Origin of the sequence: Mesorhizobium sp. M0317 (assembly GCF_040321555.1) — a bacterium.
In the GTDB taxonomy this organism is placed as follows: domain Bacteria; phylum Pseudomonadota; class Alphaproteobacteria; order Rhizobiales; family Rhizobiaceae; genus Mesorhizobium.
In genome coordinates this window covers 1-101,283 of the sequence record NZ_JAMYRV010000018.1, presented here as the reverse complement: position 1 = coordinate 101,283, position 101,283 = coordinate 1, and the positions used below count along the sequence as shown (strand labels likewise).

Sequence of the window (101,283 nt, the reverse complement as noted above, 5' to 3'; positions counted from 1 at the left end):
CCCGCCCGGGGGGGGGGGGGGGCGGGGCGCCCCCCCCCCCCCGTCCCGGCTTGGGTTAGCGACCCCCCCCACAAGGGGGAGGGTAAAAAAGTCACTCCGCCACCACCAATTTATCCTGCGTCTTCGTCTCGAAATCGCTGGCGTCGTGGCGCTCGTGCAGTTGCATGGCCGGGTCGCCGAAGGCGCGGTTGACCATGCGGCCGCGTTGCACGGTCGGGCGGGCGTCGATCGCCCTGGCCCAGCGTTGTACGTGCTCGTAGTCCTGCACCGACAGGAACTCGGCGGAGTCATTGTACATGCGGCCGAGCGCAAGGCCGCCATACCAGGGCCATACCGCCATGTCGGCGATCGAATAGCCGGCGCCGCCGAGATATTCAGTCTCCGCCAGCCGCCGGTCGAGCACGTCGAGCTGGCGCTTGGTCTCCATGGCGAAGCGGTCGATGGCGTATTCGATTTTTTCGGGCGCATAGGCGTAGAAATGGCCGAAGCCGCCGCCGAGATAGGGCGCCGAACCCATCTGCCAGAACAGCCAGGACAAGGTTTCCGCGCGCGCCGGCTGTTCGGTCGGCAGGAACTCGCCGAACTTTTCCGCGAGATAAAGCAGGATCGAACCGGACTCGAAGACGCGGACAGGCGTCTTGCCGCTGCGGTCGAGCAGCGCCGGGATCTTGGAGTTGGGGTTGACCTCGACAAACCCCGAGCCGAACTGGTCGCCATCGTTGATGCGGATCAGCCAGGCGTCGTATTCGGCGCCCTTGTGGCCGAGCGCCAGAAGCTCCTCCAGCATGACAGTCACTTTGACCCCATTCGGCGTCGCCAGCGAATAGAGCTGCAGCGGATGCTTGCCGACCGGCAGCACCTTGTCATGCGTCGGACCGGCAATAGGCCGGTTGATGCTGGCGAACGTGCCGCCATTGGCTTTCTTCCAGCTCCAGACTTTCGGCGGGGTGTATTCGGTCATGCGGGGAATTCCTTGGGTTTGGCGGGGCGAAAACGACGGCGCGAGACTGATGGCGGAAAAGTCGGCGGAACCTAGATACTGGAACACATAGGTGCAATTCAGAAAGGTTCAACTTGTGTTGAACTATTATCGATGTCAGCGCCGCCCCTCATCGCCCTGCCGGGCACTTCTCCCCGTATAGTGACGGCGAGAAGGACGCTGTCGCCTACTGATTTCGCCAATTGCCAGCGTTGCCAAGAGCGCCGATGTTGCGGCCATCTCCCTTCTCCCCGTCGCTATACGGGGGAGAAGGTGCCGGCAGGCGGACGAGGAGCAGCGCCAGCCTCTGAAATGATTGCCTTGTTGCCTAAGCCCTTGCGCCCTGTGCAGCGCGGCATACCTATAGAGGATACTGCCCACGCATATCTGCCAGGATGAAAGCATGCCGATCGATCCCGTTTCCCCGCTCTTGCGCTCCGTCGTTGGCGTGCGCGCCATGGTTCCCGACGATGCCTTCACGGCCAATGCCCTGGGCACGCGCCGCGAAGGCAGCGGCGTCGTTATCCGCGGCGACGGGCTGGTGCTCACCATAGGCTATCTCATCACCGAGGCCGAGGAGGTCTGGCTGACCGACCAGGACGGCCGCGTCGTGCCGGCGCATGCGCTGGCCTATGACCAGGAGACAGGCTTCGGCCTGGTGCAGGCGCTGGCGCCGCTCGGCCTGCCAGCGGTGGCGCTGGGTGACGCCTCGAAGGCCAAGATCGGCGACCCCGTGGTCTTTGCCGACGGCACCGGCCGCTCGGTCAAGGCACACATCGTCACCAAGCAGGAATTCGCCGGCTATTGGGAATATCTGCTCGACGAGGCGATCTTCATTGCCCCGGCGCATCCGTCCTGGGGCGGCGCGGCGCTCATCGGCCAGGATGGCAGCCTGCTCGGCATCGGTTCGCTGCTTTTGCAGATGAGCCGCAACGGCGAGGTCGCCGACATCAACATGGTCGTGCCGATCAACCTTCTGACCCCGATCCTCGACGATCTCCTGACGCGCGGCCAGGTGGCGAAGCCGCCGCGCCCATGGCTCGGCGCCTTCTCGGCCGAGTCGAACGGTGCGGTCGTGGTGATGAGCGTCGCCGAAGGCGGCCCCGCCGCCAAGGCCGGCCTGCGCCAGGGCGACATCATCTCCGACGTGCGCGATGGCGAGGTCGACGGGCTCGCCGATTTCTACCGCAAGCTATGGCAGAATCCGGCGGGTTCGGAGATTCCTCTCAGGGTCGTGCGTGACGGTCGTGAGACTTGGCTGCGAGTGAAATCCGCCGACCGAAACAGCTTTTTGAAGAAACCGCATCTGCAGTGAAGCCAATCTCCCCCCAAGTGGGGGAGATGCCCGGCAGGGCAGAGGGGGCGCGAAGGATCGCGACCTCTCGATCTATTTTCTGACAAGAATCGCGGGATAAACGTGGCTGACACTGGCCGGTGCGTTGGCGGGACAGCGGCCCCCCTGCCGGCCATCTCCCCCACGAGGGGGGAGATTGGCTGCCCCCTCAATCCCCGCATACCCTAAAAGGCGTCCCCGTGTCCCACTCCGCGAAGGGCACGACCTGGCCTTCGACAGACACGATACTGTTCACCTTGCTGTCATCATCCTGCGTCTGCATACTTTTGCCCTTGCCGGTCAGCACGTCGTAGTCGCAGCTGCTGTCGACGACAACGGACTGGTATTTGTAATGGTCATAGGCAACGCCGGCGACGACGAAGGCCTCGTTGCGCCAGGCGATGGTCAGCGTCATGTCGGTCCGCTCGCCGGGGCCGATCAGCCCCGGCAGAGAGATCTTGATCGAGCCGTTGGGCAGTGCGGTCAACTCAGGTTCGATGCCGGAGCCCTCATAATGCGGCTGGTCGTAGTCGTTCCATTCGCCGTAGACCTGCTCATGCACGATGCCGGCGGGTTTCAGAAAATTGTACTTTTTGTCCCTGAGGAAGAAATGCATGTCCATGGTGCCATCTTCGGGCTCGGTCTCGACGATCATCGCCAGATCGGCGACGCCGTCGCCGTTGAAGTCGCCGGTCAGCGCGGTGATGATCTTCTGGGTTTCGATGGGTTCAGCGAGCGCCGAGGCCGGCAGCAGAAGGATGAGGCCGAGTAACATCGATCGCATGGCATTTCCCCCGAATTGCAGTCTGCCTTGCCCGGCTCGACCAGCCGGGAAACTGCCATGAGCGCCGGCTTGGGCGCAAGCCGGCTCGCAATAGGCTAGGGGGTATCGACGCCGCTGACGGAAACTGGCATCGACAGCCGATACAGCCGGCCCGGCAACAACGAGGTGATGATGGCGCCGTTCAAGGTCGATCCCGACAAGGTTCATGAATTCCCCGATCCCGACAGTTTTTACGCCTGGCTGCGCGAAAATCATGCCGGCGAGAGCGAGGTCTGGATCAAGGTCCACAAGGTCGGCTCGGGCCTTGCCTCGATCACGCCGAAGCAGGCCATCGACGTGGCGCTGTGCTTCGGCTGGATCGACGCCATACGCAAGCCGCTCGACGACAAGAGCTTTCTGCAGCGCTACACGCCGCGCGGCAAGAAGAGCATCTGGAGCAAGATCAACATCGACAATGTCGCCCGCCTGGTCGAGGAGGGCCGCATGACCGAACACGGGCTGAAACAGGTCGAGGCGGCCAAGGCCGACGGCCGCTGGGACCGCGCCTATGCCTCAGGCAAGGACATGAAGATCCCTGACGATCTGCAGGCCGCCATCGATGCCGAACCCGCGGCAAAAGAGATGCTGGCGAAGCTTTCCGCCCAAAACCGCTTCGCGCTCGCCTTCCGCACCCACAACATGAAGACGGAGGCGGGGCGCAAGAAGAAGATCGAGGCTTTTGTCCAGATGCTGAAGCGCGGCGAGACGATCTATCCGCAGAAGCGGTGAGGCGACGGCAAGCGGCTGCCATGGTGCGCGCAGCTAAAAACCCGCTTGTGAGGTTCTGCCCTCCCTTGCTCGACATAACCTATTGTTTCTTCGGTATTTTCCACTCGTCGTGCGGATGATAGCTGCGATAGTGGAAAAACATAACAACCTATTGTTAATTAAGAGTTTTCCACTATGTTAACTTGATCCTGGCTTAAGAGGGGAAGACGATGCTGAGAGAGTTGACCGGCGAGCAGCGGCGCCAACTCATAGATACGCAACAGGTCTACGAGGCCTGGCAGCATGCTGATGACCAGCGCCAAAGGCGCTTTGCAGGCAGCATGCGCTGGGTTGAGCGCAGCGGTGCTGAATACCTGCTGCGGAAGGTCCGGCAGGTCGAGAATTCACTCGGGCCGAAAAGCAGCCAGACGGAGAAGGCGTTCGCTGCGTTTTCCGAGGGCAGGGTGCAGAACAAGGATCTGCTGGCAGGTCTGGCCGATCGCCTGAACGGCCTGGCGAAAGTCAATGTGGCAATGGGGTTGGGCAGGGTACCGGCCATCGCCGCACGGATATTGCGGCGGTGCGCCGAAACAGACCTGCTGGGCAAGCAGTTGCTGGTCGTCGGCACGAATGCGCTGTTCGCTTACGAGGCTCTGGCGGGCGTCCAGATCACCAGCGGTCTCACGGCAACCGGCGACATCGACCTGCTCTTCGATTCCCGACGCCGCATCAGCTTCGTGACCGGCGAGAGGGTAAGCCAGTCCGGCCTGATAGGCGTGTTGCGTAAAGTGGACAGGTCCTTCAAGCCGCTCCAGCCCCGGGCCTTCAGGGCAGCGAACCGTGATGGCTATCTGGTCGACCTGATCCGTCCGCAGGCAAGACATGTCCTCAAGGACAACGCCACTACCTCGATTACACAGCTTGCCGACGATCTCGACAGCGCACCCATGGAGGGGCTGCAATGGCTCATCAACGCTCCAAAGGTGGAGGCTGTGGCGATCGATGAGCGTGGCTATCCCGTAAGCATGCCGACGGTCGACCCTCGAATGTTCGCTCTGCACAAGGCTTGGCTGGCCACGCGGCCTGATCGGTCTGCGGTCAAGGCAATGAGAGATCGTGAACAGGCGGAAGCGGCTGCACGCATTGCCACGGGCTATCTTGCGCTTCCGCTGGACAGCGAGCATCTCAAAGGGCTTCCGGGGGCACTGCTGGACGCTGCGGCCGCAACGCTCTCTCTGTCTGGCCCGAGCGGCTTTTCCGAAGACTCTCCAATTGAGCCCGACTGGTAGCGGCCGCGCTAGCACGCCATGCTACGAAAATAGCATTCTCGCCTCGCGAAATGTGATGCTACGGTTCCCGGCGCACCCAGGGCGGAGGGGTTGCCAAGAGGAGAAGTGGCGGGCGCTGGCCCGGATTTCAGCGAGAACCGGACGGAACTGTTGAACATTGCAAGGCCGCCGCCCGGCGTCGGCCACAAGGGAGGACCACCTGTGAAAGCATCCTATCTCGTCTCAGCCGCGCTGCTTGCGGCGACTGCGATGCCGGCGGCGGCCGGCGAAATTTCCGACGGCAAGGTCAAGATCGGCATCCTCAACGACCAGTCGGGCGTCTATGCCGATTTCGGCGGCAAATGGTCGGTCGAGGCCGCCAGGATGGCGGTCGAGGATTTTGGCGGCAAGGTGCAGGGCGCGCCGATCGAGATCGTCAACGCCGATCACCAGAACAAGCCCGACATTGCCTCCAACATTGCGCGCCAGTGGTACGACACCGAGCAGGTCGACGCGATCATGGAACTGACGACATCCTCGGTGGCGCTCGCCGTCCAGGGGTTGTCCAAGGAAAAGAAGAAGATCGACATCGTTACCGGAGCGGCATCGGCCGACCTGACCGGCAAGCAATGCTCGCCCTACGGTTTCCACTGGGCTTACGATACCCACTCGCAGGCGGTCGGCACCGGCGGCGCGCTGGTGCAGCAGGGCGGCGACAGCTGGTATTTCATCACCGTCGACTATGCCTTCGGCTATTCGCTGAAGGAGCAGACCTCAAAGGTTGTTGAGGCAAGCGGCGGCAAAGTGCTGGGCGAGGTGCGTTACCCCTTGGGATCGACGGATTATTCCTCCTTCCTGCTGCAGGCGCAGTCCTCCGGAGCCAAGGTTATCGGCCTTGCCAATGCCGGCCTCGACACCTCCAATACCATCAAGCAGGCGGCCGAGTTCGGCATTGTCGCCGGCGGCCAGCGGCTGGCAGCCCTTCTGTTCACGCTTGCCGAGGTGCACGGCCTCGGCCTGCAGGCGGCGCAGGGCGTGGTGCTCACCGAAGGGTTTTACTGGGACCGCGACGACAAGAGCCGCGACTTCGCCGGGCGCTTCTTCAAGCGCACCAACCGCATGCCCAACATGATCCAGGCCGGCACCTATTCGGCGGTGCTGCAATATCTCAAGGCCATCGACAAGGCCGGCACCGACGAAACCGAGGCGGTCGCCAAGCAACTCCATGAAATGCCCGTCGACGACATCATCAACGCCAACGGCAAGGTACAGGCCGACGGCTCGATGGTGCACGACATGTATCTCTACCAGGTCAAGAAGCCCGAGGAGTCGAAGAAGGACTGGGATTACTACACCTACCTTGCGACCATTCCGGGCGACAAGGCCTTCATCAAGGCTGAAGACAGCGGCTGCCCGCTCGTCACCAAGTGACGCTGGCGCAAGCCGTGGCCGTCCAGCCGGACGGTGCCGAAATCAAGCCGCGGGTGGTGCTCTCCGCCCGCGGCCTGCGGCGCGACTTTGCCGGTTTCGTCGCCGTCAACAATGTCGACCTCGACGTCCATCACGGCCAGATCCATGCACTGATCGGGCCGAACGGCGCCGGCAAGACGACGATCTTCAACCTCTTGACCAAGTTCCTGCAGCCGAGCAGCGGCAGGATCGAACTGTTGGGCAACGACATCACCCGCACCGCGCCGGCCAGGGTGGCGCGCATGGGTCTCGTCCGCTCGTTCCAGATATCGGCGATCTTTCCGCATCTGAGCGTGCTCGACAATGTCCGCGTCGCCTTGCAGCGGCCGAGCGGGCTCGGCTTCCAGTTCTGGCGCTCGCTGGCCGCGCTTGACCAACTGACGCCACGGGCGCGCGAACTGCTTGCCGTCGTCGGTCTCGACGATGTCGCGCATCGTCCGGCCGGCGATCTCTCCTATGGCCGAAAGCGCGTGCTCGAGATCGCCACCACGCTGGCGCTCGACCCGAAAGTGCTGCTGCTCGACGAGCCGATGGCCGGCATGGGGCACGAGGATGTCGGCGCCATTTCCGGCATCATCCGCTCGCTGGCAACGGACCGCGCCGTGCTGATGGTCGAGCACAATCTCACCGTCGTCGCCGACCTTTGCGACTGGATCACCGTCATGCAGCGCGGCCAGGTGCTCGCCGCCGGCGACTACGCAACGGTGAGCAACGATGAGCGCGTCAGGGTCGCCTACATGGGGACCGAGCAGGGGGACCGAGCATGAGTGAGCCGCTGCTTGCCGTGCGCGATCTCCATGCCTGGTATGGCGAGGGCCATGCGCTGCATGGCGTCAACCTCGACGTTTTTCGCGGTGAGACCGTGACGCTGCTCGGCCGCAACGGTGTCGGCAAGACCACAACGCTGCGCGCCATTATGGGGCTGGTCCGCAAGCGCAGCGGCAGCGTCGCCTTCGACGGCAGCGACCTGATGCGCCTGCCGCTGCATCGTGTTGCCCATCGCGGAATCGGCTTCGTGCCGGAGGAACGCGGCATCTTCGCCACGCTCACCGTCGACGAGAACCTGATCCTGCCGCCGGTGGTGGCCAAGGGCGGCATGAGCGTCGACGAGATCTTCGATCTCTTTCCCAACCTCAAGGAGCGGCGCAACAGCCCCGGCACCAAACTGTCCGGCGGCGAACAGCAGATGCTGGCCATCGCCCGCATCCTGCGGACGGGCGTGCAGATGCTGCTGCTCGACGAACCGACCGAAGGCCTGGCGCCGGTCATCGTCCAGCGCATCGGCGAACTGCTGGCAACCTTGAAGAAGCGCGGCATGACCATCCTGCTCGTCGAGCAGAATTTCCGCTTCGCCGCGCGCATCGCCGACCGCTTCTATCTGATGGAGCATGGCAAGGTGGTGGAGGGTTTTGCCGTAAGCGAGCTTGCCGCTCACACGCAACAGCTGCACGAGGTGTTGGGGGTATGATGACGACAGCCCACGGCAGTACCCCCACCCCGCTGCTGCGCAGCGACCCTCCCCACAAGGGGGAGGGTGGAGGGCCACCGCCCTACCTCCCCCTTGTAGGGAGGTCGGACCGAAGGTCCGGGTGGGGGTACGTGCCGCACAGACGCATCCCGCTTGCAACACCCTCGGTGACGCCATGACCATGATCTTCGGCATCCCCGTCCAGGCCTTGCTCGGCCAGATGCTGGTCGGGCTGATCAACGGCTCCTTCTACGCCATGCTGAGCCTCGGCCTGGCCGTCATCTTCGGCCTGCTGCGGATCATCAATTTCGCCCATGGCGCACTCTATATGCTCGGCGCCTTCATCGGTTACCTGCTGCTCGTCCATCTCGGCATCGGCTACTGGCCGGCGCTGCTCCTGGTTCCGCTCATCGTCGGCGTCTTTGGCATGGCGGTCGAGCGCGTGGCGCTGTCGCGGCTCTACCGCCTGGATCCGCTCTACGGGCTGCTGTTCACCTTCGGACTGGCGCTGGTCATCGAAGGCGTGTTCCGTTTCTACTACGGTGTGTCAGGCAACCCATATGCCGTTCCGGCGCAGCTTGCCGGCGGCACCAATCTCGGCTTCATGTTCCTGCCCAACTATCGCGGCTGGGTGGTGGTGGCCTCGCTCATTATCTGCATCGGCACCTGGCTCCTGATCGAAAAGACCAGGCTCGGCTCCTATCTGCGCGCCGCGACCGAAAGTCCCGAGCTGGTGCAGGCCTTCGGCGTCAACGTGCCGCTGCTGCTGACGCTCACCTATGGGCTCGGCGCGGCGCTCGCCGGCCTTGCCGGTATTCTCGCCGCGCCCGTCTACCAGGTCAGTCCGCTGATGGGCTCCGATATCATCATCGTCGTCTTTGCCGTCGTCGTGGTCGGCGGCATGGGTTCGATTCTCGGGGCCATCGTCACCGGCTACATGCTCGGCCTCGCCGAGGGCCTGACCAAGGTGTTCTATCCCGAGGCGTCGAACCTCGTCGTCTTCGTCATCATGGCGATCGTGCTGCTCCTGCGCCCCGCCGGCCTGTTCGGAAGGGACGCCTGAGATGAGCGAGGCAACCCTTCACCAACAGCGCACCGCCGCCTCCGTGCGGCTGGAGCGGGTATTGCTGGCATTGGCCATACTGGCGCTGATAGCCGCGCCCTTCTTCGTCTATCCGATCTTCCTGATGAAGATGCTGTGCTTCGCGCTGTTTGCCTGCGCCTTCAACCTGCTGCTCGGCTACACCGGGCTGTTGTCGTTCGGCCACGCCACCTTCTACGGCGCCGCCGCCTATTTCTGCGCCTACGCCGTCAAGGCATGGGGCTGGCCGCCCGAGGCCGGCATCCTGCTCGGCACCGGCGGAGCGGCCGTGCTCGGCCTGGTCATGGGCTTCCTCGCCATCCGCCGGCAAGGCATCTATTTCTCGATGATCACGCTGGCGCTGGCGCAGATGTTTTATTTCTTCTGCGTCCAGGCGCCGTTCACCGAAGGTGAGGACGGCATACAGGGCGTGCCGCGCGGGCATCTGTTCGGCATCGTCGATCTCAACGTCACGCTCAACATGTATTTCGTCGTGCTTGCCGTCTTCCTCATCGGCGTCTTCGCCGTCTGGCGCATCGTCAACTCGCCCTTCGGCATGATCCTGCGTTCGATCCGCGAGAACGAGAACCGCGCCATCTCGCTGGGCTATTCGGTCGGCCGCTACAAGCTCGCCGCCTTCGTCATGTCGGCAGCCCTTGCCGGGCTTGCCGGCGCCACCAAGGCGATCGTCTTCCAGTTCGCGACGCTGACCGACGTCACCTGGCAGATGTCGGGCGAGGTGATCCTGATGACGCTGCTCGGCGGCATCGGCACCATGGTCGGTCCTGTCGTCGGCGCCGGCCTCGTCGTCGGGCTGGAAAACACGCTCGCCACCTCCGGCTTCCCGGTGACCATCGCCACCGGCCTGATCTTCATGATCTGCGTGCTGGTCTTTCGCCGCGGCATCGTCGGCGAGATTTACGCGCGCTGGCTGGCGCCGGCCAACGGCGAGGCGGGCCGCGATCAATAGGTGATGGTCACCACCACCGTGTCGGTGTAGACGCCGGCCGAGGGCGTCGTCTGCGGCGGCACGCGGCCATAGACGGTGAGCGCCTGGGCCGTACCGGTTCCGGTGCCGGCCACCGTGCTTCCCGGCGTTCCGGCGTCACCCCAGGGCTGCGAGCGCGCCAGATCCTTGTAGAGGCCGTAGGTGACCCTCTCGGCGCCCTTCGACATTTTGCGGGTGGTCGGCGTGCCCCCTGTCGTGCCGCCATTTAGGGAAACCGTGTACGCGGTAGACGGGGTGCAGGTGACCGTAACCTGGCCGGCGGCATCGACATTGGCGTCGAGCACCCCCTTGGGGCCGAAATCGATGTTCTGGGTGGCGACCAGGCAGTTCGCCGCGACCGTGGCGTTGATGGTGAAGGTCGGACTGGTGCCCAAGTTGCCCGCGCCGGTGTCGCAGCTGCTGCTCAACAGGGTTGTCCGGGAGCGGAACTCGAGTTGCCCGCCCGAAAATGTCGACAGATAGGTGCCCGGCGGGACGGTCGCCTGGCCGCCGGGAACCCGCCCATAGAGCGTCAGGGTGTCGGTTGAGTTGCCGAAGAGATTGGGGCTCAGCAGCAGCGGTGGCGGGCGCGAGGCATAGGCCCAGTTATGGGTGCCCCAGACAACGGTCATTGCGGGGTCCGAATAGAGTTGATAGTTGAGGCTGTTGAAGCCGCTCGCCATCTGCCGGGCCGCCGCCGAGGTTGCACCGCCGGTGCCGGCGGCAATATGCGGACACACCAGGACGGGCAGCAGCAATGGCAAACTGCCGCTGCAAGTCGCGGTGAAGGTGGCTGTCGATGTCGCCGCGGTGCCTGACAGTGTGTCGATGAGGCCGAAATTCATACTGGTGACGGTGTAACTGCAGCTTTGCGCGCGGGCGAGCGACGGCAGCAGCATAAGGACAATGATGAACGTTGCGCGCAGCACCTGGCGTCGGATGTTCATTGGCACACCACGTCCCCGATCACCACCTGCCGGCCACGCACCGCCTCGAAGGGAAACTCTGCCCGGCATGAACCGCCGTCCGCGCGCTCGACCTGCACGGAATTCTGCTTGCCGAGGCCCTTGATATAGGCCTGCCCGTCATAGCCGACGACAAAGTCTTCAGTGTCGCCATCGACGCGTCCCGACAGTCCGGCTTCGAGCGGCGTTCCGCTCGGGTCGACCAGCGTCACCAGCGCGGCCTGTGCCGCCTCGGACACGCCGAACTTCAGCACGACGCCGTTGCGGTCGGCTGGGACGACGGTCTCCTTGGTGGCCGGGACATCCGCGTCTACCGGCAGGTTTTTCGGGTCGATCGACACCGTGTTCGGCTCATAGGAATTAAGCCCGGTGACCAGGATGCGGCCTTTGCTGTCGGTCCTGCCTACAGGCCGGTTCTGATGCAACACCTCGACATCAGGCGTGCCGACATCGACGACGGCAAAGGCATCGTCGATGCGGTTGGTGGCGAACACCCCGCCGCCTGCGACCGCAATGGCGCCGTCCATCTGGCCGGTCACGCGAAAGTCCTTGTCGAATTGCTGGGCGCCGGCCTCGAAACGCGCAAACGGCGCGCGGTAGCTGACCGCTGCCGAACGATTGGGGACCTCGCCCTCCGAGGTGCGCAGCCGCCAGCCGATGCTGCCGTCCTCGGCCCGCTCCGATTTGGCGAGGTCGGCCACGACATTGAGGCCGTCAGGCCCATGCTCGACACCCGTCGACGCCATGACGTCGTCATTGAACGGGATCGAAATCCCCGCAAAGATTCCATAACTGTCGCCGTCGTCGAGATCGGCGAAGGCCGTGGCATAGAGCGTGCTGCGCTTGAAGATCGCCTGACTATAGGAGAGGCCGACGATCTGGCTGGTCTCGCCTTCGGCATCCTTGAGGTGGGTATAGGAGAAGTTGAGGCTGGAGAAATCGATCGGCATCGGCACGCTGAGCGTCACCTGGTCGACCGCCCGCGGCACACCGGCGCTGAAACGGGTGAAATCATCGGGATCGAGTATGACCGGCTGTGCCGTCACCGAAGCGAGATCTTCAAAGCCGCCGAATGACCGCTGCATGCGGGCGTTGATCGCCCAGCCGTCATAACCGAACTCGGCCCTGGCATCGACCAGCGACCCGGTGCGTCCGTCATGACGGCTGCCGGCGACGGCCAGCGAAGCTGCGCCATATGCCCCGAGCGGGAAGGCAGCACCTATGCCGCCATTGATCAGATCGGCGCCGCCCTCGGCATGGGCTTCCAATGTCAGCCGGTCGGTCACGCCGTAACGCGCGCTGGCGACCCCCATGACGCGGCCGTCATAATCGTCGGAGGAGATGCCGAAATTGCGCCGCGCCATCCCTGCCTCGACGGAAAAGTCGAGCAGTCCCTGGCGCAGCAGCATGCTGGAGGCATAGAACGGCAAGGTGGCCGTGGTCTCGCGGCCCAGGCTGTCGCGCAGCACCACCTGCGCCTGTCCTGCGCCCGTGAACACCGGCAGATTGGTGACCTGGAACGGCCCGGGCTGGATGTCGCCGGAATAGGTGCGCACGTTCTGCGTATAGACCTCGAGCGTCGACGGCACCGCCGCCGTGCCGCCGAACGAGGGCAGGGGCAGCGTCACCAGGTCCGATCGCAGGTGGAAGTTGCGTTGCGCCTGAATGCCGCCGAGATAGACCGGACGCGTCCACGACAATCCGCCGGAGATGAAGTCGCCGGCCCGGTAGGTCATCAGCCGATCGGGGTCGGAATAGCTCCATGTCGTGTTGAGCCGCGTGAAGCCATCCAGCCTTCCGTCGGAATAGCCGGCGATGAAGGATTGGCTGAGCGTTCCATAGGGGCTGAACGCGCGCGCATCGAAGCCGCCGGAAACGCCTTGGAACAGCTCGACGTCCTTGTCGAACAATGTGTTGGAGCTGGCAAACAGCGAATAGTTGAGAACCGCGCCCAAGCCCGATTGCGGCGCCGGCCGGTCCTGCAAGCGCAAGCCGAGATCCACCATGCGCGCCTCGCGGCTGTCATTGGCGGCGGTGACGTAGAGGCGCTGGGCTACCTCATCGATCCGAAACGAAACGTCGGCCAACTGGTCGAGCCTGACCAGGCCGCCGGCGTCGGCTATGTCCTCCGGCGGTTTCAGGCCGACCTCCTTCAGCTCTTGGGGCGCCGCCGCCAGCCCACCATCCGGCATCTCGATAAAATTGCCGACCAGCTTGGTCGAAACGTCGTTGATGAACACCTCGAGATAGAGGCTGCGGCCCGCTGGTAAAACGGAAGCCGGCTGTTCGAGGTTCGTCACGGCCGGAAATTCCTGCGAACGCACCGCCAAGCAAGGTGTGAAAGTCGCAACCGCGACGATGACAGCGACGCTACTTGCCCTTGACGGCAACGTTGGCATCGAAGGGTCCAAGATCGCTCTGTGCCTTCAAAAGCACGGAGCCCGCGGACAGTGATTTGCCGCTGCCGATCGGCCACTGCATGGTCGCGCCGCCCAGGACATAACCGACGAGCCCGTTTCGGTTGCCGAGCTTTTTGCCGTTCTGGGTCAGGGATAGGTTGGACAAGCGGAGACGACTTTCACCGGTATTGCTGGCTGTCAGCACAAGACTGCCGCCCTTGCGCGAAACACTCCAGGCGACTGCCGGCGCGGCCGCATCGGCGTCGCGGAAAAACACCGGCACGGAGTAGCGCAGCGCGAGCGCGACCGTACCGGCCTTCTTGCGCGACGGGTCGGGTAACTCGTCGACGATGACGCGGTAGCTTTCCTCGGCCCGCACCGGCGCCTTGCTGACGCGCACGACGCGAACCACGTATTGGGCATTGGGTCCGAGTTTGGTCGATGGCGGGCTGGCGACGACGTCCGTAGTCGGCGTCAGCGTCTCGATCCCGCCAGACTGGCTCCAGGCGAAGACGCGTATCTGCACATTGATCGGCCGCTTGGGGTCATCGTTGCTGAGGTTGAGAACCGCCGAGGCGTCGGGCGAGATCAGCTCGAGACCTGTCGGCGCCACCCTGAGCGAAGCGGCTTGTGAGAGACCGGCGCACAGCAACAGAACAGCCGTGGCTCCGATGCATGAAAGCATGGATCGCATGATCGTCCTCGTGTTGGTATCGATTGTCAGTACGTTATGGTGATCGCAACGGTGTCGGTGTAGAGGCCCGCCGCCGGTGTCGTCTGCGGTGGAACACGCCCGTAGACCGTCAGCGGCTGAATGGCGCCGTTGCCGGTTCCGCCGACCGTGTCGGTGGGGATCGTGGTGCCCCAAAGCTGCGTCCGGGTGCTTTCCCTGTAGATGGTGTAGTCGATCGTCGCCGACGCCGGCCCGGTCATCTTGCGAACAGCAACCGTTGCGCCCGCGCCCGCGCCGGCGCTCAGACCAACATTGTAGGACTTGCCGGTCGTGCATTGCACGTTGATGGTGCTGGTCTGGTCGACATTCGCATCAATGACACCGTGCGAGCCGAAATCGAGATCGCTCGCCGTCTGCACCTTGCATTCGTCGGTAATCGTGATGCGGACATTCATGCTGCCCGTCGCGGTCGCGGCGATCGCGGGCAGGATGGGAAGCAGCGACGCTCCCGCCAGCAGCGCATATTTCAGCAATCTCATGCGTGTTTCCTCCGTCGGGCAGACCGTTCCTCGCAACACAGTCTTGACCCGGATTTCACTCCTACAGCTCCTCCGTTGCATGCTTCGCAAGACATCAACGATACAGTAATGTCAGAAGCGAACTGTGCAATGATTATTACAACTTAGATTCGGATTACGACAGCGAATAACTTCGGCATGTATCGGATAATTTTGGTTAATATTTGGTTAATAGAGAAGAAATGGACATTTTTCCGAAGTGAAAGTTCGTCTGTCGAAAATTTATTTTGCTTCTCGTGCCGAAAAGGCGAAGATATCTGGCAAATCATCTTGATTTTGTAGAGTCTCACCTGTCGTCCTTTATTATCGATATTTCGCGCGTGCACCGGCGCCAAGCAGCCATCGCCATAGCCGCGCCGGTAGCTGTTCGCGCCTGTCCAAGCCTTGCGGTCGTGCTGACAGGGCCGCATTCGCCAAAACCGTGTTCCGCCCGGCCCAAGCATGGCCATCCCGGCTGAGATAAATCCACCGCCGTCGGATCGCGGCGAAACACATGCGAATCGTTCTTGCCACGCTGGCCCGGATTTCCTTCGGCGGCGCATCGGCCGGACGGGAGATGCGCCTGTTGTCCCTTGGAGCCATGATCCACGGCCGGCAGCCGCGCGGACCGGCTGCCAGACGTCAGAAAAGGAAGAACGATGAAGAAGACCTATGAAAAGCCACAGCTCGAAAAGCGCCAGAAGCTGTCGCGTGTGACCGCTGTCGCCGGCCCATCAGTGACCAGTGAGAGCTGACGCCGTCGACCGGCATCGAACCACCAGCGGACAAGGAGAGCAGTCATGGATCAGCATGCGAACCCGTCACCCGGCTTCAGGCGCAATCCGGGCAAGGTGATCACCGTCGAGCCCTTCAACGGGCGTGTCGTCGTGTTTGCAAACGGCACCATCATCGCTTCCTCGGCAAAAGCCAAAATGGTGACCCAGCCGCCCCATCCCTTCTCCTTCTACATCCCGTTCGAGGACATCGACTTCCGCAAGCTCAGGAAGACGGAGCGGTCGACGCTGTGCCCACAAGGGCGACTCCAGCTACTGGAACGTGCTGCCGGCGGGCGAAACCGGTAACGATGCGATGTGGGCCTATGAGCAGCCCTTCGACGAGATGGCCGAGATTTGCGGCCACGGCGCCTTCTATCCCGGACCGGGTCACCATCGACGCCACGCCGCGCTGAGCTGAGCGCGTCATGCCTGTCGCCCAAAAGTGCGCAGCGTTTTTGGAGCCGACGACAGGCATGAACAGAGGAATTTTTTCAGATCAGCCAAAGCTGTCCTCACCCGGGGGCGCAGCGGTTTTGCGGCACGGCATGCCGAAACGAAGACAAAAGGTCATGGACGAAAAGCAGAGAGCCATTCTCGACGAAATCCCGCGCCTGCGCCGCTATGCGCGCTCGCTGCTGCGCGACCGCGATTCCGCCGACGATCTCGTCCAGGACTGCCTGGAGCGGGCGCTGCTGCGGCTGGACAACTGGCAGACGGGAGAGAGCCCGCGAAAATGGCTGTTCACGATCATGCATCATCTGTTCATTGACCAGATGCGCAAGGTGAACCGGCGTGGCGAGGCCTCGATGCTGCCGCTGGAGGCCGGCGAGGTGCAGGCCTCTCCCGCCGACCAGCTGGAGAACGTCGCCGCGCGCGAGATCATCGACGCGCTGCAGGCGATCAGCCCGGACCGCCGTGCCGCGCTGACCATGGTCGCCATCGAGGGCTTCTCCTATGCCGAGGCCGCCGAGATGCTCGGCGTTCCGGCCGGCACGCTGATGTCGCGCATCGCGCGCGGCCGTGAGGAACTGCGCGGCCTGCTCGAGGACAATGCGCGCCGCCGCGCGATAAGGATCGTCGAGCCAAGGCCGGGCAGGGCGGTTCCAATCAGGGCGCCAATGGCATGACGAGCCCCAATCGCATGATGACGCCTTACGGCATGGTCCGGCACGATTGCAGGCCTTGTCCGCACTGTGGGCGCGGCGCACCCGGTAACGGTTTCTTCTCTGCTTGCGTGCATAGTGGCGGCGACGGAGTGAGCGAAACCAGGGCATGGCTGAAGAGAAAATACGCAACGGCGAATTCTGGGCGCTTGCGCTCGAACGCGCTCATCTCGGCGTATGGGACTGGGATATTTTGAGCGGCGACTGTTTCTATTCGCCGACCTGGTCGCACATGCTGGGTTATGAGGATGGCGAGCTTGCCAACAGCGACGACCTCTGGCTGAAGCTGACGCATCCCGACGACCGCCAGCGGGCGCTGGCCAGCGGCGAGCGGCACATTTCCGGCCTGACCGCCTCGATCGAGACCGAGCTGCGCCTCAAGCACAAGGACGGCCACTGGATCTGGGTGCTGGACCGCGGCGGCATTGTCGAGCGTGACGAGACGGGCAAGCCGGTCAGGCTGATGGGCGTGCAGACCGACATCAGCCGGCAGAAAGAGGCGGAAGCCGAACTGGAGCGGGTCAATGTGCGCTTTCGCCTGGCGCTGGCGGCCAGCGGCACCGGCATCTGGCATCACGATATCGACGCCAACAAGAGCTATTGGGACGCCCGCACCAGGGAGATATTCGGTCTGGTCGCCGACACCGACGAGGTGGCCGCCGACCTCTGGCATTCCTATCTGCACCCCGACGACAAGGATGCCGCAGAGCGCGCCCATCTGGCGCCGCTTTCGACCGACGGCGTCGTCGCCGCGCAATACCGCATCGTCAGGCGCGACGGCGAAATCCGCCATGTCGAATCGCTGGTGCGCTTCATCGCGGCGCCTGAGACAGCGGGCCAGATTCTCGGCACCGTGCGCGATATCACCGAGGACAAGAAACGCGAGCGGGAACTCGCCTACGCCGCTCACCACGATGCGCTGACCGGCCTGTTGAACCGTGCCGCCTTCGACCGGCTGCTGGCCGTGCATATCGCCACCGAGCGGGCCTTGCCGCTGGCGGTGTTCTATGTCGATCTCGACTACTTCAAGGCGCTCAACGACTTTGCCGGCCACGCCGCCGGCGACCTGGCGCTGAGGGGTGTCGCCGCCGGTATTCTGGGCTGCCTGCCGGCATCGGCACGTGCCGCGCGCCTCGGAGGCGACGAGTTCGCGCTGCTGGTGCCCAATTGCCAATCGGCCAAGGCCGAGGCGCTGGCCGGCGCGATTCTTGCGGCGGTCCGTGACGCCGACCTCGGACTGCCGGTGACCTCGCGAAAACTCGCGGCCAGCATCGGCATCGCCTTCGTCGAGGATACCACCACCACGGTTGCCGATGCGTTGGCCTGCGCCGACGACGCCTGCTATGCGGCCAAGGCGGCCGGGCGCAATCGCTTCGCGGTGTTTTCGGCCGATGCGGCGTCGGGCTCCGGCGGCCTCAACGCGGCGCGTGTCGCCGCCGACACGGTCGACGCCATGGATGAAGGGCGGCTGAAACTGTTCGGCCAGGAAATCCATCTGCTCGGCCAGCCCTGGCAGGAGAGCCGCCATGTCGAGGTGCTGGCGCGGCTTGCCGGGCGCAATGGCAAGCTGATCCCGCCCAACGAATTCATTCCGGTCGCCGAGCGCTTCGGCATTGCCTCGCGGCTGGACCGCTGGATCATCAGGACAGCGCTTTCGCAGCATGGCGAGGCGATGCGCTCAGGCGCCATCATGCTCGGCTTCAACCTGTCGGCGCAGACGCTGAGCGATCCGCTGCTGTGGGATTTCGTCGACGCCGTCATCGCCGAGACCGGGGCGCCGCATTCCGGCATCGGCTTCGAGATCACCGAGACCGCGGCCGTCACCAATTTCGACGCCGCCGAGCAGTTCGTGCGCAAGGCGCGCGAGCGGCAATGCCGCGTCAGCCTCGACGATTTCGGCGCCGGCATGAGCTCGTTCGAATATTTGCGGCGCTTTCCGGTCGATCAGATCAAGATCGACGGCTCGTTCATCGAGAATATCGCGGAAAGCCGTTTCGACCGCGAGATCGTCTCGGCCATAGCGGGCATCGCCAAAAGTCTCGGCTGCGCGGTGGTGGCCGAAAAGATCGAACAGCAGGAAGCGCTCGACATTTTGCGCGGCATGGGCGTGGCCTATGGCCAGGGTTTTCTGCTTCACCGGCCGGAGCCGCTCGAGGCGATCGTCGCGCGGGCCGGCGAACAGTCACCGGCCAGCGGACAGTCGCCGGAAAAGCGCTTCGGCTGACGGCTCTCATCGCCTCGGGCTCGCGCGACTTGTCCGGCTAACCGGCGTCGGCCTTTTCCTGCTTTCGCTGCGCCGCCTCTTTCTTGCGGCGCAACACCTCATCTGTACCGACAAGGTCCTTCGAGCCGCCGGAAATGGCGGTCGAGACGACGGCGGGCGGATCGCTGGCCGGAAAACTGTCTTCGAGGCCTGATTGCAACTGCTCCTCGAGCGTCTGCGGGTTCTCGGAGCGGCCTTCGGCGCGGCGCTCGCCAACGGCTTCGACATCGCTCTTGGTGTCGGGGTGAGCGCGGGCTTCCGATATCGTCGACACCACCAGCTCGATTGCGAACTCTTTCATCGCCTCGGCTTGCGGCCCATCGACATCGGAGTCTTCGATCAGCCGGATGAGCGACTTTTCCAGGGCGCCCAGTTCCTTGACGCCCTGACACCGCGCCAGACGCTTGGTGAGCGAACCGATCAGCGCCGGGGCAAAGGTCGAATAGGCAAGCCTGCGTGTGTCGTCGACCTGCTCGGGATGAAGCTTTTGCAAGGACATAGATGCCTCCAGTCAATCAGCCGGGCAGCTTCTGCCGCTGGCCCCTCCTTAGGAAACAGAGGGGAGGGCAAGAGGTTCCATACAGTCCTCGACAGGGTCGACGAGTTCAACTCCACAGCGACGCCATGGTCAGCGACGCTTCGAATATCTGCTCCCTGTTCTCGTTCAGCATCTTGACGGTGATCCGCCGGTGGTCGCCCTCCGGAATCTCGTCGCGCGCCACATCGTGCAATATGCGCAGCGCTTCGGCTCCCGCACGCTCCCGGCTGGGAAAAAGCTGCCCCTCTTCATCAATCTGGGTCTCGGCGTTGTACAAGTCGAAGTAGAACCGTTCCATGTGTGCAAGGATCCCTGCGTGAAACGCTAAGGCGCATCGCGGTTGAAAGGACGCAGGCGACGCGCTTCAGGTCTGTGTTTTTATGCATGTCGTTGTCTCAAAATCGGGGCCATTTTTGAGCGACATGGATTAAATCCCAACCCGCACCCATGGTTCCATGCGACTGTGTCCTGAGCAGATTTCCTGCCAGGAGCCGTCGCCGTGCCGGCCGATTGCAACCGCACCCGATCTCCGGCGTTTGGCTAGGCCACGAATGTCCACGAAATCTCGAACTGGATCCTCGATGCTAGAACCGCTTTATCTCAACCTTGGCCAGCATGACGCTTTGTCCGAGCAGGAAAAGGGGCTGCTGGCCGCCGCCATGACCATCGAGATGGATTTTGCCACTGGCCAGGACATCGTTTCCGAGGGGTCGAGGCCAGGCTACAGCACGCTCATCATCGAGGGATTGGCGGCGCGCTACAAAGTGCTGGAGGATGGCGGCCGCCAGTTCACCTCGTTGCAGGTGCCCGGCGATTTTGTCGATCTGCACGCCTTCCTGCTCAAGACAATGGACCATGGCATTATAGCTTTGTCGCCATGCCGGGTGATCGCCGCCGACCACAGTCGGCTAAGGACGATCACCGAACAGGCGCCTCATCTGAGCCGCTTGCTGTGGCTGGACACGCTCGTCGATGGCGCCATTCACCGGGAATGGATCGTGGCCATGGGCCGGCGGTCCAAGACGTCGCACCTGGCGCATCTGGTGTGCGAGCTGTTCGTCCGGCTCCAGGTGGTCAAGCAGACCAACGGCATGAGTTTCCGGCTTCCTCTGTCGCAGGCGGAACTGGCCGATGTGCTTGGGCTTTCGGTGGTCCACATGAACCGGGTCATCGGTGCGCTGCGCAAGATCGGTGTGATCGGCTGGGCGAATTACATGGTGACCATTCTGGACTGGCAGCAGCTGGTGGAAATCGCCGAGTTCGACCCGACTTATCTCAGCATGAACCGCGAGCCGAGATAGGCCATCCGGCGTTCGCCATGACATCGCCGGCAATCCGTCAGCCGGTCTTTCAACGATGCCCATCCAGCGACGCCAATTCGTCGAGCATGGCAAGGGCGGCACTTGGCTTGGCCGGCTTCAGCAAGCCCTGTTGGGCGGCGGCATTCTGGAAAGCGGCAAAGGCGATGTCCGGGCGGCAAATGCCGTTCAACGCGTCGTCCACCAGCCTGTCGGCCGCCTTGTAGGCCGCCGTCTGCTTGTTCTTCCATGTTCCGCCTAGCGCCCTCCTGGCGTCGGCGATCGACGACACCGTCATCGCGCTGCCGTCCACGAATCTGATCGTCAGGGGCAGAAAACGGCTCATGCGCTCACCATCCAAACCATTCGCGCCTCGCCCGGATCGATCTCATCACTTGCCTCCTTGAAAACGGGATCGCCATAAACGAGGAAATCACAAACTGGTTGCAGCCCGGCGAGCTACATGTTGCTTGCCGGCCAGATCGGCCGATGCGGACGATAAGGCGGCCGCGGCGCCGGCTTCAACGGGATGTCGGCGAGCGAGTTGCGGATCGGCCTGAACAGTATCGGCGAAGACGCGGCGCGGCGGTGCAATACCGCGGCTGACAATTTGGCAATCAGATTTCGAACGTCCATGGGACACCTTGAGCGCGTTGAGAGTCCCCCCATCGCGATCACCTACCACCTCACGCCCAGCATCCGCATTTAACTTTGATATAGGCCGGACGAATACGCGCCGCGCGCAATGTCTGCCGCCGAGATTCTGCCGATCCTCGGCGGCGGCTATTGAGGGCGGCGCCAGGCTGGCGGTCACGCATCCCAGCAGCGACGTCGCAGACGCTGCTGCAACCGGATGAATTTTCGTGCATTCTTGTGCATGGCCACAATGCTTCGAACCGACACGCCGGCAAAATGCTGCTCCTATTGCGGTTCGCGAGAGCATGACTACGAGGATTGTCCGAAGCGCAAAGCAGAGGCGGAGCGGCAGTGGGAAGGCCAGGCAAAGCCCGGCGCCGAATCCGAGGCGACGGCCGAAGTCTAGCTTGGCTCGAACAGCTCGATCACGTTGCCGGACGGGTCTTCACAAAGAATCTGTCGCCCGCCCGGACCTTCGACGATCTGGTTGCGGAACCCCACGCCGGCCTCGCCCATCTTAGTCACGATTGACGGCAATTGCTCGACCTCGAGCACGAAGCGGTTCCATCCGCCCGGCTCGGGTGTCCGGCCGTCCGGCATCGGCCTGGCTGCCGACGCCAAGGGACCGGCGAGCCAGAGCGAGAGGTCGCCGCGCGTCAGGATGGCCATCGCCGGACCGAATTGCTGCTTCAGCGCGAAGCCCCGATGGCTCGTATAAAACGCGATGGAGAGATCGACATCGCGGACCAGATATCGGACGGACACCATTCGCAGGCTCCCTCACAAACGCCCCTCCCGAGAGATAGCTGGCGGGACAAGTCGGGGCAAGCCCGCGCGCACGCTTCGGGCGCCTACGGTGCGATTGCGTGGTCGGCCTGTCTGTCTCTCACGAAGGCCGTCAGCAGCTCCATTCCCGCCGGCCAGTCGCCCAGCCCGCTATTGCTGTTGATGTGACCAAGCGGCCCGGCGATGTGCAGTTCGCTGCCCCATTGTGTGGCTTTCTCACCGGCATAGCCGTTCGGATCATAGGGATCGTCGGTGCTGGCCACGATCAGCGAGGGGAAGCGAAGCGGCCCGCGCGGCGTATCGGCGAAGGGAATTCCGTAAGCGGGATAGACCGGCGAGGCCGGGTCGGGAACCGCAACCAGAAACGCCCCGCCGATCCGACGGCTCGACACCGCCTGCCAATGCGCGACCAGCAGGCAGCTGAGACTGTGGGCGACGAGCACCGGCGGGGTCTGTGCCTGTGACACCGCGACGTCCAGCGCCGCCACCCAGTCGTCGAAATCCGGCAGCTCCCAGCTTGCCGGGCTGAAGCGGCGCATCGCCGGGTCGGCCTGTTGCCAGCGTGTCTGCCAGTGGGCCTCGCCCGATCCGCCGCTGCCCGGCAGAATGATGAGGTCGGTCATGGAAAATCCTGTTTCTTCGCCGCAGATGATGTCCCAATCCTAGCGCTTCTCCTTGTTCGCGGAATGAGAGATCATCGGAAAGCGACGAAGAATTCCGATGGATTGAAGGTGTTCATGGCAAACGGCGATTACCGGCCACGGCTCGACCCCACCGACATGGCAATCATCGAGATCATGCAGGAGGATGGCCGCATCGGCATCTCCGAACTCGGCCGCCGCGTCGGCCTGTCCCAGCCCGCGACGTCGGAGCGGGTGAAGCGGCTGGAGGAGCGCGGCATCATCGCCGGCTACCGGGCCGCGATCGATCCCACCGCCCTCGGTCTCGGCACCATGGCCATGATCCGCCTGCGCACCACGCATGAGCACATCCAGACCTGCCTGAAGAAATTCGCGGCCATGCCGGAAGTGGTTGAGGTGCTGCGGGTGACCGGCGAGGATTGTTTTCTGGTCAAGGTCGTCGTCCCGTCGCCGCCCGACCTCGAAAGCATCGTCGACGCCATCGGCCGCTACGGCGCGGTGACGACCAATGTGGTGCTGCGCGCCGAGCCGCCGAAGCGGTTGGGGCGGGAGCTGATGGCGAAGCTCTGAGCGGGCGGCAATCAGGCTTGCCCGCAAGCGGCGGCCTTTTCAGAAGTTCTGCTTCGCCGGGAAAGAATTTTGCGGGACGATGTCGGATCGGCGGCGTCGCGCCCGTCCTTGGGATGAAACCCGTTGCAAACCTTTGGAGCACATCATGGAAGCCGTTCAATCGCCGTGGCAGACCGCGGCCATTCTCATCGCCCGCCTGACCCTGGCCGCCATGTTCGCGATGGGAGCAGCGTTCAAGTTCATGGATATGAACATGACCGCCGGCTACATCGCCGCCGCCGGCTTCCCGTTCCCGCTGTTTCTGGCCTGGTGCGCCGCGATCCTCGAAACGCTGCTGGTGATCGCCCTCCTGACCGGAGCATTCTTCACACCGGCCGCCCTGGTCGCCGCCGTCTACGTGGTCTTCCTCGGCTTTGCCTTCCACGGTCCGTCGCACTGGACCGGCAACCAGGCCGAGTTCGGCGCCTTCATGTCCCATTTCCCGTTCGCCGCCGGCCTGCTGTTCGCCGCCGTGCATGGACCGGGCAGCGTGCTGGCCTCGAAGCTCGGCCGAGGGTGAGGCCCCGCGTCGGCAGACCGCCTCACATCTGGTCGTTGTAGGGTTCCTTCATCTGGCCGACCATGCGGGCCAGTTTCGAGAAGGACGGCATGTCCGCCTCCGGCTGGCATTGATTGGCCAGTTCCAGCAGTCGGATCGGAAAGTTGACGGCGTCGCGGTTGGACTCCGACATGCCGTCGGACCGCTCCTCGCCGGTTTCGATGGCCTCGGCCTTGCGCAGCGCAATGTCGATATCCTCCACCGTGACCAGGCCCTTGCGCACCAGCACCTGATTGATCGAGGCGACGGCCATCAGCAGGCCTTCGAGTTGCAGATTGGCGACGTTCATGGCTGTTGCTCCCATTTGGCTCACGCTCAACGCATGAGCCGCTGTTACGATCCGGACGGGGATGAAAGCGATAGGCGTCGGCCGACCTGCGCTACTCTTCCATCCAGCGGCGGCCATATTCGGCCCACAGCGCCTTGACCTCCCGGCTGCCGAGGCGCGGGGCCGAGCCGTCGCCATAGGCGATCGAAACGCCGCTGATGTCGTAATGGGGATGGGCGTCGATGACGAAGCGGATCGCCTCGCCGAGCGGCCTTCTGCCGATGACCGGATCGGCCTGGCCTTGGCCGACGCTGCGAACGCCCGAAACAGTGGCTGGCGCTTGCCGCATCCTGAACACGGATGCCATGGCTGGTTTGTCCATCCCGCTCTCCCCCGAGTTGGGGTGGAATGATTCCATAAGAGCCAGCTAATGACCAGTCGCTAGACGGCCTGTCGAAGGCTGCGTCTTGTATCCTGCAGCCGGTTGAAGGACTGTTCAGGCCAGCGGATCCGCCGCCGGCGGCCTGGCGGGAAGGCTGAGCCTTGTCCGCTCGCCGTCGGCAAACTCCTCGGCCGCTTCCTGGGCCATGAACAGATGCTGGGTCACCGTGCCATTCTCGGCAACCAGCACCGCCCATTGGCGGCGGTCGACACGTTCCACCCGAACGTCATTGGGCTCTCCGGCCACCACGATCGTCCTCCAGCAGGCGTACGGCACGGAGGGGGCGTGCCTTTACGCCTTGGTCTTGCTCTTGGCCGGTGCCTTGGCGGCCGGGGTCTCGGGTGTCCTGATGCCGAGCCCGAACTCCTTTGCCAGCTCCGATCGTTTGGCGGCGTAGCTGGGCGCCGTCATCGGATAGTCGCCGGGCAGGTCCCATTTGGCGCGATAGGCTTCCGGCGTCATGCCATGGGCGGAGCCGAGATGACGCCGCAGCGACCTGAACTTCTTGCCATCCTCGAGGCAGTAAATGAAATTCGGCGTTACCGAGCGCTTGCGGTTGACCGCGGGCTCAGGCGCAGGTTGCGGCGGAGCAACGGGATTGTCCACGGCCGCGAGCGCTGCATTGACGCTCTCGATCAACGCCGGCAGGCTATCTGGAGGCACTGAATTGTTGCGCACGAATGCCGCGACGATATCGGCGGTCAGATTTATATTTCGGATTTTGTCCTCAGACATGGCTTCTTTTGCCCCCTTGATGCCAAAGGGCAAATTATCAGACAACATCCGCCGACGGCATGGCACTTTAGAACATATGCATATGACTTGACGCCGGATGTGGTAGCGCTAGCATCGCCGAGTCTCCGATCGATGTCGATGTAGGAATTCTTTCCTGACATATCTTGACCGGTGAGGGCAGCTATGCTATGATCTGTTCACGGTGCTGATTTGCGCCAGCAACCCGCCGCCGAGGCGGGTTATTGTTTTAGGCCGGCTTGGAAGCGATGACGGCCAGTGACGCGAGTTTTCCCTCGCTCAGGCTGGTTATGTAGTTTTTTCGCCGATGCACGAACTCGGCGCCGAGCACGATCTCATTGGCCTGCTGCTGGGCGGGCGAGGGCACGATGCCGGAATTTGCCCGTTTCAACGCCAGCTCGACATGATCGCCGGTTTCGTCGATGACATCGTCGACCCGGAATCCGGCTGAAGCAAACAGGGCCTTCAGGGTTTCGCGGTCGACGAGATGGCTGGCCACAGGCGACACCGCCCAAGGCAAGGGATAGTGAGGCTCGCCGTCCGCCAGCACCGCCTCGGTCCAGACAAGCCTGGCCTTCGGCTTCAGTACGCGCCACGCTTGCCCGATGACCGCCGCCTTGTCGGCGATATTCATGCCGACATAGAAACAGATCGCCGCGTCGAATGTGTCGTCCGCAAAAGGCAGCCTTGTCGCATCGGCCTCATGGAAACGCACTTTGTCGCCGAGGCCGCAGAGCTCGGTCAATCGGCGGGATGCCTCGACGAACGCCTGCGTCAGGTCGACGCCGTCGACGCTGCACCCATAGGTCTCGGCAAGGAACCGGGCCGGGCCGCCAATGCCGCTGCCGATGTCCAGAACCCGATCGCCAGCGGAGGGCGCAAGACGCGCGGCATGCTCCTGCGTGGCGATCAGCTCGCGGCCATGAAGCTGATCGAACGGATAGAGTTGTTTGGCTGCGAGGCTGCCGGCCCTGGCGTCCGGCACAGCCGACAGGATGCGCTCGACGATGCCGCCGCTGCCATAGTGACTGGTCACATTGCTCATTGCGCTCTCCGACGAGGCCCAGCATCCCATCGAAGCGGCCCTCGCGCAATGCGCGGCCGCGCCAAGACGCGGCTTTGACCGAAGTAGGAATTATTTCCTTTTTTGCATTGACGGGTGAGGGCAGCTTTGCTATGATTTGTCCATGGTGCTGATTTGCGCCACCGACCCGCCCACGAGGCGGGTTTTGTTTTCCTGATGCCCACAACGTGCGGATATCGGATGTCGGCGGGACAGCACCCCCCTCTGGCCTGCCGGCCATCTCCCCCTCAAAGGGGGAGATCGGACTGCCGCCTTGCTTTCGCCAATCGTCGGCGCTGCAAATTGGTCGCGACCCTGGAGCTGCCAATCTCCCCCCTTGAGGGGGAGATGTCCGGCAGGACAGAGGGGGGCGTGAAGGAACGCTATCCTCGGTTCATTCTGCCTTATCCGCGAGGCCTCCCTTGTCCAACCGCTATGCCACCATCATCACCGACGATGACGGCCGCGAGGTCGTCAGCGCCATTGGCGTGTTCGAGGGCGCTGCCCCGCAGGCGCGCATCGGCCGTATCGAGCCGGTCGTGCCGGGCGTGCTGATCGGCATGGTTCGCGGTGGTCCTGTCGATGCCATCGGCGGCTTCGGCTTTCCGCGCGGCGCGCACGACGCAAGGGCGATCGCCAGGGCAAGCCTGAAAGCCGCGTCTGCCGGAAAGCGCCACGCGCCGGCCGCTGATGCAGCCCGCAAGGCCGCCCCAACACGGTCAGGGCCAAAATCGGCACGGCGCAAGTCCGGCAAGATCAAGTCCGGCAAGATCAAGCGGGCAAGGCCGGCAAAGCAGGCGAAACAGGCAGCGACCGCCGAGCCCGCCGGGATCTCGGATCATGGCTGACCGGACGGCGCCGCGTGCGCGCCCTGACGGCAAGGCGCCTGCCGCCGCCGCTGCCAAGCCGAAGCGGACGAAGAAGACGCTTGGCGATGATTTCCTCGACGCGGTGCGCGCCGATTTCCGCGCCCATGGCGCCGGCGTCATTGCCGCGGTCCGGGCCGACAAGCCCGACCAGTATCTGAAGATCGTGCAATCGGTGCTGCCCAAGGATCTGGCCAAGGATTTGCATGTTTCATCTGACAATCTGGAAGCCCTGAGCGATGACGAGATCCGCCGCCGCATCCGTGGCCTCGAAGCCGTCCTCGGGCCGTTTGGCGACCAGCCTGAAGGCGCGCCGCCACTATCTGGCGCTGCTGCAGGAGCTGGACCGCAGGCGCAGGACTAACCAGCTTGCCGCCTACCGGCCTTATCCCAGGCAGGCGGAGTTTCACGCCGCCGGCGCGCAGAACCGGGAACGTCTGTTCATGGCCGGCAACCAGCTCGGCAAGACCAGGGCCGGCGGCGCCGAATGGGCCATGCATCTCACCGGCCGCTACCCCGCGTGGTGGCAGGGCAAGACCTTCGACACCCCCGTCAGGCTATGGGCTGCCGGCGTGACGGGCGAGGGCACGCGCGACAACCCGCAGCGCGTGCTGGTCGGCCCGCCGCAGCAGCAGGCGGCATGGGGCACCGGCATGATCCCGGCCAACGCCATCCTGCACACGACCATGGGCCGCGGCGCCCCGGGCGCGCTCGACAGCATCGTGGTGCGCTGGGGCGGCGGCGGCGACGTGCAGGCCGATGAATCGGTGCTTTCGTTCAAGAGCTATGAGAAGGGCCGCGAAAAGTGGCAGGGCGAAACCCTGCACGGCGTCTGGTTCGACGAGGAGCCGCCGCTCGATATCTATTCCGAAGGCCTGACCCGCACCAACGCCACCGGCGGCATCACCATCGTGACGTTCACGCCGCTGCTGGGCATGAGCGACGTGGTGTTGCGGTTCTTGACGGGTGAGGTGCGCGCTCTTCCCTCCCCCCTTGTGGGAGAAGGTGGATCGGCGCGATAGCGCCGAGACGGATGAGGGGTGTTCCAGCGGAGTGACGCGTCGGCGTTCCCTGGAACACCCCTCATCCGTCGCCTTCGGCGACACCTTCTCCCACAAGGGGAGAAGGGAAGACCCGCCGCGCTCCGGCCCAAAAATATCGTGTGCGAACAAAGCCATATCACGGCATCCCGAATCAATCCGGCAGGCCCCATGACCCGTCACGTCACCTTCATGACCATAGACGACGCCGAACACTATTCGCCTGACGAGCGCGCCGCGATCGTCGCCGCCTATCCCGAGCATGAGCGCGAGGCGCGGGCGCGCGGCGTTCCGGTGCTGGGCTCCGGCCGCATCTTTCCGATTGCCGAGGAGCTGATCGCCTGCGAGCCGTTCCGGCTGCCGCGCTACTGGCCGCGGATCGGCGCGCTCGATTTCGGATGGGACCATCCCTCGGCCGCCGTCGAACTCGCCTGGGATACGGAGGCTGATATCGTTTACGTCACCAAAGCAGCCCGGGCCTCGCAGCAGACGCCGGCGATGCAGGTGCTGGCCCTGAAGCCATGGGGCGAATGGCTGCCCTGGGCCTGGCCGCGCGACGGCCGCCGCGAGACGCTGGAAGGGGCGGGCACGGCGCTCGCCAGGCAATATGCCGCCCACGGCTTGAACATGCTCACCGGCCACGCCCGCTTTGCCGACGGCTCGGTCTCGGTCGAGGCCGGGCTGATGGAAATGCTCGACCGCATGCAGTCCGGCCGCTTCAAGGTGTTTTCGACGCTGCTGCCCTGGTTCGAAGAATTCAGGCTTTTTCACCGAAAGGACGGCAAGGTGGTGAAACTGCGCGACGATTTGATGGCTGCGACGCGATACGGCGTGATGATGCTGCGGGAAGCGGTGGTCGATCCGGCGGAGTTCAAGGCGGCGAGACGGTCGGCGAGGCAGAGCGATCCGCTGGGGGCGTTTCGGTGAGCGCTATGGACATTTCCGACTGTGCGACAAACGAAGAGGCAGTCTGCGCCCGCACCGGGCTATACCTGACAGCTTATGAATTCCATCGCTTTGTCCCCTCGCGCTTGTACCCACGCGGTGCCGTTGGACCCTGAGAAAAGAGGCAGAGATGAAATTCGATAAGTGTAGCCATTGACAGACAGTAGCCGACGGCGCGAATATTTGGCTTGAGGGGACCATAAAAATGAAAAATAGCAATGTCTACTGCGCAATTGGATGTTTTTTTGCTCTTTCAGCCTGTGCTGACCAACGTATCAACCATTCACAAGCAGACCTGGGTCAGAATCTTTACAACGCGCAGTACCAGCAGATAAATTATCAAATAAGTAAGTCGATAGACGATCCATATTCGGTGCCGAGTTTTACGTTCGTGTCATCGAGTGTTTTGGGTGCGACTGAAAGTGTCACCGCAGCCGGTACTTACACTTCAGCAGCAGCAGGGTTGACGCGGCAGTTTACGGGCACCGTCGGAGGAATGGGTAATTCCTTCCTTTACACCTCCAGCCCGATTAGTGATCCGGACGCCCTTAGGATGGTGCGAGACATCTATGCCTACACCGTTGGAGAAACACCTTGGCGGACGGAGTTCTCGAAACTCAAAATCCCTCCCCCCCGCGAGCGCTGGCTGGTCGTCTCGAACGAGAATGGCAGCGTAGATAGGGCGAACCTCGTTTTGATTGGCAAGTTTGGAAGCCACGTCTTATGGACTAATTCCCGGCGAGCCTACAGTGATTTTGTCTTGTCCGTATTGAGTGCTCTTGCCCCGAGCGAGGAACCTGCCGCGGCGGGGAAAGCAAAGGGGAAGAGCCCAAAATCGGCTGCCCCGAGGTCGTTCGTTCCGAAGACGCAACCATTGTTTGTCTTGCCGACGCAGTGAGACTCCCTGCTAGCCCCAGAGAGCAGATCGTTTTGATCGAGCACAAGCGATGGTTCTCGCCGCATTGTCCTCCGCCGGTTGCGCGATCTCAGCTGCATCGCTGCCAACGAACTGTGTCGCGAACAAAACGCCAAGGAGCCAACACCCAGCCCTTATTCCACGATCTTCCAGTACGAATCCTTGCGGATCACCTTGCCGTCGCGGAACGTGTAAAAGTCGCAACCTCGGACCTCCTTTTTCACGCCCTCGCGGGTTGTGCCGGTGAGGATCCATTTCGACATGCCGGTATCGGCAGCCGCATCGACGAAATGCTCGCCGTCGCCGTAGTGGACATCGGGCAGGCCTTCGAAGCGTGTCGCCAGCGCGTCGCGCACGTTCCGCTTGCCCTCGAAGCGCGAGCCCCAGGGGTTGCTTCCCCTCGGCATCTCCAGGACGCAGTCCTCGGCAAAGAACGCCATGATGCGATCGAGGTCGTGCGCGTTGAAGGCGTCGCATAGCTCCGTCAGTGTCGATCGAATGTCCACTCGCCCGTCTCCTCCAGTCGCATGACCATTATGCCGATATCGGCACAGCGATGGAACACGTCAGCCTTCGGCCGTCGCCAAATTGGTGATGACCTCGAAAGCGAGTCCCGATCCATCGGCGTAGGGGTGCAGCACGGGCGCACTTTCGCTCACGATGGCCTCTGCGACGCGGTTGCGTTCCTGATCGCCCATTTCCCTGCCGACAGCGCTCATGCCGACGAGCGCCATCGTGTTCAAGCGCAGGAGGGGTTCGCCGTTCTGGAAGCGTATCGTGCGCGATATCGTCGTTAACCGGACTTCGTGGAGGCCGGCGTCCCGGAGCAGCGCCTCAAGCGCGGCCGCGTCGCCAAAGCTGTACCGCTGATCCGCAATGGCGCCCAGGCGGCGCTCCGCCACGCGGCGCAGCTCCCGAAAGAACGGGATTTCATCGTCGGATCGCCATGTGGCTACCGCCAGCCTGCCGCCCTTCGCCAGCGCCCGCCGCATCTGCGCCACCGCCGCGGGCTTGTCAGGAAAGAACTGCAGTCCCTGCTGGCAGACGACAACGTCGAACTGCTCTCGGTCATGGAGAGGCAGGGCGCTGGCATTGCCTTCGCGCCAGTCGATGCCCGGTTCCACGGCGCGCGCAACGGCAAGCATATCCGAACTGACGTCGATGCCAACGACGTATGCGGTGTCACCGAGCCGCTCCCTTGCAACGCGGGCCACTATTCCTGTTCCGCAGGCGATGTCGAGGACACGATCGCCTGGAGACAACTCCACCTCTTCGAGAATCATTTCGGCCCACGGCTGGAAGAGAGGGCCTGCGAGCCACCGCTCGTACATCTCCGGGAAACTTGCCATCATTGCCTCCAATATCTTATTCCGACCTACCGCGCCGGAAGGTCAAACTGCGGGTTCCAGCGCTCCCGCGCGACACAATCCGGCAACGGCACTATGTTTCTGTTCGTGCGCGTTCGACGTCCGAATTAGCTCACCAGCGGTTGGGCCGGTCAAGGCCGCAGCCCTCCACTCCCAAGACGATGCGCACCCTTATGGCTCTGGCCCTTGCATGACCCTCCGCATCATCTCCGCCACGCTGCGCGATCTCTCCTACATCGCCGCAAATCTGCGTGCCGAGGACCGGGCCGAGATCGACTGCCAGCTTGACCATTGGTCGCCGGCCCTGCTGGCGGTCACCGCGCTGCAGGGCTTTGCCTATGTTGCCGAGCTAGACGGCAATCCGGAGGCCGGCTTTGGCGCTGCCGAACAGCGCGGCGGGCTGTGGATCGCCTGGAGCTGGGGCACGCGCCGCATGAAGCGCTGCGTGCCTGGCATCACCGGCCACTTCCATGCGGTGCTTGGGCCGAAGGTTGCGGCGCGGGGCGCCTGGCGGGTCGAGGCGCGGGCGCTCGCCGCCAACGAACTGGCTCTGCGCTGGCTCGGCCGGCTCGGCGCCACCCAACGCTGCCGGTTGCCTGGATATGGCCGCAACGGCGAAGACTTTTTCCTCTACGACTGGACAAGAGAAGGCTGGAACCATGTGTCTCTTTCAAAAGCCGCCGGCGCTGAAGCCGCTGCCACCGACCCCGACCATTGAAGACAAGGACGTGCAGGCGCGCGAGGCCGCCCTGCGGACTGAACTCGAACAGCGCCAGGGCACGGCGGCGACGGTGAAAACCGACCTCGCGCCCGGCGACCTCACCGGCCAGCGCCGCGTTTTGCTGGGGGTATGACCATGACCGCGATGAAACGCAGTTTCAGCAAGCGCGTGCTGGCGTGGTGGTACTGGCGACGGCATGCCGGGCTGGTGAGAAGGCGGTGATTGGCTGATCTCCCCCCGTGTGGGGGAGATGCCCGGCAGGGCAGAGGGGGGCGCTGTCCCGCCGACTTTATCCGCTTAACGACAGCCTTCCACGGCATTGTATCCGAAAGGCTGAGATGCCGGCGTCCCTTCGCGCCCCCCTCTGTCCTGCCGGACATCTCCCCCACAAGGGGGGAGATTGGCTAATCGCCGCCGCGCTTCTTCTGCATCTGGCAATGCTCAAGGCCATGGGAGACAACGATCTCCTAGACCGTAACCGTCGCGTGCAATTCGTCATCTCTCAGCGGCTTGACAATCGCTCCTCAGGCGCCATGCTGCAGTGCAACATGGCTAGCTACGAAACCAGCATCATCAAGTCGTCGCGCATCGAATGCCTGGACGGGCTTCGCGCGCTTGCGGCGATCTGGGTGCTGGTCGGGCACTGCATGCTTTTGACCGGCTGGCAAATTCCGATCGTCGGCGAACCGGATCTCGGCGTCGACCTGTTCATCATGCTGTCCGGCTTCCTGATGGTGTTCCACTATCAGCTGCGCCAGGAAAAGGAGCCTTGGCTAAGACCGGAAACCTGGCTGAAATTCTGGACGCGCCGCTATTTCAGGATCGCGCCGCTGTTCTATGTCATGCTTTTCCTGGCGCTGGCGCTTGGCCCCTATCTCTACGATTGCAGGATCATCATCGACGATTTCCTCTCCAGATCGCACCAGGCGCCGGAACGCTACCTCGACGGCAGCCTGAAAAACATCGTCGCTCATCTCACGTTCCTGTTTGGGCTGGTGCCGAACCTCGCCTATCGCACGCCGCTGCCTGACTGGAGCCTGGGGCTGGAGATGCAGTTCTATGCCGTGTTCCCGGCCGTCATGCTGCTGGTGCGCAGGCTGGACTGGATGAGGAGCGCCCTTGTGGTCGCGGCGGCCGGCTGCGTCATCGTGTTTGCGATGCGGCTGTTGTCGATCCATTTTCCGATGCCGTCCTTTCTGCCGCTCAAGATACAGATATTCCTGTGCGGGATGCTGCTGGCCGGAGTCGTGCATTAGCGCCAGCCGCGATCTATCCTGTACTTGGCACTGGCGCTGCTGCTGGCGGCGCTGCCCTTTGGCGGCGACCAGGGGCTGGGCAAGCTTCTGGTGCGTGAAGCGCTGGTGGCGGGCTTCTTTGCGCTGGTTCTCTACCGCATGCTGCCTGGAAGGGCGGGAACGCTGGCGCGAGCGATCGCCGTGACGCTCAGCAACCGGTTCTTCCACCTGATGGGCGAGCTTTCCTTCAGCATCTACCTGATCCATCTGCTGGTGCTGCAGCCCGTCGCGGCGTTCGTCATCAGTGAGTTCGGCCACCAATTGTCGGCGCCGCTGCGCTTCGCCATCGTCGTTGCCGTTGTGCTGCCGACGGTGACGTTGCTGTCCTGGATCACCTACACTTTGATCGAGGTCCCCGGCCAGAAGGCGGGCCGCTTCGTCGTCCAGCGCTTTGGCCGGAAAACTGCGCCGGTGCTCGAGGGCATCAAGCGCAGCGCGTAGTCGGCTGACTCTGCCGATCTCCCCCCTCGAGGGGGAGATGTCGCCGAAGGCGACAGAGGGGGTCGGTGCGACCGGACGCGACCTCCCAACACCGACAGATGACGCTAGCGCTCTACGCGCGGCGACCCCCTCTGGCCTGCCGGCCATCTCCCCCCTCAAGTGGGGAGATTAGCTGCTTCGCCGTCCATTCACATCCTACCCAGCGAGCCCCCTCATGACCGATTCCCGTGCCCGCGATATCCTGTCCCGCCAGTCCGAGCTCGAGACCGAGCGCTGCCAGTATGAGGCGGTGTGGGAGCAGGTGGCGGAATTTTGCGATCCCGATGCACCCGATGTCTGGAGCGGCCGCAGGTCAGGCGGGCCGGACTCGCAGGCCGAGCGGCAGGAGCGGCGCGGTGCTCGCGTCTACGCTAACACCATCAACTCGGCCGCCAATCGCCTCGCCGCCGGGCTCGAAAGCCTGATCATCCCGCAGTCGGAAAAATGGCACGGGCTGACCACCGCAGAAATGAACGACGAGGAGACCGACGAGGAGAAGGAATGGGCGGAAGGCTTGCGCGACTTCCTGTTTGCGCTGCGCTATTCCGCCAACTCCAATTTCGTGCCGGCCACGCAAGCCTGCCTGCGCAATGTCGTGCGTTATGGCCCGGCCTATCTCTATGCCGAAGAAGGCTTTGGCGGCACGCTGATCCGCTATGCCTCGATCCCCGTGGTCGAGGGCTATCTCGCCCGCAACCGCTGGGGCCAGGTCGACATTTTCCACCGCCGCTACGAGCGCACGGCAAGACAGGCGGCGCAGCTGCTCGGCTACGAAAAAATGCCGGCGCGGATCAAGATGCTGGTCGACGATCCCGCCAAATGCGAGACGAAAATCTCGCTGATCCAGTGCATCCAGCCGCGCGACGAGCGCAAGATGTACCGGCTTTCCGGCGACTACCAGTATCTCGACACGGCATTCGCCTCCTATCACGTCATCGAGGACGAGGAGGAGATCGTCAGGGAAAGCGGTTTCCGCTCCTTCCCGGTGTCGACATTCAACTGGCGCCGCTACGAGGGCGATCCCTATGGTATCTCGCCGACCATCGAGGCGCTGACGACGGTGCGCGAGGAAAACGCGGTGCGCCGCTCGGGCCTGCGCGCCCTGCAGCAGATCACCGATCCGGCAACCGCGTCCAAGGCCAGGCTCGATTATGTCCCGGTGCTCAACCCCGGCGAGAATTATCCCGGCCTCATCGACGACAATGGAAGGCCGCTGATCCAGCCGATCGCGACCGGACAGAACCCGACCTACGCCTTCAACTATGCGGCGAGCCGGGCGGAGGAAATCCGCGACATGATGTTCGTCAATTTGTTCCAGACGCTGGTGCAGAACCCGCAGATGACGGCGACGGAGGCGCTAATCCGCCAGGAGGAAAAGGGCGCGCTGCTCGGCCCCTCGGGCTCGATCATCCAGGCCGGGTTTGCCAGCAATCTCGACCGCGAGCTCGGCATTTTGGAAGACAAGGGCCTCTATGACGAGGACAGCCGCTTCGCGCCGCCGGAAAGCCTCGCCGGCAAGTCGGTGCGGCCGACCTTCACCGGCCCGCTCGATGTGCTCAGGCGCTCGGCCGAAGCGCGCGACACCATCCAGGTGGTGACGACGGCCATGCAGATGGCGCAGTTCGATCCCGGCATCATGGACAATATCGACGGCGACGAGGCGCTGAAGATCGTGCAGAGCGCCGGCCGCAGCCCGCAGCGCATCTTTCGGCGCAAGGAGGAGGTGGAGGGTCTGCGTGGAGCAAGAGCACAGGCCCAACAGGCACAGGCCGGCATGGCGGCGATCGCCTCCGCCGGCAAGGTCGCCAAGGACGCGGTGCCGGCAGCGGTGCAGGCGCGCGACAGCGGGTTACTCGATGCATTGATGCTGCAGGCGGGCGCCGGCGGGCAAGCGACGGCCGTGCCGGCCGCGCCGGGCGCTGGCGGGAAGGCGACGGCCGTTCCGGCCGCGCCGGGGCAGGGCGCATGAGCGCCAAACGCTTCGCCCGCGCCAGTCAGGCCGGCGGCCCCGCCAAGGCGCGCGACGCGCTGACCAAGGCCTATCTCAGGGTGTTCTCCGGCGAGGACGGCGAAATGGTGCTGGCCGACCTCGCGGCAACCGTCGGCTACTACCGCCGCCCGTCCTATGGCGAGTGGATGGCCAGGACGAGGACGCCCAACGGCTTCGAACTGCACAGCGCGCTCAGCAACGCGCGGGCAGAAGTCGTGCAGCACATAATGGGGTTTCTGACGCTGGACGAGACGCAGCTGGCTGCGCTGGAGAAGGCGGCACGGGCGGAAGGGTAGGCGGCATCCGCAAAGCTGCCAATCTCCCCCCGTGTGGGGGAGATGTCCGGCAGGACAGAGGGGGGGCGCTGTCCCGCTAGCGTTTGCCGTGATTGCAGCTGCTCCAGGCAATATTTCGGGATATGCCTCCGGACCTGGCCACAAATGCACATGTCGCAGACGGCATGCCGATCCCCTCGGCTGGCCGTTTCTGGCCTTTAGATCCGGCCGGGATCATTCTTTTTCATCCCTTCCTCGACCATTGCTCGTTTCGCACCGCTACCTCAACCAATCACGCCGCATGGCTGGAAGATCACCGTCGCCAGTCGAATGGCGGCAATGCCTTCGCATTGCTTGGTGGTGCGCTCAATCATTCTGTTAGCCGCGTATGGGCTGGGTACTGGCAAAGAGCGGAATAGTATTGCAGAAGAGGCGATTGTTGAGATTCTGCTGAATGTGCCCGCGTGAATAGCAAAATTGGCCGGCATCCCCGTCTACCTTGGCAGGCAGATGACCCACAGCTCATTCTTTCGCACTGTCGATGGAGCGAGTTGAAGGGAACCTATAAAAAATCGGCAAAGGAGGCGGCTAGAGGGACAGAGATATACGAGCGCGCCAAGAAGCAGTTTGACGAAAGCGCCGCCGCTGATTTGGTCGACCAATGCGTGCGTCAGACTGTGGTTGAGCAGATAATTGATCTTGTTCTCGCCAAGAAGAAACCCGCTCGGATAGTGATTCCTCACCCGGAATATGATCCTCACGATATGGACGAAGGAGGAAATGCCCTTCGCCCGACAAATGCGCTTCCATTTGCCTACGCCGCATATCTCGCCCAAGAAATGGACTGCCCCATCGATGACCAGATCATCGAAACGGCGCGTCCGGGTCGCACGAAATTGAAGCGGTTCCCACGGTTTTTGTGGCAACCAGCCTTCGCGGGAGAGGTGCGACAAGATTGCACCTATGTCTTGGCCGACGACAATTGTACCCTTGGCGGCACGTTGGCGACGCTGCGGAACTACATCCTTTCGAAGGGTGGAACCATCGCGGCAGTTACAGCTTTATCAACCAATGACGGCCTACACTGTCGTTTTCCCATTGCTGGGAATACGGTTGATGTGCTTAAGTCGACTTATTCTGTGGACATTCGTCCCTCTGGATAGAGGAAATTGGCCACGACATTCGGTGTCTTACAGAGAGTGAAGGAACATTTCTGGCCGACTGGCCAAAAAGAAACCCAAGCTCCGATGGGGCCAGCCCATTTCAACGACTCAGAGATCGCCTCGCTGCGGCAGCAGCTAAAGGCGAATAGCGATTCTGCGCTTAAAATCCGCGCCGCGCGTGGCCACAAGGTTAACCCCCGAATCTTAGCGGCACGCAAAGCGGGCGCTAACGTCTAAACTCGTCTCTCGACGCGCTCTGTCTCCTTGGCCTTCCGCCTTCGCCGCACCTTCGCGGTATTGACGCACTGCCTGATCCGCTCGACTAGCGACGGCTCCCAGCCCCTCAGTTGAACAATGCGCTGGGCCGTCTCCTTGCTGCCTTCCGCCTCGCACTTCAGGATTATCCGTAAAGCTCGCCTTTCCGGAAGCGGCAGGGCTGCCGCCGCAATGGCGCGACCTCCGCGCGATTCGCCACAAGCGTGTTTATCGCGTGTTCGTATCGGGTCGAGCGAACGATGGGGGCAGCTCTTGGCATTCCCGGATTTTATGTGAAGCCACCAGGTAGCGGCAGTCGGAATGTTGGTGCGTTTGCTACATAAGACCGCAATTTCGCGGATTGAGCTTCGGCAACGCCAGCTTTTCAGATGGTGGCGCCGCCCCTCATCCGCCCTTCGGGCACCTTCTCCCCGTGAACGGGGAGAAGGTGGAGCCATTCCTCAATAATCGTTATTGTAATACCGGTCGTCGCAGGGCGCGGTGTAGATGCGGCCGTAGCGATCCTGGTAGCGGCAGAGCTGTTCGCCGCGGCGCTGCGGCGTGGTCGACTGGCCGATAACGGCGCCGAGCAAGGCGCCGCCGGCAGCGCCGATCACGGTGCTCTTGGTGTTGCCGCCCAGCGCCTGGCCGGCAAGTGCGCCGACACCGCCGCCGATGAGCGCGCCGTTGGTTGCCCTCTGCTGCTGTTCGGTCTGGGTCGCGCAGCCTGCCAGGGCGGCAGTCATGAGCACGGCGGCAATGGCTTGTCTGATGATCATCGTGGAACTCCTTTGAAGCCCCAAACGCGGATTGGAGCGAATGGTTGCCAGTTGCTGGCGCATTGCGGCCAAACGGCGGCATGCTGGCTCACGAAATGCGACATGGTTTCTCAGGCCTTGAAGATGATGGTCGCCAAAGCGGAAACGCCTTGCGCGAACAGGGCGATAGCGCCTCGGATTGAATCGAATTCCGAGGCCGCTGTGCCGCCTGACTGCTGGATACCAGCGGCGGGTTGAAGCCGGCCCTTCGCTGTCGCTTCGGGCGTTCGTCGTTCGGAAAGCCAAGCAATTGGCTTTCCGTGCGCTGCGCGCACCACTCCTCACCCCCCAAGAATGGAGATACCAATGACCCGAGGTCTTCCCAGGACGCTGTCGCGCGCCGCCGCCCGCGAGGCCGGATCTGCCCCGCCCAAATTCGGCCTCAAGGCCGTCACCACGGGGCAGGGCGGCTCGTACCGCACCGTCTTCACGCTTGCCGGCATGCAGGTGCCGGTCGCCGACGCGCTGGCCTATGCCAGCCAGAAACTGCTCGATTTCGCCGACGGCAAGGTGCGCATCAAGGGCGGCACGGCCAGACTGCAATTTGCGGTACTGACCACCCGCGCGGCGACCATCAACGACAATGCGGCGCTGACCTGGTCGCTGGGCTCGGCGGCGGCATCGAGTGCGACGCTGGCAGGCGCCATGGTCAATGTGCTGGCTTCGACGGCGCGCACGCTCGACGGCGCGGGCGCCGTGCTGTCGACTGCCTCGATCGCGGATGTCGCTGCTGCAGTGACTCTGGACGGCACGGTGACGCCAGCCGACCTCTATCTCAACCTGGCGTTTGCGACCGGCACCGATATCGATGCCGATGGCACGCTGGCGGTGACGGGCACGATCACGCTGCTGTGGGAGAACTGGGGCGATAACGCGTAGGCGGTGATCTCCCCCCTTGAGGGGGAGATGTCGCCGAAGGCGACAGAGGGGGTCGGTGCGACCGGATGCGACTCCCATTCTGCGACAGATGAGGTCGGCGCTCCACGCGCAGCGACCCCCTCTGGCCTGCCGGCCATCTCCCCCTCGAGGGGGGAGATACCAAGCTTCGCCGCCGGCTCCTTCTAACAACAATCAAAGGAATCCACTCATGACAGATCTGGCAGATGCCGGGTCCGTGGCGGCGCGTGCGCAGCCGGCGGGCAACCCAGTACGGCCACCGGCAGGCGCGGATAACGGGTCCGCCGCGCCTGGCGCCAAAAGTTGGTTTGACGGTCTTTCCGAAGGCAACCGCAAGCTCGCTGAAGCCAAGGGCTGGACCAAGGCCGAAAACCTCGATCGGGTTTTCAATTCCTATGCGGAACTGGAGCGGCAGCAGGGTGAGAGCCTGCGCGTTCCAGCACCCGACGCATCCCCGGAAGACTGGCAGAAATTTCATGCCCGGCTGCCGGAGACCATGCGTCCGCTGACATCGCCCGACAAGGTCGAGTACAGGCGGCCCGACGGCCTGCCTGAAAACTTCGCTTATTCGGACGAGCTTGCCCAGGCGTCCAAGGCCTGGGCAGTCGAGGCCGGCGCCACGCCCAAAGTGGCGCAGGCCTATCATGACCGCTTCGTCGGCTACATGGCCGAACAGGCCGCGCGCCAGGACATCGCGCTTGCCCGCTCGGTCGAGGCCACGCATGACGATCTCGTGCGCGACTGGGGACCGACCGACAGCGATGGCTTTCGCCAGAAGCTGGAGGTCGCCAACCGGGCGATGAAGAAGCTCGGACTGGTCGACGCCTATAAGGCCAAGGGCATCCTTCTGCCGGACGGCGCATTGACCGATCCGCAGATCGCCAAGGCGTTCCATGCCGTCGGCGAGGCGATGTTCAGGGAAGACACGATCGACGGCGGCGCGGCTTTGAGCGGCGGCAATCCGTTCAAGCGCAACGCCGCCGGTGACCGCAACATTTCGGCGATTTCAGCCCTTGTCAAAAGCGACCCCGCCCGCGCCCGGCGGCTGGCACGCGAGGCCGGTGAAAACCCGGACCTCTGGATGCCCAACAATCCCCTTTAGTCCTCCAAAGCTTGCCGCCACATTAAACCTCAAAGGAAGTGAAAAATGGCAGACGCCTATACCCGTATCGCGGACGCGATCGTTCCGTCCGTTTATGCCCAGTACTCGTTCGAGGAGCATGTCCAGTCGCTGGAAATCTTCCAGGCTGGCATCCTGTTCAACGACCCGGCCACCACCGCCAAGCTGTCGATGGGCGGCCGTTCCGTCGACATGCCCGGCTGGAAGGATCTCGGCAACGATCCGTCGGAACCCGTCAATGACGATCCGGCCGATTCCATCGAGATGAAGAAGATCGGCGCCCGCCGCGAGGTCGCCGCCCGCAATGTTCGCGCCCAGGCCTGGGGCGTTCCGGACCTGACCTCGATCCTGGCCGGCGACGATCCGCAGAAGCTGATCGTCAAGCGCCAGACCGAGTACTGGCAGCGCGCCAACAAGCTGACCCTGCTCGGCATCCTGAAAGGGGTCGTGGCCGACAACATCGCCAACGACGGCAGCGACCTGGTGCGCCTCACCGGCGCCTCCATCGTCGACACCGACATCATCGAGGCCGCCTATCTGATGGGCGACCGCGCGGACAAGTTCAAGACGATCTGGATGCACTCCAAGCAGATGAAGGCACTGAAGCTCGCCGATCTCATCGACTATGTTCCGTCGTCAGAGCAGGGCGGGCCGCTCATCCCCTACTACATGGGGCTGCGTTGCGTGGTCGATGACGACATTCCGGTCGCGGCCGGCGTCTACACCGCCTTCATGTTCAAGGACAAGGCGATCCTGTGGAACGAGCTTCCGGTCAACACGGAAGGCGGCCCGCTGGAGTTCGACCGCAAGCCGCGCCAGGGCCATGGCGGCGGCGTCACCGAGATGGTCGGCCGCAGGCACTTCGTCCCGCACGTGCCCGGCACCCGCTTCCTCGACGCGTCTTCGGCCGGCGAGTTCGCCACCGACGCCGAGCTCGCGCTGGCGGCGAACTGGGACCGCACGGCGTCCAGCGTCAAGAACATGACCTTCATCGCGCTGAAGACGACCGAGGCGTAGTACCTTTCGTCCGGCCAGCGGGTCGCCGAAACTGCTGATCTCCCCCCTTGCGGGGGAGATGTCCGGCAGGACAGAGGGGGGTGTGAAGGATCGCCAACTTCCGGTCCCTTTCAACCCCCTTCAACCCACAACCGCTTCTCCAAATTACGTCAGGTCGGCGGGACAGCACCCCCCTCTGGCCTGCCGGCCATCTCCCCCGCAAGGGGGGAGATTGGCGCTCCGCCATATGCCCCTGCCCAATCAACCACCATCCACGAGGCGCTGATCCATGGCCATCACCCCGCTCGACATCGCCAATATGGCGCTCGCCGTCCTCGACGAGGCGCCGATCGACAGTCTCGACCAGGACGTCAAGGCGGCGCGCCTGCTCAACCTGCATTTCGACCTGACGCGGGAAGCCGAACTCGCCAGGCACGTCTGGGTGTTCGCCATCCTTGCCGCCAGCGTCGCCGGCGCCGACACCGGCAGCGGCAATTGCACCTTGAACTTCGCCTATGAACTGCCCGCCGATTGCCTGCGGCCGCTGCCGCTGACCGCAAATGGCGAGCCGGACGGCGTACCGATCTCCTGGCGCCAGGAAGCCGGGCTGATCTACTGCGACCGGTCCGGTCCATTGATCATCCGTTACATCGCCAACCTCACCGACCCGAACGACTGGGACGCGCTGTTCACCGAAGTGCTGGTGGCAGCCCTCGCCATCAAGATCGCGCATCCCTTGACGCACAAGGCGGGCATGATCGACATCGCCCGCTCCGCCTATGACCGGGCGCTGGACGCGGCCTTTGCCGCCAACGCCATCCAGCGCGGCGGTCGGCTCTACACCTCATCCTGGGCGCAGCAGCGCGGCGACTTCAGGGTGTCTGCCCGATGACCGCGCTCTACCCTATCCAGGACGTTTTCACCCGTGGCGAAATCAGCCCGCGCCTGCACGCGCGCGCCTCACTCGATCTCTATCGTGCGGCGCTGTCCAAATGTGAGAACTTCGTCACGTTGCCGCATGGCGGTATCCGCGCCCGCGGCGGCAGCTATTTCGTCAACGAGGTGAAGAATTCGGCCAGGAAGACGCGCGCCATCCCCTTCATCTTCTCCTCCGAGCAGGCCTACTGCCTGGAGTTCGGCGACCTCTATATCCGCGTCTATGCCTATGGCGCCCGCGTCGGCACGGTCGAGGTGGCCTCGCCCTATCTGGAGGCCGATTTGTTCGACCTCGCCTATGTCCAGTCAGCCGACCAGATGTGGATCACCCACAAGAACTATGCGCCCAAAGTGCTGACCCGCACCGCCCACACGACATGGACGCTGGCAGGTTACGAGTTCCTCGACGGCCCTTACGATCCAATCAACACGACCGGCACCACGATGACGCCGGCCAGTTACGGCTCGTACGTGCCGAAGATGACAGGCTTGACGGCTCCGGCCGGAACGGCTTTGGCCAGCAACGGTTCCGCGTCAGCGTGGGCGATTTTCGACAAGGACAGCAGAACAGGTGCGGAGATCGGTGCCGGCACCAATGGCTGGGTCCAATATCGGCAGGCGAGCGGAGCGCAGAAGGTTTGCAACGCCTACTGGGTGCAAGCCATGAACAGCGCGTCGGAAGCAGAAAACATGCCGACGCAATGGGAAATCCAGGGCTCGAACGACGGATCGACATGGACAACCATCGACTCGCGGATTGGCCAGATAGGCTGGGGTAACTCCGAGCGTCGGTTCTTCGAGTTCTTCAACAAGGCCGCCTTTGAATATCTGCGCATGGACATGGACGGTGGCGGCGGCTCTGACAGTACCAGAACCGACTTCGCCGAATGGGCGCCGAACGAGGACGGCGACCTGATGACGCCGTTCAATCTGACGGCGTCATCGGTCATCGGCATCAACGATGATACCGGGTTCCAAATATCGGACATTGGCCGCGCCATCCGGCTGCTCGGTTCGGATGGGCGGTGGCGCTGGGCCAAGATTGCAGCGCGCACGAGCGCGACAGTCGTTACCGTTCGTCTGTATGGCCATGCCTTGCCCGATCTCAGTCCGATCAGTCGCTGGCGGCTTGGTACCTTCGTGCCCGGAAAATATGTCGAGGCGGGCTCTCTCTACGAAGAGCGATTGGCCTTCAGTCGAAAATTCTCCGTCTATGCATCGGCGACCGGCGACTTCGACAATTTCGCGCTCGGCGAGGAAGATGACGACGCGCTGGAATTCGTCCAGGCCGGCGGCGGCCAGGCCAACGACATCGTCTGGATCGCCGATTCCGATGGTGCGCTGCTGATCGGCACGTCGGGCGGTATCAGGGCACTGTCCGGCTCCGGCATCGACGAGGCACTCACCCCGTCCTCGTTCAAGAACCGCCGTTCGCGCACCTTTGGCTGCGCCCGCATCCGCCCGGTCGATGCCGGGCAGTCCTTCCTCTATGTCACCCGCTCGCGCAAATCGATCGCCGAGCTGACGCAGAGTTCTACAGCCAAATTCACCTCCGATGACATCGGCCAGATCTCGGAACATATCCCCAAGCAAGGCGTGGTCGAACTCGCCTTCCAGACCGACCCCGACCCGATGCTGTGGTTCCCGCTCGAAAATGGCGAACTTGGCGGCTACACCCACCAGCCGAGCCAGGAGGTGCGCGGCATGCACCGCCATCGCTTCGGCGGCAGCTTCGCTGGATCCGCCCCCGGTCAACCCACTTGGGCGGTCGTTGAAAGCGCCGTGGTGACGCCTGGCCAGAACGGCGTCGACGACATCTGGCTGATCGTCAAGCGCACCATTGGCGGGGTGACCAGGCGCTACATCGAAATCATGACCACGCCATTCGAATACGGCATGCTGGAGGATGCCTTTCAGGTCGATTGCGGACTGACCTATTCGGGTGCACCCGTCAACGTCGTCTCCGGGCTCGGCCATCTCAACGGCCAGCTGGTCGACGTGCTGGCCGGCGGCAAGGTCTATCGCGGCCTGCCGGTTGCCTCCGGCCAGGTGGCGCTGCCCGCCGGCGCCACAGCTGGGAAGTGGCAGGTCGGGCTGCCCTTCCAGTCCGAGGCCAACACGCTGGAACTCGACGTCGGCGGCCAGGACGGTTCCGTCATCGGCCGCCGCAAGAAGGTGGCGAAAGTCATCCTGTCGCTGCTCGAGACCGACACCACCGGGCTGCAGGTGCAGTCCTTCCTCCGCGGCCGCTGGGAGAGCGTGCGCATGCCGAGCATCGTCGCACCCGACGGCAATGCGAAACTCTACACCGGCAATGTCGATGTACCGGTCGACGACAGCTGGGAAGGGCAGGGCAGGGTCCGCATCCGCCACCTCAACCCGACGCCCTGCACGATCCGGGCGTTTACGCCGGTATTCGACGCCGAGCCGTAGAAAAACTAGATGCGGCAATAGTCAACGCCGAGTTCCCGCCCACCCCCCTCTGGCCTGCCGGCCATCTCCCCCGCAAGGGGGGAGATCAACGGCATCTTTGCCTTCGCTAATCGCTGACGTAGCAAGACTGGCGAGCCTGCTCGAGCTGCCAATCTCCCCCCAGGCGGGGGAGATGTCCGGCAGGACAGAGGGGGTGCTGTCCCGCCGACGTCACCATTCTCGCACCATTCCCACCAAGGACCCCACCCCAATGACCCCCCATGCCGAGACCCTCGGCAAGGCGCGGACGGCTGCCGATTTCGCGGCCGTCATCGCCTTGCTCGACACCGACATTAACGACGCCGTCGTCCGCAGGCGCGCGCTGGAGCAGGCCGAGGACCGGGCCGTCTTTGGCGACGGCGACCTGGCCGCGGCGCGCGCCGCGCTCGATGCCTGCAACGACGTCATCACCTTGCTGGAAAAAACCATCTGCGTCGCCGACACGCGCCGCATCGACGCCGCCGAGAGCGAAGCCCGCGCCGACATTGCCGCTCTTGGCGACGAGATTGCGGCCAAAGCCGCCACCCTGACCGAGCGCTGGCGCAACGCTGCCCGGCTGGTCGAGCTGCTGCGCCAGGAGCTGTTCGAGGCCGATGCGCTCGTCCGTGCCATCGCCACCGCCAATGGCCTGTTCGACGCCGCCAGCGTCGCCGAGCTGAAGATAAACCTCACCGCTGCCCGCCGCGCCGCCATGGCCGGCGCACGGGCAGCCGCACCCGCTCGCCTCAGCCGCGCCGGGCTGCAGGTCGACCGGCTGCTTTTGTCCCTGCTCGCTGCCGGCGGTCCACTCGACCCGCGCCCGCAGCTTGGCGCGCCGGTCGCCGGCGTCAAAAGCAAGTTCATTCCCGCAATCAAACCCATTCCCGCGAGAAAACCCATTCCTGCAATCAAACCCCTGGGCGAACGAGGCTGACCATGTGCACACTTGCCCTTCTCGGCACCGTTCTTTCCGTCGGCGGCGCGCTGGCCGAGGGCCAGCAGTCGAAGCAGATGGCCGACTATCAGGCCAAGGCCTATGAGCAGCAGGCGCAGGCGGATGCTCAAGCCGCCGCCTTCGAGCAAGGCCAGGAGCGCCACAAGCAGGACCTGCTGCAGGCGCAGGCGCGCGCCCAGGCCGGCGCGTCCGGCGTCGGCATAGCCGGCTCGCCGACCGAGGTGCTGGCGGCGAATGCCAGGCAGGGCCAGGCGGATCTCGGCGCGCTGCTGTACGGCTCGAAGCTGCGCCAGAACAATCTCAACAGCCAAGCCGCCATCTCGCGCTTCCAGGGCAAGCAGGCGGTGACGGCGTCAATCTTCAACGCCGGCAGCGCGCTCGTTGGCGGCCTCTCCAAAATCAACGACCCGACGAAAGCGGCAGCGTCAAGCGCTGCGGCCGCCGCTGTGCCGGGCCGCTCCGTGATCTTCGACAGTGCGGCCCTCAGGGCTCCGTGGGCGGGGAACACCTAGATGGTACACATCATCCCCCTTTCCGTCGGCCAGCGCCGGCTCGATACCGGCAACGCCGTGCAATATCCCCAGGGGTCGCCGATCGGCGGCGCCATGCAAGGTTTCGGCGACCACCTTTCCGCTCTTGCCGAACGCTACCAGCAGATGAAGGACCAGCAGGACGCGTTCGACGCCGAGCTGGCGCGTCGCGGCTTCGACGCGCGGATCGCGCAGGCCGAAGATGAAGTGGCGGCGAACGCGCCGGCGGATGGCGCAGGCATGCATGAAGCCATGTATGGCGAGGTCGACCTGCGCGCCGGCCGGGTGGTGAAACCAGGCCTGTACGATACGCTGTTCGACGATGCGAAACGGACGATGCCCGAAAGCCAGCGCGCCGCTTTCGCAGGTCAGAAGGAAAACAAGCGCGTCGTTGGCGCATACCGCATGGCGCTGCGGCAAAAGACCAAACGCGACGACTACGAGAAGGCCACCGTCGACACGACACTGACGACCAATGCCATCGCCATCGCAAAAGGCGACCCGAACGACACCGCGACCTTCGAGGCGATCCGGCAGAGCGGGCTCGACCTGATCGCCAAGATCGGCAACCCGCTTGCCAGGCAAGCGGCGGAAGCCGCCTGGCGCACCAACTCGGCCAAGGCGCTGGTTCAGGCGATGATCGCCACGGACCCGAAGCGCGCGCTGGAAATGTTCGGCGGCGCAGCGGCCGCCGGCGGCGAGACCGCTGGCGATAGCGCGCAGGCTGCGGGCAACTCCTTTGTGGACGGCCCAAGGATGGCGCCCGGGAAAGAAGACCGCGTCGGCACGCAGACGCCGGATGACCGCATCGCGCAGGCGTTCAGGGACGATCTTCCGCAGGAGGAACAGGATGCGCTGGCCTTAAAGGCAAAGGTCGCAAAATTCAGGCAGGACATCCAGACGCGCGTCGAGATCGGTCGCGCCGAGAGGGAAGCGCCGGACGAGATAGCACGCACGGGCGCCTACTCCGGCGCAATGCCGGGCAAGGACGCCTACAGGACCATCTATGGCCTCGATGAGGGCGACAGGCGCCGGCAGGGTCTCGAATGGCGTACCAATGTCGGCAAGAAGATTTTCGACATGGCGACCATGTCGAACCAGGAGATCAATGCCGCCGTTGTCAGTGCCGAGCCGGGGCCGAACGCTTCACCGGCGGATCAGGCGGGCCACGATTCAACCGCTGCCGCGGCAAATCTGGTCCTGGAAAGGAGGCGAGTCTATCCAGGTGACTATGTCGATGGATTGTCTTCAGAAATCTCGGAGGGTTGGAAAGCCGTATTTGGCACTGGGCCCTCTGATTCAGAGGCTTTCGACCAAGATACTTACGACAAAACACTAGCCTTGTCTGTCGCCCAGCAAAATGCATTGGGCATCGCTGATGAAAATCTCCAACCCGTGCCGTTCTCTTTTCTCCTCAAGCTTGCCGAGCAGCGCGACAGCGGAAGCATGTACTTCATGGACAACTACGCGAAGGCGAGCGAGTTGTTCGCGCGCACGAAGGGTCCTGTCGCACGAGCAGCTTTGGTTCGGGAATTGGATGAGGCCGGCCTGGGCGGGATTCTTCCTGGCGGCAAGCCTGGCCTTTCGGCGATCGAGGTATTTCGATCGGAGGCCAGAGGCCTTGGCAAGGCAGGTGCGAATGCGGGGATATTCGCAGGCAAAATGATGAAGGGGATTGGCTACGGGGCTTCCCTTGGAACAAGCGATCCTCCCGATTTCAGCCAAGGCTACTTCGAGCCTTCGAACAATGCCGAGAAGGTGATGATGCGTCAGGGAAATGACGCATTGAGCTGGGCGATACCTGGGCCGGGCATTGGGCGAGCTGCTGTTGCCGCGAAAGGGATACCTCGCACACTTGAGCCGTTGAGTGCCATGGCGTCGGGGCGCGCCGAAGGTCTCATCGCCAAAGAGCTTCCCGGTGAGTTGTCTAAGGAAGGCGCGGGACTCGTCGAAGGTGGCAGCGGACACCCGGCCGTCGCTCTCGATCTCCCCTCGGGCAGTTTCTCAATGTCAGATTGGGCAGATTATCCGATAGCGGTTGTGCCCAAGCCAGATGGATTATTCATACGGCTAGAAGGTACACAGCAAAAGCTGCTAGAAAAGCGGCTGATAAGGCCAATCGCATTATCCGCCAAGAGCGAGGCCTTGTCGGCCAGCCCGTGGATGTGCATGAAATTAAGCCAGTGAAGTTTGGCGGGAGTCCGACCGATCCGTCCAACAAGGTCATTCTGCCCCGAGAAGTTCATCAGCAGCAGGTTACGCCCTGGTGGAACAAATTACTAAAAGACATTGGAGAATAGCAGTGGGATATGCACTAACTAAGGGACGTTTCGACCCACCGGCTCAAGCTGCAGTTGTCGATGGCCTGCCCGCAAGCCTGGGAGTGACGTTGCCGAAGGATTACGCCAATTTCCTTAGGGAGCACAATGGAGGTGAAGGCTTCATCGGCGACAGCTATATAATTTTTTTCAAGGCTGAAGAGTTGGTAGACTTCAATCGAGAATATGAGGTTGAGAAATACGCACCAGGCATCCTCTTGTTTGCGTCGAATGGAGGAGGGGAAGCCTATGGCTTCGACACCCACGATGTGGAAATGCCGATCGTGCGCATCCCATTCATATTTATGGAACGGCAATCCGCCGAGACGATAGCGCGTGACCTCGCCGGTCTATTCGCTGCGTTGGAGGACTTGAAATGAGCGTCCAAGGTACAGATTCGCGTTCCAAAGGCATGGAATTGTTCGAGATCAAACCGGTAGCGGTTGGCGGCGATCCAGTTAGCATGGAGAACAAGATCTGGTTGACCAGGCAAGAGCATTTTCAAGTGGTGCGCTTTTGGAATCGAACTATCGAAGTTCAGCGTAAGGCGGCACTGGAAAAGGCGGGACGAAACGGGGAATAGAGTGCAAGGAGCACGAGCCATGACCAGCGTCGGACGATCATTTGCAAATCCACCGAACCGCCGGCGCAAGCAACTCGTCCCTAGATCCCAACATAATAATGGTACCATCTTCCAGGAGGTTTTGCATCCGAATCGTGGCGGAGGGTTTCTCTTTTGGGGCAAGTAGGCAGGCTGATAGACATAGTTGCAAGGCTGTCGGAGTTTGACGAGTACGACACGATTTATGCGTCGGAGCCTTGGACCGAGGATTCCGATGCGATGGTTGCTACCGGGCTGGACACGGGAAGATCGCCACCGGAGGCCGTCGAAGCCGGTTTGGAATATTTTCTTGAGATACATATCCGTCGAGAAGTCATCGAGGGTTGGCTTGCCTCAATAAAAGAAAAACCTAGCCTAGCGGGGGTTTGTCAAAGGCTTATCGAATACGCCATCAATGACGCATAGGAGAGATAGAGTGGAACATAACCCGCGCTATGACGGAAAGCCGCTGCTTAAACTATTGGAATTTTATGTTTTGTGGGTAATTGGTGAGCTGCCCGAAGAGGTGGATAAATCCTTGAAGGCGATAGCTCCCAAACTGCACACTCTCTATGGCGGCGATGGACAGTGGCAGGGCGCAATTGCCGCATCTGTTCATCTTTCCGAGGAATACCGGCGGAAATCCGGGGTCTATGGGCGAGGAACCTCGAAATTGCTCGCGACAACGACGTAACGCTTTCGCCTCAGAAATTTGCCGAGATGTTCGTAGATGAAAATTTCGAGAATGATGGATTACGGTGACAGCGTATTTCTAGAGGTCCGCACCAGTGCGAGGTAGAGCGAAAGCTCTAAAGCTGACAAATTGAAAAGAGTGCACTGTCACCGTAATTCCGAAGCATTGAGACGCATGATTCAGCTGGACAGCCTGATCGTGGGCGTTGGAGGAACTGCCGGGTTATACTTGTCCAGCGGACAAAGTGGCTCCAGTATGGACGGACCCGTTGAGAAGAACAGCAATGTCTATTAGATTCGCTGCGCTGGCGCCCACTTACATCTGAAGGGCTGGCCAGCGGTCACCTTGAAAATCGCATGGGACGGCGGCCTTGGCTCGCCGCAATGAACATGGGCAGGAAGATACTTCTCGGTGGAACGTTTCCTATGACGACGACATCGAACTGAACAAGCGGCGGCAACACCCGACCATAGCCTGGTTGTGGCGGCTGGAGACATGTGATCCTTCGGAAAGGCCAGAGCTACTGGCCAAATACGAAGAATGGAATCAACTCCACGAAGAGAAAAAGCGGAATGCCAAGGGTTGGGAACACCGCAGCTTTTACCCCTTGCTGGACTTTGATGACATCGGTCGCACAGTCATGCAGAGGGCGACGCCGAGGCAATGGCGCTGAGGATCGAGCTTGGGCTGCCGGCTGAACCGGAGAAAGTGCCGACCGAAGAAGAGCGTATTCTGGCCGAGGCCGGGGATGGCTATGTGACGCCTGCGCAGCGCAAGCGGCTGCGCTACCTGCGCAAGCACCCTGAGGAGGGGTGATGCGCCGCGTCTAACTCTTCGGCCTTCATCACAGCGCTGATCGTCGCGCACCAAATTGGAACTTCTTTCAAGCCTCGCTTTCGCGGGGCTTTTTTCATGGAGCAAGCCTTATGGCCCGACCTGCAACTGCCGCCGTTCGCCTGTTGACCGGCGAGCGTGAACCCGTGCGCCTGGCGACGACGGGCAACATCACCCTTTACGGCCTGCAGACCATCGACGGCGTGCCGGCCGAGGTCGGCGACCGCGTGCTGGTCAAGAACCAGGCCGACGCCCGCGACAACGGCATTTATTCCGCCAGCGAAGGCGCATGGTTCCGCGCCGCCGATGCCCGCACGGCCCGCACCTTGCAGAAGGGCACGACGGTGCATGTGCAGCAGGGGGCGGTCTCGGCAGACTTCGTCTATGTTTTCGAAACGTTCGATCCGGTGATCGGCACCGACGCGGTCACGATCGCCTTTTACCTGTCGGAGGACACGCTGGGCGATGCGGTGGGCGCGGCCAGCGCTGCTGCCGCCAGCGCCGCTGCGGCGCTCACCTCGAAGAACGCTGCCGCCACCAGCGCCACCAATGCCGGCACCTCGGCCGGCGCCGCCGCAGGTTCGGCCACGGCCGCCGCCGGCTCCGCCACAACAGCCGCGACCAGCGCCACCAATGCAGGCAATTCGGCAACGGCGGCTTCCGGCTCGGCATCGGGCGCGGCGACCAGCGCCACCAACGCAGGCAACTCGGCTACGGCTGCAGCCGGTTCGGCGAGCGCTGCCTTGGGCTCGGCAACCGCGGCTTCCACCTCAGCCACCAATGCCGCGACCTCCGCTTCCAATGCGGCGGCCAGCGCTGCGGCGGCATCAACCTCGGTGGCGGCGCTCGGCTACACCTTTTCCACGACCACAGCCGACGCCGATCCGGGCAACGGCACCTTGCGGCTGAACAATGCGAGCGCCGCGTTGGTGACCGCGGCCTATATCGATAATCTCGATGCCGGCGGCGCCACCGTGAGTGGCATCCTCGATGGCTTTGATGACAGCACGAACCCCATCAAGGGCCAGTTGACCCTGCGCTCGAAAGCCTCCACCGCTATCTCCTATGTCTACAACGTTAGTGGCGCGGTGGTGGATGGTAGCGGCTATCGCAAACTGACGCTCGCCTATGTCAGCGGCGCCGGCACTTTGCCGACGGTGGCCAACAGCATCTGGCTGATGTTCGACCGTGCCGGCGACAGAGGCGCCGACGGGACGGGAGTAGGAGATTTTTTGGGGCCTGCGTCTTCGGCAACCGACAATATTGTCACTTTCGCGGGCACCACGGGCAAGGTGGGGAAGGATAGTGGGATCGCGGTGTCCAGCCTGGCGCCGAAGGCCAGCCCGACATTTACCGGGACGCCAACGGGGCCGACCGCAGCGCCTGGAACGAATACCACGCAATTGGCTACAACGGGGTTCGTCAAGGCTGGGTTTGATCTGAAACTTGATAGCCGACCCAACCTTGGTGTCGTCGCGCAGACGATCACCGATTGGAACAACGCCCTGGACAACGGCTGGTATATGGCCTCGGCGGCGGCTAATGCGCCAGACGGCGTAAATTGGTTCCTGGGGTTTGTGGAAGCGCACGGAAGCACTGGCTACCGGACGCAGACGGTGCATGATTTCGTCAACGACACTACGGCGGCAGACCAAAAGCTATGGCGGCGCAGGCAGGCTGGCGGTGCCTGGGGAGGATGGATCAAGCTGCAATGGTCGCAGGCCGAACAGGATGCACGCTATGTCCAGTCGTCCACGGCGTTGCTTCAGAAGTTTTATGAAAGCGCGCAGCAGACCATCACGAATGCCGGATCACTGACGCTAGCGCATGGACTCGGCGTCAAGCCAAAAAACTACTTTGCCGTGCTGCAATGCACTACGGCAGATGCCGGGTATTCCATTGGAGACGAAGTACTGGCTAATCCGGGCGGCGGTACAGGCAACAAAGGTCTATCGCTGGTCCCGGACGCCACCAACATCAATGTGCGGTTTTCGTCCACCGCTGTTGATATCACCGCCAAAGGCACCGGCGCAGGCACCACAATTACCAACAGTAGCTGGAGGCTCGTCGTGCGAGCGTGGGCCTAATTATTAGCGGCTTCTCTCCTGGCCTGCAGCAGATCCTGCTGAGCGCAGTATTTCTCGTAGGGCGACCCCGTATACCGGGAAATGTATATGTCTACGCTTACCGATACAGGCAAAACAGCCAAAAAGAAGCCGCCTGTCGATAGCAGCCATCCGGCACCGCAACATAGGCGCCAAGAGCGACAAGTGCCACCAGTCCAATTTGCAGGGATTGATACCGGTACAGAAGCCACATCTAAAAAGCCCTTTCCAATTTTGAGGCGACACCATGACAAATACTCGTTGACGGCAATGGCGCCTATCTCGGCGGCTTTGATGGTGAAGACCTCGAGCTTCCTGAAAATGGCATCGAAGTGCCTGAAGCCCCGGAAGATGCGCGTCAAATATGGGATGGCTAGGCTTGGAGTGCTGCCCCGGCAGTCCGCCACATTGTGCTGAAATCCATAGTGCAAGCCCGCATCATCGGCGGCGGCAAGATGCCGCAGGCCTATGGCATGCTCACCGGCAACCCGATCTATTTTTCGCCCGCTGGTTCGCTCCGGACGATCCCTCTCTCTACAGCGACGATCCTGATGCTGCGAACTTGGTCCGAGCGCTCGGGCTCGATCCGGCGGTAATCCTCGCCCCTAGCTCACAACCCCAAAAGAGGCACAAAATGAACCGCAACTTCGCGCGGGCGCTTGCGCTCGTCCTCAAATCCGAAGGTGGCTGGTCCGACAATCCGGCCGATCCCGGCGGCGCAACCATGAAGGGCGTGACGCTGGCCAATTTCCGCCGCTACGTGAAGGCGGATGCGACGAAGGACGACCTTCGCCATATCACGGATGCTCAGGTGGCGACGGTCTATCGCCGCTTCTATTGGGATGCCGCTGCGGGCGCCGAGCTTCCCGGTGGTGTCGACTATGCCGTCTTCGACTTCGCCGTGAACAGTGGGCCGGGCAGGGCGGCTAAATATCTGCAGGCGGCAGTTGGCACCGCACAGGACGGCAGGATCGGCCCGGCCACGCTCAAAGCTGTGGGCGCCAGGCCACCGGGCGCAGTCATCGACGATCTTTGCGATGCCCGCCTGGCATTCCTGCGGCGGCTGCCGACCTGGCCGGTTTTCGGCAAGGGTTGGAGCGATCGCATCAGGTCGGTCCGTTCCCAGGCGCTGTTGATGTCGGCACTACAGCCCGCTCCGGCACCTTTGCCGGGCCCCCGACCCAGCCATCAGCGCTCTCGCCGAAGCCCGGCAGTGCGATGCCGCCGGTGTCTACCGGCGGGCGCGTCAGCCCCGTCGAACGCCTGCCGTTCTGGCGTGCGCTGCTTCAAATCCTGAAATCGATTTTCGCAAGGAGTTCGACATGATCGCCGTCTTCATCCGCATCGGCTTGCGTTACGGCGCCGGTGTTCTGGTCGCGCGTGGCCTGCTCGGCGCCGACGACGCGGCGGCATTTTCTTCCGACCCCGACACTCAAGCTGGTCTGGAGATCGCCGCCGGTCTCGCCATCGCCTCGGTCACCGAGACCTGGCACTGGCTGGCCCGCAAATCCGGCTGGGAGCACTGACATGGAAGGGTTTCAACAACTGATCATCGCCTATCTCGAAGCCGCGCAACCCTATGCTATCGGCTTTGCCGCCGGGCTTGTCGCCGGGTGGCTGCTGTGAGCGCGCTCCTCGCCGTCCTGCTTGGCAACAAAGTGCTGCTGGGCTTCCTGGCATCGGCCATCGCCGCCCTTTGCTGGGGCGCTCACCAGCGGCTGGCCGGCGCCTGGGCCGAGCGCGGCAAACTGGCGGCCGCTGAGGCCGCGGCGCGCGCGGTCGCTGAGCAGGTGCAGAACGACGTCGGCGCACTGCCGGCGGACGCTGTTCGAAAGGAGCTGAAATCATGGGCAAGGGACTGATGCTTGCGCTGCTTGTGGCGCTTGCCGGGTGCACGACTGCTTCGGGCGGCTTCTGCGCGATTTCGAGCCCGCTGCGCCTGTCGGCCGAAGCCGTCGACGTCCTGTCGGACGCCGAGGCGAGAGCGCTCTTGGCGCACAACCGCAAGGGACAAAAGCTCTGCGGATGGAGGCCTTAGCCGATGCACGACCTCTTCGACATGCTCGGCATCAAGGGGCCGGTCGTCGCCGCCGGGCTAGCTGGCGGCGTGCTGCGAGCACTGTCGCGCCATCGCTACAAGCTGCGCGAGATGATTGCCTCGCCGATCTGCGGGGCGCTGGCGGCTGCGTATCTGACGCTGCCTGCCGTCGCCTGGTTCAGGGCAACCGGCATGCCTATCCCCGATCCGGCCGACGACACCACGACGCTCGCCGCCGCCTTTTTGATCGGCGTCTCGGCCATGTGGATTTCCGACATCGTCTTCGAGGTCATCGTGCGGCGGTTCGGCTCGGCCGGCAACGAGTGATGCACTTGAGATGCTGGAAGAAGCCAGCGACAATGCCTACCTAAGGAGCAATCCAATGGAGGTATGATATGGCGACGTCCACCGAACGTGCAGTCCTTGCCGGCGGCTGTTTCTGGGGCATGCAGGATTTGATCCGGCGCTATCCCGGCGTGATCTCTACCCGCGTCGGCTATAGCGGTGGCGATGTGCCCAACGCCACGTATCGCAACCACGGCAGCCATGCCGAAGCCATCGAGATCGTTTTCGATCCGGCCAGGATTAGCTTTCGCACATTGCTCGAATCCTTTTTCCAGATCCACGATCCGACCACCAGGAACCGCCAGGGCAACGATGTCGGAATGAGCTATCGCTCTGCGATCTTCTACACCAGCGACGAGCAGAAGCGCGTCGCCGAAGACACCATCGCCGATGTCGATGCCTCTGGACTGTGGCCGGGCAAGGTCGTCACCGAGCTTGCGCCGGTGGGCGATTTCTGGGAGGCGGAGCCAGAGCATCAGGACTATCTCGAGAAATACCCCAACGGCTATACCTGCCACTTTGTCAGGCCGGGCTGGAAGCTTCCGGTCCGCGAAAAGGCTGTTTCGTAACGCAGCCGCTATCGTCTGCTTATCTGGCGGTCGAACTATTCTTCCGCGCGATCGGTATGCCGGCCGCCTTGTTGAGGTGGCCGTGCTCGGGCTGCCCATAGATGAACGCGCCGTGGACGGGTTTGCCGTCGACCTCAGAGCCTGAGAACGCGACGGCCTCGATCTTCTTTGTTCCGGTCAGGCTCTGGTTTCGAAGATAGGCGAAGGTTCGCACCGCTTCTCCGACAATTCGATCGAGAAACGGTTTTGGCCGCCTCCCGGGCCGTCGCACGAGGCTTGGAAAGCGCTCTCGTCCCGAAACAAAATGGTGCTGTGCGCAAAGCGCCGGCATGATCTGATAGATTCGGTTGAGCGAGCAGGTCATGAATCCTGGGTGAAAAAGAACGAAGTCGACCTCTCCTCTCAGATGCATGGTCCTGCGCAGCAATCTTTGCGCTGCCGATCTGGAGATGACATAGCCTGCGGCGCCCGCGTGCAGGCCATAAAGTCTGGCAAGCGAAAACCCATCATCGAGAGCGACTTCCTTGCGTCCGACCCTCACTTTGGCAAAATGCGTTTCCAGCTTGATCACATCGGCATCGCGCGGCACCCATCGATCGGAAGCAAGCAGCGAGCCGGCGCCCGCGCCGAAAACGACGTCGTCCTCGAAAACCGCGCCATATTGATCCGCGCCGTTCGCAACGATCTCCCAACACGAGCGGTGGCTCAGGAAACAGCAAACCTCAGCAGCGCTTAGCGGGCTTTTGGCGACAGAGCAGCAATCGGGGCAATCGATGGCGGAGACACGCTCAAATGGTACTCCGATCCGGCCGAACTCGGACGCGACATGCGCCAGCCGATCGCGAGAACGATCAAGATTGATCACCAGACACCTCATCAGCGCCCCCTTGTCCGGTGATCAGTGAATATCACGTTCCCGTGATTGCACAAAATTTGCTTACGTGCGGGGCAGTGGGTAGCGGCGTACGGTGCCGCCGGTTGGTTTTGGAGGTTGGGTGGACATTGACGGCGTCCCCCGCGTGGCGCGAGCCTTTACCGTGCGCGCCTAGACGAGTCGCCCTAGAAGCCGAAGAATTGCCGACCGATCATGTATCCGAGCGCGACGACCACAAGGGGAAACAGGGCGGGCGTCAGCCCACCAAGAGCGGAGGTCTTTGGCTGTTGCCTGGAGATGGTCCTGGGTGCATTGCCGAGATTCTTGGTCACCCGGTATAGTAGCAAGCGCTGATTAACGATTCCGTAACCCGATCGAGGCCGCCGCGGCTTTTTGCGTTTCTGGCGCGACCTTGACAATGCCCAGCCCGTGACGCAACTGGGCCGTCTTTGAGAGCATTGTGAGGCAAGGTCAATGCGGGTGACGCTCGTTTTGAAGGGCGTAATACCCTGCCGAGGTTACGGTGGGATTCAGCGTCAGGTCGAATGGCTGGCCACGGAGATGGTTCGTCTCGGACACGAAGTCGTGGTGATCGCTGGCCCTGGCTCCAGCCACCCGCTCTTCGAAGTCCGGCACGCTTCGACCGATGCCGAATGCCGGGCAGCCATTCCGCGGGACACGCAAATCGTCCACACCCATAGTTGGCCCGTCGAGGTGCCATTTCCAACGCTGAATACGCAGCGCGGCTTTATGCCGGACCAGCCCATGCCAGTTGCAAACTGGAGCTTTATCAGCGCCAATCATGCCCGCCAGCATGGGCGCGAGACATTCGTCTACAATGGCTTTCCGGTGGACGCCTATCGTTTGTCGGCTGCAAAGGGCGACCGCCTGCTATTTCTCGCCGGCATTGCACGATCAAGCAAAGGCCTCAACCGCGCCGTCGATCTCGCCAAAAAATTCGATTTCGGTCTCGATATCGCCGGTGGCTCGCGTTGGAAACTGCTGGGCCGAAGTCAGACCCGCCGCGAAGGGTTGTTTTTCAAGAGCCTTGGCAGGCGATACCGTTTCCACGGAATCGTTGACGGCGAGCCGAAGCTTCGCCTTCTCGGCGAAGCGCGAGCCTTCCTCAACCCCATCGCCTGGGAGGAGCCGTTCGGCAACGCACCGGTCGAAGCCATGTTGTGCGGCACTCCGGTGCTGACGACGACGCGAGGCGCATTGCCCGAGACGGTCGATGCCGACAGCGGGCGCTTCTTTGAGACCGATGAAGAATTTGCGGCCGCTTTCGAGGCCGTCGCCGACCTTACGCCTCAGCAATGCCGCGAATCGGCCGCGACGAGATTTCCCATCCAAAAAGCGGCGCGCGGCTATCTGGATCTCTATGCCCGCATCCTTGACGGCGAAGCGCTTCCTTGACGACCGGCGATCCAATCCTCTTCGTCGGCTTCCCCGCGGTCGGCGACTTCGTCCGTTGCCATTCCGCCATCCAGATCATTGCCGCGCGATTTCCTGATCGCCCCATAGATGTCGTCACCTCGCCCGTTGCAGCGCCGCTGGCGCGCCTGATGCCGCATGTCAGGAAGGGCTGGGCGCTTGCCAAGCGTCATCAGCGCCCCGGTTTTGGCGAGCGCAGCCGCCTGGTTGGCGAGTTGCGCAAGGAAAATTACCGTACGGCCTATCTGATGACCAGCAGCACCAAGGCGGCGCTGATGGCGTTCATGGCCGGAATAGAGGAGCGCATCGGCTATCCGCAGGAGTTGCAATTCGGCCTCCTCAATCGCTTCCCCGCCGGCTGGTTGGCCCATCTATGGGCCTTCGGACCCCGCAAGACGCGGCTGTTCGAGGAAGTCTGCTCGATTGCCTCGCTTGGCGAAAAGCCGGCTGCGGGCGCAGAGTGGCCGGCGCCCCGGCTTGTGGTCGATCCGGCCGAACTGGACGAATGGCGCCAGCACAAGAAGATCGATGCCGACCGACCGGCACTGGCGCTCTATACTGCCGACATTGAGAATTTCCGCTCATGGCCCGTCGAGCGCTTCATTTCGATCGCCAGAGACCATCATGATCGCGGCTGGGCAATCTGGATTGTAGGCGGACCGCGCGAGCACGCCGGTGCCGCAAAAATCCGCGCCGCCATTCCTGAGGCAATCGACTTCACCTCGACCCCGTCGATTGCTGACGCGATGTGCCAAATCGCTGCGTCGACCATGTTCCTCGGGGTTGATGGCGGGATTTCCCACGCCGCCGCTGCCCTGAACGTCCCATGCGCGCTCATCTACGGGCTGAATCGCCCCTATGTGCATGGGCCCGTAAACAACCATGTTCGCTTTATCGAACCGCCGCTTTCGACGCCCAGCTGGGTCAAGGACACGCGCGGCGTCAGCGAAACTCGGGTGAGGGAGGTTCTGGCTGACCTCTCAGCCGGTATTGCCAACTGACCGGTGGCCTCGCCGGCCCCAAGCGTCTGATCAAACGCTCCGTGGGGGCAACCATCGCCCCGTTTCGGGTTTACCCCTTGGCACTACCCCTTGGCCCTGCGGTTTTCGGGCTCGTGATTGCCGACCCAGTGGGCACGGATGCGGTCGCTGGCTTCAAGGTAGGCCATGTCGATGAGGTAGGTCAGAAGCTTCTCGCCGTCGCCTTCGGCTTTCTGCCGAAGCTCCCGCAGTATCCCTTGCGCGAACTGCAGGTTCTCCATTTTGCTCGGCTGGTCCATCGGTGCCCCCCAATGTCTGCGCATGAACTTTGTGCTGACTATGCTTGCATGAAGATTGCCGTGAAGTGGATATTGCACGTGCGGACCGCGATCCTGCGAAGGCGCTGGCTGCATGAAAGCCGCCCCATCCGGATTCAAGATTCGCTACACTATGTGACGGAAAGAAAATAAACAAAGCGTTCTTTTGTACAAGACAGGAAGATTCCTTCAGTTCACACCACGAGATACTTGGACAGCATAGTTGACGTAACGATATTGCGTGGTCTTAAGCTCTCGTTTCCAAACAAAACGTAGCATCGTTGCAACCACAAGACGAATTCCAGCTGACCGGGGACGCTCCGTAGTCAATCGCCGGTTACAAACGGCATGGGTCTCAGCCCAGGGCTTTGGCCAATCCATCGTTCCACGGCAGCGCAGGCCGGATGATCTACCGCCCGCCTTGGCTTGACGCCAAGGCGGGCTTTTTTGCGTTTGGCTTCTACCGGGTGAAATGTTGTCGGACCCGGTCCTGTCGGCATCGGGCGGTTTCGAGAATGAATTTCCTGCCTGCCGGCTGTCTGCGCCGCTCGCGCTAGGCCGACTTGCGTTGCGGCAAGCTAGACGGCGTCTCGACACCGTCAGAAATCGGTTCGGCTGTCCGGTTTGTCGGCTCGTCATCGACTCGGTCGTGCTCGAATTGCCGGGCGGCAGGCAAGCGTTGCAACCAGTGCTCACGGCGATTGACCCAGAGTTCATAGCTGGGCTCCAGCCCTTCGGTGGGCACCTCATCGAGGCTGCCAATCGTCACTTCCACCTCATTCTCACGAACCAAAGGGACCCGGCCGCCGCAGGTGGGACAAAAACTTCTGTCGCCGTAGCTGCTGACGATACCCGTCGTTTCGAACGCCTCGAGCGGCCACACTGCAAACGCCGAAAAAGCCGACCCGCTAGCCTTGCGGCAGTCCTTGCAATGGCAAAGGCCAATCCGAAAGGGATCTCCCGTCACCGAAAACTGGATGCCGCCGCACAGGCAGCTGCCGCTCCGCCTTGTATCATTGGGCATGACCGCTCCTCCATCTGGTTGGGCATCACACCGCTACATCTTGCAGCGCCATGCGCACAATCAATTCACCCGCAGCGCAAGGGTTCCATGTCGCCTCGCGCAATGCATCGTCTGAACCCGGGAGCGCCACGGCAACGACCGCCGCAAGGCTGCTGGATATGTCAGTTCGGGAAATCGAACACCGGTTCCCGGCACCAATAGACACGGCACTGGCCATCACGTGTCGGAACGGAGGCAGCGACCGGCACCTCCGGCCAGTCGCACTCGTTGCCGTATTGGCCGACATAGCGATCGTAAGTATTCCGGCCGGTCGTCAACACCGCCGAGTGATGGCTCTGGATCAGGCGCTGCGTCTCCTCGCAGGTCATCGAACGCGTGTCGGGTCGGGCGTAGGCCGTGCTTGTTGCTGCAAACAACGCCGTTCCAATGATCCATGCCATTGTTTGGGATATCATGGCGATCCTTATCCTAAAATACGGCCAGGTATTTCAACAGCGAAATGATGCCGATAATGATGACAACGATCTGCGCGATCTGCCTCGTGCGGCCATCGAGTGGCAGACGCTGGATGAGATAGAGCACCAGGATGATCACCAGGAAAGTGATCAGAATGCCGATAAGTACCGATGAAGCCATGTGCCTCACTCCGTCTGGCTACGTCTGAGAAGAGTACGCAGCGGCAAACGCTCTGGCCATAGATTGGTTCCTGTCGATGCGAAGCCGCCGGCGCAACGTAAAGGCTGCGAAACAGCGTTCCGCGGCCTTTGAAGCTGGATGCCGATCAGGTCTGTTTGCCGTAATGGTTGTCGTTTGCCATCGGCGACACGGTTTCCAGGCGACTTGTTGCTGGGTCAGGCTGGGCTAACGGGAGAACCGCCCCGGGCTGACGAGGTTCCGACAAAAACGGCCGCATCACGTTCTACAACGAGGCCGCTGCCGACATTTGGGGGCATCGTCCGGTCTTGGCCGAGACCTGTGGTGCGGCTCGTGGAAACTCCGTCACCTCGATGGTCGGCCGATGGCGCATGCTGAGTGCCCGATGGCCGTTTCCATGGTTGAAGGACACGATATCACGTGGGACCAGGCCATTGCAGGCAGAGCGGCCGGACGGCGAACTTATTCCGTTTATAGCCCACCCACGCCTGCTCCGCGACGGATCGGGCGAAATTGTCGGCGCCATCAACAGCTGCTTGATCTGCGCACGCAAACGCAAGCCGACGAAGCCCGCATCCGGTCATCATTTCGATGATCTATGAGACGAGCAAATCGGCGGGCAGTCCGGCGACATTCCTCGAACAGGTGCGATAGCGCATCTCGGCGCTTTCGCAATCACACGATCTCCTGGTCGACGCCGAATGGCGCGGCGCCAGCATCGGCGACCTGCTCAAGGCGCAACTCAAAGCTTTCGCGGCGCAGGACCGTTTGTCGGTGGCCGGGCCTGTGATCACGCTTCGCCCGAATGCCGTGCAGTATCTCGGCATCGCTTTCCACGAAATGGCCACCAATTCCGCAAAGCATAGAGCACTTTCACGTCACGGCGGACGAGTCGAAATCGAATGGGATACGGCGCCGGCAACCGACGGCACCGATACCTTTAGCTTGATCTGGCGTGAATTGGGTGGGCCGAACCTGAGTGGGACGACGCGCCGCGGTTTTGGCTCCGTCGTGCTCAAGCGGGTTGCGCCACAAGCGCTTAGCGGCACCGGACAACTAAAATTTGGGGAACAAGGCGTTGTCTGGACGCTCAAGGCGCCGCTGCGCTCGGTCCAAATCTCTCTCGCGGATTTTTGTCGATTGAAAGAGCGGGTCGCGCCTTAGGACAATCCCAGCAGGGGACCGGTTTGGCCGCCTGTGGTGTCGGAATTGCCGATGCCAGGCAGTTCGTGCTTATCGTCGGCAAGCGAAGTCAATCTCCCCGCCTCGACGGAGGTCAGTCCGTCCAACTCCATCACCGCGCCGTAGAGTTGGGCCGTCTGCATCACAAGCCGCTCGACATCTTCAAGGGCGACGTTCTCGTCCAGGTTACGCAATCGTATGTCCTCGGCAACCACCGCAATATTGACCATTCCGCGCGAGCGCAGCGCGCCCAGGACCCGTGAATTGAGATCCTCCCGTAGCCGAGCCGAATATCCGTAGCGCATGGAAACCTTCCTTTCAGGAGCCGGTTGTCCCGTCGTGGTCAAGATGCGCCAACGACCTTCAGATGGCAAGAAGAATATAAAGTATTCTCAAGTAAATCAAGTAGTTAGCAGACTGCGCGGGTTGTGCTATCGGCGTGTCTTCCTCATCGTTGGTCTTGTATGTGAGTCGCCCATCAGCCTCTCTTGACGCGCTGCACGGGGACCCCTAGCTATACTGCAATTGAGACACATACTAACTCACCATATTTTTTGGTCTTGACGGTTGGAGGCGCGAATGGCCGAGCTGGAACGACCCGAGCGACTGCAGATCATGCTGACAGCCGAGGAATTGGCTGCCTTGGAAAACTGGCGCTTCGAAAAGCGCATGCCAAGCCGGTCCGCGGCGGTGCGGGAACTGCTGCGGCGCGGCCTGGATGCGGATGGATTCCTGACTGCGGGACAAGGAACTAAGTCTCAGGACTTTGGAATTCTGGGCAGCAGTGTGACTGGCGACGGCCAGTCGGGCGAGTAATTCGACGGCGGTTAGCCAACAATCGCTTTTCTGGAGTGCCGCTACCAATTTATTGCGGTGGCGGAAACGCAAAGCGGGTCGGCTCTCGGCAGGGTACTGGTCTCAGCAGGGTACTCTTGGCGTATGGTTGCAAAGCCCGCTCCGGTTCGCCGGAGCGGGCTTTTTGCGTTTTCCCGACAGGCAATAGTCGCGATCGCTTCAGACACGCTCAAGGTTCTCTTCGCACTCCATGCACGCGACGCTGTGACCGGGGCAACTGAGCCGGTGTGTTCCTCCGGGGCAGCAATGGCCGTTCGAGCTGGCCCACCGGGCGCAGACAAACACCTTGCGGGTTCCGTGGCATTGTGGACATTCCATCGGACGCGCCAGCAGAGCCTCGTTCTCCGAGACACGGCATTCCCTCTCAAGAACCTGGACCATCTGAAACCCCAAGGCCGAAACATGGCTAAGCTATCCATACCCGGAAATCCTAAATTAGAATTTAATTACATACGCCACGAGAGCCTTCCGAGGGGAAGTTCGCGGATGGCAATCTCAGGCCACCGGCAGTCCGCCGCGCGTGTCTCATTCCCAATCTCCGCCGTCTCAAGATCAAGCTCCGGTTGCTCCCGGCATCGGTCAACCCGCGATTTTGCCCACCGATTTTCGCATTCGGATCGTTATAGGCTTTCGCTTTGCTGGAGCGGCGTTAAAGCTGCCCGGCAAATGCCCGAGCGGGAACAGTCCGTTTCTGCGTCGGTTCGTTTGGACAAGGATGTCAGCCAATGACATTGATGGGCGCAGCGGCACTTTTGATCCTTGTCCTGACTTATGCCGGCGTCGCAATCGGGCGTATTCCAGGCCTCCGTCTCGACCGGGCAGGGATCGCCTTGCTGGGGGGTGCGGCGATGATCGCCATCGGCGCACTCAGTATGGAAGATGCCTATCGCGCCATCAATTTCGACACCATTACGCTGCTGCTCGGCATGATGATCGTGGTGGCGCATCTGAAGGTGTCCGGCGCCTTCCGGGCGCTTGGCGCCTACGCTATCGAGCATGCGCACGCGCCTTTCGTGCTGCTGGTGATGGTGACGCTGTTGACCGGCGTGTTGTCGGCGTTCCTGGTCAACGACGCCATCTGCCTGGTCATGGCGCCGATCGTCGTCCACGTCACCCGTGTCATCAATCGCAATCCCATTCCCTATCTGATCGCCACCGCCACCGCGTCCAACTGCGGCAGCGTCGCCACCATCACCGGCAACCCGCAGAACATGGTCATCGGCGCGCTGTCGGGAATTTCCTATCCAGCCTTTTCGGCCGCCCTGGCGCCGGTTGCCCTCTTCGGCCTCGTCGCGGTCATCGTCATCGTGCGCATCGTCTACCACGCCGAATTCGCCCGCACCGCCGATCTCAACCCGGAAGTCTATCGCGGCCGCATGCTGCCGGGACAGGTGCTGAAGGCGGTGGTTGTCTGCGTCGGCCTGGCCATCGCCTTCTTCGCCGGCGTTCCGGTTGCCAAGGCAGCGCTCATCGGCGGCGCCATCCTGCTGCTGACCCGCGCCATCAAGCCGGCACGCATCTACCGCGAGATCGACGGCCCGCTGCTGTTCATGTTCGCCGGCCTGTTCATCGTTGTCGCCGGCGCCGAAAAGACGCTGCTGACGCCCGACATCATCGCCTCGGCCAAGAACCTCGGGCTGGACGACGTCTGGCGTCTATCGGGCTTCACCGCGGTGCTTTCCAACATCATGAGCAATGTTCCGGCCGTGCTGGCGCTGCGACCATTCATACCCGGCCTTGAAAACCCCGGGCGTGCCTGGCTGGTGGTGGCGATGAGCTCGACGCTGGCCGGCAACTTCACCTTGCTTGGCTCAGTCGCCAACCTGATCGTCGCCGAACAGGCGCGGGCGGCCGGCACGCAGCTGTCCTTCTCAGCCTTCTTCAAGGTCGGCCTGCCATTGACGCTGCTGACCCTTGCCGTCGGGACGGCATGGCTGGCGGCTGGATTCTAGAGCAATTCCAGGAAAAAGTGTGAAGCGGTTTTTCGGTCCGGAATTGCGTCGAAACAAAGAGATAGCGTGTTTCGCCGTCTCCACTAAACGGTGAACGCTCTAGCGGATAGTCGCCGATCCTGACCTTGCCCGAACCAGCGTTGCAGCTGCATGTCCGGCGGCCTTGACATAGTCGGGGTTGCGGTGGATCAGCATGATCGAGAACGCGCCGTCCATCAAAAGCACGATTTCGCGCGCCAGGGTCTGCGGCTCGTCGACTCCGTGGCCTGTGAGTTCGCCGGCCAGCCAGGTCTCGAAATTCTGCTTATGCCGCGCCCCCGCTTTAACGGCCGGGTGTCCGGGCATGGAAGCGAGTTCGGCTGCCGTGCGCAGAAAGCCGCAGCCTCTCCATTTCGGGTGCTTCGCCACGCGCGCCAGATTGGTGAAAATCGCCTCGACCTTGCGCTCGACATCGCCTTCGGCCGTCTCGAACCAGCCGGCCATCTGCTTGAGGTTCGGCTGGTCGCGACCGTCGAGATAGGCCGCGATCAAATCGTCCTTGCTCTTGAAATGATAGTAGAGCGTGCGCTTGGTCAGCCCGGCTTTTTCCGCCACTGCATCGACGCTGACGCGGCCGATCCCCTCGGCATAGAACAGCTTCGTTGCGGCATCGACAATGCGTTTGCGGGTAGGGCTTGGTGCTTCGCTCATACGCAAGTATACCGACTAGTGAATATACATACAACCGAAAGCCTGATCCTCTCCGTCGACAAACACAGGGAAGGAAAAGACATGACCGAGCTTGTGCTCACCGAGGCCCGCAACGGGATCGCCATCCTCACACTTAATCGGCCGGAAAAGCTCAACGCCTTGAACTATGCGCTGATTGATCGCCTGCTTGCGCTCCTCGATGCCGCCGAGACTGACGATGCCATCCGCGCCGTCATCCTCACTGGAGCAGGAGAGCGCGCCTTCTCCGCCGGCGGCGACATCCATGAATTCTCAGGCAGCGTGGCCATCGGCGTCGACGTTGCCCTGCGCGACTTCGTCATGCGCGGACAGCGCCTGACCGCAAGGCTGGAGGCGTTCCGCAAGCCCGTCATCGCCGCCGTCAACGGCATCGCCTTCGGCGGCGGCTGCGAGATCACCGAAGCCGTGCAGCTCGCTATCGCCAGCGACCGCGCCTTGTTCGCCAAGCCTGAGATCAACCTTGCAATGCCGCCTACTTTTGGCGGCACGCAGCGGCTTCCGAGACTGGCAGGGCGCAAGAGGGCGCTCGAGCTGCTGTTGACCGGCGATTGGTTCCCGCCGCCGCGCGCCGTCGAACTCGGCCTCGTCAACCAGGTGGTGCCGCATGAGGAGCTGATGTCCACCGCAATTGATCTTGCCCGGCGCATGACCAGACATTCTCCTGCAGCAATTGCCTCAATCCTCACAGCAGTGGCGCGGGGCCTGAACCAGAGCATCGCGGAAGGCTTGGCTGTCGAGGCCGAGCAGTTCGCCCGCATGGCTCCGACCGCTGATCTGCGCGAAGGGCTGGATGCCTGGATCGCACGGCGCCAGCCGGGCTGTGACGGCTCGTGGACACACATCACCGGTCCGGATGAAGCCAGGCGAGCCTCAACGCAGCAGGACGGGCTTGCGGACCGGGATCAAGGCGCCGTCACGGCCACATGACCTTTCATGTTGGGGTGGAAGCGGCAGAAATATTCGACCGCTTCCGCCTTCCGCAGGGTCAGGCTCGCTGTTGTCTTAGGCGGGATCATCACTTCCCAGCCACCCTTGACGGTAGCCGTGTGGGCGAACACGTCCTTGTTCACCCACTTGATCGTGTCGCCGACCTTCGCCTCGACGGTAGCTGGCGAAAGGACAAGCTTGTCGATGGTAACCTGAATGGTTTCGGCCTGCACGGGTGAGGTCCCGAAGACCAGCGCCAGTGCAATCCACAGCTGCTGTTTCGACATGGCCTGTTCCTTACTTCAGCATACCTGCAACATGCTCGGCGTGCTGTTCATGGCCCTGGAAAATCTTCAGGCCGGTCTCCAGCAGGCTCTTCAACTCGGCATTGCTGGCCGATGGGATCAAAAGGGTTTCAAGCGCGCCGTCGACCTGTTTGTGGTAGGCGACCTCGTTGTCGACATAGGCTTTGTCAAAGGCTGCGCCGTCGAGCTTGGCGAGCTTTGCCCGTTCCTCGGCCGCAGCCTTGGTCAGCGCCTGGCTGGTGGCGTTGTCTTCCGGCGTCACCTTCAGCTTCTTGACCAGTTCCAGTGCCTGCGCGTTGACCGCTTCGTGGTCGCGCACCATGTCGTTGGCGAAATCCACGACCTCCTTGGTCTTCGATTTCTCGATCGCCTGCTTGGCGGCTTCCACATCGATGACGCCTGCCGTGTAGGCGATGTGGGCGATCTGCGGGTCCGTCGGCTTGTCGGCGGCTTGTGCAAGCGGGGCAGCGCCAAGCAGCAGCAAGGCAGCGAGGGCGGCGGTGTGTCGGGTAAGCATGGCATCTCCTTCGCCCGGATGCGCGATCGCGCCGGGCCATGTTTTTCAGTTGACGGTCATTGGATGCGCAGCGGCGGCAAACGTTCCCGGGAAAATCGGCCAAATCAGCCGATGATCAGCTTTCCAGGCCGAGCCGCTGCATGACAGCGCTGATCAGCCTGTCGCAGCGCCGGCCGGCGAATGGGAAGGCGTCGAGCAGCACCGGCCCGATCTGGTCGTCGAGTGCCTTGCGCATCAGGGCGCGGGCGCGGTGTAGCCTTGTCTTGACGGTTTCCGGTCGCACGCCAAGTAGCTCGGCGGTCTCCTCGATGCTGAGCCCCTCGATCACCCGCGCCACGAACACCGCTCGGTAGACATCGGGCAGGCTGTCGGTCGCCCGTTCGACCAACTCGAGGATCTGCCGCTGCGCCATCGTCCGCTCCGGATCGTCGCTGGGATTGAGGGGGAACCGGATGATTTCGGCTTGCGGGTTTTTCGCCACCGTCCGCCGCCTTTTGCGCAGACGGCCGAGCGCCTCGTTGATGACGATGCGCGACAGCCAGGTGGCCAGTGAGGACTCCCCGCGAAAGGCATCGAGATGGGTAAAGGCTCTGACATAGGCCTCCTGGACGATGTCCTCGGCTTCAGCATCGTTGCGCACCACGGCGCGGGCGATGCGGTAGAGCCGCTGATTGTGGGTCTTCATGATGATGCGGAAGGCGTTGCCGTCGCGCGCCAGCGCGCGGCGCACGAGAAGCATCTCGCTTGAAGCAGCAGTGGGCATTGCCACCGATATAGCAGGCATGGCCAGTTCCTCGATCCAATCCCCGACCGAAACCTCGATCAAGACATTGGATGACATCGCCGGCAAAAGGTTCCCGGCTATTTTCGCCGGGCTCCGACGGCGCCTATAATACTGCTTCCGCCAGCGGCTTGTCAGCAGCCTGCGCTCGCGCCGTTGCCGCAAGCAGATCGGTCTGCGTGATCAGGCCAAGGATGCGGCTGTTCCCGTCCACGATGATGACTGCATGGGTGCGGCCGTCGGTGAGCACCGGTAGCAGGGCCATGGCGGGCGAATCGGCGGCGGCGGTCGACGCTGTCGACGTAACGCTTCCGACGGCTTCGTCGGCTCGCGTCAATTCCCTCAATCCAACCGTGCCGACCAGCCTGGCGTCCTTGTCGACAACCGGCAGCGTACGGATATTGTGGTCGAGCAGCAGATGACGCGCCCGATCGGCGGAAGCGTGTTCATCGACCGAAATCACATCGCGCGACATGATGTCCTCGCACAACATGGTTCGGTGCGCGCGCATCGTCGCTTGCAGTTCGACCTGTCGCAGCAGCTGTTCAAGATCGTTGCGGTCGATGTCGAAGGTCTCGTCGAGCGCAGCCAGCGCGGCATCGATGTCCTCGGCCCGGAAGCCGATGCGCTCCTGAGCCGGCGGATCGATGGTTCCGTGCGTGCTTTTCGGGGCAGGGGCCTGCACATGCGGGTAGCTGCGTCGCGACAACCTGTGGAAAGCGTAGCCGAGCGCGACCAGAATGATGGAGTTGAGCGCCACCGGCACGAAAGGAAACAGGAAGCCGGCGCTGGTCACAGCCGGTCCGCCGAGCACAGCGGTCAACGCGGCGGCTCCGCCCGGCGGATGCAGGCAGCGCGTGAACGACATGGCGGCGATCGCCAGCGCCACGGCTATGCCCGTGGCGAGAGCCGGCTCGTGCACGAAATGCGCAACGATCACGCCGATCAGCGCGGATATGGTGTTGCCGCCGATGATCGACCATGGCTGCGCCAGCGGGCTCGCAGGCACCGCAAACAGCAGCACCGCCGATGCGCCCATCGGCGCCACCAGCAGAGGCACATGCGGGCCGTTGCCGAGCACCAGCGCGCCGATCGCTCCGGTCAGCGCAATGCCGATCATCGCGCCGATACAAGCGATGAGGCGCTCACGCAGCGTCGCGCCGGCGAGAATGGGGACAAAGAGACGAAAGGCCATGGCAAGCTCAGTCCGGCTGGAATTGTGCGCGCAGCGCCTGCAATGGCGTTGGACCGACGATTTTGAAAGTCAAACCGATCCGAAAAAGCGCGCATTGGGGAAATAACATTGCGCTTGGTTGACCGATGAGCGGCTTTGCGAGGTCGATCGTCCTACGAAAGTCGCTCGCCAATCCTTTCAACGGGTTAAGCCGGCTAGCGGAATCAGCTTGGCAAGTTTGCTGGTGTCATGCCGCAGCGGCCGCTTCCAGCCCGCGCAGGATATCGGCCTTGAGGTCCTCGACATCCTCGAGCCCGATCTGCAGCCGGATCAGCGGGCCGTCATAGGGGCCCTTGGCGACGGTACGGTCGCCGAGGAAGACCGGCACGGCAAGGCTCTCATAGCCGCCCCAGGAATAGCCGAGACCGAAGATTTTCAACGCATCGAGGAAGGCATGCTGCTGTCTCTGGCCGCCGCCTTTGAGCACGATGGAAAAGATGCCGCTCGAGCCGGAAAAATCACGCTTCCACACCGCGTGGTCGGGGTGGCTGGGGAGCGCCGGGTGCAGCACGCGGGCCACGCCGGGCTGGCCTTCAAGCCAGACGGCAATGGCAAGCGCGCTCTTTTGATGGTGATCCAGCCGAACGCCCATCGTGCGCAGGCCGCGCAGGACCTGGTAGACGTCGTCGGGGCCGGCGCAGCAGCCCATCGTGTAGAACGTCTCGCAAAGCTGCTTCCAGCAGTTGGCATTGGCAGACACTGTGCCCAGCAGCACGTCCGAATGCCCGGCCGGATATTTCGTCGCCGCATGGATCGAGATATCGACGCCGTGGTCGAGCGGGCGGAAATAGAGCGGCGTTGCCCAGGTGTTGTCCATCATGACGATGGCGCCCGTTTCATGCGCGGCCTTGGCGATCGCCGGAACGTCCTGCACCTCGAAGGTGTTGGAGGCCGGTGATTCCGTAAACACGACTTTGGTGTTCGGCTTGATCAAGCTGGCGATGCCGGCGCCGGCATGCGGAGCGTAATACTCGACCTCGACACCCAGCCGCTTCAGCATCGTGTCGGCGAAATTGCGGGTCGGATGGTAGACGGAATCGACAATCAGGATGTGATCGCCTGCCGAGAGAAACGCCAGCAACGGGACGGTCACCGCCGCCAGGCCCGACGGCACGATTATGGTGCCGGCGGAGCCTTCCAGCGCGTCGATCGCATGCGCCAACGCATCGGTGGTCGGCGTGCCGCGTGTGCCATAGGTGTATTTCTGGCTGCGAGCCGCCATCGCCGACGCATTGGGATAGAGCACGGTCGAGGCATGCACGATCGGCGGATTGACGAAGCCGAAATAGTCGTGCGGATTGTTGCCCGAATGGGCAAGCCGCGTGTTTCTACCCATTTCGTTGCCGTCAGTCGCCATTGCTCTTCGCCTTGTGGTGAACGCGCTAGCCATAGAGCGGCGGCATTGGCCGTGCAACAGCGGGCGCCCGCCAGGCGGTGCCCTTTGCATAGGCCAATTCCCCCATGAATAGTCTGGAATGCGTGGCGATCCAGAGCCGCGGATTTCATGAGTGGATGTGGATTAGCGTCGACGGACTTTGCCGGTTTTATTTGCGGGGCTCGCTGCTTTCCTGATGCTGTTGTCTGCAATTCAGGCATTTGCGGCAATTGGTTTTCAAAGCTGTCGTGAAACGGTCATTTCCCTTGACCTCACAGAGATAATCGCCTTCGATGCAGTTCGTGAATGGGAGGGGCCGGGCGTCGGTTACGACGCGGGGTTCCGGGAATGAGCCGGATGGGAGCCGGGTTCACGCGGGAAAAGATCAGGATTTGCCTGAGGATCAGGGTTTACCTGAAAACAGAAAAGGGTCTGTGGGTTATGAAACACATTGCAATTGGCATTCTCGGCGCCGCTGCGCTTGGATGGATGGCTTCGGCCGCGTCGGCGAGCACGCTCGACGACGTCAAGGCGAAAGGCTTCATCCAGTGCGGTACCAACACAGGTCTTGCCGGCTTCGCTGCGCCTGACGACAAGGGTGAATGGAAAGGCATCGATGTGGATTTCTGCCGCGCGGTCGCGGCCGCCGTCTTCGGCGACGGCACCAAGGTCAAGTTCACGCCGCTCAGCGCCAAGGAGCGCTTCACCGCGCTGCAGTCGGGCGAAGTCGACATCCTGTCGCGCAACACCACCTGGACCATCAATCGCGATACGGCACTTGGCCTGAACTTCGTCGGCGTCACCTATTATGACGGCCAGGGCTTCATGATCAACGCCAAGAAGCTGCCGGGCGTCAATTCGGCGCTGCAGCTTTCGGGTGCGGCAGTCTGCGTGCAGAGCGGCACCACGACCGAGCTCAACCTCGCCGACTACTTCAAGGCGAACAAGATGGAGTACAACCCGGTCGTCTTCGAAAAGCTTGAAGAGGTCAACGCCGCCTATGACGCGGGCCGTTGCGATGTCTACACCACCGACCAGTCGGGTCTCTACGGCATCCGCCTGACGCTCAGCGCGCCGGCCGACCATGTCGTGTTGCCCGAGATCATCTCCAAGGAACCGCTCGGCCCGGCCGTGCGCCAGGGGGACGACCAGTGGTACCACATTGTCAAGTGGACCTATTTCGCGCTGCTGCAGGCAGAGGAACTGGGCATCACCCAGGCCAATGTCGACGAGATGAAGACCTCGGACAACCCGGAGATCAAGCGCGTGCTCGGCCAGGAACCCGAAACCAAGATCGGCACCGATCTCGGCGTTAGCAATGACTGGGTCGTCAACATCGTCAAGGCAGTCGGCAATTACGGTGAGATGTTCGAGCGCAATGTCGGCACCGGCAGCCCGCTGAAGATCGCGCGCGGCATCAATGCGCTGTGGACCAAGGGCGGCCTGCAATACGCGCCACCGATCCGCTGATCGAAATGCGATCCGGAAGGCAGATTGTCTGCCTTCCGGTTTCTTTTTGCAGGGGATGGGCAATGGCGTCGCAGGAAGTTCTACGCGAGGAGCCGAGCCGCGGTTCCTTCATCAACGATCCAAAAGTCCGTGGAGTTGTCTTCCAGGCGGTGGTTGTCGTCTTGCTGGTGGCGAGCGTCTGGTGGATTGTCCACAACGTCATCGACAATCTGCAGCGCCTGCACATTTCTTCCGGGTTCGGCTACCTGAAAAGCCGTGCCGGCTTCGATATCTCGGTCAGCGCCATCCCCTACAACTCGGACGACACCTATGGCAAAGCCATTGTCGTCGGGCTGATCAACACCCTCATCGTCGCCGTTGCCGGCATCATCACCGCAACCATCATCGGCTTCATCGTCGGCATCGGCCGCTTGTCGCACAACTGGCTGATCCGCAAGATCTGCACGGTCTATGTCGAGATTTTCCGCAACATCCCGCCGCTGCTGGTGATCTTCTTCTGGTATTCGGGCGTGCTGGCGGTCTTGCCCGTGGTGCGTGAAAGCATCAACCTGCCATTCGGCTCGTTTCTCAACCAGCGCGGCTTCTATCTTCCTCGTGCCATCTGGGGTGATGGCTCCTGGCTGATCTTTGTCGCCTTGCTTGTCGGCATCGCCATGGCATGGTTCGTCGCCCGCACGGCGCGCCAGCGGCAGATGGCGACCGGTCAGCAGTTTCCCGTATTCTGGACGTCCCTGGCGCTGATCGTCGGCCTGCCGATTCTGGCCTATGCGCTGAGCGGCTTTCCCCTGACCTTCGATTTTCCGAAGCAATCGACCTTCAACCTGGCCGGCGGTTTCCACATCGGGCCGGAATTCCTGTCGCTCTATCTGGCGCTGTCCTGCTACACAGCCTCCTTCATCGCCGAGATCGTGCGTGCCGGCATTCTCGGCGTCTCGAAGGGCCAGTCGGAAGCGGCTGGCGCTCTGGGGCTGCGGCCGGGATCGATCCTGCGGCTAGTCGTCGTGCCGCAAGCCATGCGCATCGTCATCCCGCCGCTGACCAGCCAGTATTTGAACCTGACCAAGAACTCGTCGCTGGCCATCGCTATTGCTTACCCGGACCTGACGGCGACCGCCGGCACAGTGCTCAACCAGACGGGGCAGGCGGTCGAAAACGTGCTGATCATGATGGTCGTCTATCTCGTCATCAGCCTGGTGACGTCGGCGGTCATGAATGTGGTCAACGCCAGGATGGCGCTGGTGGAGAGGTAAGGCCATGCAGGAACATGATACCGCTTGGGTGCGGACCGAAATGGCACTGGCGCAACAGGCGCCGGCCGGCGTGCGGGGGCCTATCGCCTGGGTCCGCAAGAACCTGATCGGTTCGGTGGGCGACACCATCCTGACCGTACTGGGCATCGCACTGGTGGTGATGATCCTGCCGCCAATCATCAACTGGGCCTTCATCAGCGCCCAGTGGGTAGGGTCCGATCGCTCGGTATGCGCCACGGCGGCGCAAGGCGGCGTTCAGCCGGATGGCTGGTCCGGCGCTTGCTGGGCGTTCGTCAACGCCAAGTTCGGCCAATTCATGCTCGGCCGCTATCCTATTGAGGAGCGCTGGCGGCCGATCCTGGTCGCCATACTGTTCGTGGCGCTGCTGGTGCCGCTGCTGATCCCGCGCGTGCCGCGCAAGGGGCTGAACGCGATCCTGCTTTTCCTGGTGCTGCCGATCGTCGCTTTCGTGCTGCTGGTCGGCGGCATGTTCGGCCTGCCGCATGTGGAGACGCAGCTATGGGGCGGCCTGCTGGTGACGCTCAGCCTGGCCTTCGTCGGCATTGCAGTGTCGCTGCCGTTCGGCATCGTGCTGGCGCTCGGTCGGCGCTCGAAGATGCCGATAGTCAAGATGCTGTGCGTTATCTTCATCGAATTCGTTCGCGGCATCCCGCTGATCACCGTCCTGTTCTTTGCCAGCGTCATGCTGCCGCTGTTCCTGCCCCCCGGCGTTTCGTTCGACAAGTTCCTCAGGGCGCTGATCGGCTTCTCGTTGTTTGCCGCCGCCTACATGGCGGAGGTGGTGCGCGGCGGTCTGCAGGCGATCCCCAAGGGCCAGTATGAGGGTGCGGATTCGCTTGGTCTCGGTTACTGGCAGAAGATGAACCTTATCGTGCTGCCGCAAGCGCTGAAGCTGGTCATACCCGGCATCGTCAACACCTTCATCGGCATGTTGAAAGACACAAGCCTGGTTATCATCATCTCGATGTTCGACCTGCTCGGTGTCGTCAAGCAGAACTTCTCCGATCCCAACTGGGCGACGCCGCAGACCACCAAGTCCGGCCTGATTTTCGCTGCCTTCGTCTTCTGGCTGTTCTGCTTCGGCATGTCGCGCTATTCGATGTATACGGAACGCCGGCTGGACACCGGCCACAAACGTTAAAAACAAAAAAGGGGAACCTGCCATGGTCATAGAAAACGCCGTCAGCGCCGAAGAGATCAAGGTCGATGCCAAGAAGATGCACATCTCGACCACCGATGTCGCAATCGACATCATCGGCATGCACAAATGGTATGGCGAGTTCCATGTGCTGAAGGACATCAACCTCAAGGTGATGCGCGGCGAGCGCATCGTCATCTGCGGTCCTTCGGGCTCGGGCAAGTCGACCATGATCCGCTGCATCAACCGGCTGGAAGAGCACCAGAAGGGCAAGATCATCGTCGACGGCAAGGAACTCACCAACGATCTCAAGAAGATCGACGAGGTGCGCCGCGAGGTCGGCATGGTGTTCCAGCACTTCAACCTGTTCCCGCATCTGACCATCCTGGAGAACTGCACGCTGGCGCCGATCTGGGTGCGCAAGACGCCGAAGAAGCAGGCCGAGGAAATCGCGATGCACTTCCTCAAGCGCGTCAAGATCCCCGAACAGGCCAACAAATATCCGGGCCAGCTGTCGGGCGGCCAGCAGCAGCGCGTGGCGATCGCGCGTTCGCTGTGCATGAACCCGCGCATCATGCTGTTCGATGAGCCGACCTCGGCGCTCGATCCAGAAATGATCAAGGAAGTGCTGGAGACGATGGTGGGCCTGGCCGAGGAAGGCATGACCATGCTGTGCGTCACTCACGAAATGGGCTTTGCCCGCAAGGTCGCCAACCGGGTGATCTTCATGGATCAGGGCCAGATCGTCGAACAGAACACGCCGGCCGAGTTCTTCGACCATCCGCGCCACGAGCGCACGAAGCTGTTTCTGTCGCAGATCCTGCACTGAGCATTTTCATGCGAACCAAAAGAGCCCGGCCGTAATGCGGCCGGGCTCTTTTGCTATCTGGGGTCGGGGTTGATCTTCTCCATTGAAACACAAAGCCGCCGCCGCATGAGAAAAGCCCTGCGTTTCGTGGCCATGCTGATTATCGTGGTCGCGCTCGCTGCCACGCTCGGCACGCTGGTGCCGCGTCCGCTGTGGCCGGCGTCAGCGGCGGGTGAGGGCACGCGCCATATTCTGGTGCTGGAGAATCCGATCCACACCGACATCGCCATTCCCGTCGATGACGAGGTGCGCCGGCGCTTCCATTTCCTGGTCGCTGCCGGCATCCCTGTCGACGCCCCGGAAGTGAGCTACATCGTCTTTGGCTGGGGCGGCCGGGCCTTCTATCTGGAGACGCCGAGCTGGTCGCAGCTGAAAGCAGTGCCCGTCCTCAAGGCGCTGACACTGGACGCCTCGGTCATGCATGTCGATATCGCCGGGGCCATCGCCGAGCCGCACCCTGCTGTCACCGGTTTCGACATCGATGAGGAACGTTTTGCAGCGCTGCTCGACTATATCGACGCGAGTTTCCAGCAAGGGCCGCATGGTCCGGTCGTCATCGAGAACGCCGCCTATTCCAGCTTCGACCGCTTCTTCGAGGCGAACGGCCATTTCAACGCGCTTGTCGGCTGTAACACCTGGACAGCCGCCGGCCTGCGCACCGCCGGCCTGCGCACCGGCTGGTGGAACCCGCTGCCGGCCTCGCTGGGCTTGTCGATGCGGTTTTATAACTAGCAGTCCTTCATCGCACCGCGACAGTGTTGGATCTTTTGAAGTCAGCGGGACAGCACCCCCCTCTGGCCTGCCGGCCATCGCCCCCGCAAGGGGGGAGATCAGCCGTTTTGCCCGCGGCGCTCCTGCTGCGACGCCGGCGATTTTGGCGAAGGCGACGGCGACATCCAATCTCCCCCCTTGCGGGGGAGATGTCCGGCAGGACAGAGGGCGGTGGGAAGGATCGCTAAGTCGACGATCTAGACTGCCGAGCGTCCGCTCGCCATCCATAGAGCCAGTCGAGGTCGGCGGCGAGCTTGTCGGGCGAGCGCATGGCCAGGAACAGATTGCGGGCGATCGCCACCGGGCCGGCAGCATGCCAGGCGAGGCGGTTTACGGCCCCACGACGCGCGGCCTTGGCGACACGCGGCCGCCGAAGATTTTCCCAGATTTGAAAACTTCTGGGCAGATCGCCAGGGAAATCGGCGATAGCGTCGGCAAGCGTGATGGCATCTTCGATCGCCATTGCCGCGCCCTGTGCGGCAAACGGCGTCATCGCATGCGCAGCGTCGCCGATCAGCGCGATGCCCTGCGGGCTCGTCCACCGCTGTTGTTCGACGGTGTGGATCGGAAAGGCCGTCCATGGGCCGGCCAGTGCCACAAGCTTCGTCAGGCCCGGCGCGGTGCCGCGCAGGGCAGCCGTGAGGATCGCGGGATCGGCATGGCCCGACCAACCTTCGGCCATGCGCTCGCCCTTGGTGAAGGCGGCGAGATTGAAGGCCCGGCCTTTGCTGACGGGATAGGCGACCATGTGGAAGCCTGGATGCAGGAACGTGGTGACGCAGTCGGCGGCGCCGATCGCGACAAAGGCTTCGCCGGAGGCGCTCTCGGCCGCGATCGTGACTCGCCAGGCGAGTTCGCCCGAAAAACGGCTTTTGACGAAGTCCTCGCCTGCGAGTTGCGCCCGGACCGCCGACCAGACGCCGTCGGCGCCGACCAGCAGTTTGCCGCGTGCCTCGATCTCGCGGCCGTCCACTTCGGCGGTCACGGCGACATATTGCGCGTCTTTGACGATGCCGGTCACGCGGGCGCCGGTGATGAGCTCAATCTCTGGCCGTTCGGCCATTTGCCCCAGCAGCGCTGCCTGCAGATCTGCGCGATGGGCGACAAGATAGGGCGACTGCCAGCGCGCTTCGGCGGCGTGCCCGAGCGGTACCCGCGCCAGTTCGCGCAGCGTCCCGGCGTCCTTGAGCACGACCGCTTCCGGCCGCAACGCTGCGGGCAGCAGTCGGTCGAGCACGCCGAGTTTTCCAAGAATGCGTGTTGCGTTGGGCGAAAGCTGGATGCCGGCGCCGGCCGCTTCTAGGTGCTGTGCCTGTTCGATCAGCTTTACCGGATAACCCCGTCCGGCGAAGGCAAGGGCAGCGGTCAGCCCGGCGATGCCGGCCCCGGCGATTATGACCTGCCGGGACCTGATGTCTTCCATCGGGCTTGTCGCGGAAGGATCAGGCGGCCTGGTCGATATAAAGGCAACCAGCCGGCAGCGTTTCCGTCGCCCTCAGCTTCGCCGAATAGCGGTAGAGCGTCGAGCAGTAGGGACAGACCTTTTCATTGTCGTCGCCCATGTCGAGGAACACGTGTGGATGGTCGAAGGGCGGGTTGGCGCCGGTGCACATGAATTCCTTGACGCCGATGTCGATTGCCGGATGGCCCGCATCGTTCTGGAAGTGGGGAATGGAACCGCCTGCCATCGTCGTCTCCTTGATCTCGTCGAAAAGCATCTGGAACATAACAGGCCTGTTTGCAAGATCGATGAAATGAAACTGTCGCAAAAGCCTGTCAGAGGATACGGTGAGCCGGTTAAGTGCATGTCCCTGAAATCGGAACGGTTTTCGCCGAAGGGCCATGCGTCACAAAAGCGTGTTAGAGGCATGGCACGTCCAGCGGCGCTCCAAGGGACGGTTGGCGGGGAAGAGCAGGAACCATGAACGAACTGAAGCCGGTGCAGAGCGAATTCATCAATGTCGAGGTGGCGAGCCCCGAGGGCGGCAACCCCGATCGGTTCGTCAACCGTGAGTTCTCCTGGCTGCAGTTCAACCGGCGTGTGCTCGAGGAATCACAGAACGAGCACCATCCGCTGCTCGAACGCGTCCGTTTCCTGTCGATTTCGGCCGCCAATCTCGATGAATTCTTCATGGTCCGCGTCGCCGGCCTTGCGGGCCAGGTGCGCGAAGGCATTGCGCTCAAGAGCCCCGACGGCCGCACGCCGGAGCAGCAGCTGGAACAATTGCTGCGCGAGGTCGAGCGGCTGCAGGAGGACCAGCAGAACAGCCTTTCGGCGCTGATGTTGCTGCTCAACAAGGAAGGCATTGAGAGCATCACCCGCGATGCACTGACCAAGGATGAAAAAGTCTGGCTGGAAGACCATTTCCAGGACCAGGTTTTCCCGGTGCTGACTCCACTGTCGATCGACCCGGCGCATCCGTTTCCGTTCATTCCCAATCTCGGCTTCTCGATGGCGCTGCAATTGCGCCATCGCAAGAATGGCGAGGAGATGAGCGCGCTTCTGCGCCTGCCGGTGGCGCTGAAGCGCTTCATCCGTCTGCCCGACCGCAAGCAGCACGTTCGCTTCATTCCGTTGGAGGAGGCTGTCGGCCTCTATATCGGCAAGCTGTTCCCCGGCTATGAGGTCAAGGGTTCCGGCACCTTCCGCATCATCCGGGACAGCGATATCGAGGTCGAGGAAGAGTCGGAAGATCTCGTGCGCCTGTTCGAGACGGCGCTGAAGCGGCGCCGCCGCGGTTCGGTCATCCGCATCGAATTCGACAAGTCGATGCCCGGCGAATTGCGCGAGTTCGTCGCCGGCGAGCTTGGCGTCTCTTCGAGCCGCATCAGCGTTCTGACCGGCCCGCTGGCGCTCAGCCAGATTTCCGAGATCGTCGCCGTGCCGCGCGACGACCTGAAGTTCACCCCCTACAATCCACGCTTTCCCGAGCGCATCCGCGAGCATGGCGGCGACTGTTTCGCGGCCATTCGCGAGAAGGACATCGTCGTCCACCACCCCTATGAATCCTTTGACGTGGTGGTCCAATTCCTGCGCCAGGCGATGGCCGACCCGGAGGTGGTGGCGATCAAGCAGACGCTCTACCGCACCTCCAACGACAGCCCGATCGTGCGCGCCTTGGTCGACGCGGCCGAGGCCGGCAAGTCGGTAACCGCCCTGGTCGAGCTCAAGGCGCGCTTCGACGAGGAAGCCAACATCCGCTGGGCGCGCGACCTCGAACGCGCCGGCGTCCAGGTCGTGTTCGGCTTCCTCGAACTCAAAACCCATGCGAAAATGTCGCTGGTGGTGCGGCGCGAGGACGGCAAGCTGCGTAACTATGTGCATCTCGGCACCGGCAACTACCATCCGGTGACAGCGCGCATTTACACCGACCTGTCCTTCTTCACCACCGATCCGACGATCGCGCGCGATGTCGCCCAGCTGTTCAACTTCATCACCGGCTATGCCGAGCCGACCGATGAGATGCGGATCGCCATCTCGCCGTTTACGCTGCGCAGCCGTATCCTCAAGCACATTGCCGACGAGGTCGCCTACGCGCTGGCTGGCCGTCCGGCGCGCATCTGGATGAAGATGAACGCGCTCGTCGATCCCAACATCATCGACGCGCTCTATGACGCCAGCCGTGCCGGCGTCGAGATCGATCTCGTCGTGCGCGGCATCTGCTGCCTGCGGCCGCAGGTGCCCGGCCTGTCGGAAAACATCAGGGTCAAGTCGATCGTCGGCCGCTTCCTCGAACACAGCCGCATCTACTGCTTCGGCAACGGCCATGGCCTGCCGTCGGACGAGGCGATCGTCTACATCGCCTCGGCCGACTTGATGCCACGTAATCTCGACCGCCGCGTCGAGACCATGGTGCCGATCACCAATCCAACGGTGCATGAACAGATCCTTGGCCAGATCATGCTGGGCAACATCATGGACAACCAGCAAAGTTTCGACGTATTGGCTGACGGAACCTCCCGGCGCGTCGTGCTGGAGGAGGGTGAGGAACCGTTCAACGCGCAGGAATATTTCATGACCAATCCGAGCCTGTCGGGACGGGGTGACGCGCTGAAGTCGCATGCGCCCAAGCGCATCGCGCAGTTCAAGCGTCGCAAGAAGAACACCGGCTGATGATTTCAACGTCCCAAGGCCGGCTGCAGGATCGCCGGCCGCTGTCCATCATCGACATCGGCTCGAACTCGATCCGCCTTGTCGTCTATGAAGGGCTGGCGCGCTCGCCGACCTTGCTGTTCAACGAAAAGATGCTGGCCGGTCTCGGCCGCGGCATCGTTTCGACCGGCAAGCTCGATCCCGAGGCGGTGACGCGCTCGATGGAGGAGTTCCGCCGTTTCCGCGCGCTCTCCGACCAGGCGGGTGCGGAGCACATGTTTGTGCTGGCAACGGCCGCGGCCCGCGAAGCGATCAACGGCCCCGATTTCATCCACCGCGCCCAGGATGTGCTCAAGACCGAGATCCGCGTGCTCACTGGCCGGCAGGAGGCGCATTATTCGGCGCTTGGCGTCATTTCGGGCTTCCACCCCGCCAATGGCATTGCCGGCGATCTTGGCGGCGGCAGCCTGGAGCTTATCGACATCAATGGCGAGGCGATCGGCGACGGCATCACGCTGCCGCTGGGTGGCCTGCGGCTGCAGGACATGGCCAGGAATTCGCTCGCCCAGGCGGCAAAGATCACCCGCGACGAACTGGCGCGCGCCAAATTGTTGAAGGGCGGGCCGGGACGGCCCTTTTACGCCGTTGGCGGCACCTGGCGAAACCTTGCCCGGCTGCACATGGAAATGACCAACTACCCGCTTGGCGTCATGCACCACTATGAGATCGGTGTCGAAAGCGCCGCCAATTTCCTGAAGCAGGTGGCGAAAGGCGAGATCGAGAAGGTCAAGGGCATCGAAGGTGTGTCGAAGAACCGCCGTTCGCTGCTGCCCTATGGCGCGGTCGTGCTGCAGGAGATCATGGCGGCGATGCAGCCGTCGAAGATTATCGTCTCGGCATTGGGCGTGCGCGAAGGGTTTCTCTATTCGCTGCTCGACCCTGCCGAGCAGAAGGCCGATCCGCTGGTCTCCGCTTCGGAGGAACTGGCGCGGCTGCGGTCGCGCTCGGTCACCCATGCGCATGAGCTTGTCGAATGGACGGACAAGACCTTTGCCGCCTTCGGCATCGACGAGACGGAGGATGAGGCACGCTATCGCCACGCTGCCTGTCTGCTGGCCGATATAGGCTGGCGCGCACACCCGGAATATCGCGGCAAGCAGTCGCTCAACATCATTGCCCACGCATCCTTCATTGGCGTCGATCACCCCGGCCGTGCCTTCCTGGCGCTGGTCGGCCTGTTCCGCCACGAAGGCGTGTTCAACGATGCGGCGCCGGAAATCCGCGGCCTGGCGACGCCGCGCTATCTCGAGCGCGCCCGCATCCTGGCGGCGGTGCTGCGCGTCGTCTATCTGCTGACTGCGGCCATGCCCGGCGTCATGCCGCGGCTGAAATGGGAAAACCGCGGCAATGGCACGTTGGCGCTGGTGCTGCCGGCCTCACTTTCCGATCTTTACGGCGAACGCCCGGCCGGACGGCTGGCGCAACTGGCGCGGATCACCAACTGCCGGCTGGTGCTGGCGGTCGAGGGTGGGCAGAGCGTGTCGGTGAAGTAGGCGCGGCCTGACAGCAAAACCATGTCGTCGTCGGCCTCGCGTTCGAGCACCGGCTTCCTCAATCCGTCGCTGCTTCGCACCGCCACCTTCCCCCTCCGGAGGGAAAGGAAGGGAGCCTCGTTGGAAAGCGTTGGCGGCAATAGGCTCGCGCCCTTCCTCTACCCCGTCGATCGGGGGAGAGGGGGCTCGGCGAAGCCGAGACGGAGTGGGGGTCGACCTGCCTCGGGCATCGATGGTTCAACCGGGACGATATTTGACGATATCAGACCGCGGCACCGCGCCCGTCGATCGACCAGGCCCCGGCGCCGGCCATGGCTAGCGCCAGGAATCCACCGGCGATGGCAATATCCTTCATCAGCATCTGCTGGTGCAGGAAGGTGAGCATCGGGTCATCGCCGCCCTGGCCGTAGTGGCCGATGGAGCCTGCAACGATGCAGAAAGCGGCAAGAAGTATCGCAACGACCGGCGTCTGAAAGCCGACCAGTATCAAGAGACCGGCAATCAACTCGAACAGCCCGGTGCCCCAGGCGGCAAGCGTCGGCAATGGCATGCCGAGGCCGGCGAAATAGCCGGTCGTCCCGGCAATGTCGGCGAGCGCGTGGTAGCCGGAGGGAACGAGCAGGGCGGCGAGCAGCAGCCGGGAAATCAGAAGCAATGCATCGCGGGGCATGGTCATCTCCGTTGTCTGTCCGCAGGCTGTTTCGAGACCGATCCTAGCAGGGATGGGGCGGGCGCGCGCTTGGGCAGACAACGAAAAAGCGGCGTGGAAAATTCCACGCCGCTTTTTTCAGGCTTGGGAGGGAAAGCTCAGCCGCGCTTGGCGTCGATCGAGTAGGCGCCAGGGCCCGAGGAAGCCAGCAGCAGGAAACCGCCGGTGATGGCGACGTTCTTCAGGAAATGGATCATCTGGTTCTGGTCGGCCCAGCCGGTATGGGCGACAAAGGCCGAGGCGATGGTGAAGACCGCGAGCACCCAGGCGGCGATGCGGGTCTGAAAGCCAACGAGCACGGCAAGGCCGCCGAGCAATTCGATCAGGCCGACGACAATGGCCGTTATGGTCGGCACCGGCAGGCCCATGGCGCCGAAATAGCCGGCGGTGCCGGAAATGGCGGTGAGCTTGCCGAAGCCGGAAAGCAGGAAGATGGCGGCGAGCAGGATGCGGCCGAGCAGGATGGTGGTGGAGCTGTTGGACGCGATGCCGGCGCCGGCAGCGGAAGTGTTGATGGACATGGTGGCTCTCCGAAAAGGGTTGATGTCCCGTCAGATAGACCAAGCCGACTGTTCACCAAAGCCGCCAGTCCGGCGACACATTGTTCACAGGACGTACATTTCGGGATCGTTCGACCGACGCAAAATTCTTGTCGCGGCCAGCAGCGGCGGGAGCAAATTGTCCCGCCACACAATTCGGATTTCTAGTTGACGCAATCCCCAAGAAGAGGGCTGCGCGCTTCCCGAGGAAACGCAAGGCACTTTCCCTGGAATCGCTTAACCCGGATGCGTCATGTCCTCCGGCCGCACCAGCCGGTCGTAGTCTGCCTCGCTGACCAGCCCAGTGGCCAGTGCTTCCTCGCGCAAGGTGGTGCCCTTCTTGTGCGCGGTCTTGGCGATCTTGGCGGCATTGTCGTACCCGATCGTCGGCGCCAGCGCGGTCACCAGCATCAGCGAGCGGTCGAGCGCGGCTTTGATGTTGTCTTCGCGAGCCTCGATGCCGACGACGCAATTGTCGGTGAAGGAGATCGAGCCGTCGGCCAACAACTGCACCGACTGCAGGAAGTTGTAGGCCATCAGCGGGTTGTAGACGTTGAGCTCGAAATGGCCCTGGCTGCCGGCGAAGGTCAGCGAGGCGTTGTTGCCGAACACCTGCACGCAGACCTGCGTCAGAGCCTCGCATTGGGTCGGGTTGACCTTGCCCGGCATGATCGAGGAACCCGGCTCGTTTTCCGGCAGCGACAGTTCGCCGAGGCCCGAGCGCGGGCCGGAGCCGAGGAAGCGGATGTCGTTGGCGATCTTGAAGAGGGCGGCGGCCGCCGCGTTGATGGCGCCATGCGAGAACACCATGGAATCGTGCGCGGCGAGCGCCTCGAACTTGTTCGGCGCGGTGACGAAGGCAATGCCGGTAATGTCGGCGATGCGCGCCGCCACCTTTTCCGCAAAGCCGACCGGCGCGTTGAGGCCGGTGCCGACGGCGGTGCCGCCCTGCGCCAGTTCCTGCAGGCCGGGCAGCGTCATCTCGATGCGCTTGATCGAAGAGGCCACCTGCGCGGCGTAGCCGGAAAATTCCTGACCCAGCGTGAGGGGTGTCGCGTCCTGCGTATGGGTGCGGCCGATCTTGATGATGTGGGCGAAGGCCTTCGTCTTGACCTCGAGCGCAGCGTGGAGATGCTTCAGCGCCGGCAGCAGATCGTGCACGATGCGCTCGGCGCACGCGATGTGCATGGCTGTCGGGTAGGTGTCGTTCGACGACTGGCTCATATTGACGTGGTCGTTAGGGTGCACCGGCTTCTTCGAGCCCATGACGCCGCCCAGAAGTTCGATCGCCCGGTTGGAGATCACCTCGTTGGCGTTCATGTTGGACTGCGTGCCCGAGCCGGTCTGCCAGACGACCAGCGGGAAATGATCGTTCAGCTTGCCGTCGATCACCTCTTGCGCCGCCTCGATGATCGCCTTGCCGACTGCCGGATCGAGCCGCATCAGCTCCATATTGGCTTCCGCCGCCGCTCGCTTGACGATGCCGAGCGCACGCACGATCGAGGCCGGCTGCTTTTCCCAGCCTATCCTGAAATTGCCGAGGGAACGCTGCGCCTGCGCGCCCCAGTAACGGTCGGCGGCAACCTCGATGGGGCCGAACGTGTCGGTTTCGGTTCTGGTCGTGGCAGCGGTCACTTGTCTCTCCGACGATCGAATTCGGCAACGGCGTATCGCGTTGCACAATGGCCTTCAAGCAGAGATTGCGGTCGGCAGGCAGTAAATCGGTTGAAGCAGTAGCGCCGCCCTTCGGGACTCCTGCACCCTCCACTTTCGTGTGAAGGAAATTGCTCCTCAGTCCGGCTTGATCCCATAAAGTGGACGGAAACTTGCGGATTTAGCTCGATAAGATCATGTCGAGCTGGCGGATTGCTCTACGCAAACTTCCCCCAGGATCAGCAATGCGCAATTCACGTCTACCTACGGCGTCTCACTGGCAACAGCAGCGATGAGGTAGCTTATGCACTTGTCCTTCTGTCCAGTTTCCCGACCAAAATCCGGCATCGCATCCGGATCGAGCTTCGGATCGCGAAGCCGAGAATTTCAAGTCCACCCTGGGAGCGCCTCCACATAGCCTCGGAGATCTCCAAGATGCATGGCGGCAAGGTCGAAGCCGTCTCGACGTCGCAAGAGACGCTCTTTGTCCTCCGTATTTTGCTGAAAGCGCGCCTGATCGCGGACCGTCAGTTCGGAACCTTTTTCCTCCAGCGGCGCAGCTTTGTCCTGAGATAGGATCTGTAGCCGAACGGAAGTGTTCGCCGTCCGGAAGGCGTGCTTGTCCGCGCCTCCAGACGCTGGCGCACGACGCTCATCAGTCTGCAGAACGCGGGTGTTTCCAATGATTGCACCCGTTTGACGAGATTGTCGGGCAATGGCTTTGAGCGCCAGTCGAAATAAGCCTCGTAGTCTTGCGGCGTTGCGATCAGGTGCTGGAGATAGGCTGCAAGATCGCTGGCGCTGGCGAAGGCACTGGCGTCAATAAAGGAGTGCTCCGGAACGAACTCGTCCACATTGGGAGCGCCAAGGTAGATCGGCACCGTGCCGGCCATGAACGCGTCATAGATTTTCTCGGTGACATAGTCGGCCTCGATCGAGTTCTCCATGGCCAGGCAGAATTTGTGCCGCGCAATGGTTTCAATCTTGGTCTTCGAGCCCAGATCGGGGCCAGAGACCGATCGGCTGTTGCGATATCGGCCATAAGAATCGATCTTGATGTGGCGCCCCAGTTCGTTCGCCAGATCGACACGGCCGCTATAATTCAGGCCGGCCGACTGGAAGAGTGCGACCGGCGCTTCTTCCGTTTTCGGTACGATTGGTCTGGCCAGCGCATCTTTCCACCACACCGCACGCGGAAGGTAGGGCACCCAGACATCGGACCGGGATTCATACGTCATGATGATATCGAAGTGCCGCATGGTTTTGAGGTCGGCAAGTCGCTTGTAGTTTTGGCCGCATTCCATCGACCAGGCGACCCAATATTGACCAGGGTATTTGTAGGCACCGCCAACTTCGCGAAAGTTCGGAATATGGAAGACGACTGCCGCGGCCTCGGAAATCCGTCGTTTGTCCAGTGTCCACCGCCCGGGTATTTCGCACTGTATCGACGCGATATCGACGGGTTTGCTGAAGAACGTTGTGTAGAAGAGGATCAGTGGATCGATAGACGGCATGGCACCACGAATGTCTGAAGCATTGCTCAATCTGCAGACAGACGCGGTATCGGAAGTTTGGTCAAGTGCTCCGCTTGTTCGAGGCAGAGGGCCGTCCAAACGGTCACCCCGCCGTATACCCGCCATCGATCGCGAAAATGCCGCCGCTGGTCCACGCCGCCTCATCGCTGGCGAGATAGACGGCGATGCCGGCAAGATCGCTGGTCTGGCCGATGCGGCCGAGCGGGTAGCTGCGCTCGACATAGGCTTTCAGCTCGGCCTGCGCTGCCGCCGGCAGGTTTTCGATCGACTTGCGCCGCATGGCGGTCTCGACCGTGCCGGGCGCAATCGCATTGACCCTGATGCCGCGCGGACCAAGCTCGAAGGCCAGCGACTTGGTCAGCGAATTCAGCGCGCCCTTGGACAAGGAATACAGGCTCGATGGCCGCTTCGGGATCATCTTGTTGGCGAAGTAGGACGAGATGTTGATGACCGAAGCGCCGGCGCCGAAATGCGGCAGCAGGCGCTGGGTGAGGAAGAACGCCGCCGTCACATTGAGCGCAAAGGATTGCTGGAATTGGTGCTCGGTGACGGTCTCGAAAGGCACCAGATAAGCGACGCCGGCATTGTTGACGAGGATGTCGAGTGGGCCGGTTGCTTTCGCGCGATCGACCACGGCATCGATGCCGGAAGAGGTCGAAAGATCGGCCGACTGGGTGCCGACGTTGCCCTCCGCCGCAAGTGTCTCGCGGGCGGTCTCGAGCTTGCTGGTGTCGCGACCGACGATCAGCACGTCGGCGCCCTCGCGCAAGAAAGCTTCCGATATCGCCAGGCCGATGCCGTCCGAGCCGCCGGTCACCAGTGCTCGTTTGCCAGAAAGTCTCATTGAAGGCCAAGTCGCATCGAATGCTCTCGCTGTTGCCCGCGTCACGAAGGCAATGCCGATCGGCGAGGGCGGTCAAGCCGCCGGCCTATCGCTCAGTATGAACTTCGGTTGGCCGCGTGCCGATCCGGTTACCGCAACAGCGACTGCGACGTCGGCGTCAGGCGCAAGGTTTCGGTCCGCCAGGTCACATCGGCCGCTTGCCATTGGGGCGAAGCGGCAACTGCGGCTTCGTAACTGGCATGCGCCTCGGGACTGTTGAAACCCGTCACCGCGATAAAGACGTTTTCGCTCAAGCGCACCGGCAGGCGGGGAAAGCTGTTTTCGGCGTGCTCGGTGATGAAGGCGCCAAGCAACCGTCCGCCGGCGCCGATAAGGACCGGAACGGCATCCGTTTCGAAATTGCCGGCGAAATCGGCTTCGGCGCCAGACCGCAGATGATGAATCTGGATGACAACAACACCGGTCAAGCCATCGTCTGCGCTCGGCTTTCCATCCGCCGGCATGGCGCCTCGCTGCGCGCCTGACAGATCGAAGCCGGCGCCTGGCCATGCCGCCTTCAAGAGCAGCACATCGTCAGAATCGATCATCGTCGCATTGGCGGCGTCGCGGTGCGCCGTCCACACCGGCCCGTCATAGAAGGCGGTGAGCGCCTGCTTCCGCGCTTCCATGCCATCGAAGCCGCGCAGCCAGACGAACATGTCGGGGCGGTCGAGGTCGCGGAACTGTCCGATGATGGTCATGCCGGCGTGTTCCTGGCCTTCGATGAACCGACTGTCGAAGATGTCGATCAGCGTCTCGCGCCGGCCCGGCTTCAGCGTGTACTGCCGCAACTCGACGACAGGCGAAGCGAGCAGGCTTGCCGTCGCAGGCGCATTCAGGGGTACGGTCATTGTTCGTCTCCAAAAAACAGGATGATCATCCGGTTTATAAAACAGACTGGTTGTCCTGTTTTGTCAATCTGCTATCGTTGGCAAATGTCAGCAGAGATTGCTCGGGCTCCGAAAGGGCCGCCGCGAAAACGCACCAACGATCCCGAAGGGCTGCGCAACAAGGTGCTCGATATCGCCGAAGCGTCGTTCCAGGCGCGTGGCTATCATGCATCCGCCCTTGGCGAGCTGATGACGACCGCAGGCGTCAGCGGCGGCGCGCTGCATCATCATTTCCCGACGAAGAAGGCGCTCGCTCTGGCGGTGATCGAGGAGCGCGTGGCAGCGGCCCTCGATGAAACCTGGATCAACCCTGTACGGGCGGCAGGCTCGGCGCGCGAAGGCGTGCGCGCGGTGTTCGAGGCGGTGGCGACCGAGCTTGAGCAGCAAGGCTTCGTGCGCGGCTGTCCGCTCAACAATCTGGCGCATGAACTGTCGCTCGCTGACCCGGATTTCCGCGCCGCTCTGGACGATATCTTTGCCGGATGGCGTCAGGCGGTTGCCGACAAGGTGCGAGCCGACCAGCAGTCGGGGAGGGAGCAGGGCACCGACCCCGAGCGCTTTGCGGCACTCGCCATCGCCGCCTATTCCGGCGCCATGTCGATGGCCAAGGCGGCACAGGATGCCAGCGTGCTGCGCGATTGCCTGGCCGAACTTCAGGGCAGCTCAACGCCGCCATTCCCGAGCAGAGCGAAGCGGCGTCGCAGGATCCTGCTGCGGCCGGGAAAACCTTGAGGCCGGAACTGCGCTGTTCTAGTTGGAAAGCGGCTTGATCGTCTCGTAACCGTTCACCGATTCCGCGCTGGTCCCTTCGTCGTAACGCCGGGCGAGAGACGCTTGCAGATCGGGAGCATAAAGCGCGGTGAATGTGTCCAGCGTTTCGCCGGCGCCGTTCTTGAAGGTCTCCGTGACGGCCAGCACGTTGTATTTGCAGCCGCCGACGCTGAACGTCTCCTTGCCCTTGACGACCAGGCTCAGTGTCTTGGTGCTCTTCGGCTGCTTGTTCGGCGACAACTCGACGAATTCGATCGTGCTCTTGGCTCCCGTCTTCAGCGGAAACAGTTTTCGCAGATCGGAAAACGGGATCGTCGCCACCCGTCCGGTATCGCTGTCGCGAAACACTTCGACCAGGCCTGCAAACAGGAACTGTGTCTGCGGTGATTGCGATTCGTAGGTGTTGGCGACGGACACCATGCCGCCGGCCACCGGCCGAAACTCGCTGCGGACGCCAGGCATTTCCAGAACGAAGCCGGCCTTGGCCGATTTTGCGTCGACACAATCGGCGGCATGCACCGCAGCCCCCGGCAGCAACCCAGCCAGCACCACGCCTATCGAAACGGCTCTCATGAAATCCTCCCCTCTGCTTGTATTTGCTGCGCGCCAGCATGACCCAAGAAATGCCAGAGCCTCAGTGCCGTGTCGACCTGCCATTCCTGGCAACTGGACGGTGGGGCGCCGGCTGTGCTGAATTTCAGGCATGAATCGCAAGCTCGTCCTCTCCCGTCGCAATTTCCTCGCACAGGCAGCCGGCCTTGCCATGGCTGGCATGCTGCCGCGCGCCGCGCTTGGCCAGACCGGCAAGCGCATCCAGCCCATCGACGCCACCTTTCTGTTCATCGCCGATGTCCATGCCTGCCGCATGTCGAGCGGCCTCAGCCCCAACTGCCTGGAGGAAGGCAAGACCGATGCCGCGCTGTTGCGCAATGTCGCTGTCCTCAATGGCTTGGCCGGCCGGCAATGGCCAGTCGAGATCGATGGCGTTGCAACCCGCCTGCGTTCGGCCGGCAGCCGCATCGATGCGCCGCTCGGCCTCGTTGTCGGCGGCGACATCACCGACGATGGCGGCGGCCAGATCACCGAGCCCAGCGAAGGCACGCAACTGTTGCAGTTCAGCCAGCGCTATCAACAAGGCGTCGGCCCGGACCGCGTGCACATGCCGGTCTATGTCGGCCTCGGCAACCACGATCTCGACCAGAACGGCTCGCCGCCCCATGTCGACTGGTATCGGCGTGAACTGCGCGACTATGTCGAGGTCAACCACCGCCCCGGCGTGTTCTTCAAGCCGCCGGTGCCGGCCACCGAATACGATGTCGACACCGACTGCTATTCCTGGGACTGGGGCGGCCTGCATCTCGTCCAGACCCACCGCTTTGCCGGCGACACCGGCCATGGCGCGGTGAGCAGCCTGCCGTGGCTGAAGCAGGATCTGGCGACCTACGCGGCGGATGGCCGTCCCGTCATCCTGTTCCAGCACTATGGCTGGGACGCTTTCTCGGTCGAGCGCTGGGACCCGGCCAAGCGCACCTATGACGATGACGGCGCAGGCGCGCCGCACTGGTGGAGCGAGGCCGACCGCCAGGCGCTGCTGGCGGCGCTGAAGGGCTACAATGTCATCGCCATCTTCCATGGCCATCAGCACGAAGTGCCTATGATCTACAAAAGCGATGGCCTCGACCTGTTCAAGCCGAAGGCCGCCTATATGGGCGGCTTCGCGCTGGTGAGGGTAACCGGGGACAGCATGGACGTACTGCTGGGCGAGGCGGCCGGCGACCAGGGCGAGGTCAAGTTCACCAGCGCCTTCAGCAAGAGCCTCAGCCTCTGACAAGAAAAAGGCGGCCTTGAGCCGCCCTCCTCATTGCCTGCGAGATCGGGTCAGAGCGCCTTTTTGATCTTGTCCTTCACGTCGCCATAGACCTTCTGCACCTTGCCGGCGGTCTTGTCGGCCGTGCCTTCGGCCTGGGTCTGCCTGTTGCCGGTCGCCTTGCCGCCGGCCTCCTTGACCGAGCCCTTGACCTGCTTGGCCACGCCGGCAACCTGATCCTTGTTCACCATCTTTGCATCTCCTGGGGTTTCCGGGGATTCCTTCGCAAGAGGCAAACGGGCCGGCTTGGCTTAGGTTCCCTGGGCGGCCGATCATCGTCGCATATGGTCGCTTATATGGTCGCCGAAACGCTTTGCCGCGTCGTATCATGTGACTAGTGTGACGAAATTTTGGGGAGACCGCCTTGGCTGAATTTACGCTCATCATCGCCAACAAGTGCTTTTCGTCCTGGTCGCTGAGGCCATGGGTGGCGATGAAGCATCTGGACATCCCTTTCGAGGAAGGTTTCGTGCGCCTGCGCACGCCCGAAACCTTTGCCGCTCTGGCGAAAGTCTCGCCCACCGGCCTTGTGCCAGTGTTGAATCACAATGGCAGGATTGTCTGGGAAACCCTTGCCATCCTTGAATATCTGGCCGACCTGTTTCCGGAGAAAAAGCTTTGGCCTCAGGATATCGGCGCCCGAGCGCTGGCCCGCTCGGTAGCGACCGAGATGCATTCCGGCTTTCGCGAGGTGCGCTATGGCTGGCCGATGAATTTGCGCCGGCCGAAGGCCCACAAGCCGCTCGACGCCGAAGGCGAAATGCAGCGCGCGCGCATCGAAACGATCTGGCGCCAGTGCCGGGAACAATACGGCAAAGGCGGCCCCTTCCTGTTCGGTCATTTCACCGCGGCCGATGCCATGTATGCACCTGTCGTCACCCGCTTCGACACCTATGGCGGCAAGCTCGCGCCCGACACGCGCGCCTACGTCGACGCCGTGTTGGCAACGCCGGCGATGCGGCACTGGTATGCGGAAGCAGCGAAGGAGACTTGGCCGGAACCCGGCCCGGACGAATAGGACCACTAATGACATCACGGTGAGTGACCGATGGCCAGCAATGATGGACCGCGTGAGACTACCGCGCCAACAATCTTCCACTGCCGGCTGATCCCGCCTCAGCCGGACTTCGCCTTCACCCTGACGGAGGAGGAGAGGGAGTTGATGGGCCGGCATGCCGACTATCTGCGCGGCAAGCTTGCCGAGGGCGCCATGATCCTGGCCGGGCCGGTCGCCGACCCGGCCGGCCCTTGGGGTCTGCTGATCCTGCGTGTCGGCAGCGAAGCCGAGGCAAGAGCGGTCACCGACGGCGATCCGGTGTCGAGCTCCGGCCGCGGTTTCCGCTACGAGATCCTGCCGCTGATCAGCGCGATCCTGTAGGCGAGCGTAAGTTTAAGGAAAAGTGTGCAAACGGTTTTCCCTTGGGAATTGTGTCAGACAACGGCACATACAAGAACGCCTCTCGCACCGTTTAATGTGCGGGAGGCGTCCTTTTGCCAGCATTACCGAGATTGCTCTCTGAATTGCTGACACCACGGAAATGCGCCGGCTTGCGATTGGTTCCGGGGCGTGAAATATTTTTTGGGAACGCCTTGCGCTCCGCCACCTCGTCAGTTGAGGCTTATGCCTCAGGCATCCTCAGGTTGAATTTGGGCTGCGGCCAAACCAGAAATTGACTCGGCGCTAAGAGAAGTCTATAAGAAATATGTCGATATTTGTTTGACCGACTTTTGTTATCCGCGCATGATGCGCGCCTTTGACGAACTTCCCCATCAAAAATCGAGACAAAACGCTGTTGTGCAGTCGCACGATGGTGAACGAATATTTGCCAGGGAAAGGGTTCTTCATGGCCACCGGCACAGTGAAATGGTTCAACGCCACCAAAGGTTTTGGTTTTATTCAGCCTGACGACGGCTCCGCCGACGTTTTCGTCCACATCTCGGCCGTAGAGCGCGCCGGCATGCGTGACATCGTCGAGGGCCAGAAGCTTGGCTACGAGATGACCCGCGACAACAAGTCGGGCAAGATGTCCGCCGACCAGTTGAAGGCGGCCTGATAAGGAATTCGGCCTTCCGGTGACCACGGATGTACTGGCACCGATGAAAGGCTGAAAGGAGCGCCTTGCGCATCCAACTGGATGCGCGGCGCTTTCATGGAAGGTCAGGCGGTGCCTGGCCTTTTTCATTTTGTGCGTCGTGCCGCTAAAAGTGCGCCGCACGCCGGCCGGAACGTGCTAAGGGACGCTCCAGCAATCTGAACCGCCCATACTGCCCCGCTGCCGTATTGCTTTGGTCGTAATCGAAGACCGCTCTCGCTCTATCGGCACCAGGCTCCCGACAGGAGAAAGTTTTGACCACTCAATCCAAGACCGCCGACCAGGCCGGCTCGCTGTTCAGCAAGACGCAAACCCAGTCGATGTCACTCAACCGCATCCTGTCCGAGCGTGATGCCGTCAGCGAGGCGCGCGAAGCCAAGACCGCGCGCTTGCGCGAACTGCGCAAGGAAAAGGAAGCCGACGAGATGGCAGCGGCCGCAGTCCTTGCGGCGCTGCCGAAGCGGGCAGGCAAACGCTGATGGCCACCAAGCGCGTACCGCCGACGCCGATCGATGCCGATGCGACCATAGCGTCCATGGTCCCGGGCCTGGACAAGCCGGTCGAATATGTCCGCCGTGTGCTGGAAAAGCTCGAGCGCTGCAAGCGCGCGCATGGCGATGCCCAGGTGCGCGTCGGCGTGCGCGGCCGTGCCGAAGCCCCGAACTATCTGGTCGAATATGTCCGCGAGGACAAAAGGACCCAGGAGCGCGTGACCTACCAGGATGCCGCCTATAGCGGCAGCACGCATCGCGAACTGGCGGCGCACCACATTGCCGAGGCGAGGAACTGGTCGCCCGAGGAAATGAACATCACAGCGGTCTCGGCGCTGATCGGCCGCTTGCGCAATCCGCGCGCACCATCATCCCGCTTTTCCGACGAGGACTGACATGGCCATAAAGTTTTCCACCAAGGACCAGCCGGCAGCGCCGGCTGCTGCCACTGCAAAGCAGGCCAAGCCCGCTGCCGCGCCGAAGGCCGCCGAACCGTCGGCAACCGATCTGTTCGAGGCGCCAGCCGCCACGCCCAAGGGCAAGGCAGGCAAGAAGAAATAGCGCCTTGCCGCACCAAGCCGATCGCAATCTCGCAGCACCTGGGCTGGTCGCGTTGGCCGCCAGGGATATCCGGTCGTCAAAACAGGACGACCAGCCGGTTTTCGATTGCCAGAGCTGCGGCGCCTGCTGTTCCTACTCGGCCGAATGGCCGCGCTTCTCGACCGAGGACGATGCGCAACTTGACCGGATTCCGGAAAAGTTCGTGTCCGCCGACCTGTCCGGGATGCGCTGCGAGGGCGTGCGCTGTTCGGCGCTTACGGGCGAGATCGGCAAGCACACGGCCTGCGGCATCTACGAGATCCGCCCGGACGTCTGCCACGCCTGCATGCCTGGCGGCGACGATTGCCTGATGGCGCGCAAGGCGCACGGGATGCCAACGATCTAGCCGACGCCCACCTTGCCTGATCCCACATCCCCCGATAGCTTCCACTACGGGCAGGGCGTTGGAGGAACCATGAGCATCGAATTCCTGTTGACGTCGCTGATCGTCGTGGCTTCGCCCGGCACCGGCGTTCTCTACACGCTGAGCGCCGGGCTTTCGCGAGGCACGCGCGCCTCGATCACTGCTGCATTCGGCTGCACGCTTGGCATCATCCCACATATGGCCGCCGCCATCACCGGCCTGGCGGCGCTGCTGCACACAAGTGCTGTCGCCTTCGAGACGCTGAAATATCTCGGCGTCGCCTATCTCCTCTACATGGCCTGGAACACGCTGAAGGAGAAGGGCGGCCTGAGCGTCGATGAAAACGCGGCACCCCGCTCGGCAGCCAAGGTCATCACCTCCGGCATCCTGATCAACATCCTGAACCCGAAGCTGTCGATCTTCTTCTTTGCCTTCCTGCCGCAATTCGTCAGCACGACCGAACCGAACGCATTTGCCAAGATGCTGGAGCTCTCGAGCGTCTTCATGCTGCTGACCTTCGTCGTCTTCGTCGCTTACGGCATCTTTGCCGCCTCGATCCGCAGCCATGTCGTGTCGCGGCCGATGGTGCTGACCTGGATGCGCCGCACCTTCGCCGGCGCCTTTGTCATGCTCGGCGCCAAGCTGGCGCTGGCTGATCGATAGAACAGGAGCTGCCAGGCCTCGGCCTACTCTTCGTCGGTTCCGGATCCGGTCCGGATGCCTAGACGCCAGGCCGAGGGCGGAAGGCCGATCATCTTCTTGAAGGCGCGGCTGAACGCTGCCTCGGATTCGTAGCCGATTTCAGCGGCGATGCTGGCCATGTTGCTGGAGCCGGCGCTGAGCAGCTCCGAGGCGATCTGCATGCGCCATTTGGCGAGATAATGCATTGGCGGCATGCCGACCAGCCTGGTGAAGCGTTCGGCGAGCACGCTGCGCGACAGCGCGGAGTCCTTCGCCAGCGCCTCCACCGTCCAGTTATGCGCCGGCCGGTCGTGGATCAGCGCCAGTGCCCTCGCCAGGTGCGGATCGCGCAGGCCAGCCAGCCATCCCGTGGTTTGTGGCGGCAGCGATTCCAAGTAGCGGCGCAACACGTCGACAAACATCAGTTCGCTCAGTTTGGTGAGCACCGTTTCACTGCCTGCGCGCTTTTGCGCCACCTCCGTGACAGCCAGGTTGATGAACTGGCTGAGCCAGCCGCCATCGCCTTTGGCATCTCCGGCCTTGATCACCGACGGCAAAGCCTCGAGCAGTGGATTGAAAGGCTGTGCATCACAGGCGAGATAGCCGCAAACCAGCCTGGCCGAGGCCGCGCCGTCGCCGGCGCAGTTGATGTAAACCGGCATCCGGCCGGCTGTTGCGATGTCGAGAACGTCGGCTGTCGGCGGATCGGCGCGCAACGCCGGATTGCTGGACATAATGTGCGGGTCGCTCCTGGTGAAGACGACGACTTCGCCGGCCTCCAGCGCGATCGCTTCCTGGCCGACGATGCGCGCGAAGCAGCGACCGGCCGTTACCACATGGTAGGAGATCAGATGGTCCGCACCGGGCAGGATCTTCGGCCGGATGGACGATGGCGCCGGCGAGCAGACGGCCCACGGCTCGTGGCCCTCAATGTCAAAAAACGTCGCGCCGGTAAGGCGTACCGTCCTCAACAGGTCAGACAGAGCATCCCCGGCCATTCCGTTTCGTCCCGCACCCGGCTAGCCGGTGAGCCATCCCTTTCGAGTTCCGGACGCGCTGTCAAGCGAGGCGGACGCCGTATCATTCAGTTCGCGGCCAGAACTCCTAAACCTGCACCGGTGCTCAAGCGCTGCCGAGAGTGGGCGCTGAGTGCTGTCGAAACCAACCAGGGACAAAAGTCATGACGGTACATAAGGGCGGGTGTTTTTGCGGCGCCGTGGAAATCGAAGTGCACGGAGCCGCCGAGGCAATGGGCTATTGCCATTGCGGTTCTTGTCGATCGTGGTCGGCGTCTCCCGTGAACGCATTCACGCTGTGGAAGCCTCAGAACGTCAAAGGTCACCGGGGGCGCGGAGTTCCTGTCCGGGTTCGAGAAGACCGAAATGAGCGATCGCCAGTTCTGCACGAAATGCGGTGGTCATCTGATGACCGTTCATCCGCCGCTCGGCCTGGTCGATGTCTATGCGGCAACGATACCAGGCGTGAAATTCACGCCTGGGGTTCACGTCAACTACGCTGAGACCGTGCTGCCGATGAAAGACGGGCTGCCCAAGCTCAGGGACTTTCCGGCTGAGCTCGGCGGCTCCGGCATCGCGGTGCCGGAATAAGGGCCCGGCCACTGCTCGCCATTTTTGACAACGACAATTCAAGACAGGAGATTGTTCATGGAAATCGCAACATTTCGCGCCACGCAGGAGCCGATCAAGGATCTCTATCGCAGGGATGCGAAGGCCGCGTTCCTCACCTTGAAGGCCAAAGGCGTCGCCGACGCGTCCACCGTCACCTGCCAGGTCGAGACCGGACGCGGGCTGGCGCTTGCCGGCATCCATCCGATGGCCGGGGGCAGCGGCCAGGAACTATGCTCCGGCGACATGCTGCTGGAGGCGCTGATCGCATGCGCCGGTGTCTCGATGCGCGCGGCGGCGGCCGTGCTCGAAATTCCGATCAGGTCCGCCGAAGTTTCCGCGGAAGGTGACGTTGATCTTCGCGGCACGCTCGGCGTGACTGCGGGTGTTCCAGTGGGCTTCAAGGAAATCCGCTTGCGGTTCGACATCGACACCGACGCTCCCCAAAGTCAGCTCGACCAACTGCTCGAACTCACGGATCGCTATTGCGTGATCTTCCAGACCATCCAGAACAGTCCCAGCACCACGGTGAAGCTGCACCGCGTCATCCAGTGACCAGAAAACCGGCCCGGAAACTCGACTTGAGCGAGATTCCGGGCTGGGAACGGTAGTGCCGTATCGGGCAACGCTTCTATCCCTTGACGTAACCCATCGCTCGACGATCAGCCCGTCCGCGACACGCATCAGGTTGACGCCGCGGATGGAGTTGCCGTCGGCCATGAAGTAGCGCCAGCGGATCGTCGCCCGTTCGCCGGCGACGAAGGTTTCCTCGAGGTCGAAGCGCGTGCCGGGCTGGGTGGCGATCGCCGACCATAGGTCAATGCACGCCTCTTTGCCGGCATGGCGGGCGCCGTCCGGCGCCGGCACGGTGTTTTCGATAACGCAATCCTGCGCCACCAACTCGGCAAGCGCGGACGGATCGTGCAGCTGGAACACATCGTTGAAGCGATGCATGATCTCGGCCGTCTGCCGGGACAAATCATTCCCGGCTGCGTCCATGATAAGCTCCTGTTTCATCATATTCTCCCGGTTTCATTGATCTTTGACGGCTTTGACCAGCACGGCCTTTAGGGTGATCTGAGGCACGCCGGCCAAGGCGCGCGAGACGAGGCAAGTCGCCTTGGCCGACTGCGCCAGGCGTTCGAACTCGTCTTCGGCGAGATCCGTGACCTCCGCCTCCGTTTCGAGCTCGATGCGGGTGATCGTCGGCCCGGCGGCGGTCGCGCCGAGATGCACCTTGGCGACGGTGCGGATGGTGCGGGCGACGTGGCCTTCCTGGCCGAGGATGAAGGTCAGCGCCATCGAGAAGCAGCCGGCATGTGCTGCCCCGATCAGCTCTTCGGGATTGGTGCCCGGACCGTTCTCGAACCGCGACGGAAAGGAATAGGCGCCTTCGAAGACGCCGCTGCCAAGCCGCAGACGGCCGCCGCCTTCCTTCAGCGTGCCTTGCCATTCTGCGGAAGCTTCACGGATGGTCATGGTCGTTCTCCTGGTTCGGGGTTGAAAAGCGGGCAATTGGGTCAGGCGCAGTCGATGACAACCTTCCCGAACACGTCGCCCTGCTGGAAGTGGCGGTACGCTTCGGGGGCTTCGGCAAAGGGGAAGACCCTGTCGACAACGGGCTTGAGGCGATGCTGCGACACGGCGCGCAGCATGGCCTCGAGATTGCTGCGGCTGCCGACGAACAGGCGGCTGATGGTGGCGAGGCTGCGCTGATAAAGCGCTGCCGGCATCTCGATCGATCTGCCACTGGCGTCCTGCAGCGTCAGCAGCACGATGTGTCCATAAAGCGTGCTGGCAATCAGCGACTGCGCGAAGGTGGCCGGGCCGCCGGTTTCGACGACGAGGTCGATGCCGCCTGTCTGCTCGCGCGCCCAGCCGCCCCATTCCGGTATGTCGGTGCTGGAGACAACGAGGTCGGCGCCCAGCGCCCGCAGCCTGTCGGCCTTCTCCGCGCGCGATGTGATGGCGACAACCCGGCAGCCGAGCAACTTGGCGAACTGCAGAGCAAACAGCGAAACGCCACCCGAACCGATGGTGAGAACCCATTGACCAGGCTTCGGAATCCGGGTCCCGGTCACCGCGTTCCAGGCCGTCACGCCGGCGCAGGTCAGCGTCGCCGCTTCGTGCCAGCTCAGATGATCGGGCAGTCGCGCCGCCCATTGTTCGTCGAGCACGGCAAACTCAGTCAGCATGCCGTCAAGCGTACAGCCGAGCTGGTCGATCAGACCGGCATTGATGCGGCCATCGATCCAGCGGGCGAAGTAGCTGCCGGTGACGCGGTCGCCGACGGCAAAACGGGTGACGGCATCGCCGATTGCGACGACGTCACCGGCTCCGTCGCTCAGCGGCACGATGCCTTGCCGCGCCGGCAAGGGATAGGTGCCGCCAAGGATCATCGTGTCGCGCCGATTGAGCGAGGCGGCGCGGACTCGCACCACGATCTCATGCGGTTTCGGTTCCGTCCGCGCCTCGTCGCGCATCGCCAGGGATTCGGTTCCACCAAACCCTTCGAGACGGTAGCTGCGCATGTCACTCTCCTTAATAGTATATAGACTGATCCACATATTATATAGACCGATTGTCATATTCTTGGCAAGGCCTATAATGCGTCACTGCTGACAGAGGTTGACATGGCCAACGACACCCGCACCCGCATACTCGAGACCACAGGCCTGTTGCTCAGGCAGCGCGGCTATCACGGCACCTCGCTCAACGACATTCTGGGCGCCAGCGGGGCGCCGCGCGGCTCGCTCTATTTTCATTTCCCAGGCGGCAAGGACCAACTGGTCATCGAGGTGACGCGCAACAGCGTTGCCGACGTCACGAAAAGGCTGGGCGAAGCACTGGCAGCCGAGAGCGATCCTGCAGTGGCCGTCCATCACATCTACCAGTCGGTCGGGCGCATGCTGGAGGACAATGATTTTTCGCTGGGTTGCCCCATCGCGCCGGTGGTGCTGGATTCACCCACCGATGTGCCGGAACTGGCGGAACTCTGCCGATCGGCTTTCGAGCAATGGATCGGCTTGCTGCGACAGGCCTTTGTCAGGGCAGGAGTGCCCGAACGCCGGGCGCATGCCCTGGCACTGCTGGTCGAATCCTCGCTGGAAGGGCTGATGGTGATTGCGAGGGCCACCCGCGATCGTGGCCCGGTGCTGGTGGTGGCCGACGAGGTGGCGGCGCTTGTCGAGCAGGCGGTGCTTGCAGGCAAGGTTGCGCGGCAGGCGGACAGCGCCGCCTAAGCATCCGCTTTCCAAAACAAAAAGGGCGCCTCTCGGCGCCCTTTCCGTATGCATAAGCCAGATAGCTTGGATTAGAAATCCATGCCGCCCATGCCGCCCATGCCGCCGCCGCCCATGCCGCCAGGCATGCCGCCGCCAGCAGACTCCTTCTTGGGAGCCTCCGCGATCATGGCTTCGGTGGTGACGAGCAGGCCGGCGACCGAAGCCGCGTCCTGGAGAGCGGTACGAACGACCTTGACCGGGTCGACGATGCCCATGGCGATCATGTCGCCATACTCGCCGGTCTGGGCGTTGTAGCCGTAGGTCGCGCCCTTGTTGTCGAGGATCTTGCCGGCAACGATCGAAGCTTCAGCACCTGCGTTCGAAGCGATCTGACGGGCCGGAGCCTGCAGTGCACGACGAACGATGTTGATGCCGGCAGCCTGGTCGGCATTGACGCCGGTGACCTTGATGTTGGCCGAAGCGCGCAGCAGTGCGACGCCGCCGCCTGCAACGATGCCTTCTTCCACGGCCGCGCGGGTCGCGTTGAGGGCGTCATCGACGCGGTCCTTCTTTTCCTTGACTTCGACTTCCGTCGCGCCGCCGACACGGATCACCGCAACGCCGCCGGCGAGCTTCGCCAGACGTTCCTGCAGCTTCTCCTTGTCGTAGTCCGACGTGGTCTCTTCGATCTGCTGCTTGATCTGGGCAACGCGGCCCTGGATCTCGGCCTTCTTGCCGGCGCCGTCGACGATGGTGGTGTTCTCCTTGGAGATCGACACCTTCTTGGCGCGGCCGAGCATGTTGAGGCCGACGTTCTCGAGCTTGATGCCGAGGTCTTCCGAGATGACCTGGCCACCGGTCAGGATGGCGATGTCTTCCAGCATGGCCTTGCGGCGATCACCGAAGCCCGGCGCCTTGACGGCGGCGATCTTCAGGCCGCCACGCAGCTTGTTGACGACCAGCGTGGCCAGAGCCTCGCCTTCGACGTCTTCCGAGATGATGAGCAGCGGCTTGGAGGTCTGCACGA

Annotated in this window: 117 protein-coding genes and 6 pseudogenes; 76 read left to right on the top strand and 47 right to left on the bottom strand. The window is 62.7% G+C overall.

Annotation, left to right across the window (positions count from 1 at the left end; all coding sequences use genetic code 11):
* Positions 1–91 precede the first annotated feature (91 nt).
* Positions 92–961 carry a glutathione-dependent disulfide-bond oxidoreductase gene (gene yghU, locus NKI88_RS15300; RefSeq protein ID WP_352655945.1) on the bottom strand — a complete coding sequence of 290 codons (870 nt, stop codon included), beginning with the start codon at positions 959–961 and terminating at the stop codon, positions 92–94.
* Between the two features lie 421 nt (positions 962–1,382).
* Between yghU and NKI88_RS15295 the strand changes: the two genes are divergently transcribed.
* Positions 1,383–2,294 carry a S1C family serine protease gene (locus tag NKI88_RS15295; protein WP_023671416.1) on the top strand — a complete coding sequence of 304 codons (912 nt, stop codon included), beginning with the start codon at positions 1,383–1,385 and terminating at the stop codon, positions 2,292–2,294.
* Between the two features lie 187 nt (positions 2,295–2,481).
* On the opposite strand, the gene NKI88_RS15290 is transcribed toward NKI88_RS15295, so the two are convergent.
* Complete coding sequence (locus NKI88_RS15290) at positions 2,482–3,096, bottom strand: hypothetical protein (protein ID WP_352655943.1); 615 nt, start codon at positions 3,094–3,096, stop codon at positions 2,482–2,484.
* A 171-nt stretch (positions 3,097–3,267) separates the two neighbouring features.
* Here NKI88_RS15290 and NKI88_RS15285 point away from each other — a divergent pair, with 171 nt between their 5' ends.
* The 7 genes from NKI88_RS15285 to NKI88_RS15255 all read left to right on the top strand — a co-directional run bounded on the left by NKI88_RS15285 (position 3,268) and on the right by NKI88_RS15255 (position 10,100).
* Positions 3,268–3,864: a YdeI/OmpD-associated family protein gene (locus tag NKI88_RS15285; protein WP_352655941.1), complete on the top strand. Its 597-nt coding sequence runs from the start codon at positions 3,268–3,270 to the stop codon at positions 3,862–3,864.
* Positions 3,865–4,073: 209 nt separating this feature from the next.
* The gene (locus tag NKI88_RS15280; RefSeq protein WP_352655939.1) at positions 4,074–5,132 is read left to right on the top strand and encodes a GSU2403 family nucleotidyltransferase fold protein; all 1,059 of its coding nucleotides are present in this window, start codon (positions 4,074–4,076) and stop codon (positions 5,130–5,132) included.
* Between the two features lie 201 nt (positions 5,133–5,333).
* On the top strand, positions 5,334–6,542 hold the full coding sequence (locus NKI88_RS15275; RefSeq protein WP_023689847.1) for an ABC transporter substrate-binding protein: 1,209 nt from the start codon (positions 5,334–5,336) through the stop codon (positions 6,540–6,542).
* Positions 6,543–6,556: 14 nt separating this feature from the next.
* A complete protein-coding gene (locus tag NKI88_RS15270) occupies positions 6,557–7,348 on the top strand; it encodes an ABC transporter ATP-binding protein (RefSeq protein ID WP_352655937.1) in 792 nt (263 codons plus the stop codon).
* Positions 7,345–8,049, top strand: a complete 705-nt coding sequence (locus tag NKI88_RS15265) for an ABC transporter ATP-binding protein (protein WP_023671422.1) — start codon at positions 7,345–7,347, stop codon at positions 8,047–8,049. The genes NKI88_RS15270 and NKI88_RS15265 overlap by 4 nt, the downstream gene beginning before the upstream one ends.
* A gap of 175 nt (positions 8,050–8,224) precedes the next feature.
* Positions 8,225–9,112, top strand: coding sequence for a branched-chain amino acid ABC transporter permease (locus NKI88_RS15260; RefSeq protein ID WP_352655935.1), 888 nt, complete (start codon positions 8,225–8,227; stop codon positions 9,110–9,112).
* 1 nt (position 9,113) lies between these two features.
* Positions 9,114–10,100: a branched-chain amino acid ABC transporter permease gene (locus NKI88_RS15255; protein WP_352655933.1), complete on the top strand. Its 987-nt coding sequence runs from the start codon at positions 9,114–9,116 to the stop codon at positions 10,098–10,100.
* Here the strand turns inward: NKI88_RS15255 and NKI88_RS15250 are convergent.
* The 4 genes from NKI88_RS15250 to NKI88_RS15235 are packed head-to-tail and all read right to left on the bottom strand — an operon-like array spanning position 10,094 to position 14,694.
* Complete coding sequence (locus NKI88_RS15250; protein ID WP_502909471.1) at positions 10,094–11,047, bottom strand: Csu type fimbrial protein; 954 nt, start codon at positions 11,045–11,047, stop codon at positions 10,094–10,096. The genes NKI88_RS15255 and NKI88_RS15250 overlap by 7 nt on opposite strands.
* 14 nt (positions 11,048–11,061) lie before the next feature.
* Positions 11,062–13,482: a fimbria/pilus outer membrane usher protein gene (locus NKI88_RS15245; RefSeq protein WP_352655929.1), complete on the bottom strand. Its 2,421-nt coding sequence runs from the start codon at positions 13,480–13,482 to the stop codon at positions 11,062–11,064.
* Positions 13,454–14,176 (bottom strand): fimbrial biogenesis chaperone, encoded by a 723-nt coding sequence (locus NKI88_RS15240; protein ID WP_352625861.1) that lies wholly within the window; start codon positions 14,174–14,176, stop codon positions 13,454–13,456. Before NKI88_RS15240 ends, NKI88_RS15245 begins: the two co-directional genes overlap by 29 nt.
* 26 nt (positions 14,177–14,202) lie before the next feature.
* Positions 14,203–14,694: a Csu type fimbrial protein gene (locus tag NKI88_RS15235; protein WP_023685937.1), complete on the bottom strand. Its 492-nt coding sequence runs from the start codon at positions 14,692–14,694 to the stop codon at positions 14,203–14,205.
* An 818-nt stretch (positions 14,695–15,512) separates the two neighbouring features.
* Here NKI88_RS15235 and NKI88_RS15230 point away from each other — a divergent pair.
* From NKI88_RS15230 to NKI88_RS15220, 3 genes and pseudogenes are all read left to right on the top strand, one after another.
* Positions 15,513–15,906, top strand: a pseudogene (locus tag NKI88_RS15230) (DUF427 domain-containing protein).
* 151 nt (positions 15,907–16,057) lie between these two features.
* Entirely contained in the window at positions 16,058–16,615 is a 558-nt protein-coding gene (locus NKI88_RS15225) for an RNA polymerase sigma factor (protein WP_352655927.1), read from the top strand.
* 145 nt (positions 16,616–16,760) lie between these two features.
* The gene (locus NKI88_RS15220; protein WP_352655925.1) at positions 16,761–18,875 is read left to right on the top strand and encodes an EAL domain-containing protein; all 2,115 of its coding nucleotides are present in this window, start codon (positions 16,761–16,763) and stop codon (positions 18,873–18,875) included.
* Positions 18,876–18,912: 37 nt separating this feature from the next.
* Here the strand turns inward: NKI88_RS15220 and NKI88_RS15215 are convergent, their stop codons facing one another.
* Positions 18,913–19,413, bottom strand: coding sequence for a hypothetical protein (locus tag NKI88_RS15215; protein WP_023685942.1), 501 nt, complete (start codon positions 19,411–19,413; stop codon positions 18,913–18,915).
* 106 nt (positions 19,414–19,519) lie between these two features.
* Positions 19,520–19,750 carry a DUF6894 family protein gene (locus NKI88_RS15210; protein WP_023671435.1) on the bottom strand — a complete coding sequence of 77 codons (231 nt, stop codon included), beginning with the start codon at positions 19,748–19,750 and terminating at the stop codon, positions 19,520–19,522.
* Between the two features lie 283 nt (positions 19,751–20,033).
* Here NKI88_RS15210 and NKI88_RS15205 point away from each other — a divergent pair, with 283 nt between their 5' ends.
* Positions 20,034–20,753: a Crp/Fnr family transcriptional regulator gene (locus NKI88_RS15205; RefSeq protein WP_023671436.1), complete on the top strand. Its 720-nt coding sequence runs from the start codon at positions 20,034–20,036 to the stop codon at positions 20,751–20,753.
* A 49-nt stretch (positions 20,754–20,802) separates the two neighbouring features.
* Here NKI88_RS15205 and NKI88_RS15200 read toward each other — a convergent pair whose 3' ends face one another.
* Complete coding sequence (locus NKI88_RS15200; RefSeq protein ID WP_023685943.1) at positions 20,803–21,096, bottom strand: DUF982 domain-containing protein; 294 nt, start codon at positions 21,094–21,096, stop codon at positions 20,803–20,805.
* 113 nt (positions 21,097–21,209) lie between these two features.
* A complete protein-coding gene (locus tag NKI88_RS15195) occupies positions 21,210–21,386 on the bottom strand; it encodes a hypothetical protein (RefSeq protein WP_023671438.1) in 177 nt (58 codons plus the stop codon).
* 241 nt (positions 21,387–21,627) lie between these two features.
* On the opposite strand from NKI88_RS15195, the gene NKI88_RS15190 reads away from it, so the two are divergent.
* Positions 21,628–21,792, top strand: a complete 165-nt coding sequence (locus NKI88_RS15190; RefSeq protein ID WP_023685945.1) for a hypothetical protein — start codon at positions 21,628–21,630, stop codon at positions 21,790–21,792.
* On the opposite strand, the gene NKI88_RS15185 is transcribed toward NKI88_RS15190, so the two are convergent.
* Both NKI88_RS15185 and NKI88_RS15180 read right to left on the bottom strand, forming a co-directional pair.
* Complete coding sequence (locus NKI88_RS15185; RefSeq protein ID WP_352460558.1) at positions 21,789–22,154, bottom strand: VOC family protein; 366 nt, start codon at positions 22,152–22,154, stop codon at positions 21,789–21,791. The genes NKI88_RS15190 and NKI88_RS15185 overlap by 4 nt on opposite strands.
* Positions 22,155–22,237: 83 nt before the next feature.
* Positions 22,238–22,795, bottom strand: a complete 558-nt coding sequence (locus NKI88_RS15180; RefSeq protein ID WP_352655923.1) for an RBBP9/YdeN family alpha/beta hydrolase — start codon at positions 22,793–22,795, stop codon at positions 22,238–22,240.
* A 114-nt stretch (positions 22,796–22,909) separates the two neighbouring features.
* On the opposite strand from NKI88_RS15180, the gene NKI88_RS15175 reads away from it, so the two are divergent.
* Positions 22,910–23,383, top strand: a complete 474-nt coding sequence (locus tag NKI88_RS15175) for an Lrp/AsnC family transcriptional regulator (RefSeq protein WP_023693744.1) — start codon at positions 22,910–22,912, stop codon at positions 23,381–23,383.
* Between the two features lie 145 nt (positions 23,384–23,528).
* Entirely contained in the window at positions 23,529–23,942 is a 414-nt protein-coding gene (locus NKI88_RS15170; protein WP_023685949.1) for a DoxX family protein, read from the top strand.
* Positions 23,943–23,964: 22 nt separating this feature from the next.
* On the opposite strand, the gene NKI88_RS15165 is transcribed toward NKI88_RS15170, so the two are convergent.
* The 5 genes from NKI88_RS15165 to NKI88_RS15145 all read right to left on the bottom strand — a co-directional run bounded on the left by NKI88_RS15165 (position 23,965) and on the right by NKI88_RS15145 (position 26,489).
* Positions 23,965–24,270, bottom strand: coding sequence for a hypothetical protein (locus NKI88_RS15165; RefSeq protein ID WP_352460559.1), 306 nt, complete (start codon positions 24,268–24,270; stop codon positions 23,965–23,967).
* 91 nt (positions 24,271–24,361) lie between these two features.
* On the bottom strand, positions 24,362–24,631 hold the full coding sequence (locus tag NKI88_RS15160; RefSeq protein ID WP_023697755.1) for a hypothetical protein: 270 nt from the start codon (positions 24,629–24,631) through the stop codon (positions 24,362–24,364).
* A gap of 114 nt (positions 24,632–24,745) precedes the next feature.
* Entirely contained in the window at positions 24,746–24,940 is a 195-nt protein-coding gene (locus tag NKI88_RS15155) for a hypothetical protein (protein ID WP_352655921.1), read from the bottom strand.
* A 42-nt stretch (positions 24,941–24,982) separates the two neighbouring features.
* Positions 24,983–25,426: a Ros/MucR family transcriptional regulator gene (locus NKI88_RS15150; RefSeq protein ID WP_352460560.1), complete on the bottom strand. Its 444-nt coding sequence runs from the start codon at positions 25,424–25,426 to the stop codon at positions 24,983–24,985.
* 247 nt (positions 25,427–25,673) lie between these two features.
* Positions 25,674–26,489, bottom strand: coding sequence for a class I SAM-dependent methyltransferase (locus NKI88_RS15145; protein WP_352655919.1), 816 nt, complete (start codon positions 26,487–26,489; stop codon positions 25,674–25,676).
* 440 nt (positions 26,490–26,929) lie between these two features.
* Between NKI88_RS15145 and NKI88_RS15140 the strand changes: the two genes are divergently transcribed.
* The 5 genes and pseudogenes from NKI88_RS15140 to NKI88_RS15120 all read left to right on the top strand — a co-directional run bounded on the left by NKI88_RS15140 (position 26,930) and on the right by NKI88_RS15120 (position 30,256).
* Entirely contained in the window at positions 26,930–27,355 is a 426-nt protein-coding gene (locus NKI88_RS15140) for a hypothetical protein (protein ID WP_023730425.1), read from the top strand.
* Positions 27,348–27,737 (top strand): hypothetical protein, encoded by a 390-nt coding sequence (locus NKI88_RS15135; RefSeq protein WP_352652115.1) that lies wholly within the window; start codon positions 27,348–27,350, stop codon positions 27,735–27,737. Before NKI88_RS15140 ends, NKI88_RS15135 begins: the two co-directional genes overlap by 8 nt.
* Positions 27,676–28,335, top strand: a pseudogene (locus NKI88_RS15130) (terminase large subunit domain-containing protein); the annotation flags it as partial. The gene NKI88_RS15135 and the pseudogene NKI88_RS15130, both read left to right, overlap by 62 nt.
* Before the next feature lie 249 nt (positions 28,336–28,584).
* Positions 28,585–29,340, top strand: a complete 756-nt coding sequence (locus NKI88_RS15125; RefSeq protein WP_502909470.1) for a phage terminase large subunit family protein — start codon at positions 28,585–28,587, stop codon at positions 29,338–29,340.
* Positions 29,341–29,563: 223 nt separating this feature from the next.
* On the top strand, positions 29,564–30,256 hold the full coding sequence (locus NKI88_RS15120) for a hypothetical protein (RefSeq protein ID WP_156933991.1): 693 nt from the start codon (positions 29,564–29,566) through the stop codon (positions 30,254–30,256).
* Between the two features lie 152 nt (positions 30,257–30,408).
* Here NKI88_RS15120 and NKI88_RS15115 read toward each other — a convergent pair whose 3' ends face one another.
* Together NKI88_RS15115 and NKI88_RS15110 are read right to left on the bottom strand one after the other, a co-directional pair.
* The gene (locus tag NKI88_RS15115) at positions 30,409–30,780 is read right to left on the bottom strand and encodes a nuclear transport factor 2 family protein (RefSeq protein WP_352655917.1); all 372 of its coding nucleotides are present in this window, start codon (positions 30,778–30,780) and stop codon (positions 30,409–30,411) included.
* 60 nt (positions 30,781–30,840) lie between these two features.
* A complete protein-coding gene (locus NKI88_RS15110; RefSeq protein ID WP_352655915.1) occupies positions 30,841–31,623 on the bottom strand; it encodes a class I SAM-dependent methyltransferase in 783 nt (260 codons plus the stop codon).
* 208 nt (positions 31,624–31,831) lie between these two features.
* Between NKI88_RS15110 and NKI88_RS15105 the strand changes: the two genes are divergently transcribed.
* From NKI88_RS15105 to NKI88_RS15070, 8 genes and pseudogenes are all read left to right on the top strand, one after another.
* Positions 31,832–32,359, top strand: coding sequence for a hypothetical protein (locus NKI88_RS15105; RefSeq protein ID WP_023743326.1), 528 nt, complete (start codon positions 31,832–31,834; stop codon positions 32,357–32,359).
* Between the two features lie 10 nt (positions 32,360–32,369).
* Positions 32,370–32,495 (top strand): hypothetical protein, encoded by a 126-nt coding sequence (locus NKI88_RS15100; protein WP_023740006.1) that lies wholly within the window; start codon positions 32,370–32,372, stop codon positions 32,493–32,495.
* Between the two features lie 415 nt (positions 32,496–32,910).
* Positions 32,911–33,618 (top strand): acyltransferase family protein, encoded by a 708-nt coding sequence (locus NKI88_RS15095; protein WP_352655912.1) that lies wholly within the window; start codon positions 32,911–32,913, stop codon positions 33,616–33,618.
* A gap of 24 nt (positions 33,619–33,642) precedes the next feature.
* Positions 33,643–34,098 carry a hypothetical protein gene (locus tag NKI88_RS15090; protein ID WP_352655910.1) on the top strand — a complete coding sequence of 152 codons (456 nt, stop codon included), beginning with the start codon at positions 33,643–33,645 and terminating at the stop codon, positions 34,096–34,098.
* Between the two features lie 214 nt (positions 34,099–34,312).
* A complete protein-coding gene (locus NKI88_RS15085) occupies positions 34,313–36,106 on the top strand; it encodes a portal protein (protein WP_352655908.1) in 1,794 nt (597 codons plus the stop codon).
* A complete protein-coding gene (locus NKI88_RS15080) occupies positions 36,103–36,423 on the top strand; it encodes a Bbp19 family protein (RefSeq protein WP_031194382.1) in 321 nt (106 codons plus the stop codon). Before NKI88_RS15085 ends, NKI88_RS15080 begins: the two co-directional genes overlap by 4 nt.
* Before the next feature lie 269 nt (positions 36,424–36,692).
* A pseudogene (locus tag NKI88_RS15075) lies at positions 36,693–36,821 on the top strand (IS1595 family transposase); the annotation flags it as partial.
* A gap of 132 nt (positions 36,822–36,953) precedes the next feature.
* Entirely contained in the window at positions 36,954–37,565 is a 612-nt protein-coding gene (locus NKI88_RS15070; RefSeq protein WP_352655906.1) for a hypothetical protein, read from the top strand.
* Positions 37,566–38,281: 716 nt separating this feature from the next.
* Here NKI88_RS15070 and NKI88_RS15065 read toward each other — a convergent pair.
* Positions 38,282–38,599 carry a YMGG-like glycine zipper-containing protein gene (locus NKI88_RS15065; RefSeq protein ID WP_023735878.1) on the bottom strand — a complete coding sequence of 106 codons (318 nt, stop codon included), beginning with the start codon at positions 38,597–38,599 and terminating at the stop codon, positions 38,282–38,284.
* 345 nt (positions 38,600–38,944) lie between these two features.
* Between NKI88_RS15065 and NKI88_RS15060 the strand changes: the two genes are divergently transcribed.
* The 21 genes from NKI88_RS15060 to msrA all read left to right on the top strand — a co-directional run bounded on the left by NKI88_RS15060 (position 38,945) and on the right by msrA (position 56,027).
* Positions 38,945–39,517, top strand: coding sequence for a hypothetical protein (locus tag NKI88_RS15060; RefSeq protein ID WP_352655904.1), 573 nt, complete (start codon positions 38,945–38,947; stop codon positions 39,515–39,517).
* Positions 39,518–39,725: 208 nt separating this feature from the next.
* On the top strand, positions 39,726–40,637 hold the full coding sequence (locus tag NKI88_RS15055; protein ID WP_352655902.1) for a hypothetical protein: 912 nt from the start codon (positions 39,726–39,728) through the stop codon (positions 40,635–40,637).
* 45 nt (positions 40,638–40,682) lie between these two features.
* Positions 40,683–41,672 (top strand): hypothetical protein, encoded by a 990-nt coding sequence (locus NKI88_RS15050; RefSeq protein WP_023753150.1) that lies wholly within the window; start codon positions 40,683–40,685, stop codon positions 41,670–41,672.
* Between the two features lie 268 nt (positions 41,673–41,940).
* The gene (locus NKI88_RS15045) at positions 41,941–42,543 is read left to right on the top strand and encodes a phage connector family protein (protein WP_023739171.1); all 603 of its coding nucleotides are present in this window, start codon (positions 41,941–41,943) and stop codon (positions 42,541–42,543) included.
* On the top strand, positions 42,540–45,020 hold the full coding sequence (locus tag NKI88_RS15040; protein WP_352655899.1) for a phage tail protein: 2,481 nt from the start codon (positions 42,540–42,542) through the stop codon (positions 45,018–45,020). The genes NKI88_RS15045 and NKI88_RS15040 overlap by 4 nt, the downstream gene beginning before the upstream one ends.
* A gap of 250 nt (positions 45,021–45,270) precedes the next feature.
* A complete protein-coding gene (locus NKI88_RS15035; protein WP_023739173.1) occupies positions 45,271–45,972 on the top strand; it encodes a hypothetical protein in 702 nt (233 codons plus the stop codon).
* Positions 45,973–45,974: 2 nt separating this feature from the next.
* Positions 45,975–46,505, top strand: coding sequence for a hypothetical protein (locus NKI88_RS15030; protein ID WP_352655897.1), 531 nt, complete (start codon positions 45,975–45,977; stop codon positions 46,503–46,505).
* Positions 46,506–48,710, top strand: coding sequence for a hypothetical protein (locus NKI88_RS15025; RefSeq protein ID WP_352655895.1), 2,205 nt, complete (start codon positions 46,506–46,508; stop codon positions 48,708–48,710).
* A 115-nt stretch (positions 48,711–48,825) separates the two neighbouring features.
* Positions 48,826–49,221 (top strand): SMI1/KNR4 family protein, encoded by a 396-nt coding sequence (locus NKI88_RS15020; RefSeq protein ID WP_023735867.1) that lies wholly within the window; start codon positions 48,826–48,828, stop codon positions 49,219–49,221.
* A complete protein-coding gene (locus NKI88_RS15015; protein WP_023734799.1) occupies positions 49,218–49,424 on the top strand; it encodes a hypothetical protein in 207 nt (68 codons plus the stop codon). Before NKI88_RS15020 ends, NKI88_RS15015 begins: the two co-directional genes overlap by 4 nt.
* Before the next feature lie 454 nt (positions 49,425–49,878).
* Positions 49,879–50,136, top strand: a complete 258-nt coding sequence (locus NKI88_RS15010) for a hypothetical protein (RefSeq protein WP_352655893.1) — start codon at positions 49,879–49,881, stop codon at positions 50,134–50,136.
* A 370-nt stretch (positions 50,137–50,506) separates the two neighbouring features.
* Positions 50,507–50,809, top strand: a complete 303-nt coding sequence (locus tag NKI88_RS15005) for a hypothetical protein (RefSeq protein ID WP_023751136.1) — start codon at positions 50,507–50,509, stop codon at positions 50,807–50,809.
* Positions 50,800–50,952 carry a hypothetical protein gene (locus NKI88_RS15000; protein ID WP_023734801.1) on the top strand — a complete coding sequence of 51 codons (153 nt, stop codon included), beginning with the start codon at positions 50,800–50,802 and terminating at the stop codon, positions 50,950–50,952. The genes NKI88_RS15005 and NKI88_RS15000 overlap by 10 nt, the downstream gene beginning before the upstream one ends.
* A 110-nt stretch (positions 50,953–51,062) precedes the next feature.
* Complete coding sequence (locus NKI88_RS14995) at positions 51,063–53,057, top strand: pyocin knob domain-containing protein (RefSeq protein ID WP_352655891.1); 1,995 nt, start codon at positions 51,063–51,065, stop codon at positions 53,055–53,057.
* 443 nt (positions 53,058–53,500) lie between these two features.
* Positions 53,501–53,671 carry a hypothetical protein gene (locus tag NKI88_RS14990; protein WP_352655889.1) on the top strand — a complete coding sequence of 57 codons (171 nt, stop codon included), beginning with the start codon at positions 53,501–53,503 and terminating at the stop codon, positions 53,669–53,671.
* A 38-nt stretch (positions 53,672–53,709) separates the two neighbouring features.
* A complete protein-coding gene (locus NKI88_RS14985) occupies positions 53,710–54,372 on the top strand; it encodes a glycoside hydrolase family 108 protein (protein ID WP_352655887.1) in 663 nt (220 codons plus the stop codon).
* A 25-nt stretch (positions 54,373–54,397) separates the two neighbouring features.
* Entirely contained in the window at positions 54,398–54,601 is a 204-nt protein-coding gene (locus NKI88_RS14980) for a Pam3-gp28 family putative phage holin (protein ID WP_023705678.1), read from the top strand.
* A 96-nt stretch (positions 54,602–54,697) separates the two neighbouring features.
* On the top strand, positions 54,698–54,937 hold the full coding sequence (locus NKI88_RS14975) for a hypothetical protein (RefSeq protein WP_023705680.1): 240 nt from the start codon (positions 54,698–54,700) through the stop codon (positions 54,935–54,937).
* A complete protein-coding gene (locus NKI88_RS14970) occupies positions 54,922–55,113 on the top strand; it encodes a hypothetical protein (RefSeq protein ID WP_023671459.1) in 192 nt (63 codons plus the stop codon). Before NKI88_RS14975 ends, NKI88_RS14970 begins: the two co-directional genes overlap by 16 nt.
* 3 nt (positions 55,114–55,116) lie before the next feature.
* Positions 55,117–55,440, top strand: coding sequence for a hypothetical protein (locus NKI88_RS14965; RefSeq protein ID WP_023689880.1), 324 nt, complete (start codon positions 55,117–55,119; stop codon positions 55,438–55,440).
* 68 nt (positions 55,441–55,508) lie between these two features.
* The gene (msrA, locus tag NKI88_RS14960; protein WP_023671461.1) at positions 55,509–56,027 is read left to right on the top strand and encodes a peptide-methionine (S)-S-oxide reductase MsrA; all 519 of its coding nucleotides are present in this window, start codon (positions 55,509–55,511) and stop codon (positions 56,025–56,027) included.
* Between the two features lie 19 nt (positions 56,028–56,046).
* On the opposite strand, the gene NKI88_RS14955 is transcribed toward msrA, so the two are convergent.
* Positions 56,047–56,892 (bottom strand): glycosyltransferase family 25 protein, encoded by an 846-nt coding sequence (locus tag NKI88_RS14955; RefSeq protein WP_050587488.1) that lies wholly within the window; start codon positions 56,890–56,892, stop codon positions 56,047–56,049.
* A gap of 483 nt (positions 56,893–57,375) precedes the next feature.
* Between NKI88_RS14955 and NKI88_RS14950 the strand changes: the two genes are divergently transcribed.
* The gene (locus NKI88_RS14950; protein ID WP_023808296.1) at positions 57,376–58,317 is read left to right on the top strand and encodes a glycosyltransferase; all 942 of its coding nucleotides are present in this window, start codon (positions 57,376–57,378) and stop codon (positions 58,315–58,317) included.
* A complete protein-coding gene (gene waaF / locus NKI88_RS14945; RefSeq protein ID WP_023671465.1) occupies positions 58,314–59,336 on the top strand; it encodes a lipopolysaccharide heptosyltransferase II in 1,023 nt (340 codons plus the stop codon). Before NKI88_RS14950 ends, waaF begins: the two co-directional genes overlap by 4 nt.
* Before the next feature lie 83 nt (positions 59,337–59,419).
* On the opposite strand, the gene NKI88_RS14940 is transcribed toward waaF, so the two are convergent.
* The 4 genes from NKI88_RS14940 to NKI88_RS14925 all read right to left on the bottom strand — a co-directional run bounded on the left by NKI88_RS14940 (position 59,420) and on the right by NKI88_RS14925 (position 61,292).
* Positions 59,420–59,614 carry a hypothetical protein gene (locus NKI88_RS14940; RefSeq protein ID WP_023705682.1) on the bottom strand — a complete coding sequence of 65 codons (195 nt, stop codon included), beginning with the start codon at positions 59,612–59,614 and terminating at the stop codon, positions 59,420–59,422.
* 571 nt (positions 59,615–60,185) lie between these two features.
* A complete protein-coding gene (locus NKI88_RS14935; RefSeq protein WP_023705683.1) occupies positions 60,186–60,656 on the bottom strand; it encodes a GFA family protein in 471 nt (156 codons plus the stop codon).
* A gap of 161 nt (positions 60,657–60,817) precedes the next feature.
* Entirely contained in the window at positions 60,818–61,096 is a 279-nt protein-coding gene (locus NKI88_RS14930; protein ID WP_352655883.1) for a hypothetical protein, read from the bottom strand.
* A 28-nt stretch (positions 61,097–61,124) separates the two neighbouring features.
* Positions 61,125–61,292: a Thivi_2564 family membrane protein gene (locus tag NKI88_RS14925; protein ID WP_023671469.1), complete on the bottom strand. Its 168-nt coding sequence runs from the start codon at positions 61,290–61,292 to the stop codon at positions 61,125–61,127.
* Positions 61,293–61,967: 675 nt separating this feature from the next.
* Here NKI88_RS14925 and NKI88_RS14920 point away from each other — a divergent pair.
* Both NKI88_RS14920 and NKI88_RS14915 read left to right on the top strand, forming a co-directional pair.
* A pseudogene (locus NKI88_RS14920) lies at positions 61,968–62,036 on the top strand (hypothetical protein); the annotation flags it as partial.
* Positions 62,037–62,084: 48 nt separating this feature from the next.
* Complete coding sequence (locus NKI88_RS14915) at positions 62,085–62,474, top strand: sensor histidine kinase family protein (protein WP_352655881.1); 390 nt, start codon at positions 62,085–62,087, stop codon at positions 62,472–62,474.
* Here NKI88_RS14915 and NKI88_RS14910 read toward each other — a convergent pair.
* Positions 62,471–62,797 (bottom strand): hypothetical protein, encoded by a 327-nt coding sequence (locus NKI88_RS14910; RefSeq protein WP_352655879.1) that lies wholly within the window; start codon positions 62,795–62,797, stop codon positions 62,471–62,473. The two genes, NKI88_RS14915 and NKI88_RS14910, sit on opposite strands and share 4 nt — an antisense overlap.
* 274 nt (positions 62,798–63,071) lie before the next feature.
* On the opposite strand from NKI88_RS14910, the gene NKI88_RS14905 reads away from it, so the two are divergent.
* Together NKI88_RS14905 and NKI88_RS14900 are read left to right on the top strand one after the other, a co-directional pair.
* Complete coding sequence (locus tag NKI88_RS14905) at positions 63,072–63,308, top strand: hypothetical protein (protein ID WP_023671471.1); 237 nt, start codon at positions 63,072–63,074, stop codon at positions 63,306–63,308.
* Positions 63,309–64,072: 764 nt separating this feature from the next.
* Positions 64,073–65,299 (top strand): anion transporter, encoded by a 1,227-nt coding sequence (locus NKI88_RS14900; RefSeq protein WP_352655877.1) that lies wholly within the window; start codon positions 64,073–64,075, stop codon positions 65,297–65,299.
* Positions 65,300–65,398: 99 nt separating this feature from the next.
* On the opposite strand, the gene NKI88_RS14895 is transcribed toward NKI88_RS14900, so the two are convergent.
* Positions 65,399–65,989, bottom strand: a complete 591-nt coding sequence (locus NKI88_RS14895; protein WP_352655875.1) for a TetR/AcrR family transcriptional regulator — start codon at positions 65,987–65,989, stop codon at positions 65,399–65,401.
* A gap of 81 nt (positions 65,990–66,070) precedes the next feature.
* Here NKI88_RS14895 and NKI88_RS14890 point away from each other — a divergent pair, with 81 nt between their 5' ends.
* Complete coding sequence (locus tag NKI88_RS14890; protein ID WP_352655873.1) at positions 66,071–66,955, top strand: crotonase/enoyl-CoA hydratase family protein; 885 nt, start codon at positions 66,071–66,073, stop codon at positions 66,953–66,955.
* Here the strand turns inward: NKI88_RS14890 and NKI88_RS14885 are convergent.
* The 5 genes from NKI88_RS14885 to NKI88_RS14865 all read right to left on the bottom strand — a co-directional run bounded on the left by NKI88_RS14885 (position 66,931) and on the right by NKI88_RS14865 (position 71,149).
* A complete protein-coding gene (locus tag NKI88_RS14885; protein WP_352655871.1) occupies positions 66,931–67,242 on the bottom strand; it encodes a cupredoxin domain-containing protein in 312 nt (103 codons plus the stop codon). The two genes, NKI88_RS14890 and NKI88_RS14885, sit on opposite strands and share 25 nt — an antisense overlap.
* Before the next feature lie 10 nt (positions 67,243–67,252).
* On the bottom strand, positions 67,253–67,777 hold the full coding sequence (locus NKI88_RS14880; RefSeq protein ID WP_352655869.1) for a DUF4142 domain-containing protein: 525 nt from the start codon (positions 67,775–67,777) through the stop codon (positions 67,253–67,255).
* 115 nt (positions 67,778–67,892) lie between these two features.
* Positions 67,893–68,561, bottom strand: coding sequence for an RNA polymerase sigma factor (locus tag NKI88_RS14875; protein WP_352655867.1), 669 nt, complete (start codon positions 68,559–68,561; stop codon positions 67,893–67,895).
* Between the two features lie 103 nt (positions 68,562–68,664).
* The gene (locus NKI88_RS14870; RefSeq protein ID WP_352655865.1) at positions 68,665–69,753 is read right to left on the bottom strand and encodes an HPP family protein; all 1,089 of its coding nucleotides are present in this window, start codon (positions 69,751–69,753) and stop codon (positions 68,665–68,667) included.
* 226 nt (positions 69,754–69,979) lie between these two features.
* A complete protein-coding gene (locus tag NKI88_RS14865; RefSeq protein ID WP_023820021.1) occupies positions 69,980–71,149 on the bottom strand; it encodes a cystathionine beta-lyase in 1,170 nt (389 codons plus the stop codon).
* 459 nt (positions 71,150–71,608) lie between these two features.
* On the opposite strand from NKI88_RS14865, the gene NKI88_RS14860 reads away from it, so the two are divergent.
* From NKI88_RS14860 to NKI88_RS14840, 5 genes are all read left to right on the top strand, one after another.
* Positions 71,609–72,637: an amino acid ABC transporter substrate-binding protein gene (locus NKI88_RS14860; protein WP_023684327.1), complete on the top strand. Its 1,029-nt coding sequence runs from the start codon at positions 71,609–71,611 to the stop codon at positions 72,635–72,637.
* A gap of 62 nt (positions 72,638–72,699) precedes the next feature.
* Entirely contained in the window at positions 72,700–73,887 is a 1,188-nt protein-coding gene (locus NKI88_RS14855; RefSeq protein WP_023684326.1) for an amino acid ABC transporter permease, read from the top strand.
* A 4-nt stretch (positions 73,888–73,891) separates the two neighbouring features.
* Positions 73,892–75,049 (top strand): amino acid ABC transporter permease, encoded by a 1,158-nt coding sequence (locus NKI88_RS14850; RefSeq protein WP_023684325.1) that lies wholly within the window; start codon positions 73,892–73,894, stop codon positions 75,047–75,049.
* A 22-nt stretch (positions 75,050–75,071) separates the two neighbouring features.
* Positions 75,072–75,875: an amino acid ABC transporter ATP-binding protein gene (locus NKI88_RS14845; protein ID WP_023671483.1), complete on the top strand. Its 804-nt coding sequence runs from the start codon at positions 75,072–75,074 to the stop codon at positions 75,873–75,875.
* Between the two features lie 105 nt (positions 75,876–75,980).
* Positions 75,981–76,646 carry a TIGR02117 family protein gene (locus NKI88_RS14840; protein ID WP_023820019.1) on the top strand — a complete coding sequence of 222 codons (666 nt, stop codon included), beginning with the start codon at positions 75,981–75,983 and terminating at the stop codon, positions 76,644–76,646.
* A gap of 223 nt (positions 76,647–76,869) precedes the next feature.
* Here NKI88_RS14840 and NKI88_RS14835 read toward each other — a convergent pair whose 3' ends face one another.
* Complete coding sequence (locus NKI88_RS14835; RefSeq protein WP_027049690.1) at positions 76,870–78,108, bottom strand: FAD-dependent monooxygenase; 1,239 nt, start codon at positions 78,106–78,108, stop codon at positions 76,870–76,872.
* 19 nt (positions 78,109–78,127) lie between these two features.
* Positions 78,128–78,373, bottom strand: coding sequence for a zinc-finger domain-containing protein (locus NKI88_RS14830; RefSeq protein ID WP_023705697.1), 246 nt, complete (start codon positions 78,371–78,373; stop codon positions 78,128–78,130).
* 233 nt (positions 78,374–78,606) lie between these two features.
* Between NKI88_RS14830 and NKI88_RS14825 the strand changes: the two genes are divergently transcribed.
* Together NKI88_RS14825 and ppx are read left to right on the top strand one after the other, a co-directional pair.
* Complete coding sequence (locus tag NKI88_RS14825) at positions 78,607–80,799, top strand: RNA degradosome polyphosphate kinase (RefSeq protein ID WP_023700662.1); 2,193 nt, start codon at positions 78,607–78,609, stop codon at positions 80,797–80,799.
* Positions 80,799–82,331 (top strand): exopolyphosphatase, encoded by a 1,533-nt coding sequence (gene ppx / locus NKI88_RS14820; RefSeq protein WP_352655863.1) that lies wholly within the window; start codon positions 80,799–80,801, stop codon positions 82,329–82,331. The genes NKI88_RS14825 and ppx overlap by 1 nt, the downstream gene beginning before the upstream one ends.
* Before the next feature lie 262 nt (positions 82,332–82,593).
* Here ppx and NKI88_RS14815 read toward each other — a convergent pair whose 3' ends face one another.
* From NKI88_RS14815 to NKI88_RS14790, 6 genes are all read right to left on the bottom strand, one after another.
* The gene (locus NKI88_RS14815; protein WP_023715186.1) at positions 82,594–83,001 is read right to left on the bottom strand and encodes a DoxX family protein; all 408 of its coding nucleotides are present in this window, start codon (positions 82,999–83,001) and stop codon (positions 82,594–82,596) included.
* A 137-nt stretch (positions 83,002–83,138) separates the two neighbouring features.
* Positions 83,139–83,561: a DoxX family protein gene (locus tag NKI88_RS14810; protein ID WP_023671490.1), complete on the bottom strand. Its 423-nt coding sequence runs from the start codon at positions 83,559–83,561 to the stop codon at positions 83,139–83,141.
* 255 nt (positions 83,562–83,816) lie between these two features.
* Positions 83,817–85,214 (bottom strand): class II fumarate hydratase, encoded by a 1,398-nt coding sequence (fumC, locus tag NKI88_RS14805; RefSeq protein WP_352655861.1) that lies wholly within the window; start codon positions 85,212–85,214, stop codon positions 83,817–83,819.
* A 545-nt stretch (positions 85,215–85,759) separates the two neighbouring features.
* Entirely contained in the window at positions 85,760–86,746 is a 987-nt protein-coding gene (locus NKI88_RS14800) for a glycosyltransferase family 10 domain-containing protein (RefSeq protein ID WP_352655859.1), read from the bottom strand.
* 103 nt (positions 86,747–86,849) lie between these two features.
* The gene (locus NKI88_RS14795) at positions 86,850–87,611 is read right to left on the bottom strand and encodes an SDR family NAD(P)-dependent oxidoreductase (RefSeq protein ID WP_023747763.1); all 762 of its coding nucleotides are present in this window, start codon (positions 87,609–87,611) and stop codon (positions 86,850–86,852) included.
* 128 nt (positions 87,612–87,739) lie between these two features.
* Positions 87,740–88,501: an NIPSNAP family protein gene (locus NKI88_RS14790; RefSeq protein WP_352445852.1), complete on the bottom strand. Its 762-nt coding sequence runs from the start codon at positions 88,499–88,501 to the stop codon at positions 87,740–87,742.
* A gap of 84 nt (positions 88,502–88,585) precedes the next feature.
* Here NKI88_RS14790 and NKI88_RS14785 point away from each other — a divergent pair, with 84 nt between their 5' ends.
* Entirely contained in the window at positions 88,586–89,272 is a 687-nt protein-coding gene (locus NKI88_RS14785; protein ID WP_023689911.1) for a TetR/AcrR family transcriptional regulator, read from the top strand.
* A gap of 18 nt (positions 89,273–89,290) precedes the next feature.
* Here the strand turns inward: NKI88_RS14785 and NKI88_RS14780 are convergent, their stop codons facing one another.
* On the bottom strand, positions 89,291–89,884 hold the full coding sequence (locus tag NKI88_RS14780; protein ID WP_023727888.1) for a hypothetical protein: 594 nt from the start codon (positions 89,882–89,884) through the stop codon (positions 89,291–89,293).
* A 130-nt stretch (positions 89,885–90,014) separates the two neighbouring features.
* Here NKI88_RS14780 and NKI88_RS14775 point away from each other — a divergent pair, with 130 nt between their 5' ends.
* Positions 90,015–91,139, top strand: coding sequence for a metallophosphoesterase (locus tag NKI88_RS14775; RefSeq protein ID WP_352655856.1), 1,125 nt, complete (start codon positions 90,015–90,017; stop codon positions 91,137–91,139).
* A gap of 50 nt (positions 91,140–91,189) precedes the next feature.
* Here NKI88_RS14775 and NKI88_RS14770 read toward each other — a convergent pair whose 3' ends face one another.
* The gene (locus NKI88_RS14770) at positions 91,190–91,369 is read right to left on the bottom strand and encodes a CsbD family protein (protein WP_023671498.1); all 180 of its coding nucleotides are present in this window, start codon (positions 91,367–91,369) and stop codon (positions 91,190–91,192) included.
* Between the two features lie 173 nt (positions 91,370–91,542).
* Between NKI88_RS14770 and NKI88_RS14765 the strand changes: the two genes are divergently transcribed.
* The 8 genes from NKI88_RS14765 (at position 91,543) to NKI88_RS14730 (ending at position 95,389) form a co-directional block, all read left to right on the top strand.
* Positions 91,543–92,196, top strand: a complete 654-nt coding sequence (locus tag NKI88_RS14765) for a glutathione S-transferase family protein (protein ID WP_352655854.1) — start codon at positions 91,543–91,545, stop codon at positions 92,194–92,196.
* Positions 92,197–92,226: 30 nt separating this feature from the next.
* Positions 92,227–92,556: a YciI family protein gene (locus NKI88_RS14760; protein ID WP_352655852.1), complete on the top strand. Its 330-nt coding sequence runs from the start codon at positions 92,227–92,229 to the stop codon at positions 92,554–92,556.
* Positions 92,557–93,022: 466 nt separating this feature from the next.
* Positions 93,023–93,232, top strand: coding sequence for a cold-shock protein (locus tag NKI88_RS14755; protein ID WP_023671502.1), 210 nt, complete (start codon positions 93,023–93,025; stop codon positions 93,230–93,232).
* Between the two features lie 293 nt (positions 93,233–93,525).
* Positions 93,526–93,750, top strand: coding sequence for a hypothetical protein (locus NKI88_RS14750; RefSeq protein WP_352655850.1), 225 nt, complete (start codon positions 93,526–93,528; stop codon positions 93,748–93,750).
* On the top strand, positions 93,750–94,157 hold the full coding sequence (locus tag NKI88_RS14745) for a hypothetical protein (protein WP_023814785.1): 408 nt from the start codon (positions 93,750–93,752) through the stop codon (positions 94,155–94,157). Before NKI88_RS14750 ends, NKI88_RS14745 begins: the two co-directional genes overlap by 1 nt.
* A 1-nt stretch (position 94,158) precedes the next feature.
* The gene (locus NKI88_RS14740) at positions 94,159–94,323 is read left to right on the top strand and encodes a hypothetical protein (RefSeq protein ID WP_023671505.1); all 165 of its coding nucleotides are present in this window, start codon (positions 94,159–94,161) and stop codon (positions 94,321–94,323) included.
* A 52-nt stretch (positions 94,324–94,375) separates the two neighbouring features.
* Positions 94,376–94,708, top strand: coding sequence for a YkgJ family cysteine cluster protein (locus NKI88_RS14735; protein ID WP_023671506.1), 333 nt, complete (start codon positions 94,376–94,378; stop codon positions 94,706–94,708).
* 69 nt (positions 94,709–94,777) lie between these two features.
* Positions 94,778–95,389 carry a LysE family translocator gene (locus NKI88_RS14730; RefSeq protein WP_352520956.1) on the top strand — a complete coding sequence of 204 codons (612 nt, stop codon included), beginning with the start codon at positions 94,778–94,780 and terminating at the stop codon, positions 95,387–95,389.
* Between the two features lie 23 nt (positions 95,390–95,412).
* On the opposite strand, the gene NKI88_RS14725 is transcribed toward NKI88_RS14730, so the two are convergent.
* Positions 95,413–96,405 carry an AraC family transcriptional regulator gene (locus NKI88_RS14725; RefSeq protein ID WP_352655848.1) on the bottom strand — a complete coding sequence of 331 codons (993 nt, stop codon included), beginning with the start codon at positions 96,403–96,405 and terminating at the stop codon, positions 95,413–95,415.
* 182 nt (positions 96,406–96,587) lie between these two features.
* Here NKI88_RS14725 and NKI88_RS14720 point away from each other — a divergent pair.
* Together NKI88_RS14720 and NKI88_RS14715 are read left to right on the top strand one after the other, a co-directional pair.
* Positions 96,588–97,014 (top strand): annotated as a pseudogene (locus NKI88_RS14720) (GFA family protein).
* 57 nt (positions 97,015–97,071) lie between these two features.
* A complete protein-coding gene (locus NKI88_RS14715) occupies positions 97,072–97,587 on the top strand; it encodes an OsmC family protein (protein ID WP_023684308.1) in 516 nt (171 codons plus the stop codon).
* A gap of 150 nt (positions 97,588–97,737) precedes the next feature.
* On the opposite strand, the pseudogene NKI88_RS14710 reads toward NKI88_RS14715, so the two are convergent.
* The 3 genes and pseudogenes from NKI88_RS14710 to NKI88_RS14700 form a co-directional block, all read right to left on the bottom strand.
* Positions 97,738–97,986 (bottom strand): annotated as a pseudogene (locus NKI88_RS14710) (nuclear transport factor 2 family protein); the annotation flags it as partial.
* Between the two features lie 78 nt (positions 97,987–98,064).
* Positions 98,065–98,511, bottom strand: a complete 447-nt coding sequence (locus NKI88_RS14705; RefSeq protein WP_023689922.1) for an OsmC family peroxiredoxin — start codon at positions 98,509–98,511, stop codon at positions 98,065–98,067.
* Positions 98,512–98,552: 41 nt separating this feature from the next.
* Positions 98,553–99,563 carry a zinc-dependent alcohol dehydrogenase family protein gene (locus NKI88_RS14700; protein ID WP_023689923.1) on the bottom strand — a complete coding sequence of 337 codons (1,011 nt, stop codon included), beginning with the start codon at positions 99,561–99,563 and terminating at the stop codon, positions 98,553–98,555.
* 102 nt (positions 99,564–99,665) lie between these two features.
* On the opposite strand from NKI88_RS14700, the gene NKI88_RS14695 reads away from it, so the two are divergent.
* A complete protein-coding gene (locus NKI88_RS14695) occupies positions 99,666–100,274 on the top strand; it encodes a TetR/AcrR family transcriptional regulator (RefSeq protein ID WP_023697706.1) in 609 nt (202 codons plus the stop codon).
* A 71-nt stretch (positions 100,275–100,345) separates the two neighbouring features.
* Here the strand turns inward: NKI88_RS14695 and groEL are convergent.
* Positions 100,346–101,283 (bottom strand): chaperonin GroEL (gene groEL, locus NKI88_RS14690; RefSeq protein WP_352655845.1); only part of this gene is annotated, 938 nt, incomplete at its 5' end.

What these genes read in the sequence shown, in the direction of transcription:
- yghU (WP_352655945.1), bottom strand. Translation starts at nt 961, where the DNA reads ATGACCGAATACACCCCGCCGAAAGTCTGGAGCTGGAAGAAAGCCAAT.
- NKI88_RS15295 (WP_023671416.1), top strand. Translation starts at nt 1,383, where the DNA reads ATGCCGATCGATCCCGTTTCCCCGCTCTTGCGCTCCGTCGTTGGCGTG.
- NKI88_RS15290 (WP_352655943.1), bottom strand. Translation starts at nt 3,096, where the DNA reads ATGCGATCGATGTTACTCGGCCTCATCCTTCTGCTGCCGGCCTCGGCG.
- NKI88_RS15285 (WP_352655941.1), top strand. Translation starts at nt 3,268, where the DNA reads ATGGCGCCGTTCAAGGTCGATCCCGACAAGGTTCATGAATTCCCCGAT.
- NKI88_RS15280 (WP_352655939.1), top strand. Translation starts at nt 4,074, where the DNA reads ATGCTGAGAGAGTTGACCGGCGAGCAGCGGCGCCAACTCATAGATACG.
- NKI88_RS15265 (WP_023671422.1), top strand. Translation starts at nt 7,345, where the DNA reads ATGAGTGAGCCGCTGCTTGCCGTGCGCGATCTCCATGCCTGGTATGGC.
- NKI88_RS15260 (WP_352655935.1), top strand. Translation starts at nt 8,225, where the DNA reads ATGACCATGATCTTCGGCATCCCCGTCCAGGCCTTGCTCGGCCAGATG.
- NKI88_RS15255 (WP_352655933.1), top strand. Translation starts at nt 9,114, where the DNA reads ATGAGCGAGGCAACCCTTCACCAACAGCGCACCGCCGCCTCCGTGCGG.
- NKI88_RS15245 (WP_352655929.1), bottom strand. Translation starts at nt 13,482, where the DNA reads ATGCCAACGTTGCCGTCAAGGGCAAGTAGCGTCGCTGTCATCGTCGCG.
- NKI88_RS15240 (WP_352625861.1), bottom strand. Translation starts at nt 14,176, where the DNA reads ATGCGATCCATGCTTTCATGCATCGGAGCCACGGCTGTTCTGTTGCTG.
- NKI88_RS15235 (WP_023685937.1), bottom strand. Translation starts at nt 14,694, where the DNA reads ATGAGATTGCTGAAATATGCGCTGCTGGCGGGAGCGTCGCTGCTTCCC.
- NKI88_RS15225 (WP_352655927.1), top strand. Translation starts at nt 16,058, where the DNA reads ATGGACGAAAAGCAGAGAGCCATTCTCGACGAAATCCCGCGCCTGCGC.
- NKI88_RS15220 (WP_352655925.1), top strand. Translation starts at nt 16,761, where the DNA reads ATGGCTGAAGAGAAAATACGCAACGGCGAATTCTGGGCGCTTGCGCTC.
- NKI88_RS15215 (WP_023685942.1), bottom strand. Translation starts at nt 19,413, where the DNA reads ATGTCCTTGCAAAAGCTTCATCCCGAGCAGGTCGACGACACACGCAGG.
- NKI88_RS15210 (WP_023671435.1), bottom strand. Translation starts at nt 19,750, where the DNA reads ATGGAACGGTTCTACTTCGACTTGTACAACGCCGAGACCCAGATTGAT.
- NKI88_RS15205 (WP_023671436.1), top strand. Translation starts at nt 20,034, where the DNA reads ATGCTAGAACCGCTTTATCTCAACCTTGGCCAGCATGACGCTTTGTCC.
- NKI88_RS15200 (WP_023685943.1), bottom strand. Translation starts at nt 21,096, where the DNA reads ATGAGCCGTTTTCTGCCCCTGACGATCAGATTCGTGGACGGCAGCGCG.
- NKI88_RS15195 (WP_023671438.1), bottom strand. Translation starts at nt 21,386, where the DNA reads ATGGACGTTCGAAATCTGATTGCCAAATTGTCAGCCGCGGTATTGCAC.
- NKI88_RS15190 (WP_023685945.1), top strand. Translation starts at nt 21,628, where the DNA reads ATGGCCACAATGCTTCGAACCGACACGCCGGCAAAATGCTGCTCCTAT.
- NKI88_RS15185 (WP_352460558.1), bottom strand. Translation starts at nt 22,154, where the DNA reads ATGGTGTCCGTCCGATATCTGGTCCGCGATGTCGATCTCTCCATCGCG.
- NKI88_RS15180 (WP_352655923.1), bottom strand. Translation starts at nt 22,795, where the DNA reads ATGACCGACCTCATCATTCTGCCGGGCAGCGGCGGATCGGGCGAGGCC.
- NKI88_RS15175 (WP_023693744.1), top strand. Translation starts at nt 22,910, where the DNA reads ATGGCAAACGGCGATTACCGGCCACGGCTCGACCCCACCGACATGGCA.
- NKI88_RS15170 (WP_023685949.1), top strand. Translation starts at nt 23,529, where the DNA reads ATGGAAGCCGTTCAATCGCCGTGGCAGACCGCGGCCATTCTCATCGCC.
- NKI88_RS15165 (WP_352460559.1), bottom strand. Translation starts at nt 24,270, where the DNA reads ATGAACGTCGCCAATCTGCAACTCGAAGGCCTGCTGATGGCCGTCGCC.
- NKI88_RS15160 (WP_023697755.1), bottom strand. Translation starts at nt 24,631, where the DNA reads ATGGACAAACCAGCCATGGCATCCGTGTTCAGGATGCGGCAAGCGCCA.
- NKI88_RS15150 (WP_352460560.1), bottom strand. Translation starts at nt 25,426, where the DNA reads ATGTCTGAGGACAAAATCCGAAATATAAATCTGACCGCCGATATCGTC.
- NKI88_RS15145 (WP_352655919.1), bottom strand. Translation starts at nt 26,489, where the DNA reads ATGAGCAATGTGACCAGTCACTATGGCAGCGGCGGCATCGTCGAGCGC.
- NKI88_RS15135 (WP_352652115.1), top strand. Translation starts at nt 27,348, where the DNA reads ATGGCTGACCGGACGGCGCCGCGTGCGCGCCCTGACGGCAAGGCGCCT.
- NKI88_RS15125 (WP_502909470.1), top strand. Translation starts at nt 28,585, where the DNA reads ATGACCCGTCACGTCACCTTCATGACCATAGACGACGCCGAACACTAT.
- NKI88_RS15120 (WP_156933991.1), top strand. Translation starts at nt 29,564, where the DNA reads ATGAAAAATAGCAATGTCTACTGCGCAATTGGATGTTTTTTTGCTCTT.
- NKI88_RS15110 (WP_352655915.1), bottom strand. Translation starts at nt 31,623, where the DNA reads ATGGCAAGTTTCCCGGAGATGTACGAGCGGTGGCTCGCAGGCCCTCTC.
- NKI88_RS15105 (WP_023743326.1), top strand. Translation starts at nt 31,832, where the DNA reads ATGACCCTCCGCATCATCTCCGCCACGCTGCGCGATCTCTCCTACATC.
- NKI88_RS15095 (WP_352655912.1), top strand. Translation starts at nt 32,911, where the DNA reads ATGGCTAGCTACGAAACCAGCATCATCAAGTCGTCGCGCATCGAATGC.
- NKI88_RS15085 (WP_352655908.1), top strand. Translation starts at nt 34,313, where the DNA reads ATGACCGATTCCCGTGCCCGCGATATCCTGTCCCGCCAGTCCGAGCTC.
- NKI88_RS15080 (WP_031194382.1), top strand. Translation starts at nt 36,103, where the DNA reads ATGAGCGCCAAACGCTTCGCCCGCGCCAGTCAGGCCGGCGGCCCCGCC.
- NKI88_RS15065 (WP_023735878.1), bottom strand. Translation starts at nt 38,599, where the DNA reads ATGATCATCAGACAAGCCATTGCCGCCGTGCTCATGACTGCCGCCCTG.
- NKI88_RS15060 (WP_352655904.1), top strand. Translation starts at nt 38,945, where the DNA reads ATGACCCGAGGTCTTCCCAGGACGCTGTCGCGCGCCGCCGCCCGCGAG.
- NKI88_RS15055 (WP_352655902.1), top strand. Translation starts at nt 39,726, where the DNA reads ATGACAGATCTGGCAGATGCCGGGTCCGTGGCGGCGCGTGCGCAGCCG.
- NKI88_RS15050 (WP_023753150.1), top strand. Translation starts at nt 40,683, where the DNA reads ATGGCAGACGCCTATACCCGTATCGCGGACGCGATCGTTCCGTCCGTT.
- NKI88_RS15045 (WP_023739171.1), top strand. Translation starts at nt 41,941, where the DNA reads ATGGCCATCACCCCGCTCGACATCGCCAATATGGCGCTCGCCGTCCTC.
- NKI88_RS15040 (WP_352655899.1), top strand. Translation starts at nt 42,540, where the DNA reads ATGACCGCGCTCTACCCTATCCAGGACGTTTTCACCCGTGGCGAAATC.
- NKI88_RS15035 (WP_023739173.1), top strand. Translation starts at nt 45,271, where the DNA reads ATGACCCCCCATGCCGAGACCCTCGGCAAGGCGCGGACGGCTGCCGAT.
- NKI88_RS15030 (WP_352655897.1), top strand. Translation starts at nt 45,975, where the DNA reads ATGTGCACACTTGCCCTTCTCGGCACCGTTCTTTCCGTCGGCGGCGCG.
- NKI88_RS15025 (WP_352655895.1), top strand. Translation starts at nt 46,506, where the DNA reads ATGGTACACATCATCCCCCTTTCCGTCGGCCAGCGCCGGCTCGATACC.
- NKI88_RS15015 (WP_023734799.1), top strand. Translation starts at nt 49,218, where the DNA reads ATGAGCGTCCAAGGTACAGATTCGCGTTCCAAAGGCATGGAATTGTTC.
- NKI88_RS15000 (WP_023734801.1), top strand. Translation starts at nt 50,800, where the DNA reads ATGGCGCTGAGGATCGAGCTTGGGCTGCCGGCTGAACCGGAGAAAGTG.
- NKI88_RS14995 (WP_352655891.1), top strand. Translation starts at nt 51,063, where the DNA reads ATGGCCCGACCTGCAACTGCCGCCGTTCGCCTGTTGACCGGCGAGCGT.
- NKI88_RS14985 (WP_352655887.1), top strand. Translation starts at nt 53,710, where the DNA reads ATGAACCGCAACTTCGCGCGGGCGCTTGCGCTCGTCCTCAAATCCGAA.
- NKI88_RS14980 (WP_023705678.1), top strand. Translation starts at nt 54,398, where the DNA reads ATGATCGCCGTCTTCATCCGCATCGGCTTGCGTTACGGCGCCGGTGTT.
- NKI88_RS14970 (WP_023671459.1), top strand. Translation starts at nt 54,922, where the DNA reads ATGGGCAAGGGACTGATGCTTGCGCTGCTTGTGGCGCTTGCCGGGTGC.
- NKI88_RS14965 (WP_023689880.1), top strand. Translation starts at nt 55,117, where the DNA reads ATGCACGACCTCTTCGACATGCTCGGCATCAAGGGGCCGGTCGTCGCC.
- msrA (WP_023671461.1), top strand. Translation starts at nt 55,509, where the DNA reads ATGGCGACGTCCACCGAACGTGCAGTCCTTGCCGGCGGCTGTTTCTGG.
- NKI88_RS14950 (WP_023808296.1), top strand. Translation starts at nt 57,376, where the DNA reads ATGCGGGTGACGCTCGTTTTGAAGGGCGTAATACCCTGCCGAGGTTAC.
- NKI88_RS14940 (WP_023705682.1), bottom strand. Translation starts at nt 59,614, where the DNA reads ATGGACCAGCCGAGCAAAATGGAGAACCTGCAGTTCGCGCAAGGGATA.
- NKI88_RS14935 (WP_023705683.1), bottom strand. Translation starts at nt 60,656, where the DNA reads ATGCCCAATGATACAAGGCGGAGCGGCAGCTGCCTGTGCGGCGGCATC.
- NKI88_RS14930 (WP_352655883.1), bottom strand. Translation starts at nt 61,096, where the DNA reads ATGGCATGGATCATTGGAACGGCGTTGTTTGCAGCAACAAGCACGGCC.
- NKI88_RS14925 (WP_023671469.1), bottom strand. Translation starts at nt 61,292, where the DNA reads ATGGCTTCATCGGTACTTATCGGCATTCTGATCACTTTCCTGGTGATC.
- NKI88_RS14910 (WP_352655879.1), bottom strand. Translation starts at nt 62,797, where the DNA reads ATGCGCTACGGATATTCGGCTCGGCTACGGGAGGATCTCAATTCACGG.
- NKI88_RS14905 (WP_023671471.1), top strand. Translation starts at nt 63,072, where the DNA reads ATGGCCGAGCTGGAACGACCCGAGCGACTGCAGATCATGCTGACAGCC.
- NKI88_RS14900 (WP_352655877.1), top strand. Translation starts at nt 64,073, where the DNA reads ATGACATTGATGGGCGCAGCGGCACTTTTGATCCTTGTCCTGACTTAT.
- NKI88_RS14895 (WP_352655875.1), bottom strand. Translation starts at nt 65,989, where the DNA reads ATGAGCGAAGCACCAAGCCCTACCCGCAAACGCATTGTCGATGCCGCA.
- NKI88_RS14890 (WP_352655873.1), top strand. Translation starts at nt 66,071, where the DNA reads ATGACCGAGCTTGTGCTCACCGAGGCCCGCAACGGGATCGCCATCCTC.
- NKI88_RS14885 (WP_352655871.1), bottom strand. Translation starts at nt 67,242, where the DNA reads ATGTCGAAACAGCAGCTGTGGATTGCACTGGCGCTGGTCTTCGGGACC.
- NKI88_RS14880 (WP_352655869.1), bottom strand. Translation starts at nt 67,777, where the DNA reads ATGCTTACCCGACACACCGCCGCCCTCGCTGCCTTGCTGCTGCTTGGC.
- NKI88_RS14875 (WP_352655867.1), bottom strand. Translation starts at nt 68,561, where the DNA reads ATGCCTGCTATATCGGTGGCAATGCCCACTGCTGCTTCAAGCGAGATG.
- NKI88_RS14870 (WP_352655865.1), bottom strand. Translation starts at nt 69,753, where the DNA reads ATGGCCTTTCGTCTCTTTGTCCCCATTCTCGCCGGCGCGACGCTGCGT.
- NKI88_RS14865 (WP_023820021.1), bottom strand. Translation starts at nt 71,149, where the DNA reads ATGGCGACTGACGGCAACGAAATGGGTAGAAACACGCGGCTTGCCCAT.
- NKI88_RS14860 (WP_023684327.1), top strand. Translation starts at nt 71,609, where the DNA reads ATGAAACACATTGCAATTGGCATTCTCGGCGCCGCTGCGCTTGGATGG.
- NKI88_RS14855 (WP_023684326.1), top strand. Translation starts at nt 72,700, where the DNA reads ATGGCGTCGCAGGAAGTTCTACGCGAGGAGCCGAGCCGCGGTTCCTTC.
- NKI88_RS14850 (WP_023684325.1), top strand. Translation starts at nt 73,892, where the DNA reads ATGCAGGAACATGATACCGCTTGGGTGCGGACCGAAATGGCACTGGCG.
- NKI88_RS14845 (WP_023671483.1), top strand. Translation starts at nt 75,072, where the DNA reads ATGGTCATAGAAAACGCCGTCAGCGCCGAAGAGATCAAGGTCGATGCC.
- NKI88_RS14840 (WP_023820019.1), top strand. Translation starts at nt 75,981, where the DNA reads ATGAGAAAAGCCCTGCGTTTCGTGGCCATGCTGATTATCGTGGTCGCG.
- NKI88_RS14835 (WP_027049690.1), bottom strand. Translation starts at nt 78,108, where the DNA reads ATGGAAGACATCAGGTCCCGGCAGGTCATAATCGCCGGGGCCGGCATC.
- NKI88_RS14830 (WP_023705697.1), bottom strand. Translation starts at nt 78,373, where the DNA reads ATGGCAGGCGGTTCCATTCCCCACTTCCAGAACGATGCGGGCCATCCG.
- NKI88_RS14825 (WP_023700662.1), top strand. Translation starts at nt 78,607, where the DNA reads ATGAACGAACTGAAGCCGGTGCAGAGCGAATTCATCAATGTCGAGGTG.
- ppx (WP_352655863.1), top strand. Translation starts at nt 80,799, where the DNA reads ATGATTTCAACGTCCCAAGGCCGGCTGCAGGATCGCCGGCCGCTGTCC.
- NKI88_RS14815 (WP_023715186.1), bottom strand. Translation starts at nt 83,001, where the DNA reads ATGCCCCGCGATGCATTGCTTCTGATTTCCCGGCTGCTGCTCGCCGCC.
- NKI88_RS14810 (WP_023671490.1), bottom strand. Translation starts at nt 83,561, where the DNA reads ATGTCCATCAACACTTCCGCTGCCGGCGCCGGCATCGCGTCCAACAGC.
- NKI88_RS14800 (WP_352655859.1), bottom strand. Translation starts at nt 86,746, where the DNA reads ATGCCGTCTATCGATCCACTGATCCTCTTCTACACAACGTTCTTCAGC.
- NKI88_RS14795 (WP_023747763.1), bottom strand. Translation starts at nt 87,611, where the DNA reads ATGAGACTTTCTGGCAAACGAGCACTGGTGACCGGCGGCTCGGACGGC.
- NKI88_RS14790 (WP_352445852.1), bottom strand. Translation starts at nt 88,501, where the DNA reads ATGACCGTACCCCTGAATGCGCCTGCGACGGCAAGCCTGCTCGCTTCG.
- NKI88_RS14785 (WP_023689911.1), top strand. Translation starts at nt 88,586, where the DNA reads ATGTCAGCAGAGATTGCTCGGGCTCCGAAAGGGCCGCCGCGAAAACGC.
- NKI88_RS14780 (WP_023727888.1), bottom strand. Translation starts at nt 89,884, where the DNA reads ATGAGAGCCGTTTCGATAGGCGTGGTGCTGGCTGGGTTGCTGCCGGGG.
- NKI88_RS14775 (WP_352655856.1), top strand. Translation starts at nt 90,015, where the DNA reads ATGAATCGCAAGCTCGTCCTCTCCCGTCGCAATTTCCTCGCACAGGCA.
- NKI88_RS14770 (WP_023671498.1), bottom strand. Translation starts at nt 91,369, where the DNA reads ATGGTGAACAAGGATCAGGTTGCCGGCGTGGCCAAGCAGGTCAAGGGC.
- NKI88_RS14760 (WP_352655852.1), top strand. Translation starts at nt 92,227, where the DNA reads ATGGCCAGCAATGATGGACCGCGTGAGACTACCGCGCCAACAATCTTC.
- NKI88_RS14755 (WP_023671502.1), top strand. Translation starts at nt 93,023, where the DNA reads ATGGCCACCGGCACAGTGAAATGGTTCAACGCCACCAAAGGTTTTGGT.
- NKI88_RS14745 (WP_023814785.1), top strand. Translation starts at nt 93,750, where the DNA reads ATGGCCACCAAGCGCGTACCGCCGACGCCGATCGATGCCGATGCGACC.
- NKI88_RS14740 (WP_023671505.1), top strand. Translation starts at nt 94,159, where the DNA reads ATGGCCATAAAGTTTTCCACCAAGGACCAGCCGGCAGCGCCGGCTGCT.
- NKI88_RS14730 (WP_352520956.1), top strand. Translation starts at nt 94,778, where the DNA reads ATGAGCATCGAATTCCTGTTGACGTCGCTGATCGTCGTGGCTTCGCCC.
- NKI88_RS14725 (WP_352655848.1), bottom strand. Translation starts at nt 96,405, where the DNA reads ATGGCCGGGGATGCTCTGTCTGACCTGTTGAGGACGGTACGCCTTACC.
- NKI88_RS14715 (WP_023684308.1), top strand. Translation starts at nt 97,072, where the DNA reads ATGGAAATCGCAACATTTCGCGCCACGCAGGAGCCGATCAAGGATCTC.
- NKI88_RS14705 (WP_023689922.1), bottom strand. Translation starts at nt 98,511, where the DNA reads ATGACCATCCGTGAAGCTTCCGCAGAATGGCAAGGCACGCTGAAGGAA.
- NKI88_RS14700 (WP_023689923.1), bottom strand. Translation starts at nt 99,563, where the DNA reads ATGCGCAGCTACCGTCTCGAAGGGTTTGGTGGAACCGAATCCCTGGCG.
- NKI88_RS14695 (WP_023697706.1), top strand. Translation starts at nt 99,666, where the DNA reads ATGGCCAACGACACCCGCACCCGCATACTCGAGACCACAGGCCTGTTG.